General features: G+C 74.8%; 41 protein-coding genes and 2 pseudogenes (2 of these 43 only partly in view). 36 read left to right on the top strand and 7 right to left on the bottom strand.

Annotation, left to right across the window (positions count from 1 at the left end; translation table 11 throughout):
- From KSK32_RS31585 to KSK32_RS31540, 11 genes and pseudogenes are all read left to right on the top strand, one after another.
- Positions 1 to 5,914: the 3' portion of a type I polyketide synthase gene (locus tag KSK32_RS31585; protein WP_216935498.1), read on the top strand. 4,130 nt of this gene lie to the left of the window's left edge; only the last 5,914 of its 10,044 coding nucleotides appear in the window; its start codon lies beyond the left edge, outside the window; its stop codon occupies positions 5,912 to 5,914.
- 28 nt (positions 5,915 to 5,942) lie between these two features.
- Positions 5,943 to 10,400 carry a beta-ketoacyl synthase N-terminal-like domain-containing protein gene (locus KSK32_RS35025; RefSeq protein ID WP_374226760.1) on the top strand — a complete coding sequence of 1,486 codons (4,458 nt, stop codon included), beginning with the start codon at positions 5,943 to 5,945 and terminating at the stop codon, positions 10,398 to 10,400.
- Between the two features lie 17 nt (positions 10,401 to 10,417).
- Positions 10,418 to 20,611 (top strand): type I polyketide synthase, encoded by a 10,194-nt coding sequence (locus KSK32_RS31580; protein ID WP_374226759.1) that lies wholly within the window; start codon positions 10,418 to 10,420, stop codon positions 20,609 to 20,611.
- A 41-nt stretch (positions 20,612 to 20,652) separates the two neighbouring features.
- Positions 20,653 to 31,875, top strand: a pseudogene (locus KSK32_RS31575) (type I polyketide synthase); the annotation flags it as partial.
- A 46-nt stretch (positions 31,876 to 31,921) separates the two neighbouring features.
- Positions 31,922 to 46,045: a type I polyketide synthase gene (locus tag KSK32_RS31570; RefSeq protein ID WP_216935494.1), complete on the top strand. Its 14,124-nt coding sequence runs from the start codon at positions 31,922 to 31,924 to the stop codon at positions 46,043 to 46,045.
- A 47-nt stretch (positions 46,046 to 46,092) separates the two neighbouring features.
- On the top strand, positions 46,093 to 57,045 hold the full coding sequence (locus tag KSK32_RS31565) for a type I polyketide synthase (protein ID WP_216935492.1): 10,953 nt from the start codon (positions 46,093 to 46,095) through the stop codon (positions 57,043 to 57,045).
- Positions 57,046 to 57,081: 36 nt separating this feature from the next.
- On the top strand, positions 57,082 to 62,076 hold the full coding sequence (locus tag KSK32_RS31560) for a type I polyketide synthase (protein ID WP_216935484.1): 4,995 nt from the start codon (positions 57,082 to 57,084) through the stop codon (positions 62,074 to 62,076).
- 47 nt (positions 62,077 to 62,123) lie between these two features.
- The gene (locus KSK32_RS31555; RefSeq protein WP_216935475.1) at positions 62,124 to 71,609 is read left to right on the top strand and encodes a type I polyketide synthase; all 9,486 of its coding nucleotides are present in this window, start codon (positions 62,124 to 62,126) and stop codon (positions 71,607 to 71,609) included.
- Positions 71,610 to 71,634: 25 nt separating this feature from the next.
- Positions 71,635 to 77,115 (top strand): annotated as a pseudogene (locus KSK32_RS31550) (type I polyketide synthase); the annotation flags it as partial.
- 87 nt (positions 77,116 to 77,202) lie between these two features.
- On the top strand, positions 77,203 to 78,255 hold the full coding sequence (locus KSK32_RS31545) for an ABC transporter ATP-binding protein (RefSeq protein ID WP_030498869.1): 1,053 nt from the start codon (positions 77,203 to 77,205) through the stop codon (positions 78,253 to 78,255).
- A complete protein-coding gene (locus tag KSK32_RS31540) occupies positions 78,252 to 79,091 on the top strand; it encodes an ABC transporter permease (RefSeq protein ID WP_216935463.1) in 840 nt (279 codons plus the stop codon). Before KSK32_RS31545 ends, KSK32_RS31540 begins: the two co-directional genes overlap by 4 nt.
- Before the next feature lie 111 nt (positions 79,092 to 79,202).
- On the opposite strand, the gene KSK32_RS31535 is transcribed toward KSK32_RS31540, so the two are convergent.
- Positions 79,203 to 82,025 carry a LuxR family transcriptional regulator gene (locus tag KSK32_RS31535; protein WP_216935461.1) on the bottom strand — a complete coding sequence of 941 codons (2,823 nt, stop codon included), beginning with the start codon at positions 82,023 to 82,025 and terminating at the stop codon, positions 79,203 to 79,205.
- A gap of 499 nt (positions 82,026 to 82,524) precedes the next feature.
- Entirely contained in the window at positions 82,525 to 85,380 is a 2,856-nt protein-coding gene (locus tag KSK32_RS31530; RefSeq protein WP_216935459.1) for an AAA family ATPase, read from the bottom strand.
- Between the two features lie 1,272 nt (positions 85,381 to 86,652).
- Here KSK32_RS31530 and KSK32_RS31525 point away from each other — a divergent pair.
- Positions 86,653 to 88,026 carry an AMP-binding protein gene (locus KSK32_RS31525; RefSeq protein WP_216935457.1) on the top strand — a complete coding sequence of 458 codons (1,374 nt, stop codon included), beginning with the start codon at positions 86,653 to 86,655 and terminating at the stop codon, positions 88,024 to 88,026.
- A gap of 42 nt (positions 88,027 to 88,068) precedes the next feature.
- Here the strand turns inward: KSK32_RS31525 and KSK32_RS31520 are convergent, their stop codons facing one another.
- Positions 88,069 to 88,560, bottom strand: coding sequence for a cold shock domain-containing protein (locus KSK32_RS31520; protein WP_216935455.1), 492 nt, complete (start codon positions 88,558 to 88,560; stop codon positions 88,069 to 88,071).
- Between the two features lie 154 nt (positions 88,561 to 88,714).
- Here KSK32_RS31520 and KSK32_RS31515 point away from each other — a divergent pair, with 154 nt between their 5' ends.
- Positions 88,715 to 89,377 (top strand): 4'-phosphopantetheinyl transferase, encoded by a 663-nt coding sequence (locus tag KSK32_RS31515; RefSeq protein ID WP_216935453.1) that lies wholly within the window; start codon positions 88,715 to 88,717, stop codon positions 89,375 to 89,377.
- Here KSK32_RS31515 and KSK32_RS31510 read toward each other — a convergent pair.
- Positions 89,374 to 90,786, bottom strand: coding sequence for an acyl-CoA synthetase (locus tag KSK32_RS31510; RefSeq protein ID WP_216935444.1), 1,413 nt, complete (start codon positions 90,784 to 90,786; stop codon positions 89,374 to 89,376). The two genes, KSK32_RS31515 and KSK32_RS31510, sit on opposite strands and share 4 nt — an antisense overlap.
- Positions 90,787 to 90,985: 199 nt before the next feature.
- Between KSK32_RS31510 and KSK32_RS31505 the strand changes: the two genes are divergently transcribed.
- From KSK32_RS31505 to KSK32_RS31485, 5 genes are all read left to right on the top strand, one after another.
- Complete coding sequence (locus KSK32_RS31505; RefSeq protein ID WP_216935442.1) at positions 90,986 to 91,648, top strand: HAD-IA family hydrolase; 663 nt, start codon at positions 90,986 to 90,988, stop codon at positions 91,646 to 91,648.
- 300 nt (positions 91,649 to 91,948) lie between these two features.
- On the top strand, positions 91,949 to 92,887 hold the full coding sequence (locus tag KSK32_RS31500; RefSeq protein ID WP_216935440.1) for an ABC transporter ATP-binding protein: 939 nt from the start codon (positions 91,949 to 91,951) through the stop codon (positions 92,885 to 92,887).
- Positions 92,884 to 93,621, top strand: a complete 738-nt coding sequence (locus KSK32_RS31495) for an ABC transporter permease (protein WP_216935438.1) — start codon at positions 92,884 to 92,886, stop codon at positions 93,619 to 93,621. The genes KSK32_RS31500 and KSK32_RS31495 overlap by 4 nt, the downstream gene beginning before the upstream one ends.
- A 251-nt stretch (positions 93,622 to 93,872) precedes the next feature.
- Entirely contained in the window at positions 93,873 to 94,115 is a 243-nt protein-coding gene (locus KSK32_RS31490; RefSeq protein WP_216935437.1) for a DUF5988 family protein, read from the top strand.
- Positions 94,116 to 94,135: 20 nt separating this feature from the next.
- Positions 94,136 to 94,516, top strand: a complete 381-nt coding sequence (locus KSK32_RS31485) for a glyoxalase/bleomycin resistance/extradiol dioxygenase family protein (protein WP_216935435.1) — start codon at positions 94,136 to 94,138, stop codon at positions 94,514 to 94,516.
- Positions 94,517 to 94,949: 433 nt separating this feature from the next.
- Here KSK32_RS31485 and KSK32_RS31480 read toward each other — a convergent pair whose 3' ends face one another.
- On the bottom strand, positions 94,950 to 95,288 hold the full coding sequence (locus KSK32_RS31480; RefSeq protein WP_216935433.1) for a hypothetical protein: 339 nt from the start codon (positions 95,286 to 95,288) through the stop codon (positions 94,950 to 94,952).
- A gap of 238 nt (positions 95,289 to 95,526) precedes the next feature.
- On the opposite strand from KSK32_RS31480, the gene KSK32_RS31475 reads away from it, so the two are divergent.
- The 10 genes from KSK32_RS31475 to KSK32_RS31430 all read left to right on the top strand — a co-directional run bounded on the left by KSK32_RS31475 (position 95,527) and on the right by KSK32_RS31430 (position 105,415).
- Positions 95,527 to 95,961: a phage holin family protein gene (locus tag KSK32_RS31475; protein ID WP_216935432.1), complete on the top strand. Its 435-nt coding sequence runs from the start codon at positions 95,527 to 95,529 to the stop codon at positions 95,959 to 95,961.
- A 21-nt stretch (positions 95,962 to 95,982) separates the two neighbouring features.
- Entirely contained in the window at positions 95,983 to 96,417 is a 435-nt protein-coding gene (locus KSK32_RS31470; protein ID WP_254187269.1) for a ChaB family protein, read from the top strand.
- A gap of 49 nt (positions 96,418 to 96,466) precedes the next feature.
- The gene (locus KSK32_RS31465; RefSeq protein WP_216935430.1) at positions 96,467 to 97,681 is read left to right on the top strand and encodes a cation:proton antiporter; all 1,215 of its coding nucleotides are present in this window, start codon (positions 96,467 to 96,469) and stop codon (positions 97,679 to 97,681) included.
- 160 nt (positions 97,682 to 97,841) lie between these two features.
- The gene (locus KSK32_RS31460) at positions 97,842 to 98,024 is read left to right on the top strand and encodes a hypothetical protein (RefSeq protein WP_216935421.1); all 183 of its coding nucleotides are present in this window, start codon (positions 97,842 to 97,844) and stop codon (positions 98,022 to 98,024) included.
- A gap of 23 nt (positions 98,025 to 98,047) precedes the next feature.
- Complete coding sequence (locus KSK32_RS31455; protein WP_216935419.1) at positions 98,048 to 98,530, top strand: DUF421 domain-containing protein; 483 nt, start codon at positions 98,048 to 98,050, stop codon at positions 98,528 to 98,530.
- 152 nt (positions 98,531 to 98,682) lie between these two features.
- The gene (locus tag KSK32_RS31450) at positions 98,683 to 100,449 is read left to right on the top strand and encodes a thiamine pyrophosphate-dependent enzyme (RefSeq protein WP_289256452.1); all 1,767 of its coding nucleotides are present in this window, start codon (positions 98,683 to 98,685) and stop codon (positions 100,447 to 100,449) included.
- Entirely contained in the window at positions 100,446 to 103,523 is a 3,078-nt protein-coding gene (locus tag KSK32_RS31445; protein ID WP_216935417.1) for an FAD-binding and (Fe-S)-binding domain-containing protein, read from the top strand. The genes KSK32_RS31450 and KSK32_RS31445 overlap by 4 nt, the downstream gene beginning before the upstream one ends.
- Complete coding sequence (locus tag KSK32_RS31440) at positions 103,520 to 104,608, top strand: enolase C-terminal domain-like protein (RefSeq protein ID WP_216935415.1); 1,089 nt, start codon at positions 103,520 to 103,522, stop codon at positions 104,606 to 104,608. The genes KSK32_RS31445 and KSK32_RS31440 overlap by 4 nt, the downstream gene beginning before the upstream one ends.
- A 1-nt stretch (position 104,609) precedes the next feature.
- Positions 104,610 to 104,978, top strand: coding sequence for a hypothetical protein (locus tag KSK32_RS31435; protein ID WP_216935413.1), 369 nt, complete (start codon positions 104,610 to 104,612; stop codon positions 104,976 to 104,978).
- On the top strand, positions 104,975 to 105,415 hold the full coding sequence (locus KSK32_RS31430) for a PPC domain-containing DNA-binding protein (protein WP_216935411.1): 441 nt from the start codon (positions 104,975 to 104,977) through the stop codon (positions 105,413 to 105,415). The genes KSK32_RS31435 and KSK32_RS31430 overlap by 4 nt, the downstream gene beginning before the upstream one ends.
- A gap of 5 nt (positions 105,416 to 105,420) precedes the next feature.
- On the opposite strand, the gene KSK32_RS31425 is transcribed toward KSK32_RS31430, so the two are convergent.
- Positions 105,421 to 107,178 carry a glycoside hydrolase family 15 protein gene (locus KSK32_RS31425; protein WP_216935409.1) on the bottom strand — a complete coding sequence of 586 codons (1,758 nt, stop codon included), beginning with the start codon at positions 107,176 to 107,178 and terminating at the stop codon, positions 105,421 to 105,423.
- 150 nt (positions 107,179 to 107,328) lie between these two features.
- Here KSK32_RS31425 and KSK32_RS31420 point away from each other — a divergent pair, with 150 nt between their 5' ends.
- Positions 107,329 to 108,342, top strand: coding sequence for an SDR family oxidoreductase (locus tag KSK32_RS31420; protein ID WP_216935407.1), 1,014 nt, complete (start codon positions 107,329 to 107,331; stop codon positions 108,340 to 108,342).
- Between the two features lie 242 nt (positions 108,343 to 108,584).
- Here KSK32_RS31420 and KSK32_RS31415 read toward each other — a convergent pair whose 3' ends face one another.
- A complete protein-coding gene (locus KSK32_RS31415) occupies positions 108,585 to 108,743 on the bottom strand; it encodes a hypothetical protein (RefSeq protein WP_216935405.1) in 159 nt (52 codons plus the stop codon).
- A gap of 553 nt (positions 108,744 to 109,296) precedes the next feature.
- On the opposite strand from KSK32_RS31415, the gene KSK32_RS31410 reads away from it, so the two are divergent.
- From KSK32_RS31410 to ureG, 7 genes are all read left to right on the top strand, one after another.
- On the top strand, positions 109,297 to 111,306 hold the full coding sequence (locus KSK32_RS31410; RefSeq protein WP_216935403.1) for a hypothetical protein: 2,010 nt from the start codon (positions 109,297 to 109,299) through the stop codon (positions 111,304 to 111,306).
- A gap of 31 nt (positions 111,307 to 111,337) precedes the next feature.
- Positions 111,338 to 111,733, top strand: a complete 396-nt coding sequence (locus tag KSK32_RS31405; protein ID WP_216935401.1) for a hypothetical protein — start codon at positions 111,338 to 111,340, stop codon at positions 111,731 to 111,733.
- A gap of 395 nt (positions 111,734 to 112,128) precedes the next feature.
- Positions 112,129 to 112,431 (top strand): urease subunit gamma, encoded by a 303-nt coding sequence (locus KSK32_RS31400; protein ID WP_091573768.1) that lies wholly within the window; start codon positions 112,129 to 112,131, stop codon positions 112,429 to 112,431.
- Positions 112,428 to 112,808, top strand: coding sequence for an urease subunit beta (locus KSK32_RS31395; protein WP_289256451.1), 381 nt, complete (start codon positions 112,428 to 112,430; stop codon positions 112,806 to 112,808). Before KSK32_RS31400 ends, KSK32_RS31395 begins: the two co-directional genes overlap by 4 nt.
- Entirely contained in the window at positions 112,805 to 114,508 is a 1,704-nt protein-coding gene (locus tag KSK32_RS31390) for an urease subunit alpha (RefSeq protein ID WP_216935399.1), read from the top strand. Before KSK32_RS31395 ends, KSK32_RS31390 begins: the two co-directional genes overlap by 4 nt.
- The gene (locus tag KSK32_RS31385; RefSeq protein ID WP_216935397.1) at positions 114,508 to 115,200 is read left to right on the top strand and encodes an urease accessory protein UreF; all 693 of its coding nucleotides are present in this window, start codon (positions 114,508 to 114,510) and stop codon (positions 115,198 to 115,200) included. Before KSK32_RS31390 ends, KSK32_RS31385 begins: the two co-directional genes overlap by 1 nt.
- Positions 115,190 to 115,343 carry the beginning of an urease accessory protein UreG gene (gene ureG / locus KSK32_RS31380; protein WP_374226734.1) on the top strand. Its footprint extends 638 nt past the window's final position, so the window shows 154 of its 792 coding nt (coding positions 1-154); it begins with the start codon at positions 115,190 to 115,192; the stop codon falls past the right edge of the window. Before KSK32_RS31385 ends, ureG begins: the two co-directional genes overlap by 11 nt.

Here is a 115,343-nt window from a genome sequence, read left to right as displayed (position 1 = left end):
GCCGGCCACGGCCGTGTCCTGGACGGCCTGGGGCGGCGCGCACGGCATGGCCGCCGAGAACGTGGCCACCGAGCAGCTCAACCGGATGGGCCTGCCGCCCGTCGACCCGGAGAAGGCGCTCGTCGCCCTCGACCGGGCGCTGCGGCGGCCCACGCCCTGCGTGACCGTCGCCGACGTCGACTGGAGCCGGTTCCACCCCGCGTTCACGGTGGCCCGGCCCAGCCCGTTCCTCGGCGACCTGCCGCGGGTGCGGGCGCTCGTCGCGCAGGAGGAGGCCGCCGCGCCGGCGGACGGAGTCGCGGCGCCGCTGCGCCACCTCGCGGCGCTCCCGGCGGCGGAGCAGGAGCGGGAGCTGCTGCGGCTGGTCAACGAGCAGACCGCGGCGGTGCTGGGCCACGCCACCCCCGACGAGCTGCGCGGGCGCCCGTTCAAGGATCTCGGCTTCGACTCGCTGACCGCCGTGGACTTCCGGGGGCGGCTGAACGCGGCCACCGGCCTGCGGCTGCCCACCACGCTGGTCTTCGACTACCCGACCCCCGCCGAGCTGGCCGCGCACCTGCGCGAGCTGGTCTCCGGCGCCGCCCCGGCCGACGCCCCGCAGACCGTCGTCGTCGACGCCGACGAGCCCGTCGCGATCGTCGGCATGGCCTGCCGCTACCCCGGGGGCGTCGACGGGCCGGAGGCGTTCTGGCGGCTGGTCGCCGACGGCGTGGACGCCATCTCGCCGTTCCCCACCGACCGGGGCTGGGCGATCCCCGAGCCGGCCGAGGGGACGCACCCGCCGGCGGGCGGCTTCCTCCACGACGTGGCGGACTTCGACCCCGCGTTCTTCGAGATCTCGCCCCGCGAAGCCCTCGCCATGGACCCGCAGCAGCGGCTCACCCTGGAGACGTCCTGGGAGGCGCTGGAGCGGGCCGGGGTGGACCCGGCGTCGCTGCGGGGCACCCGTACGGGCGTCTTCGTGGGTGCCTCCACCTCCGGCTACGGCACGGGGCTGACCGAGGTCCCCGAGGGCGTCGAGGGCTATCTGATGACGGGCGCCGCGCACAGCGTCATCTCCGGCCGGGTCGCGTACGCCCTCGGGCTGGAGGGCCCCGCCGTCACCGTCGACACGGCCTGCTCCTCGTCGCTGGTGGCGCTGCACCTCGCCGGGGCGGCGCTGCGGCGCGGCGAGTGCGACCTGGCGCTGGCCGGCGGCGTGGCCGTGATGGCCACCCCGACGGCGTTCCAGGAGTTCTCCCGCCAAGGCGGACTCGCCTCCGACGGGCGGTGCAAGTCCTTCGCCGCGACGGCGGACGGCACCGGCTGGTCCGAGGGCGTCGGCATGCTGCTCGTGCAGCGGCTCTCCGACGCCCGGCGGCAGGGTCGCCGCGTCCTCGCCGTGGTACGCGGCTCCGCCGTCAACTCCGACGGCGCGTCGAACGGCCTGACCGCCCCCAACGGCCCCTCCCAGCAGCGGGTGATCCGGCAGGCGCTGGCCGGCGCCGGGCTGGCGGTCACCGACGTGGACGTCGTCGAGGCGCACGGTACCGGCACCGTCCTCGGTGACCCGATCGAGGCGCAGGCGCTGCTGGCGACGTACGGCCGGGAGCGGGGCGACGCCGGCCCGCTGCTGCTGGGCTCGGTCAAGTCGAACATGGGCCACGCGCAGGCCGCCGCCGGTGTGGCCGGCGTGATCAAGATGGTGCTGGCGATGCGGGAGGGCACCGTACCGGCGACGCTGCACGTGGACGAGCCGTCGCCGCACATCGACTGGTCGGCCGGCGACGTGGAGCTGGTGACCCGGTCCCGGCCGTGGCCGGCCGCCGACCGGCCCCGCCGCGCGGCGGTCTCCTCGTTCGGTATCTCCGGCACGAACGCCCATGTGGTCGTCGAGCTGCCCGCCGACGCCGAGGCGGCCGACGCACCGATGCCGCCGGCAGCCGCTGCGGCGGGGGAACGCGCCGCCGGGCTGCTCACCGCCGACGTGGTGGTCTGGCCCGTCTCGGCCCGCTCCACCTCGGCCCTGGCCGCGCAGGCGTCCCGGCTGGCCCGGCACCTGCGCGCGCACCCCGGCCTCGCCCCGGCGGCGGTCGGCTGGTCGCTCGCCGCGACCCGCTCGGCGTTCGACCGGCGCGCCGCCGTGCTCGGCGCGACCCCCGGCGAGCTGCTGGCCGGCCTGGACGCGCTCGCCGCCGGCACCCCGGCCGGCAACGTCGTGACCGGCACCGTCGCCAACCACGGCGCGGGACCGGTGTTCGTCTTCCCGGGCGCTACCCCGGCGGGCGCGGTGGCCGCACTGGTGGGCCGCTGCCCGGTCTTCGACGACACCCTCGCCGAGTGCCGGCAGGCCCTCGCGCCCTGGGTCGACGTCGATCCGGCCGCCCTGCTCACCGGCGCGGACGCTGCCTGGGCCGACCGGCCGGAGCTGGCCCGGCCCGTCCGGTTCGCCGTCGGCGTGGCGCTCGCCGCCGTCTGGCGGCACACCGGTGTCACCCCCGCCGCTGTCGTCGGCACCGGCGACGGCGAGGTCGTGGCCGCGTACGTGGCGGGCCTGCTGTCCCTGCCCGACGCCGCCCGCACGGTGGCGATGCGGGCCCGCGCCGCCGCCGGCGGCCTGGATCACGACGGCCTCCGCGCCGCCCTGGCGGGGCTCGCGCCGCAGCCCGGGACCGCCCGGCTGGCCTCCACTGTCACCGGGGACTGGGCCGACGCGGCGGGCCTCGGCGCCGACCACTGGACCGACCCGGCCACCCCCGGCGGCGGGGCCGGGGGGCCGGAGCGGCTCGACGCCGCCCTGCGTGCTGCCGTCGCGGCCGGACACCTGACCTTCGTGGAGGTCTCGCCGGAGCCGGCACTGGCTGCCGGGATCGCCGCCGCGCTCGACGCCGCCGGCACTTCCGGACACGTCCTGGACACCTTCGGCGGCTCGGCCGACACCGCCACCCGGCTGCTGACCGGCCTCGCCACCGCGCACGCCCTCGGCCTACCGGTGGAGCACCGCCGGCTGCTGCCCGAGTCCGAACCGGTCGACCTGCCCACGTACGCCTTCGACCGGCACCGCTACTGGCTGGAGCGCACCGGCGCGCACCGCTCCGTCCTGCCCGCCGTGGGCCTCGACGTGGTGGACCACCCGCTGCTCAGCGCGGTGGCCGACCTGCCCGGCGACGAGGGCCTGCTGTTCACCGGCCGGATCACCCTCACCACCCACCCCTGGCTCGCCGACCACGCCGTGCTGGGCACGGTGCTGCTGCCCGGGACGGCCCTGGTGGAGCTCGCGTCCTGGACCGGCCGGCAGGCCGGCGCGGCGACCGTCGCCGAGCTGAACCTGGAGGCGCCCCTGGCGATCCCCACCGAGGGAGGAATCGACCTGCGGGTACGCGTCGGCCCGCCGGACGAGACCGGGCACCGGCCCGTCGCCATCCACACCCGGCGCGACGACGACACCGCGGCCGACGGTTCCCGGCCCTGGCAGCGGCACGCCTCCGGGCAGCTCGCCGACACCGTCGCCCCGGACCCCGCGCCGGCCGCCGTGTGGCCGCCGGCCGACGCCGAGCCGATCGCCCTCGACGGGCTCTACGCCCGGCTCGCCGCCCAGGGCTACCACTACGGCCCCACCTTCCGGGCGCTGCGCGCCGCCTGGCGCTCGGGCCGGGACATCCTCGCCGAGGTCGCCCTGGACGCCGACGCGTCCACCGACACCACGGCGTTCTCGGTGCACCCGGCCCTGATGGACGCGGCGCTGCACGCCATCGGCGCCAGCGCCACGGCCGACGGCCCGGCCGGCGACCCCGCCAGCGGCGCGTCGGGCACCGAGGGCGGCCCCGACATCCGCCCGGGCCTGCCGTTCACCTGGTCGGGCGTCACCATCCGGCCCACCCGTGCCCGCGAGTTGCGGATCCGGCTGCGCGCCACCGACGCCGGCTCCGTGGCCCTGACCGTCACCGACACGGGCGCGACCCCGGTCGCCTCCGTCGACGGTCTGGTCCTGCGGCCCATCTCCGGCGAGCAGCTCAGCGCCGCCCGCCGCTCCGCCAGCCGGTCCCTGCACCGCCTCGACTGGGTCGCCCCCACCACCGGCCGCGCCGACACCGCCTCGCGGCTGGTCGTCCTCGGCGCCGACTGGCCCGGCGCCGACCGGCACCCGGACCTGTCGACGCTGGTCGCCGACGTACGCGCCGGCGCCGCCGCGCCCGACGCGGTGGTGGTGACCTGCGCCGGAGCCGCCGCCGACGAGCCCCACCCGGCCGCCCAGGCGCACCGGGTCGCCCACCGGATGCTCGCACTGGCCCAGCAGTGGATCGCCGAGGAGGCCCTGACCGTCGCCCGGCTGGTGGTGGTCACCCGCGGCGCGGTCCGGGTCGACCCGGACGAGCGGATCGCCGACGTGCCGGCCGCCACCGCCTGGGGCCTGCTGCGCTCCGCCCAGTCGGAGAACCCCGACCGGATCGTGCTCCTCGACGTCGACGACGACGCCCCGGCCGCCGCGCTGCTGCCGGCCGCCCTCGCCACGGGCGAACCCCAGCTCGCCGTACGCACCGGCCAGCTCCGGGTGCCCCGGCTGACCCGCCTCGGGCCGCCTCCGGCCGAGGCGTCCGGCCCCGACCTGGCCGCCGGCACCGTCCTGGTGACCGGGGCGACCGGCCTGCTCGGGAGGCTCGTGGCACGCCGGCTCGTCACCCGGCACGACGTACGGCACCTGCTGCTGGTCAGCCGCAGCGGGGCGGACGCCCCGGGCGTCGCCGCGCTGGTCGACGAGCTGGCCGGACTGGGCGCCACCGCCCGGGTGGCCGCCTGCGACGTCACCGACCGCGACGCGCTCGCCCTGCTGGTCGACCAGCTCCCCACCGACCTGCCACTGACCGGCGTGGTGCACGCCGCCGGGGTGCTCGACGACGGTGTCCTGCCGGCGCTCACCCCGGAGCGCTTCGACGCCGTGCTGCGACCCAAGGTCGACGCGGCCTGGCACCTGCACGAGCTGACCGAGAAGCGGGACCTGGCCGCGTTCGTGCTCTTCTCCTCGGCGGCCGGCCTCTTCGGCGGCCCCGGGCAGGCCAACCACGCGGCGGCGAACTGCTTCCTCGACGCCCTCGCCCAGCACCGGCGCGACCGGGGACTCCCGGCGCTCTCGCTGGCGTGGGGCCCGTGGGTCAACGACACCGGCGACGGGCAGACCGGGCACGTCGACGAGGCCCGGATGAACCGGGGCGGCTTCGTGCCGCTCGGCGCCGAGGAGGGCATGGACCTGTTCAGCGAGGCCCTGCGCTTCGCCGAGCCGGTGGTCGTACCGGTCAACCTGGACCTCGCGTTGATCGGCCGGCACGGGCCGGCGGCGGTGCCGCCGGTGCTGCGGTCGCTGGTGCGGCCGGCGGCGACCGGCGCGGCCCGGGCCGCCGAGCGGAACCCGGCCGAGGCGCTGCGGGAGACCCTCGCCGCCACGGCGGAGGCCGACCGTGACCAGGTGCTCTCCGACCTGGTGCGGACCCACGCCGCCGCCGTCCTCGGCTACGCGTCGATCCGCTCGATCGACGCCGAGCGCGGCTTCGTCGAGCTGGGCTTCGACTCGCTGACCGCGGTCGAGTTCCGCAACCGGCTCAACGCGGCCACCGGCCTGCGGCTGCCCTCCACGCTGATCTACGACCGGCCGACCACGGCCGCGCTCGTCGAGTACCTGCGCGGCGCGCTGCTGGCGGAGCGCAGCACGTCCGCGCTGACGGTGCTCGGCGAGCTGAACAAGCTGGAGCACGCCATGCGCGCGGTGTCCACCGGCGACACCGACCGGGCCGCCGTCGGCGTCCGGCTGCGCGAACTGCTCTCCCTGTGGACCTACACCGAGGCCGGTGCGGACTCCGCCGCCGACGAGGGCACCAGCCTCGAGTCGGCCTCCGCCGAGGAGATCTTCAGCCTGCTGGACGAAGAGTTCGGCTCGGCCTGATCCGGCATGTCGCACACCTCGAACCCCGATACGGAGTGGCCCGATGCCCACTGAGGCAGAGTTCCTCGACTACCTCCGGCGTGCCACTGCCGACCTGCGCGACGCGCGCCGGCGGGTACGCGAGGTGGAGGCCAAGGACCGCGAGCCGATGGCCGTCATCGGCATGGCGTGCCGGTTCCCGGGCGGGGTGTCCAGCCCGGCCGAGCTGTGGGATCTCGTCGACCGGGGCGGCGACGGGGTGGGCGACTTCCCGACCGACCGGGGCTGGGACCTGGAGCGGCTCTTCGACGTCGACCCGGACAACCCGGGCACGTCGACCAGCAACCAGGGCGGCTTCCTCTACGACGCGCCGCAGTTCGACCCGGGCTTCTTCGGCATCAGCCCCCGCGAGGCCCTGGCGATGGACCCGCACCAGCGGCTGCTGCTGGAGACCTCCTGGGAGGCGTTCGAGCACGCCGGCATCGACCCGCAGGCGCTGCGTGGCAGCCGGACCGGCGTCTTCGCCGGGGTCATGTACCACGACTACGCGTCGCGGGTGCTGGACCTGCCCGACGGCGTCGAGGGCTACATCGGCACCGGCAACTCCGGCAGCGTGGTGTCCGGCCGGGTGGCGTACACCTTCGGGCTGGAGGGCCCGGCCGTCACGGTGGACACGGCATGCTCGTCGTCGCTGGTCGCCGTGCACCTCGCGACGCAGGCGCTGCGCCAGCGGGACTGCGACTTCGCGCTCGCCGGCGGTGTGACGGTCATGTCCACCCCGGGCACCTTCGCCGACTTCTCCCGCCAGCGGGGCCTGGCCTCCGACGGCCGGTGCAAGTCGTTCGCCGCCGCCGCCGACGGCACCGGCTGGTCCGAGGGCGTCGGCGTGCTGCTCCTGCAACGGCTCTCCGACGCCCGCCGCGACGGCCGGCGCATCCTCGCCGTCGTCCGGGGCAGCGCGGTCAACCAGGACGGCGCCAGCAGCGGACTCACCGCCCCCAACGGCCCGTCGCAGGAGCGGGTGATCCGGCAGGCCCTCGCCAACGCCCGGCTCTCGCCGGCCGACGTCGACGTGGTCGAGGCGCACGGTACCGGCACCACCCTCGGCGACCCCATCGAGGCGCAGGCGCTGCTGGCCACGTACGGGCAGGACCGGGGCGACGGCGGGCCGCTCTGGCTGGGCTCGGTCAAGTCGAACCTGGGTCACACCCAGGCCGCCGCGGGCGCCGCCGGCCTGATCAAGATGATCGAGGCGATCCGCCACCGCACCATGCCCGCCACCCTGCACGTCGACGAGCCGTCCCCGCACATCGACTGGTCCGCCGGGCAGGTCTCGCTGCTGACCGAGGCGCGCGCGTGGTCGGCCACCGACCGGCCGCGGCGGGCCGCCGTGTCGTCCTTCGGCATCAGCGGTACGAACGCGCACGTCATCCTGGAGGAGGCGCCCGTCGACGACGCCCCGTCCACCGACGAGGCACCCCCCGCCGTCGACGCGCCGGTGGCGCTCCCGCTCGCCCCGGTGTTCCTCTCCGCCCGTACGCCCGAGGCGCTCGCGGGGCAGGCCGGCCGCTGGGCCGACCACCTCGCCCGCGTCGACGCCCCACGTCCGGTGGACGTCGCGGTCTCCTCGGTCAGCCGCGCGGGGCTCGAACACCGCGCGGTCGTCCTGGCCGGCGACGCGGACGACCTGCTCGCCGGGCTGCGGGCCCTCGCCGCGGGCGAGCCGACCGGCGCCGTCACCACCGGCGCGTCGGCCCCGCGTGGCCGGGTGGCCTTCCTCTTCTCCGGCCAGGGCGCGCAGCGCGCCGGCATGGGTCGCGAGTTGTACGTGGCGTTCCCGGTGTTCGCCGCCGCCCTCGACGAGGCGTGCGGTCACCTGGATCCGCTGCTGCCGCGTCCGCTGCGCGAGGTGCTGTTCGCTGCGGCGGGCACGCCGGGGGCGGGGCTGCTGGATCAGACGGTGTTCACGCAGGCGGGGCTGTTCGCGGTCGAGGTGGCGCTGTTCCGCCTGGTGGAGTCGTTCGGCATCGTGCCGGACCTGGTGGCCGGGCATTCCATCGGTGAGATCGCGGCGGCGCACGTGGCCGGCCTGTTCAGCCTGGCCGACGCGTGCGCGCTGGTCGCGGCGCGGGGTCGGCTCATGCAGGCGTTGCCGGCCGGCGGTGGCATGCTCGCCGTCGCCGCCGACGAGGCCGCCGTCGCCGCGTCCCTGGCGGGGGTGCCCGGCCAGCTCGACCTGGCCGCTGTCAACGGCCCCGCCGCCGTGGTGGTCTCCGGCGGCGTCGAGGCGCTCGACGAAGTGCAGCGGGTGTGGTCCGAGCGGGGTGTGCAGACCCGCCGCCTGCGGGTGAGCCACGCCTTCCACAGCGCCCGGATGGACCCGATGCTGGCCGAGTTCGCGGCCGTCGCCGAGGGACTGACGTTCCGGCCGCCGACGATCCCCGTGGTGTCGAACCTGACCGGCCGAGTCGCCGACGCCGACCAGCTCTGCGACCCGGGCTACTGGGTGCGCCACGTACGCGGCACCGTTCGCTTCGCCGACGCCGTCGACTGCCTGCGTGCCGAGGAGGTCGACATTTACCTGGAGGTGGGACCGAACGGCGTCCTCACCGCCATGACGCAGAACTGCCTCGCCGAGCGCGCGGAGGACGAGCCGGCGCCCCTGCTGGTGCCGGTGTCGCGCCACGACCGGCCTGAGCCGCAGGCCCTTCTGGAGGCCTTCGCGTCGCTGCACGTGCACGGCCGCGCCGTCGGCTGGGCGGGCCTGCTCGACCGGGCCGGCGGCCGGCACGTCGACCTGCCGACGTACGCCTTTCAGCACCAGCGCTACTGGCTGGAGCCGGCGGGCCGCTGGACGGACGTCTCCGGTGCCGGCCTCGGCGCGGCCGGGCACCCGCTGCTCGGCGCGGCCGTCTCCGTGGCCGGCGAGGACATGGTGGTACTGACCGGCCGCCTCTCGACGTCGACGCACGCGTGGCTCGCCGACCACGTCGTCTCCGGCACGGTGATCGTGCCGGGCGCCGCCCTGGTGGAGTTGGCGGTGCGGGCGGGTGACGAGGTGGGTGCGTCGCGGGTGCGGGAGTTGACAGTGGCCGCGCCGCTGCTGCTGCCGCAGGCGGGTGCGGTGCGGGTGCAGGTACGCGTCGGCGCGGCCGACGAGACCGGCGTGCGATCGGTGACCGTGTACTCGCAGCCCGAGGAGGCCTCCGACCCGGAGTGGGTCCGGCACGCGGAGGGTGTGCTGGAGCCGGCGTCGGCCGACGAACCGGGCGTGGGGGAGTGGCCGCCGGTCGACGGCGTCGAGGTGGACGTGGCGGGCTGGTACCCGACGCTTGCGGAGCGCGGCCTGTCGTACGGGCCGTTGTTCCGGGGGCTGCGCCGGGTGTGGACGTGCGGCGACGAGGTGTTCGCCGAGGTGGCGTTGCCGGACGAGGTGGCCGGTGACGCCGCGGGGTTCGGCGTGCACCCGGCGCTGCTGGACGCCGCGCTGCATCCGATCGGGTTGCTGCCCGGCTCGGAGGGCTCGGGTGGGCCTCGGGTGCCGTTCGCGTTCGAGGGTGTGCAGGTGCACGCCTCGGGTGCGCGGGTGCTGCGGGTGCGGCTCACGCGCGCGGGTTCGGCGGTGCGCCTGGTCGCGTGCGACGAGTCGGGCGCGGCCGTGGTCTCGGTGGACACCCTCGCCCTGCGCGAGCTGGCCGGCGTGACCGCGGCGGGCGCGGCGGCCCGGTCGCTGTTCGAGGTCACCTGGCAGGCCCAGGAGGTCGCCCCGGCCGGGGACGCCTCCGGGTGGGCGCTGCTGGGCTCGCCCGCCGCCGCCGACCTGCCGGTGTACGCCGACGTCGAGGCGGTCGCCGTGGCGTCGGGTGTGGCGCCGCGTCTGTTGCTGGTGCCGGCGGGTGGCCTGCGCCGGGCCCTGCACGTCGAGACGGAACCTGCTTCGGCCCCCGGTGAGATGCCCGCCGCCGCCGTCGACAATGGCCCCGAGTCGGTGCGGGCGGCGACGTCGCAGGTGCTGGCGACGGTGCGGTCCTGGCTGGCGGCCGACGCGCTGGCGGAGTCGCGGCTCGTGGTGGTGACCCGGGGTGCGGTGTCGGCCGGGGACGGAGACCGGGTCACCGACCTGGCCGCAGCGGCGGTCTGGGGTCTGCTGCGCTCGGCGCAGTCGGAGCATCCGGGTCGCATCGTCCTGGCGGACGTCGACGTTGACGTGGACGCCGGGCTGCTGGGTGTGCTGACTTCCGTGGCCGACGAGCCGGTGGCGTTCGGTGGTCAGGTCGCGGTGCGCTCGGGTGAGGTGTTAGTGCCGCGGCTGGTGCGTGCGGTGGCGCCCTCGTCGGCGGACGGTGCCGTGGTGGGTGACGGCGCGGTGCTGGTGACCGGCGGTACGGGTGCGCTGGGCGCGCTGGTGGCGGAACATCTGGTGTCGGCGTACGGCGTGCGGTCGTTGGTGCTGGTGTCGCGTCGTGGCCGGCGGCTGCGGGCGCGGGTGAGTTGTCGGAGCGGCTGACCGCGCTGGGTGCGTCGGTGCGGGTGGTCGCCTGTGACGTGACGGACCGGGATCAGGCGTCAGCCCTTGTGGCGGAGGTTTCCGCCGGGGGCCGGCTGGCGGGTGTGGTGCACACCGCCGGTGTCCTGGACGACGGCGTGGTCGAGGGCCTGACCGCCGAGCGGCTTCGTGCGGTGCTGGCGCCGAAGGTGTCGGCGGGTTGGCTGTTGCACGAGGCGACGGCGGGCCTTGATCTGGATCTGTTCGTGGTGTTCTCGTCGGTGGCGGGTGTGCTGGGTTCGCCGGGTCAGTCGGCGTACGCGGCGGGTAACGCGTTCCTCGACGCCCTGGCGGTCTACCGGCGGCAGCTCGGGTTGCCTGCCGTCAGCCTCGCCTGGGGCATGTGGGACACCCCCGGCATGGCCGCGTCCCTCGACGAGGCGGACCGGGCGCGATCGACCCGGGGCGGCATCACCGCGATGAGCGCCGAGACCGGGCTGCGGCTGTTCGACGCCGCCCTGACCGCCGGCCGGCCGGCCCTGGTGTCCGCCGTGATCGACCTGGCGGCCCTCCGGGCCGCGGCCGGCGACGGCCTGGTGCCGCCGATGCTCCGCAACCTGGTCGGTACGATCACGACCCGCCGCCGGGCGGGACAGGGCACCACCTGGGCGAACCGCATCGGCGGCCTGACCGCCGACGAGGCGCGCGCCCAGCTCGACGTGCTGGTACGCGGCCTCGTCGCGCAGGTGCTCGGGCACGGCGGGGCGGAAGCCGTGCCCGCCGACCGGGCGTTCCGGGAGCTGGGCTTCGACTCGCTGACCGCCGTCGACCTGCGTAACCGCGTGAACGCGGCCACCGGCCTGCGGCTGCCCTCGACGCTCGTATTCGACTACCCGACGCCGCAGGCGCTCGCCGCCCACGTGCACGCCGAACTGGCCGGCGCCGCAGGTGGCCCCGCCGCGCCGGGCGCACGGTATACCACCCGCGCCGACGAGCCGATCGCGATCGTGGGCATGGCCTGCCGCTACCCGGGTGGCGTCGAGAGCCCGGACCAACTGTGGGCGCTGCTGGCCGGCGGTGGCGAGGGGATCGGCGAGTTCCCGGCGGATCGCGGTTGGGATCTGGAGTCGCTGTTCGACCCGGATCCGGAGCGGAGCGGTACGTCGTACACGCGGCACGGTGGCTTCCTGTATGGGGCTGCGGAGTTCGACCCGGGTTTCTTTGGTATCTCGCCGCGCGAGGCGCTGGCGATGGATCCGCAGCAGCGGTTGCTGCTGGAGGCGTCGTGGGAGTCGTTCGAGTCGGCCGGGCTTGATCCGCAGTGGTTGCGGGGCAGTCGGACGGGTGTGTTCGCGGGTGTGATGTATCACGACTATGCGTCGCAGCTGATGGGGTTGGCCGACGAGGTGGAGGGCTATGTCGGCACGGGTACGTCGGGCAGCGTGTTGTCCGGTCGGGTGGCGTACACGTTCGGCTTGGAGGGCCCGGCGGTCACGGTGGACACCGCCTGTTCGTCCAGCCTCGTCGCGCTGCATCTGGCGGCGCAGGCGTTGCGGTCGGGTGAGTGTGATCTGGCGTTGGCCGGTGGCGTGACGGTGATGGCGACGCCGGGGACGTTTGTGGAGTTCTCGCGGCAGCGTGGTCTGTCGGCCGACGGCCGGTGTAGGTCGTTCGCGGCGTCGGCGGACGGTACGGGCTGGTCCGAGGGTGTTGGCGTACTGCTCGTGCAACGGCTCTCCGACGCCCAGCGGGAGGGCCGGCGCATCCACGCCGTGCTGCGGGGCAGCGCGGTGAACCAGGACGGTGCCTCGAACGGGCTGACCGCGCCCAACGGCCCGTCGCAGCAGCGGGTGATCCGCCAGGCCCTCGCGAACGCGCGGCTGACCACGGCCGATGTGGACGCCGTCGAGGCGCACGGCACGGGTACGACCCTGGGCGACCCGATCGAGGCGCAGGCGTTGCTGGCGACGTACGGGCAGGACCGGCCCGCGGACCGGCCGCTCTGGCTGGGCTCGATCAAGTCGAACATCGGGCACACGCAGGCGGCCGCCGGTGTGGCTGGTGTGATCAAGATGGTGTTGGCGATGCGCCACGGCGTCGTCCCGGCGACGCTGCACGTGGACGAGGCGTCCCCGCATGTGGACTGGTCGGCGGGGGCGGTTGCCCTCGCCACCGAGGCGATGCCGTGGCCGCGGGTGGGTCGGCCGCGTCGGGCGGGGGTGTCGTCGTTCGGGATTTCCGGCACGAACGCGCATGTGATCATCGAGCAGCCGCCCGCCGAGACGGTCGGCGCGCGGCCCACCGACCGGCCGCGCGCCGACGTCGTACCCCTCGTGCTCTCCGCCGTGGACGCGCCGGCGCTGCGCGACCAGGCGGCCCGGCTGAAGGCGCACCTCGCGGCACACCCGGAACTGGCGCCGGCCGACGTCGCGCACGCCCTGGTCACCACCCGGGCCACGTTCGACCACCGCGCCGTCGTCCTCGGCCGCGACACCGTCGACCTGACGCGGGCCCTGGAGTCGTTCCACCTCGGCGAGGCCACCGCCGCCGTCACCGGCGTCGCTGCGCGCGCCGCCGACCCGGTCCTCGTCTTCCCCGGCCACGGCGACCCGTGGCCCGCCGCGACCGTCGAGCTGCTGGACCGGGCACCGGAGTTCGCCACCGCGATCGCCGCCTGCGAGGCGGCCCTCACCCCCCACGTGGACTGGTCGCTCGCCGCCGTGCTGCGCGGCGCGGACGGCGCCCCCACCCCGGCCGACCCCGGGGTGGCGCCGGCCGTCCGGTGGGCCGTGGCCGTCTCGCTGGGACGCTGGTGGCGCTCCCTCGGCGTACGACCCGCCGCCGTGCTCGGGCACGCTCACGGCGCGCTCGCGGCCGCCTGCGTGGCCGGCGCGCTGTCGCTGGAGGACGCGGCGAGGACGATCGCCCTCGCCAGCCCGGCGGAGGACGGCCCGGACGCGCTGGCCGGGATCACCCTCCGGGCGGCCGAGGTGCCGCTGTACTCGGCGACGACCGGCGGCCCGGTCGACACCGACGGCCTCGACGCCGCCCGGTGGTACCGGAACCTGACCGCCGACGCCGACGCCGACGCCGACGCCGACGCCGACGCCGAACCGGCCGTACGCGCCCTGCTCGACGAGGGCCACCGGGTTCTCCTCGAGGCTGCCCCAGCGACCGTGCTCGCCGCCGGCATCCGCGAGAGCGCGCGGGCCGACGACGCCGTCGTGGTGGCCGCCGACGACACCGTGGCCGGCGGCTGGCAGCGCATGCTGACGGTCCTCGCCGGGCTGCACGTGCACGGCGTGCCCGTCGACTGGACGGCGATCCTGGACGCCCCCACCGGCCCGCCGCTCCCGCTGCCCACGTACGCCTTCCAGCGCCAGCGCTACTGGCCGCAGCCGACGGCGGGGACCGCCCCCACCCTCGCCGGCACCGACGAGGCGGACCGGCACTTCTGGGAGGCCGTGGAACGCGCCGACGCGTCTGCGCTGGCCGCCGCCATGCGTATCGACGAGGCCACGGTCAGCTCCCTCGACCCCGCGCTGCCGCTGCTCTCCGCCTGGCGCCGGCGCCGCCGCGACGAATCCACCGTGGACTCGTGGCGCTACCGGGTGACCTGGAAGCCGCTGGCCGTCGCGCCGGAGGCCACCCTCGCCGGCACGTGGCTGCTGGTCGCGCCGGCCGCCGAAGCCGATCACCCCCTGGTCGACGGCGTCGCCCGGGCGCTGGGCGAGGGCGGGGCCGAGGTCGTCCGGATCGACGTGCCGGAGACGGGCCGGCAGGCGCTGGCCGAGCGGCTGGCGCGTACCGGCGGGCCCGTCGCCGGGGTGCTCTCCCTGCTCGGCCTGGACGACGCGCCGCACCCGGCCCACCCGGTCGTCCCGGCGGGTCTCGCCGCCACGTACGCCCTGGTCCAGGCCCTCGGCGACACCGGCGTCACCGCCCCGCTGTGGTGCGCCACCGCCGGCGCGGTCTCGACCGGCCGCGCCGACCAGCTCGACCGCCCACGCCAGGCGATGCTCTGGGGGCTCGGCCGGGTGGTCGCCCTGGAGCACCCGGACCGCTGGGGCGGACTGCTGGACCTGCCCGCCGAGCTGGACCCCCGGGACCGGGCCCGGCTCGTGGCGGTGCTGGCAGGCGTCGACGCGGAGGACCAGCTGGCGCTGCGCCCCTCCGGGGTGTTCGCCCGGCGACTGGTCCGCGCCCGCGCCGAGCGCACCGCGACGCAGGACTGGCGTCCCGCCAGCGGCGCCGTCCTGGTCACCGGCGGCCTCGGGTCCATCGGGGCCCAGGTGGCGCGCTGGCTGGCCCGCGAGGGCGTGGGTGAGCTGGTGCTGACCGGCCGCCAGGGCCCCGCCACGCCCGGCGCCGACGAGCTCGCCGACGAACTGCGCGCCGCCGGCGCCACAGTCACCGTGGCCGCCTGCGACGTCGCCGACGCGGCCGCCGTACGGACCCTCGTCGAGCGGCTCGCCGGGCAGGGCACCCGCGTCGGGGCCGTGTTCCACGCCGCCGGCGTCGCCCACGCCGCGCCCGTCGCGGCCACCGACGTCGCCGACCTCGCCGACGCCCTGCGGGCCAAGGTGGCCGGCGCGGTCAACCTCGACGAGGCGTGCGGCGACGAACTGTCGGCGTTCGTGCTCTTCTCCTCCGGCGCGGGCGTCTGGGGCGGCGGGCACCAGGGCGGCTACGCCGCCGCCAACGCCTTCCTCGACGCGCTCGCCGAGGACCGGCGACGGCGCGGCCGGGCCGCCACCGCCATCGCCTGGGGCGCCTGGGACGGCGGCGGCATGGTCGACGCCGAGGGCGCCGCCGACCAGATGTTCCGCTCGGGCGTCCGGGCCATGCGCCCCGACCTCGCGGTCTCCGTCCTGGCCGAGGCGCTCGACCACGGCGACACCACGCTCACCATGGCGGACATCGCCTGGGACCGGTTCCTGCAGACCTACACGCTGGCCCGCCCCCGGCCGCTGATCGCCGACATCCCCGAGGTGGCCCGGCTGCTCGCGGCCGGGCAGCGCGACGGCGACACGCCCGACGCGGCGTCCCCGCTCCGCGGCCGGCTGGCCGGCCTCGCCGCACCGGAACGCCGCCGGGTTCTCCTCGACCTCGTACGCGTTCACGCGGCGGCGGTGCTGCGCCTGTCCTCGCCGCAGGCGCTGGCGGCGGACCGGTCGTTCCGGGAGATCGGCTTCGACTCGCTCAGCGCCGTGGAGATGCGCAACCGCCTCGCCGAGGCGGTGGGGCTGAACCTGCCGGCGACCCTGGTGTTCGACCGCCCGACGCCCGACGCCCTCGCCGAGCACCTGGCGGGCAGGCTCGCGGGCGACGACACCCCGGCGGCCGAGCCCGTGCGGGCCGCCACCGCGCTGGACGAGCCGATCGCCATCGTCTCGATGAGCTGCCGCTACCCCGGCGGCGTCACCGGCCCGGAGGACCTGTGGCGACTCGTCGCCGAGGGACGCGACGGCATAGCGGAGTTCCCGGCCGACCGGGGCTGGGACCTGGCAGCCATCTACGACCCCGATCCCGACCGGCCCGGCACCTCGTACGTGCGCGAGGGCGGCTTCCTCACCGACGCCGCCGGCTTCGACGCCGCCCTGTTCGGCATCTCCCCGCGCGAGGCGATGGTGATGGACCCGCAGCAACGGGTGCTGCTGGAGAGCGCCTGGGAGCTGTTCGAGCGAGCCGGCACCGCGCCCGCCGACATGCGGGAGACCAACACCGGCGTCTTCGTCGGCACCAACGGCCAGGACTACGCGACGCTGCTGATGGCCGCCCGGGTCGAGACCGAGGGCTACCAGGCCACCGGCAACGTCGCCGCCGTCATCAGCGGTCGGCTGGCGTACCACTTCGGGTTGCAGGGCCCCGCCGTCAGCGTCGACACCGCCTGCTCGTCGTCGCTGGTGGCGCTGCACCTGGCCTGCCAGTCCCTGCGGCAGGGCGAGTGCGACGTAGCGGTCGCCGGCGGCGTGACGGTGATGGCCACCCCCGGCCCGTTCCTGGAGTTCGCCCGGCAACGGGGGCTCGCCCTCGACGGCCGGTGCAAGTCGTTCGCCGGGGCCGCCGACGGCACCGGCTGGGGCGAGGGCGTCGGCTTGGTGATGTTGCAGCGGCTCTCCGACGCCCAGCGCGACGGCCGGCGGATCCTCGCCGTCGTGCGCGGCTCGGCGATGAACCAGGACGGCGCCAGCAACGGCCTGACCGCCCCCAACGGGCCCGCGCAGGAGCGGGTGATCAACCAGGCGCTGGCCAACGCGCGGCTGAGCGCCGCCGACGTGGACGCCGTCGACGGGCACGGCACCGGCACCCGGCTCGGCGACCCGATCGAGGCGCAGGCCCTGCTGGCCACGTACGGGCGGCAGCGCCCCGCCGACCGGCCGCTCTGGCTCGGCTCCGTGAAGTCGAACATCGGCCACACCCAGGCCGCCGCCGGCGTCTCCGGCGTGATCAAGATGGTGCTGGCCCTCCAGCACGACCTGCTGCCGCCCACCCTGCACGTGGACGAGCCGTCGCCGCACGTGGACTGGTCGGCCGGCGCCGTCGCGCTGCTGACCGAGGCGCAGCCGTGGCCGGACGTGGACCGGCCGCGCCGCGCCGGCGTGTCGTCGTTCGGGGTCAGCGGCACCAACGTGCACGTCATCCTCGAACAGGCGCCCGCCACGCCCCGGGCCGACACCGCCGCCCCCCGTCCGGCCAGCGCCGACGCGCCCACGACCAGCTCCAGCCGCGGCACGCTCAGCGCCGCCGACGGGACGCCGCTGCTGCCGTGGGTCGTATCGGCAGACACCGCCGACAGCCTGCGGGCGCAGGCGGCCCGGCTGGCCGAATGGCTGCCGGGCAGCGGAACGCCCGCCGCCGACGTGGCCCGGGCACTGGCCACCGGACGGTCCCCGCTGCGGCACCGCGCGGTGCTGCTCGCCGCCGACGCCGACGCCGCCCTCGCCGGCCTGCGGGCCCTGGCCGCCGGGCAGGACCACCCCGGGCTCACCCGGGGCGCCGCCGAGCCCGGCGGCGCGCTGGCGGCGATCTTCTCCGGCCAGGGCGCGCAGCACGCCGGGATGGGCCGACGCCTGTGGGAGACGTTCCCCGTCTTCGCGGCGACCCTCGACGAGGCGTGCCAGCACCTGGACGCGTACCTGCCGCGGCCGCTGCGCGCGGTGCTGTTCGCCGAGCCCGGCACCGCCGAGGCCGGCCTGCTCGACCAGACCGTCTTCACCCAGGCCGGGCTCTTCGCCGTCGAGGTGGCGCTGTTCCGGCTGCTCGAACACTGGGGGATCCGGCCCGACTTCGTGGCCGGGCACTCCGTCGGGGAGATCAGCGCGGCCCACGTCGCCGGGGTGCTCGACCTGGCCGACGCCTGCGCGCTCGTCGGCAACCGGGGGCGCCTGATGCAGGCCCTGCCACCCGGCGGCGGGATGCTCGCCGTCGCCGCGCCCGAGGTCGACGTGCTGCGGGCCCTGTCCGGCACGCCGGGACAGCCCGCCGTCGCCGCCGTCAACGGGCCGGCCGCCGTCGTCGTCGCCGGCGCCGAGGACGTGCTGACCGAACTGGCCGCCCACTTCGCCGACCTCGGCGTACGCACCAAGCGGCTGCGGGTCAGCCACGCCTTCCACAGCCCGCTGATGGAGCCCATGCTCGCCGAGTTCGCGGCCGTCGCGGCGACCCTGTCGTACGCCCCGCCGACGGTGCCGCTGGTGTCGAACCTGACCGGCACGGTCGTCGACCCCGAGCAGCTCTGCACACCCGACTACTGGGTCCGCCACGTCCGCGAGGCGGTCCGCTTCGCCGACACCGTCACCCACCTGCACTCCCACGGGGTGACCCGGTTCCTGGAGATCGGGCCGGACACCGTGCTGACCGCCCTGACCGCCGACGCGCTGCCGGTGGACGCGCCGGTCGTCGTGACCGGCGTGCAGCGGCCCGGCCAGGACGAGGTGGCCACCCTGCTCGGCGCGGTGGCCCGGCTGCACTGCCACGGCGTGCCCGTACGCTTCCCGGCACTGCTGCCCGGCGCCGCCGCGCCGGTGGACCTGCCCACGTACGCGTTCGCCCACCAGCGGTTCTGGCCGACCCTCGACGCGGCGGCGACCCACACCCCCGCCGCCGCGCACGACGACGCCGAGTCGGCGTTCTGGCGGGCTGTGGCGTCCGGCGACGGCGACGCGCTCACCGGCCTGCTCGGCCTCGCCGCGGACCGGCCGCTGCGGGAACTGCTGCCGGTCCTGGACCGGTGGCGGCGCCAGCAGCAGGAGGACACCCTCGCCGGCGGCTGGCGCTACCGGATCACCTGGCGCCCGCGGGCTCTCGTCGCGGGTGCCGTCGACGGCACGTGGACCCTGGTGCACAGCGGTACGGACCAGCCGGTCGTCGACCGGCTCGCCGAACTGCTCACCGCGCGGGGCGGCACCGTGCGGCAACTCGCCGTCGACCCGGCGACGACCGACCGGAGCGCGCTCGCCGGGCAGCTCGCCGCCGCGGCGCCCACCCGGATCGTGTCGCTGCTCGCCCTCGACGAGCGGGCGCACCCCGACCGCCCGGCCGTGCCGCTGGGCCTGACCGCGAACCTGGCCCTGGTGCAGGCGGTCACGACCGCTCTGCCACCGGTGCCGCTGTGGCTGCTCACCAGGCAGGCCGTGGCCACCGGCGCAGACGACCCCGTCGCCCACCCCGCCCAGGCCACCACGTGGGGCCTCGGCCTGGTGACCGCGCTGGAACACCCCCGGCACTGGGGCGGCCTGCTGGACCTGCCCACCACCCTGGACACCGCCGCCGCCGAGGGAGTCCTGGCGGCCCTCACCGCCGCCGGCGACGAGGACCAGCTCGCGGTGCGCGACTCCGGGACGTACCTGCGGCGGCTGGAGCGCGCGCCCCGCGCCGAGGCGCCGGCCGGCTGGCAGGCGCCGGGCACCGTCCTGGTCACCGGCGGCACCGGCGCCGTCGGCCGGTACGCCGCCGGCTGGTTCGCCCGGCACGGCGCGCGGCGACTGCTGCTGGTCAGCCGGCGCGGGGCGGCGGCCCCCGGCGTGGACGAGGCGGTGGCGGAACTGGCCGCCCTCGGCGCCGAGGCGCGGGTGCTGGCCTGCGACCTGGCCGACCGGGACGCGGTCGCCGACCTGGTCCGTGGCCTGCGCGCCGACGGTGAGACCGTGCACGCCGTGGTGCACGCCGCCGGGGTGGGCCGGCTCAACCCGGTCGCCGCCGTGACCGAGGCGGAACTCGCCGACGTCGTTTCCGGCAAGATCGCCGGCGCGCGGCACCTCGACGAGTTCCTCGACCCGGAGCCGCTCGACCTGGTCGTGCACTTCTCCTCCATCGCGGCCGTCTGGGGCGTCGGCGACCACGGGGCGTACGCCGCCGGCAACGCCTTCCTGGACGCCTGGGCGCAGTCCCGGCCGGCCGGGCGGGCCCGGCACCTCTCGGTGAACTGGGGACCGTGGGCCGGCGGCGGCATGGTGACCGACGCGCACGCGGCGGCCATGAGCCGGCGCGGGGTGTCCCTGCTCGACCGGGAACCGGCGATGGCCGCCCTGCGCGCCGGCCTCGACGGCGACGACACCGCCCTCACAGTCGCCGACATCGACTGGGAACGCTTCGCGCCGGTGTTCACCTCCGCCCGGCCCCGGCCGCTGATCAGCGAGATCGCCGAGGTGGCCGCCCAGGCCGCGGCGGCGCGCGCCGCCGCCGAGGACGGCGACCAGGTCGCCGGCGAACTGCGCAAGCGGCTCGGCGAGCTGTCGCAGGCCGAACAGGCACGGCTGCTGGTCGATCTCATCCGCACCGCCGCGGGCGAGGTTATCGGCCACGACAGCCCGTACGCCGTGGAGGCCGGGCGGCCCTTCCGGGACCTCGGCTTCGACTCGCTCACCGCCGTGGAGCTGCGGGGCCGGCTGGCCCGCTCGACCGGACTCAGCCTGCCCAGCTCGGTGGTGTTCGACCACCCGACCCCGCAGGCGCTGGCCGAGCACCTGCGGGCCGAACTGCTCGACGAAGCGTCGGTGGAGGCGCTGCCCACCCTCGCGGAGCTGGACCAGTTGGAGAGCGCGCTCGCGCTGCGCGACCCGGACGACATCGGCCGGGTGCGGATCACGATGCGCCTGCACAGCCTGCTCGAACGGCTCGGCGCCGCCGAGGAACGCCGGGAGGACACCGCCGAGGTGGCCGGTCGGCTGCGGGCGGCCAGCAACCAGGAGCTGTTCGACCTCATCGACCAGGATCTCGGGCTCTCCTGAGCCGCCCGGGGATCTGTGGTGTCACGAGAAAGCGAGATGTCATGGCGGACGAAGATCGGCTGCGCGAATACCTGACGCGCGTCGTCGCCGAGCTGCAGCAGACCCGCCAACGGCTGCGCGAGGTCACCGCCGAGGAGTCCGAGCCGGTGGCGATCGTGGCGATGAGCTGCCGCTACCCGGGCGGCATCAGCTCGCCCGAGGAGCTCTGGGAGTTCGTCTCGTCCGGCGGGGACGCCATCGGCGACTTTCCCACCGACCGCGGCTGGGACCTGGACCGGCTCTACCACGCCGACCCGGACAACGCCGGCACCTCGTACACCACCGCCGGCGGGTTCCTGCGCGACGCGGGGCAGTTCGACGCCGCGCTCTTCGGCATCTCGCCGCGTGAGGCGGTCGCCATGGACCCGCAGCAGCGGCTGCTGCTGGAGGTCACCTGGGAGCTGTTCGAACGCGCCGGTATCGCCCCGCTGTCGCTGCGTGGCAGCCGCTCCGGCGTCTTCGTGGGCACCTCCGGGCAGGACTACGCCGCCGTGCTGCACCGGGCGCCCGGCGTCGAGGGGTACGTGCTGACCGGCACCGCCGCCAGTGTCGTGTCCGGTCGGCTGGCGTACACGTTCGGCCTCGAAGGCCCGTCGGTCACCGTGGACACCGCCTGCTCGTCGGCGTCGGTCGCCATCCATCTCGCCTGCCAGGCGCTGCGCCAGCGCGAGTGCGGCCTCGCCCTGGCCGGCGGCGCGACCGTGCTGGCCACCCCCGGCCCGTTCGTCGAGTTCTCCCGGCAGCGCGGCCTCGCCGCCGACGGCCGGTGCAAGTCGTTCGCCGCCTCCGCCGACGGCACCGGCTGGTCCGAGGGCGTCGGCATGCTGCTGCTGGAACGGCTCAGCGACGCCCGCCGCAACGGCCACCCCGTGCTCGGCGTCATCCGCAGCTCGGCGGTCAACTCCGACGGCGCGTCGAACGGCCTCACCGCCCCCAACGGCCCGTCCCAGCAGCGGGTCATCCGGCAGGCCCTGGCCGGCGCGAAGCTCACCCCCGACCTGGTCGACGTGGTGGAGGCGCACGGCACCGGCACCACCCTCGGCGATCCGATCGAGGCCCAGGCGCTGCTCGCCACGTACGGCCGGGAGCGGGGCGACGCCGCGCCGCTGTTACTCGGCTCGATCAAGTCCAACATCGGGCACACCCAGGCCGCCGCCGGCATCGCCGGTGTGATCAAGATGGTGATGGCGATGCGGCACGGCGTCGTGCCGGCCACCCTGCACGTCGACGAGCCCACCCCGCACGTGGACTGGGCCGCCGGCGCGGTCACCCTCGTCACCGAGGCCACGCCGTGGCCGGCCGTGGACCGGCCGCGCCGGGCCGCCGTCTCGTCGTTCGGGATGAGCGGCACCAACACCCACCTCATCCTCGAACAGCCCGAACCGGCCGGCGTCGAGGCGGACCACCCGGTGATGCCCGCGCCCGCGCCGGTGCTGCTCACCGGCCGCACCCGCACCGCGCTGCGCCGCCAGGCCGAGCGCTGGTCGGCCTACGTCGCCGACGACGCGCACCTGCGCCCGGCCGACGTCGCCTGGACCTCGGCGGTCTCCCGCTCGCCCCTGGAGCACCGGGCGGTCGTGCTCGCCGACGACCGCGACGGCCTGCTCGCCGCGCTGCACGCCCTCGCCGACGACCGGCCCGCCCCCGGGCTGGTCACCGGCGCCGCCGCCGAACGCGGCGGGGTCGCGTTCCTCTTCTCCGGCCAGGGCGCCCAGCGCGCCGGCGCCGGCCGGGAGCTGTACGAGGCGTACCCGGTCTTCGCGGAGGCGCTCGACGAGGTCTGCGGCCACCTCGACCACCGGCTGCCCCGGCCGCTGAAGCCGCTGCTGTTCGCCGAGCCCGGCACCGCCGAGGCCGACCTGCTCGACCAGACCGTCTTCACCCAGGCCGCGCTGTTCGCCGTCGAGGTGGCGCTGCACCGGCTGCTCGGCTCCTGGGGGCTGGCCCCCGACATGGTCGCCGGGCACTCCGTCGGCGAGCTGACCGCCGCCCACGTGGCCGGCGTGCTCAGCCTCGACGACGCGTGCGCCCTCGTCGCCGCCCGGGGGCGGCTCATGCAGGATCTGCCCACCGGCGGCGCGATGCTCGCCGTGGCCGCCGACGAGGCCCGGGTCGCCGAGTCGACCGCCGCGCTGACCGGCCGGGTCGCCGTCGCCGCCGTCAACGGCCCCGACGCCGTCGTCGTCTCCGGCGACGCGGCGGCCATCGACGAGCTGGCGGAACTCTGGACCGGCCGGGGGGTGAAGGTGCGGCGGCTGCGGGTCAGCCACGCCTTCCACAGCCCGCTGATGGAGCCGATGCTCGCCGAGTTCGCCGCCGTCGCCGCCCGCCTCGACCTGCGCGCCCCCACCCTGCCGGTGGTGTCCAACGTGACCGGCGAGCTGGCCGACCCGGCGCAGCTCACCGACCCCGGCTACTGGGTGCGCCACGTCCGGGAGGCGGTCCGCTTCGCCGACGGCGTACGCGCCCTTCGGGCCCACGGCGTCGGCACCTTCGTAGAGGTCGGGCCGGACGCCGTGCTCACCGCCAGCGTCCAGGAGACCCTCGCCGGGATCGAGACCGACGCCGCCTCCGCCGTGGTGGTGCCGGTGCTGCGCCGGGACCGCCCGGACCGCCGTGCCCTGCTCGCCGCCCTCACCCAGCTGCACGTCGCCGGCACGCCGCCGCGCTGGGCGGACGTCCTCGCCGGCCGGCCCGGCCGGCTCGTCGACCTGCCCACCTACCCGTTCGAGCGGCAGCACTACTGGGTGCCGGCCGAGGCGCCCGCCGACGACACCACGACGGGCGGGGTCGGCGCGCTCGACCGCCGGTTCTGGGCGGCCGTCGAACGCGCCGACCTCGACGCGCTGCGCGACACCCTCGCCGTCACCGACACCGCCGCCGCCGCGTCGCTGCGTACCCTGCTGCCCGTCCTCGCCGACTGGCGGCGGCAGCGGCAGGAACACTCGGTCCTCGACGGCTGGCGGTACCGGGAGGAATGGCAGGTGGCCCCCGAGCCCGCCCCCGCCCGGCTGGCCGGCACCTGGCTGCTGGCGCTGCCCGCCGACGACGCCGACGACCCGGCGGCACGGGCCGTCCGGGCCGCGCTGACCGGCGCCGGCGCCGACGTGCTGCCGCTGACAGTGGAGCCGGACGCCGACCGGGCCGGCCTCGCGGCGGCCCTAGCCGGCACCGAGCCCACCGGCGTCGTGTCCCTGCTCGCCGGGGAACCACGCACCGCCGACGGCACCGTCCTGCCCGGCCTGACCGCCACCCTCGCCCTCGTGCAGGCGCTCGGCGACGCCGGCGTGGCAGCGCCGCTGTGGCTGGTAACCCGGGGCGCGGTCGCCGCCGCCTCGTACGACCGGCTCGCCGACCCGGCGCAGGCCGCGATCTGGGGCCTCGGCCGGGTCGTCGGCGTCGAGGCGCCGCACCGCTGGGGCGGCCTGGTCGACCTGCCGTCCGACCCCGACGACCGGGCCGCCTTCCGGCTCGCCGCGGTCCTCACCGGCTCGACCGGTGAGGACCAGCTCGCCGTACGCGGCCCCGGCGTCTTCGCCCGCCGCCTCGTCCGCGCCGCCCTCGGCGACCGTCCGCCGGCGCGCCGGTTCACGCCCACCGGCACCGCCCTGATCACCGGCGGCACCGGCGGGCTCGGCGCGCGCGCCGCCCGCTGGCTCGCCGCCGCCGGAGCCGAGCACGTCGTACTGGTCAGCCGGCGCGGACCCGACGCCCCCGGCGCCGCCGAGCTGGAGGCCGAGCTGGCCGGCCTCGGGGCCCGGGTCACCGTCGCGGCCTGCGACATCGCCGACCGGGCCGCCCTCGCCGACCTGCTCGACCGGGTCGAGGCCGACGGCGCGCCGGTGCGTACCGTCGTGCACACCGCCGGCATCGCGCAGTCCACCGCGCTGGCGGAGGTCACCCCCGCCGAGCTGGCCGAGGTGACCGTCGGCAAGACCGCCGGCGCCGCCCACCTCGGCGACCTGCTCGCCGACCGGGAGCTGGACGCCTTCGTGGTCTACTCGTCCATCGCCGCCACCTGGGGCAGCGGCGGGCAGGCCGGGTACGCGGCCGGCAACGCCTACCTGGACGCGCTCGTGCAGCGGCGGCGCGCCGACGGCCGGGCCGGCACCGCCATCGCCTGGGGCCCCTGGTCCGACGGCGGCATGCACGCGGCGGACGCCGAGCGCAACCTGCGCCGCCGGGGCCTGCCCGCCATGGACCCGGCCGTCGCCATGGCCGCGTTGCAGCAGGCCCTCGACCACGACGACGTCACCGTGACGGTGGCCGACGTGGACTGGACCCGGTTCGCCCCCGCGTACGCCTCCGCGCGCCGCCGGCCGCTGCTGGAGGGCGTACCGGAGGCGCGGGCCGCCCTCGACGGCGGCGCCGCGGTCGACGACGGCGACGACGGACCGGCGGCCATGCTGCGCCGGCGCCTCGCCGCGCTGACCCCGGCACGCCGCGAGGAGACCGTCGCCGACCTGGTCCGCGAACTCGCCGCCGACGTGCTCGGCCACGACGGCGGGGCTGCCGCCGTGGGCGCGACCACCGCGTTCCGCGACCTCGGCTTCGACTCGCTGACCGCCGTGGAGCTGCGCAACCGGCTTGTCGCCGCCACCGGGCAGGCGCTGCCCACCACCCTGGTCTTCGACCACCCCACCCCGGTGGTGCTGTCCCGCTTCCTGCTCGCCGGCCTCTTCGGCGCCGACGCCGGGGCGGCTCCCGTCGCCGTCCCGGCCGCCGTAAGCGACGACGAGCCGGTGGCCATCGTCGCCATGGCCTGCCGCTACCCCGGTGGCGTCGACGGCCCCGAACGGCTGTGGCGCCTCGTCGCCGACGGCGTCGACGCGATCGGCGACTTCCCGACCGACCGGGGCTGGGATCTCGACCGGCTCTACGACCCCGACCCGGCCAACCCCGGCACCACGTACGCCGACAAGGGCGGCTTCCTGCACGGGGCGGGCGAGTTCGATCCCGGTTTCTTCGGGATCTCGCCGCGGGAGGCGGCGGCGATGGATCCGCAGCAGCGGTTGCTGCTGGAGGTTTCGTGGGAGGTGGTCGAGCGGGCAGGGGTTGAGCCTGGGGTTCTGCGGGGTTCGCGAACAGGGGTGTTCGTGGGCACGAATGGTCAGGACTATGGGGCCCTGCTGATGGCTGCGAGGGAGCAGGCCGAAGGGTTCGGGGCCACGGGCAACGCCGCGAGTGTGGTGTCGGGCCGGGTGGCGTACGCGTTGGGGTTGGAGGGGCCGGCGGTGTCGGTGGACACGGCGTGTTCGTCGTCGTTGGTGGCGTTGCACCTGGCGGTGCAGTCGCTGCGGCGTGGCGAGTGCGACCTGGCTCTCGCCGGCGGCGTCACGGTCATGGCCACCCCCGGCACCTTCTTCGAGTTCTCCCGGCAGCGGGGCCTCGCGGCTGACGGCCGGTGCAAGGCGTTCGCGGCGGGTGCCGACGGCACGGGCTGGGGCGAGGGTGTGGGCGTGCTGCTGGTGGAGCGGCTGTCGGACGCGCGGCGCAACGGGCACCGGATCCTGGCGGTGGTGCGTGGGTCGGCGGTCAACCAGGACGGCGCCTCGAACGGGCTGACCGCCCCGAACGGTCCCTCGCAGCAGCGGGTGATCCGGCAGGCCCTCGCGGGCGCCCGGCTGAGCAGCGCGGATGTCGACGTGGTCGAGGCGCACGGCACGGGCACGACGCTCGGTGACCCGATCGAGGCGCAGGCCCTGCTGGCGACCTACGGCCAGGGCCGCGAGGGCGGCGAGCCGCTGCTGCTCGGCTCGGTCAAGTCCAACATCGGCCACACGCAGGCCGCCTCGGGCGTCGCCGGTGTGATCAAGATGGTGCTGGCGATGCGGGAGGGCGTGGTTCCCGCGACGCTGCACGTGGACGCGCCGTCCCCGCACATCGACTGGACCTCCGGCGCCGTCGAGCTGGCGACGCAGTCGCGTTCGTGGCCGGTGGTGGACCGGCCGCGCCGCGCGGCGGTGTCGTCGTTCGGCATGTCCGGAACGAACGCGCACGTGATCATCGAGCAGGCCGACGAGCTGGCCGGGGCCGTCGCTCCGGTCGAGCACGGCCCGGGCCTGGTTGCCTCGGATGTCGTGGTGTGGCCGGTGTCGGCACGGTCGAAGGGTGCGATCGCGGGGCAGGCGGCCCGGCTCGCGGACTTCCTGCGCGAGCGCGGCGACGGCGGCGCCCGTCAGCTACGGCGGGCCGCCGGAGCCGTGGTGGACGCGGCGGCGGTGGGCTGGTCCCTCGCCGCCACCAGGTCGGTGTTCGACCAGCGGGCGGCTGTGGTCGGGTCGAGCGTGGAGGAGTTGCTGGCGGGGCTGGACGCTCTGTCCGTCGGCGCGCCGGCGGGGAACGTCGTCGCTGGCACCGCCATGTCCCATGGGGCGGGTGCGGTGTTCGTGTTTCCGGGTCAGGGTGCGCAGTCGGCGCGGATGGCGGCCGGTCTGGTGGGTCGGGCGCCGGTGTTCGACGCGCGGCTGGCGGAGTGCCAGCGGGCCCTGGCCCCGTACCTCGATGTGGACCTGGTGTCGGTGTTGACCGGTGACGACGAGTCGTGGCTCGATCGGGTCGAGGTCGTGCAGCCGGTGCTGTGGGCTGTGGGTATGGCCCTGGCGGCGGTGTGGCAGTACGCGGGTGTGGTTCCGCCTGCGGTGGTCGGTCACTCGCAGGGTGAGATCGGTGCGGCGTGTGTGGCGGGGATCCTCAGCCTGGAGGATGCGGCGAAGGCGGTGGCGTTGCGGTCGCGGGCGCTGACGGTGCTGCGGGGCACGGGGACGATGGCGTCGGTGGACCTGTCGGCTGAGGCGGTGGCTGAGCGGCTGTCGGCGTTCCCGGGTGTCGGGGTGGCGGCGGTGAACGGTCCGTCGACGGTGGTGGTGTCGGGTCCGCCGCAGCCGGTCGCCGACCTGGTGGCGGCCTGCCAGGCCGACGGGGTGCGGGCGCGGTTGATCCCGGTGGACTACGCGTCGCACTCGGCGGCGGTGCAGGACGTCGCGGAGCAGTTGCGCGCGGACCTGGCCGACGTGAGCCCGCAGCCGGGGCACACTCGGCTCGTCTCGACGTTGACGGGGGACTGGGTCGACCCGTCCTCGATGGACGCCGGCTACTGGTACGACAACCTGCGGCAGACCGTGCGGTTCGAGGCCGCCGTCCGGGTGGCCGTCGAGGCGGGTCACACGACGTTCATCGAGATCAGCCCCCACCCGGTGTTGACGATGCCGGTGACGGCGATCCTGGACGACGCCGGTGTGAGTGGGCACACGCTGGGCAGCCTGCGTCGTGGTGACGACGATCCGACGCGGTTGCTGACGAACCTCGCCACCGCCCACACGATCGGCCTGCCCGTCGACCTGACGGCCGTCCTCGCCGAGACCGGCGTGGTGGCACTGCCCACCTACGCCTTCGAACGGGGACGCTACTGGCTGGACGCGCCCGCGCACCGCGTACGCGACGTCGGCTCGGCCGGCCTCCAGGACACCGGGCACCCGCTGCTCAGCGCTGCCGTACCCGTCGCAGACGACCGGACGGTGGTGCTGACCGGGCGGTTGTCGGTGCGTACCCACCCGTGGCTGGCCGACCACGCCGTCGGCGGGGCGGTGATCGTCCCGGGCACCGGCGTCGTCGACATGGTGGTCCGAGCCGGCGACGAGGTCGACGCCGGCCAGGTGGGCGACCTGACGCTGATCAACCCGCTGGTGCTCCCCGCGACCGGCGCGGTGCAGGTGCAGGTACGCGTGGGCCCGCCCGCCGACACCGGCGAGCGGAGCGTCACCGTGCACTCCCGCCCCGAGGAGGACGCCGACGCCGAGTGGACCCGGCACGCCGAGGGACTCCTGCTGCCGCAGCTGCCCGCCCCGACCGCCGTACCGGGGCAGTGGCCGCCGGCCGACGCCGTCGAGGTCGACGCCGACCTGGACGCCTGGTACGTGCAGACGGCCGAGGGCGGCCTCGGCTACGGCCCCGCCTTCCGGGGGCTGCGCCGGGTGTGGCGCGGCGACGGCGAGGTCTACGCCGAGGTGGCCCTGCCCGAGGAGGCGAGCGCCGACGCGTCCCGCTTCGGGCTGCACCCGGCCCTGTTCGACGCGGCCCTCCAGGCCGGCGGGGTCACCGCCCTGCTCGGCGACGCGGCGGACACCTCGGGGGCGGGCTGGATGCCGTTCGCCTTCCGCTCGGTCGCCCTGCACGCCCACGGCGCCACCCGGCTGCGGGCGCGGCTGCGCCCGCTCGGCCCGGACACCGTCGCGGTCACGCTCGCCGACACCGCCGGCCAGCCGGTCGCCACCGTCGAGTCACTGACGTTCCGCCCGGTCGCGGCGGGCCGGGCCGACGAGGCCGCCGCCCTGCGCCGCACGTCGGTGTTCCACCTGGACTGGACGCCGCTGACGGACACCGGTGCGGTGGCCGGGGAAGCCCGCTGGGCGCTGCTCGGCGACGACACCCTCGGCCTCGCCGGGGCGCTCGCCGCCGCCGGGCACCCGGTGCGGTCCCACGCCGACCTGGCGGCGCTGGTCGCCGAGATCGGGGAGTCCGGGGACGTACCCGATGTGGTGCTGGACCTGCGCTCCGGTGCGGAGTCGGACCCGCAGCGGGCCGGTGAGGCCGCGCACGTCGCGGCCCGCGACGCCCTCGCGCTGGTGCGGCAGTGGCTGGGCGAGCCCCGGCTGGAGCGGTCCCGGCTGGTGCTGCACACCCGGGGCGCCGTCGGCGCGGCCCCGGGCGAGGCCCCCTGCGACCTGGCCCGGTCGAGCCTGTGGGGGCTGGTCCGCTCGGCGCAGTCCGAGCACCCCGGCCGGTTCACGCTGCTCGACACCGACGCCGCCGCCGCCTCCCTGGCGGCCGTCCCGGCGGCCGTCGCCTCCGGCGAGCCGCAGCTAGCGCTGCGCGACGGCGCGCCGCTCGTGCCCCGGCTGGCCCGGGCCCGCGACGCCGGTGTGTTGCCGCTGCCCGCCGACGAGGTGCCGTGGCGCCTCGACGTCACCGAGAAGGGCACGCTGGAGAATCTCGCCCTGCTGCCCGGCCCCGAGGCGGGCGGGGAGCTGCCGGCGGGCCACGTCCTGGTCGGGATGCGCGCCTCCGGGCTGAACTTCCGCGACGTGGTGCTGGCCCTCGGCATGGTCCCCGACCAGGAGGTGCTGGGCAACGAGGGCGCCGGCGTGGTGCTCGGCGTGGGGCCGGGCGTCGCCGACCTCGCCCCCGGCGACCGGGTGATGGGCATCTTCTCCGGCTCGTTCGCCTCGGCGGCGGTCACCGACCGCCGGCTGGTCACCCGCATCCCCGACGGCTGGTCCTACACCGACGCCGCCGCCGTGCCCGTGGTCTTCCTGACCGCCTGGTACGGGCTGGTGGAGCTGGCCCGGCTGCGCGCGGGCGAGTCCGTGCTCGTGCACGCGGCGGCCGGCGGCGTGGGCATGGCCGCCGTGCAGATCGCCCGCCACCTCGGCGCGGAGGTCTACGGCACGGCCGGCCCCGGCAAGTGGCCGGCGCTGCGCGACACCGGCTTCGACGACGCGCACCTCGCCTCCTCCCGCAGCCTCGACTTCGCCGACGAGTTCGCGCACCGCACCGGCGGGCGGGGCGTCGACGTGGTGCTCAACGCCCTGCGCGGCGAGTACGTCGACGCGTCGCTGCGGCTGCTCGCCGACGGCGGCCGGTTCGTCGAGATGGGCAAGACCGACAAGCGGAACCCGGGGCGGGTCGCCGCCGACCACCCGGGCGTCAGCTACCAGGTCTTCGATCTCATCGAGGCCGGCCCGGAGAAGATCGGCGTGATGCTGGGCGAGCTGATGGCGCTCTTCGCCGCCGGTGCGCTGCGGCCCCTGCCCCGGCGCACCTGGGACGTCCGGCGCGCCCCCGAGGCGTTCCGCTTCCTCAGTCAGGCCCGGCACGTCGGCAAGCTGGCCCTGAGCATTCCGCAGGCGCCCCGGCTCGACGGCACGGTCCTGGTCTCCGGGGCGACCGGCACCCTCGGCGCGCTGCTCTGCCGGCACCTGGTCACCGCGCACGGTGCCCGGCAGCTGCTGCTGGTCAGCCGGCGCGGCCCGGACGCCGAGGGCGCCGACGAGCTGCTCGCCGACCTGAAGGCGCTCGGCGCGGACGTGTCGATCGTCGCCGCCGACCTGGCCGACCCGGACGCCGTGGCGGACGTACTGTCAATGGTGGACCGGCGGCACCCGCTGCGCGCCGTCGTGCACGCCGCCGGCGTCCTCGACGACGCCACCGTCGAGTCGCTCACCCCCGACCGCCTCGCCGCGGTGCTGCGGCCCAAGGTCGACGTGGCGTGGAACCTGCACCGGGCCACCCTCGGCCACGACCTGAGCGCGTTCGTGCTCTTCTCCGCCGCCGCGGGCGTGTTCGGCGGTCCGGGCCAGGGCAACTACGCTGCCGGCAACGCGTTCCTCGACGCCCTGGCGGAGCACCGGCGGGCCCTCGGCCTGCCGGCGGTCGCGCTGGCGTGGGGCCGCTGGGCACAGGCCAGTGGCATGACGGGTCACCTCGACTCGGCCGACATCCGCCGCCTCGACCGGGGCGGCATGGCGGCGCTCTCCGACGCCGAGGGGCTCGCCCTGTTCGACGCTCTCTGGCGCTCGGAGCGGGCGACGCTCATGCCCGCCAAGATCGTCACCGGCGTGGCCGCGCCCGGGTCGCCCGTACACCCGCTGCTGACCAACCTGGTCCGCGCCGCCGGCCGCCGGGCCGCGGCCGGCGAGGCCGCCGACGGGCAGGCGTACGCCGAGACGCTGCGCGCCCTGCCCGACGACAAGCGGGTACGCGCCCTGCGCGACCTGGTGCTGGCGCACGTGGCGGTCGTCCTCGGCCACGGCGACCCGGCCGGCATCGAGCCGACCCGCGCGTTCCGGGAGCTCGGCTTCGACTCGCTGACCGCCGTGGAGCTGCGCAACCGGCTCGGCGCGGCCACCGGGCTGCGGCTGCCGGCGACGCTGGTCTTCGACAACCCGACGCCCGAGGCGCTCGCCGTCCACCTGGCCGGGCAGTTCGCCCCGGTGAGCCCGGCCGGCGAGCCGTCGGCGGCGGGCCGGGAACTCGACCGGCTGGAGGCGGCGCTCGTCGGGCTGGACCCGGCCGACGACGAGTTCCGCCGGATCACCGACCGGCTGCACGGCCTGCTGGGCCGGCTGACCGAGCGGCAGGCGGACGCGGACGGCGACGACGACCTGGAGTCGGCCACCGCCGAGAACATCTTCGACCTGATCGACCGCGAGCTGGAGACGTCGTGAGCACCAGCCGCAACGACATCGGCATGCCGAGTGAGGTAGGTCCACGGTGAGCAACGAGGACGAGAGGTACGTCGAGTACCTGAAGCGTACGACCTCGGAGCTGCGGCGTACCCGGCGTCGGCTGCGCGAGCTGGAGAGCCGGGACTCCGAGCCCATCGCCATCGTGGCGATGAGCTGCCGCTACCCGGGCGGCGTCGACAGCCCCGAGGCGCTGTGGCAGCTCGTGCACGACGGCGGCGACGGGATCGGGCCGTTCCCCGCCGACCGGGGCTGGGACCTGGAGAACCTCTTCCACCCCGATCCCGACCACCCGGGCACCAGTTACGTGCGCGAGGGCGGCTTCGTCTACTCCGCCGCCGACTTCGACGCCGACCTGTTCGGCATCTCGCCCCGCGAAGCCGTCGCCATGGACCCGCAGCAGCGGCTGCTGCTGGAGACCTCCTGGGAGGCGTTCGAGCGGGCCGGGCTGCCGCTGCCGGCCGTCCGGGGCAGCCGTGCCGGCGTCTTCGTCGGGGCGTCGTCGCACGGCTACGACGGCATGATGGCGCAGGCCGAGAACGGCGAGGGCCACCTGCTCACCGGCAACGCCACCAGTGTCATCTCCGGCCGCGTCGCGTACACCCTCGGGCTGGAGGGGCCGGCGGTCACCGTCGACACCGCCTGCTCGTCCTCGCTCGTCGCCATCCACCTGGCCGCGCAGGCCCTACGAAACGGCGACTGCGATCTGGCCCTGGCGGGCGGCGTGACGGTGATGCCCACCCCGGCGGTCTTCGTCGGCTTCAGCCGGCAGCGCGGTCTCGCCGCCGACGGGCGGTGCAAGGCGTTCGCCGCCGGCGCGGACGGCACCTCGTGGTCCGAGGGCATCGGCATGCTGCTGCTCACCCGGCTCTCCGACGCGCAGCGGCACGGCTACCCGGTGCTCGCCGTGGTACGCGGCAGCGCGGTCAACTCCGACGGTGCGTCCAACGGGCTCAGCGCCCCGCACGGCCCCTCCCAGGTGCGGGTCATCCGCCAGGCCCTCGGCAACGCCCGGCTCACGCCCGAGCAGGTCGACGTGGTGGAGGCGCACGGCACGGGCACCCGGCTCGGCGACCCCATCGAGGCGCAGGCGCTGCTGGCCACGTACGGGCAGGACCGCGACGAGGCCGCGCCGCTGCTTCTCGGGTCGGTGAAGTCGAACATCGGGCACACCCAGGCCGCCGCCGGCGTGGCCGGTGTGATCAAGATGGTGATGGCGATGCGGCACGGCGTCGTGCCGCCCACCCTGCACGTCGACGCGCCGTCCTCGCAGATCGACTGGACCGCAGGGGCCGTCACCCTCGCCACCGCCGCCACGCCGTGGCCGGCCGTGGACCGGCCGCGCCGGGCCGCCGTGTCGTCGTTCGGCGTCTCCGGCACCAACGCGCACACCATCATCGAGCAGGCCCCGGCTCCCGCCGAGACCGAGACCGAGACCGAGCCGAGGGCCACGGCGGCCCGCACGGTGGCCCCCGTGCTGCTCTCCGCCCGCTCCGACGCCGCGCTCGCCGCCCAGGCCGGCCGCTGGGCCGCCCGGTTCGCCGCCGACGACACCCCGCGCCCGCTCGACGTGGCCTTCTCGTCGGTGACCTCCCGCTCCACCCTGGACCGCCGCGCCGTGCTGTCCGCGACCGGCCGCGACGACCTGCTCGCGGGGCTGCACGCCCTCGCCGCCGGGGAACCGGCCGGCACCGTCGTGCTCGGCGCCGGCGCGCCGCGCGGCCAGCTCGCGGTGCTCTTCTCGGGTCAGGGTGCGCAGCGCGCCGGGATGGGCCGGGAGTTGTACGCCGAGTTCCCGGTGTTCGCTGCCGCGTTCGACGAGGTGTGCGGGTACCTGGACAGGGCCCTGCCGCGCCCTCTGCGCGAGGTGCTCTTCGCCGAGCCGGGTTCGGCCGAGGCGGAGTTGCTGGACCGGACGGTGTTCACGCAGGCCGGGCTGTTCGCCGTCGAGGTGGCGCTGTTCCGGCTGGTGGGGTCTTTCGGGGTCGTGCCGGATTTCGTGGGTGGGCACTCGGTCGGTGAGGTCACGGCGGCGTGTGTGGCGGGGGTGTTGTCGCTGGAGCACGCCTGCGCGTTGGTGGCGGCGCGGGGCCGGTTGATGCAGGCGTTGCCTGCTGAGGGTGGGATGCTGGCTGTGGCGGCGGCCGAGGCCGACGTGGCGGCGGTGCTGGACGGGTTGGCCGGTGTGGGGATCGCGGCGGTCAACGGTCCGCAGGCCGTTGTGGTCTCCGGTGCCGTCGAGGCCCTCGACGAGGTGGAGCGGGTCTGGCGCGAGCGGGGCGTACGCACCCGCCGGCTCACCGTCAGTCACGCGTTCCACAGCCCGCTGATGGAGCCGATGCTCGTCCGGTTCCGCGCGGTGCTCGACAAGCTCACCTTCGCCGCGCCGTCGCTGCCGGTCGTGTCGAACGTGACCGGTGCGCTGGCTGATGATGAGATCCGCACGCCCGACTACTGGGTGCGGCACGTGCGCGAGGCCGTGCGTTTCGCCGATGGGGTGGCGGCGCTGCGCGCTGCCGGGGTGGACACGTTCCTGGAGATCGGCCCCCGCAGCGTGCTGACCGCGATGGTCGCCGACGTCCTGCCCGCCGAGGACGCCGTGCTGGCCGTCGCCGCGCAGCGCGCGGACCGGCCCGAGGTGCACGGGCTGCTGGGCGGGCTGGCCGAGCTGCACGTGCACGGGGTTGCAGTCGACTGGCGGCAGTGGTTCGCCGAGACCGGTGCGCGGCGGGTGGACCTGCCCACGTACGCCTTCCAGCACCAGCGCTACTGGCCCGAGGTCGGCGGCACCGCCGTGACGGCCGTGCCGGGTGACGCCGCCGAGGGGGACTTCTGGGCGGCCGTGGAGCGTGGCGACCTGACCGGGGTCGCCGCCCACCTGGCCGTGCAGGACGATCCCGCGGCAGTGGAGGCGCTCGCCCCGGCCGTACCGGTGCTGTCGTCGTGGCGGCGGGCCCGGCAGCGCGACGCCGTGGTGGACGGCTGGACCTACCGGGTCGAGTGGGAGCCCGTACGCCCCGCCGCCGTTCCGGCGCTGACCGGCCGCTGGCTCGTCGTCACCGCCGACAACGACGACGCCGGGGTGGCCGGCACGCTGACCGGTGCCGGCGCCCACGTCGACGCCCTGACCGTCGCCCCGGGCGTCGATCGCGCCGAGCTGACCGGGCTGCTGCGCGGCCACGGCGAGCAGGGCTGGACCGGCGTGCTCTGCGTGCTCCCCGCGACCGACCGGGCCCTGCCGGACGCCCCGGCCGTCTCCGTCGGCGTCGCGCTGCTGCTCACCCTCACCCAGGCGCTCGCCGACGCCGGCCTGGCCGGCCGGCTCTGGTGCCTCACCCGGGGCGCCGTGCGCGCCGGGGCCGGCGAGACCCTCACCGAACCGTGGGCCGCCCTGGCCTGGGGCCTGGGCCGGGTCGTCGCCCTCGAACAGCCGGACCGCTGGGGCGGCCTGGTCGACCTGCCCGCCCGCGCCGACCGCGCCACGGCCGACGCGCTGCTCGCCGTCCTCGCCGACGCCGGGCACGACCAGGTGGCGATCCGCCCCCAGGGCGTCCTCGGCCGGCGGCTGGTGCCGGCCGTGCCGCGCGTGGGTGTGGGTTGGCGGCCTGCCGGGACGGTGCTGGTGACCGGTGGTACGGGTGGGTTGGGTCGGCATGTGGCGCGCTGGTTGCTGGCGAACGGGGCCGGTGAGGTGGTGCTGGCTTCGCGGCGGGGTCCGGGGGCGCCGGGTGCGGCGGAGCTGGTGGCCGAGTTGGGTGCGGTGCGGGTGGTGGCGTGCGACGTCACCGACCGGGCCGCCGTCGACGCCCTGGTCTCCGGGCTGCCGGCGCTGACCGCCGTCGTGCACACCGCCGGCGTGATCGACGACGGTGTCCTCGACGGGCTCGACCTGACCCGGATGCAGGCCGTCCTCGACGGCAAGGTCCGCGCCGCCCGGGTTCTGCACGAGGCCACCGCCCACCGCGACCTCGACGCGTTCGTGCTCTTCTCCTCCCTCGCCGGCGTCATCGGCAGTGCCGGGCAGGGCAACTACGCGGCGGCCAACGCCTATCTCGACGCGTTCGCGGCCTGGCGACGCGACCAGGGCCTGCCCGCCACCGCCATCGCCTGGGGCGCCTGGGCTGAGGACGGCATGGCCGCCGCGCTGACCGCCCGGCTCGCCCGGGGCGGGGTCGACGCGCTCCCCGCCGCCGAGGCCGTCACCGCCCTCGGCCGGCTGGTCAACACCGCCGAGCCGGCGGTCACCGTCGCCGCCGTCGACTGGGGACGCCTCGCCGCCTCCTGGGGCCGGCCCACGCCACTGATCGCCGCCCTGCCCGGGGTGCCCGCCGTGCCCACCGGTCCCGCCCGCGCCGTGGTGGTCGGCCGGTCCCTGCCGCAGCTCGCCGACCTCGTACGCACCCAGGCCGCCGTCGTGCTCGGCTACCCGGCCGGCCGGCCGCTGCCCGAGCGCACCTTCCGTGATCTCGGCTTCGACTCGCTCACCGCCGTCGAGCTGCGCAACCGGCTGACCGCCGAGACCGGTATGACCCTGGCCGCCACGCTGGTCTTCGACCACCCCACGGTCGCCGAACTCGCCGCCCACCTGCACGGCCTCACCGCCGGGCACACCACCGGCGAGGTGGTCGCCGACGGCACCGGCCGCGACCGCGAACCGATCGCCATCGTCGCGATGAGCTGCCGCTTCCCCGGCGGGGTCACCTCGCCCGAGCAGCTCTGGGATCTGCTGGCCACCGGCACCGACGCGCTGAGCCTGATGCCCGGCGAGCGCGGTTGGAACCTCGCCGAGCTGTACCACCCCGACCCCGAGCACCTCGGTACCAGCTACGTCCGGGAGGGCGGCTTCGTCGCCGGCGCCGGCGAGTTCGACCCGGCGTTCTTCGGCATCAGCCCCCGCGAGGCCCTCGCCATGGACCCGCAGCAGCGGCTGCTGCTGGAGACCACCTGGGAGGCGTTCGAGCGGGCCCGGATCGACCCGGCCGCCCTGCGCGGCAGCCGCACCGGCGTGTACGTCGGCACCAACGGCCAGGACTACGGCTCGCTGCTGATGGCCACCGGGGACGTCGACGAGAACTACCTCGCCACCGGCACCTCCGCCAGCGTCATCTCCGGCCGGCTGGCGTACACCTTCGGACTGCACGGCCCGGCCGTCACCGTCGACACGGCCTGCTCGTCGTCGCTGGTCGCGATGCACCTGGCCGCGCAGGCCCTCCAGACGGGGGAGTGCGACCTGGCCCTGGCCGGCGGCGCCACCGTGATGGCCACCCCCGGCATCTTCGTCGGCTTCTCCCGCCAGCGCGGTCTCGCCGCCGACGGCCGGTGCAAGCCGTTCGCCGGAGCCGCGGACGGCACCGGCTGGGGCGAGGGCGTCGGCCTGCTGGTGCTCCAGCGGCTCTCCGACGCCCGCCGCGACGGCAACCCGGTCCTCGCCGTGCTGCGCGGCAGCGCCGTCAACCAGGACGGCGCCTCCAACGGCCTCACCGCCCCCAACGGCCCCGCCCAGCAGCGGGTGATCCGGCAGGCCCTCGCGAACGCCGGACTCACCGCCGAGCAGGTGGACGCCGTCGAGGCGCACGGCACCGGCACCACCCTCGGCGACCCGATCGAGGCGCAGGCCCTCATCGCCACGTACGGCCAGGACCGGCCCGCCGACCGGCCGCTCTGGCTCGGCTCGATCAAGTCGAACATCGGGCACACGCAGGCGGCGGCGGGTGTGGCCGGGGTGATGAAGATGGTGCTGGCGATGCGGCACGGGGTGCTGCCGCCCACGCTGCACGTGGACGAGCCCACCCCGCACGTCGACTGGACCGCCGGCAGCGTCGAACTGCTCACCTCCGCCCGGCCGTGGGAGCCCGCCGACGGCGTGCGCCGCGCCGCCGTCTCCTCGTTCGGGATCAGCGGCACCAACGTGCACACCATCCTCGAACAGGCCCCCGCCGACGAGCCGGAGCCCGGACCGGCGGCCGACGTGCCGACCGGGGAACTGCCCTGGGTCCTCTCCGGGCGCACCGTCGACGCCCTCACCGCCCGCACCCGGGATCTGCGCGAGCACCTCGGCACCGTCGACGACGCCGCGCTCGCCGACGTCGGTTGGTCGCTGGCCGCCACCCGCGCCGCCCACGACCACCGGGCCGTCGTCTTCGCCGCCGACCGCGACGAGCTGGCCACGTCCCTCGACGCGCTCGCCGCCGGCCGGCCCGGCCCGCAGACCGTCACCCGCGTCCCCGGCACGCCGGGCGAGGTCGCGTTCGTCTTCCCGGGCCAGGGATCGCAGTGGGCCGGGATGGCCGCCGAGCTGCTCGACACCGCCCCCGTCTTCGCGGAGACGTTCGCCGCCTGCGCCGAGGCGCTGCGCCCGTACGTCGACTGGTCACCGACCGACGTGGTGCGCGGCGCGCCCGACGCCCCGTCGCTGGAGCGCGTCGACGTCGTGCAGCCCACCCTGTTCGCGGTCAGCGTCTCGCTCGCCGCGCTCTGGGAGTCGTACGGGGTGCGCCCCTCCGCCGTCGTCGGCCACTCCCAGGGCGAGATCGCCGCCGCGTACGTCGCCGGTGGCCTCACCCTCGACGACGCGGCGGCAGTGGTCGCGCTGCGCAGCCGGATCATCGCCGGCATCGCCGGGGACGGCGGCATGGTCTCGGTCGCCACCACCGCCGACGAGGCCACCGCGACGATCGCCCGCTGGGCCGGCCGCATCGCCCTGGCCGCCGTCAACGGACCCACCTCCGTCGTGGTCTCCGGCGACGGCGCCGCCCTCGACGAGCTCGTCGCCCACTACGAGTCCCGCGAGGTGCGGGTGCGCCGCGTCCCCGTGGACTACGCCTCCCACTCCGCCCACGTCGAGCAACTGCGCGAGCAGCTCCTGGAACTGCTCGCCGGGCTGCGGCCCCGCACCGGCGAGGTCCGGTTCCGCTCCACCGTCGAGGGGGACTGGCTCGACACCGCCGCCCTCGACGCCGACTACTGGTACCGCAACCTGCGGCAGACCGTCCGCTTCGACGAGGCGGTACGCAGCCTCGTCGCCGCCGGCTACCAGACCTTCGTCGAGGTCAGCGCCCACCCTGTGCTGACGATGGCCGTGCAGGAGAGCGTCGAGCTGGCCGCCGCCGACCCGGGCGCGGTCACCGTCACCGGCAGCCTGCGCCGCGGCGAGGGCGGCCTCGGCCGCTTCCTGCGCGCCCTGGCCGAGGTCTGGGCCGGAGGTACGGCCGTGGACTGGCGGCCCGCCTTCGCCGGCCTCGCCGGGCGTCGCCTCGACCTGCCCACGTACCCGTTCCAGCGGCAGCTCTACTGGCCGCAGCCGTCGACCGCGCCCGCCCCCGCGGTCGGGACCGCCGGTGCCGTGGCCGACGACGAGGTCGACGCCCGGTTCTGGGCGGCCATCGAGGCGGAGGACCTGACCGCGCTCACCGCCGAACTCTCCGCCACGACCGAGTCGAGGCCCGTCCCGGAGACGGCGTTCGCCGACGTGCTGCCGGTGCTCGCCGCCTGGCGTCGCCGGCACCGCGACCAGGCGACAGTGGACTCGTGGCGGTACCGGGACAGTTGGACGCCCGTCGCCCCCGACGCCTCCGGCGAGCCGGCCGTCACCGGCACCTGGTGGCTGTTCACCGGCCCCGACGACACCGGCGCGGCCGAGGCCGACTTCTGCGCCGAGGCGTTGCGGCGCCACGGCGGCACCGTCGTACCGCTGGCGCTGGACGCCGACCGCACGGACCGCGCGGCGCTCGCCGCCCGGCTGCGCGACCTCGCCGACGGCGGCCCCCGCCCCGCCGGGATCGTGTCGCTGCTGCCGCTCGACGAGACGCCCGCCCCGGCGTACCCGTCCGTGCCGGTCGGCTTCGCCGGTACCGTCACCCTCGTGCAGGCGCTCGGCGACGCCGGCGTCCGCGCGCCTCTGTGGTGCCTCACCCGGGGCGCTGTCGCGACCGGCCCGGCCGACCCGCTGCCGCACCCGCTCCAGCAGCTCACCTGGGGCTTCGGCCGGGTCGCCGCGCTGGAGCACCCGGACCGCTGGGGCGGCCTCGTGGACCTGCCCGACGAGCTCGACGACTCGGCCGGCCGCCGGCTCGCGCGCGTCCTCGCCGGTGCCGACGGGGAGGACCAGGTCGCGCTGCGGTGGGCCGGCGCGTTCGGCCGGCGACTGCTGCACGCCCCGCTCGGCGACACGCCCGCCCCGCGCACCTGGCGGCCCTCCGGCACCGCCCTGGTCACCGGCGGCACCGGCGCGCTCGGCGGGCACATGGCCCGCTGGCTCGCCGCCAACGGCGCCGCCCACCTGGTGCTGGTGAGCCGGCGCGGCCGGCAGGCCGGGGGCATCGCCGACCTCGAGGCCGAGTTGGTCGCACTGGGCGCCCGGGTGACCGTCGCCGCCTGCGACGCCGCCGACCGCTCGGCGCTCGCCGCCGTCCTCGCCGACCTGCCGTCCGAGCACCCGCTGACCACCGTCGTGCACACCGCAGCCGTGCTCGACGACTCGGTGATCAACTCGCTGACGCTGGACCAGGTCGACTACGCGCTCAGCGCGAAGGTCACCGCCGCACTGAACCTGCACGAGCTGACCCGCGAGCTGGACCTCGACGCGTTCATCCTGTTCTCGTCGATGGCCGGCACCGTCGGCAGCTCCGGCGTGGGCAACTACGCCCCCGGCAACGCGTTCCTCAACGCCCTCGCCGAGCACCGCCGCGCCCTCGGCCTGCCCGCCACCTCCATCGGTTGGGGCGCCTGGGGCGGCGGCGGCATGGCCGACGGTGAGTTCGGCCGGATGCTGCACCGCCACGGCGCACCCGAGATGCCGCCGCGGCTCGCCGTCGCGGCCCTGCACCAGGCCGTCGAGCACGACGAGACGTTCCTGACCATTTCGAACATCGCCTGGGACCGGTTCTTCGTCGCGTTCACCGCCACCCGACCCGGCCCGCTGATCTCGGAGATCCCCGAGGCGCAGCGGTTGCAGGCCACCAAGGGACTGGCCGAGACGAAGGAGACCGACGAGGCCGGCCCGGCCGGCGCGTTCACCCGGATGAGCGCCGCCGAGCGCCAGCAGGCGCTGCTCGACCTGGTCCGCGACCAGGCGGCCACGGTCCTCAAGTACGCCGACGGCCAGGCCGTCGACCCGCACCACGCGTTCCGCGACCTCGGCTTCGACTCGGTGACCGCGGTGGAGCTGCGCAACCGGCTCGCCACCGCCACCTCGCTGCGGCTGCCGGTGACCCTGGTCTTCGACTACCCGTCGCCGACCGCGCTCGCCCGGCACCTGCACGAGGAACTGGGCGGGGAGGCCGCCGTGGCCGTCGAGGCCGCCCCGGTGGCGCTCGGCGACGACGAGCCGGTGGCCATCGTGGCCATGTCCTGCCGCTTCCCCGGCGGGGCCAACGATCCCGAGCGGTTCTGGCAGATGCTGCACGCCGGCCGCGACGCCGTGTCGGACCTCCCCGGCGATCGGGGCTGGGACGTCGAGCGCCTCTACGACCCCGACCCCTATTCCACCGGCACCTCCTACGTCCGCAGCGGCGCCTTCCTCTACGAGGCGGCGGAGTTTGATGCCGGTTTCTTCGGGATTTCCCCCCGCGAGGCGTTGGCCATGGATCCGCAGCAGCGGTTGCTGCTGGAGGTTTCGTGGGAGGTGGTCGAGCGGGCAGGGGTTGAGCCTGGGGTTCTGCGGGGTTCGCGAACAGGGGTGTTCGTGGGCACGAATGGTCAGGACTATGGGGCCCTGCTGATGGTGGCGGGGGACGAGGTGGAGGGCTTCGCGGGAACGGGCAACGCCGCGAGTGTGGTGTCGGGTCGGGTGGCGTACGCGTTGGGGTTGGAGGGGCCGGCGGTGTCGGTGGACACGGCGTGTTCGTCGTCGTTGGTGGCGTTGCACCTGGCGGTGCAGTCGCTGCGGCGTGGCGAGTGCGACCTGGCCCTCGCCGGTGGCGTGACCGTGATGGCGACGCCCGGGCTGTTCGTGGAGTTCTCCCGGCAGCGGGGCCTCGCGGCTGACGGCCGGTGCAAGGCGTTCGCGGCGGGTGCCGACGGCACGGGCTGGGGCGAGGGTGTGGGCGTGCTGCTGGTGGAGCGGCTGTCGGACGCGCGGCGCAACGGTCACGAGGTGCTGGCGATCGTGCGGGGCAGCGCCGTCAACCAGGACGGCGCCTCCAACGGGCTGACCGCCCCGAACGGCCCGTCGCAGCAGCGGGTGATCCGGCAGGCGCTGGCGTCGGCGCGGCTCTCCACGGCTGACGTGGACGTGGTCGAGGCGCACGGCACCGGCACGACGCTCGGTGACCCGATCGAGGCGCAGGCCCTGCTCGCCACGTACGGGCAGGAGCGCGAGGAGCCGCTGCTGCTCGGCTCGGTCAAGTCGAACATCGGCCACACCCAGGCCGCCGCTGGCGTCGCCGGTGTGATCAAGATGGTGCTGGCGATGCGGGAGGGCGTGGTTCCCGCGACGCTGCACGTGGACGAGCCGTCCCCGCACATCGACTGGACCTCCGGGGCCGTCGAGCTGGCGATCGAGTCGCGGCCCTGGCCGTTGGTGGACCGGGCGCGCCGGGCGGCGGTGTCGTCGTTCGGCATCTCCGGCACGAACGCCCACGTGATCATCGAACGGCCCGAGAACCTGCCCACCGAGAGCGCGGAACCCGAGACCGCCGCCGGCCGGAGCGCGGGGCTCGTAGCCTCCGACGTCGTCGTCTGGGCGGTGTCGGGGCGGTCGAAGGGCGCCCTGGCCGGTCAGGCCGCCCGCCTGGCCCGGCACGTCCGCGCGCACGGCGAGGTGGATGCGGCGGCGGTGGGCTGGTCCCTCGCCGCCACCAGGTCGGTGTTCGACCAGCGGGCGGCTGTGGTCGGGTCGAGCGTGGAGGAGTTGCTGGCGGGGCTGGACGCTCTGTCCGTCGGCGCGCCGGCGGGGAACGTCGTGACGGGTACGGCCGCCGGAACCGGTGCGGTGTTCGTGTTTCCGGGTCAGGGTGCGCAGTCGGCGCGGATGGCGGCGGGCCTGGTGGGTCGTGTGCCGGTGTTCGACGCGCGGTTGGTGGAGTGTCAGCGGGCGTTGGCGCCGTATCTGGATGTGGACCTGGTGTCGGTGTTGACCGGTGACGACGAGTCGTGGTTGGCGCGGGTGGAGGTCGTGCAGCCGGTGCTGTGGGCCGTCGGCATGGCGCTGGCGGCGGTGTGGCAGCACGCCGGGGTCACCCCGGCGGCGGTGGTCGGTCACTCGCAGGGTGAGATCGGTGCCGCGTGCGTGGCCGGGATTCTCTCCCTGGAGGACGCGGCGAGGGCCGTGGCGCTGCGGTCGCGGGCGCTGACGGTGCTGGGGGGTACCGGGACGATGGCGTCGGTCGACCTCTCTGCTGAGGCGGTCGCCGGGCGGCTGCCCGCGTTCCCGGGTGTGGGTGTGGCGGCTGTGAACGGTCCGTCGACGGTTGTGGTGTCGGGTCCGCCGCAGCCGGTTGCCGACCTGGTGGAGGCGTGTCGGGTCGACGGGGTGCGGGCGCGGTTGATCCCGGTGGACTATGCGTCGCACTCGGCGGCGGTGCAGGAGGTCGCCGAGCGGTTGCGCGCCGACCTGGCCGGCGTGACGCCGCGACAGGGCAACGTCCGGCTCGTCTCCACCCTCACCGGGGACTGGGTGGACCCGTCCTCGATGACGGCGGACTACTGGTACGACAACCTGCGGCAGACGGTGCGGTTCGACGCCGCTGTGCGGGTGGCGGTCGAGGCGGGTCACACGACGTTCGTGGAGATCAGCCCGCATCCGGTGTTGACGATGCCGGTGACGGCGATCCTGGACGACGCCGGTGTGAGTGGGCACACGCTGGGCAGCCTGCGTCGTGGTGACGACGATCCGACGCGGTTGCTGACGAACCTCGCCACCGCCCACACGATCGGCCTGCCCGTCGACCTGACGGCCGTCCTCGCCGAGACCGGCGTGGTGGCACTGCCCACCTACGCCTTCGAACGGGGACGCTACTGGCCCACCGCCGTGACCGGGCAGGACGGCGCCGATGAGACCCCGAACGGCGTCGACTCCGCGTTCTGGGCGGCCGTCGAGCGCGAGGACCTGGCCGCGCTCGCGGAGCTCACCGAGCAGGACGCGACGGAATCCCTGGAACGGCTGGGCGGGGCCCTGCCCGTGCTCGCCTCCTGGCGACGCCGGCAGCGCAACCGGTCCGGCCTGGACGACCTGCGCTACCGCAGCGTCTGGCAGCCGTACACCGGGACACCCGTCAGCTTCCTCCCCGGCGCCTGGTGGGTGATCGCCGACGCGCGGCACCCGGAGGAGGGCGAGGCCACCGTCGCCGAGCTGTCCCGCCGGGGCGCCGACGTCCGGCTGGTGTCGCTGCCGGAGAACCTGACCGACCGTGCCGCCCTCACCGCGCACCTGAGCGGTGTCACCCGTACCGCCGACGGGGGGCCCGCCCCGGTCGACGGGGTGCTGTCGCTGCTCGCCCTCGCCGACGGCGCGGTCGACGACACCCAGCCGGTGCCGCCGTTCCTCGCCCGGTCGCTGGCGCTGATTCAGGCGCTCGGGGATCTCGACGTCGCCGCGCCGCTGTGGTGCGTCACCCGGGGCGCCGCCGGCACCACCCGGGGCGGCACCGCCGGCCGCCCGGAGCAGTCGCTGCTCTGGGGCCTCGGCCGGGTGGTGGCCCTCGAACACCCCGAGCGGTGGGGCGGCCTGGTCGACGTTCCGGCCACCCTGGACGACCACGGCTGGGATCTGCTCTGCGCCGCCCTCGCCGGCCTCGACGGCGAGGACCAGCTAGCGGTCGACGGCGCCACCGTCCTCGTCCGCCGGCTGGTACGCGCGCCCGGGGGGCAGGCACCCACCGACGAGGCCGGCTACCCGGGCACGACGCTGGTCACCGGCGGCACCGGCGCGCTCGGCGCGGAGGTGGCCCGCTGGCTGGCCGCCCGGGGCGCCGAGCACCTGATGCTCGTCAGCCGCCGCGGCGCGGACGCCCCCGGCGCCACGGCACTCGTCCGTGAGCTGACCGAGGCGGGCACCCGGGTGACCGTCGCGGCCTGCGACGTGGCTGACCGGGCCGCGCTGGCCAAGCTGCTCGACGAGGTGCCCGCCGACGCGCCGCTGACCAGCGTCGTGCACGCCGCCGGCGTGCTGGAGGACGGGGTGCTCGACGGGCTCACCCCCGACCGGCTCGCCACCGTCCTGCGACCCAAGGTGCTCGGCGCCCTGCACCTGCACGAGCTCACCCTCGGGCGGGAACTGCGCGCGTTCGTGCTGTTCTCCGCGATGGCCGGCCAGCTCGGCGCCGCCGGTCAGGGCAGCTACGCCGCCGCCAACGCCTACCTCGACGCGCTCGCCGAGCAGCGGCACCGCCAGGGCCTGCCGGCCACCTCGGTCGCCTGGGGCCCCTGGACGGCCGGCGGGATGGCCGCCACCGACCAGGCCGTCGAGGAGCGCCGCCGGCGTACCGGCGTGGCCCGCCTCGACACCGCGCCCGCGCTCACGGCGCTCGCCCAGTGCGTCGCGCGGGGCGAGCCGGCGACGATGGTGACCGACATCGACTGGGCCCGCTACGTGCCCGGCTTCGTGGCCGTGCGGCCCAGCCCGCTCATCGCGGGCGTGGCCGAGGCGCGGCGGGCCGTCGCCGAGCGGGCCGAGGACACCGGCGTCTCCGCGGAGTCCCTGGCCGCCCTGCTCGCCGGGCAGACCGACGCCGAACGACGCAAGACCCTGCTGGAGCTGGTACGCGGGCAGGCCGCCGCGGTGCTCGGGCACGCCTCGATGGACGCCGTCGAGCCGGACCGGGCGTTCCGCGAACTCGGCTTCGACTCGCTGACCGCCGTGGAGCTGCGTAACCGGCTCACCGCGGCGACCGGCGTGCGGCTGCCCGCCACCGTGGTCTTCGACTACCCGACCGCCGCCGGGCTGGCCGAATACGTGCGGGCCGCGATCGTCGACGGCGGCGTGGCCGGGGTCGCACCGGTCTTCGGCGAGCTGGACAGGTTGGAAGCGGCACTCTCCGGCTCGGCGCCGGACCGGAGCGCCCGAATTCGGATCACCGAACGGCTGCGGGCGCTGCTGGCCTCCCTCAACGAGGCCGACGTCCCGGCGGACGGCGACACCGTCGCCGAGAAGCTCCAGGACGCGACGCCGGACGAGGTCTTCGACTTCATCGACCGCGAGCTGGGGATGTCCTGACGTGATCGCTGCTGCGACGACGGGTCAACACAAGGAGTGCGCGGTCCATGGCTGACGAGGCGAAGCTTCTCGACTACCTCAAGCGGGTCACCGCTGACCTGCACCAGGTGCGCCAGCGCCTGCGCGAGGTGGAGGCCGGTGAACAGGAACCGGTCGCCATCGTCTCCATGAGCTGCCGCTTCCCCGGCGGGGTGCGCTCTCCCGAGGATCTGTGGGAGGTGGTCGCGTCCGGCCGGGACGTGGTCACCGACTTCCCCGAGGACCGCGGCTGGGACCTCGGGTCGCTCTACGACAGCGACCCCGAACAGAGCGGCACGTCGTACACGCGGCAGGGCGGCTTCGTCGACGACCTGGCCGACTTCGACCCGGGCTTCTTCGCGATCTCCCCCCGCGAGGCGCTGGCGATGGACCCGCAGCAGCGCTGGCTGCTGGAGACATCGTGGGAGGCCCTGGAGCGGGCCGGCATCGACCCGCACTCGCTGCGCGGCAGCCGCACGGGCGTCTTCGCCGGCAGCACCGGCCAGGACTACGGCACCGTGCTGATGGGTGCCGCGCAGGGCCTGGAAGGGCACCTGATGACCGGCAACGCCGGCAGCGTGGTCTCCGGCCGGATCGCCTACACCTTCGGGCTGGAGGGCCCGGCGGTCACCATCGACACCGCTTGCTCGTCCTCGCTGGTCGCCCTGCACCTGGCGGGGCAGGCGCTGCGGCAGCGGGAGTGCACCCTGGCGATCGTCGCCGGGGTCACCGCCATGTGCACCCCGGCCGCCTTCGTCGAGTTCTCCCGGCAGCGCGGCCTCGCCGCCGACGGCCGCTGCAAGGCGTTCGCCGCCGCCGCCGACGGGACCGGCTGGTCCGAGGGCGTCGGCGTCTTGGTGCTGGAGCGGCTGTCGGACGCGCAGCGCAACGGCCACCCCATCCTCGCCGTGGTGCGGGGCAGCGCCGTCAACCAGGACGGCGCCTCCAACGGTCTGAGCGCCCCGAACGGGCCGTCACAGCAGCGGGTGATCCAGCAGGCGCTGGCCAACGCCGGCCTCGCCACCGGCGGCGTGGACGTGGTGGAGGCGCACGGCACCGGCACCCGGCTCGGCGACCCGATCGAGGCGCAGGCGCTGCTCGCCACGTACGGGCAGGACCGGGGGGACTCGGCGCCGCTGCTGCTCGGGTCGGTCAAGTCGAACATCGGTCACGCCCAGGCCGCCGCCGGTGTCGCCGGTGTGATCAAGATGGTCATGGCGATGCGGCACGGCGTCGTCCCGCCCACCCTGCACGTGGACGAGCCGACGCCCGAGGTCGACTGGTCGGCCGGCGAGGTGTCGCTGGTGACCGAGGCGACGCCGTGGCCGGCGGTGAGCCGGCCGCGCCGCTCGGCCGTCTCCTCCTTCGGGGTGTCCGGCACGAACGCCCACACCATCCTGGAGCAGGCTCCGGCGCCCCAGCAGTCCCCGTCGGCCGCCGCCGCGTTGCTGGTCGAGCGGCCGGTCGTGCCGGTGCCGGTGTCGGCCCGGGACGCGGCCGGCCTCGCCGCGCAGGCGGGCCGCTGGGCGGCCCGGATCGCCGCCGACGAGACCCTGCGGCCCCTGGACGTGGCCTTCTCGTCGGTGACCTCGCGCTCCGCGCTGGAGCAGCGGGCCGTGGTCTGCGCTACCGGCCGCGAGGAGTTGCTGGCCGGGCTGCGTGCCTTGGGCGCCGGACGGCCGTCCGGCGCGTTGTTCGTCGGGCAGGCGGTCGGCCGGGGTTCGCTCGCGGTGCTGTTCTCGGGTCAGGGTGCGCAGCGTGCCGGGATGGGCCGGGAGTTGTACGCCGAGTTCCCGGTGTTCGCCGCCGCGCTGGACGAGGTGTGCGCACAGCTCGACGCGCTGCTGCCGCGCCCGCTCAAGGAGGTGCTCTTCGCCGAGCCGGGTACGGCCGAGGCGGAGTTGCTGGACCGGACGGTGTTCACGCAGGCCGGTCTGTTCGCGGTCGAGGTGGCGTTGTTCCGCCTGGTGGAGTCGTTCGGCGTCGCCCCCGACCTGGTCGGCGGTCATTCGATCGGCGAGGTCACGGCCGCGCATGTGGCGGGGGTGTTGTCGCTGGCGGATGCGTGTGTGTTGGTGGCGGCGCGGGGCCGGTTGATGCAGGCGTTGCCGGCCGGTGGTGGGATGCTGGCCGTCGCGGCGGCGGAGGCCGAGGTGGCGGCCACGCTGGACGGGTTGGCCGGTGTGGGGATCGCGGCGGTCAACGGTCCGCAGGCCGTTGTGGTCTCCGGTGCCGTCGAGGCCCTCGACGAGGTGGAGCGGGTGTGGCGTGAGCGGGGCGTCCGCGCGCGTCGGCTCACCGTCAGCCACGCGTTCCACAGTCCGTTGATGGAGCCGATGCTCGCCGATTTCCGGGCGGTGCTCGACGGGCTGGAGTTCGCCGCGCCGGTGCTGCCGGTCGTGTCGAACGTGACCGGTGCGCTGGCCGACGCAGGCGAGATCCGCACGCCCGACTACTGGGTGCGGCACGTTCGGCAGGCGGTGCGTTTCGCCGACGGGGTCGCCGCGCTGCGGGCGGCGGGGGTGGACACGTTCCTGGAGGTCGGGCCGCGCAGTGTGCTGACCGCGATGGTCGGCGACATCCTGCCCGCCGACGACGCCGTGGTGGCGGTCGCCGCGCAGCGCGCGGACCGGCCCGAGGTGCACGGGCTGCTGGGCGGGTTGGCCGAGCTGCACGTGCACGGGGTTGCAGTCGACTGGCGGCAGTGGTTCGCCGACACCGGTGCGCGGCGGGTGGACCTGCCCACGTACGCCTTCCAGCACCAGCGCTACTGGCCCGAGGCAAGCGCCGGGTGGACCGGCGACGTCACCGCCGTCGGCCTGCGCCCCGCGCAACACCCCCTGCTCGGGGCCGCCGTCGGCGTCGCGCACGCGGAGGGATTCCTGTTCACCGGCCGGCTGGCCCGGCGTACCCACCCGTGGATCTGTGACCATGTCGTCTTCGACACCGTGCTGCTGCCCGGCACGGGCTTCGTCGAACTCGCCCTCCAGGCCGGCGCGCACGTCGGCGCGGACCACGTCCGCGAACTCACCCTGGAGTCGCCGCTGATCCTGCCGGAGACCGGGGGCGTGGACATCCAGCTCTGGATCGGCCCGGCCGACGAGACCGGCTGCCGGTCCGTGTCGCTGCACTCCGCCCAGGACGGCGAGCCGGCCGAGGGCACGGGCGAGCGGACCTGGACCCGCAACGCCAGCGGCGTGCTGGCCAGCGGCCCCGCCGCCCCGAGCGGCCCCGCCGGCTGGTCCGACCTGACCACCTGGCCTCCGCCGGGCGCCACCGAGATCGGCACCGACGACCTCTACCTGAACCTCGCCGCCCAGGGCTACGACTACGGCCCGTCCTTCATCGCCCTGCGCTCCGCGTGGCGGCGCGGAGACGACCTCTTCGCCGAGCTGGTGCTGCCCGAGGCGCCCGCCGCCGAGGCCGGCGGGTACGGCCTGCACCCGGCCCTGCTCGACGCGGCGCTGCACACCCTCGGCCTGACCACGCCGGCCGGAGAGCCTTCAGGGGCGGGCATGCCCCCGGGGTACGGCCGGCTGCCGTTCTCCTGGAACGACGTCGCCCTGCACGGCGCCGGGGCCGCGGCGGCCCGCGTCCGGGTCTCGCACACCGGCCCCGACAGCATCTCGCTGCTGCTCACCGACGCCACCGGCGCGCCCGTCATCTCCGTCGGCTCCCTGGTCCTGCGGCCGGTCTCCGCCGACCAGCTCCGCACCGCCTCCGGCGGCGGCACCGAGTCGCTCTTCCGGGTCGAATGGGCGCCGCTCGCGCTGCCCGCCGGCCCGTCCACAGTCGACTGGGCGGTCATCGGTGACGCCGCCGCGCTCACCGACGCGGTCGCGGCCACCGGCACGACCGTGGCGGCGTACCCCGACCTGACGGCCCTGGCCACGGCGATGGACGACGGGACGGACGCGCCCGGCGTGCTGGTCCTGCCGTTGCTCGACCCGCCCGCGTCGGCGGACGTGCCGCGCGCCGTCGCCGAGGCGACCCACCGGGTGCTTGCCGTGCTCCAGCAGTTCCTCGCCGAGGAGCGCTACGCGGTGTCCCGCCTGGTGGTGCTGACCTCGGGCGCGGTCGCCACCGACCAGGACACCGACCTGACCGACCTGGCCGGCGCCGCCGTGATCGGCCTGCTCCGCTCCGCCCAGTCGGAGAATCCCGACCGGTTCGTGCTTGTCGACGTCGACGACGTGGCCGGCTGTGCCGCCGCGCTCGTCCCGGCCGCCGCGACCGACGAACCGCAGGTCGTGATCCGCGCGGGCGTCGCCGCCGGCGCCCGGCTCACCCGGGTTCCCGCCCTGGCCGCGCCGCCGGCCGCCCCGTTCGACTCCGACGGCACCGTCCTGATCACCGGCGCCACCGGCACCCTCGGCCAGCTGATGAGCCGGCACCTGGTCAGCACCTACGGCGTCCGGCACCTCATCCTCACCAGCCGGCGCGGCCGCGCCGCCGGGGGCGTCGCGGAGCTCTGCGCCGAGCTGGAGGCGCTCGGCGTGAGCGTCACCGTCGCCGCCTGCGACGTCGCCGACCGCGCCGCCGTGGCCGAGCTGCTGGCCGGCATCCCGGCGGAGCACCCCCTCACCGCCGTCATCCACGCCGCCGGCGTCCGCGACGACGGCGTCATCTCCTCGCTCACCCCCGAGCGGATGGACGGCGTGCTGCGGCCCAAGGTCGACGCCGCGTGGCACCTGCACGAGCTGACCGCCGACCTCGGCCTGAAGGCGTTCGTCTCGTACTCCTCGCTGGCCGCCACCGCAGGCGGCCCGGGCCAGGGCAACTACGCCGCCGCCAACGCGTTCCTCGACGGGCTGGCCCAGCACCGCAAGGCGCGCGGCCTCGCCGCGCTCACCCTCGCCTGGGGCCTCTGGGCCGACCGCAGCGGCATGACCACCGAGCTGGACGACGTCCACCTCAACCGGATCTCCCGCTCCGGCGTCGCCGCCATGGAGGCCGAGGAGGGGCTCGCGCTCTTCGACGCGGCCTGCCGCACCACCGACGCCGCGCTCGTCCCGGCCCGGCTGGACCTCGCCGCGATGAAGGTGCAGTTCGCCGGCGGGAGCATCCCGCCGCTGTACCGGGCGCTGATCCGCACGCCCACGCGCGCCGCCGCGGCCACCACCGGCGCGTCGCTCATGCAGCAGCTCGCCGGGCTGGGCGACGCCGAGCGGGCCGCCGCGCTGGTCGAGATCGTCCGTGGGCAGGCCGCCGCCGTGCTCGGCTACCCCGACCCGGCGGCCATCGAGCCGCGCCGGGCGTTCAGCGAGTTGGGCTTCGACTCGCTGACCGCCGTCGAGATGCGCAACCGGCTCAACAACGCCTTCGGGATGCGGCTGCCGGCCACCCTCGTCTTCGACTACCCGACCCCGCACGACCTGGCGGGCTTCCTGGGTACGGAGATCGCCGGCACCCCGGTCCCCGTGCGCCCCGCGACGACCACCGTGCCGGTCGGCGACGACGAGCCCCTCGCGATCATCGGCATGGCCTGCCGGCTGCCCGGCGGCGTGTGGTCGCCCGACGACCTGTGGCGGCTGGTAATCGACGGCGTCGACGCGATCAGCGACCTGCCGACCGACCGTGGCTGGGACCTCGACAGCCTCTACAGCCCCGACCCCGACGCCCCCGGCACCTTCTACGCCCGCGGCGGCGGCTTCCTCAGCGGCGTCGACCGGTTCGACCCCGGCTTCTTCGGCATCTCACCCCGCGAGGCCCTGGCCATGGACCCGCAGCAGCGGCTGCTGCTGGAGACCACCTGGGAGTCCTTCGAGTCCGCAGGCATCGACCCCGCCGACGTACGGGGCAGCAGCACCGGCGTCTTCGTCGGCACCAGCGGCCAGGACTACGGCTCGCTGCTCGCGTACTCGCCGGAGGCCGCCGAGGGCTACATGCTGACCGGGATGACCAGCAGCGTCATCTCCGGCCGGGTGGCGTACACGTTCGGGCTGGAGGGGCCGGCGGTGTCGCTGGACACGGCCTGCTCCTCGTCGCTGGTGGCCCTGCACTGGGCCGGTCAGGCGCTGCGGCGCGGCGAGTGCGACATGGCCCTCGCCGGTGGCGTGATGGTGATGGCCACCCCGACCGCCTTCGTCGAGTTCTCCCGGCAGCGCGGCCTGGCCGCCGACGGCCGGTGCAAGTCGTTCGCCGCGTCCGCCGACGGCACGGGCTGGTCCGAGGGCGTGGGCATGCTGCTCGTGCAGCGGCTCTCCGACGCCCGCCGGCAGGGCCGCACCGTGTATGCGGTGGTGCGCGGCTCGGCGATCAACCAGGACGGCGCCTCCAACGGGCTGACCGCCCCGAACGGCCCGTCGCAGCAGCGGGTGATCCGGCAGGCGCTGGCGTCGGCGCGGCTCTCCACGGCCGACGTGGACGTGGTCGAGGCGCACGGCACCGGCACGACGCTCGGTGACCCGATCGAGGCGCAGGCCCTGCTGGCCACGTACGGGCGGGAGCGGCCCGCCGACCGGCCGCTGCTGCTCGGCTCGATCAAGTCGAACATCGGCCACGCCCAGGCCGCCGCCGGGGTGGCCGGTGTGATCAAGATGGTGCAGGCCATCCGGCACGGCCTCGTCCCGGCGACGCTGCACGTGGACGCGCCGTCCCCGCACATCGACTGGACCTCCGGCGCCGTCGAGCTGGCCACGGAGTCGCGTCCGTGGCCGGTGGTGGACCGGCCGCGCCGCGCGGCGGTGTCGTCGTTCGGCATCTCCGGCACGAACGCCCACGTGATCATCGAGCAGGGTGACGAGCCGGCCGACGCCGCACCCGTGGACCCGCGGCCCGGCCTCGTGGATTCCGGCGTCGTGGCATGGCCCCTGTCGGGGCGGTCGAGGGAAGCCCTGACCGGCCAGGCGGCCCGGCTGGCCCGGCACGTCCGCGCGCACGGCGAGGTGGATGCGGCGGCGGTGGGCTGGTCCCTCGCCGCCACCAGGTCGGTGTTCGACCAGCGGGCGGCTGTGGTCGGGTCGAGCGTGGAGGAGTTGCTGGCGGGGCTGGACGCTCTGGCGTCGGGGTCGCCGGCTGGCAACGTGGTCGCGGCGACGTCGTCGTCGCACGGTGCGGGCCCGGTGTTCGTGTTCCCGGGTCAGGGCGCGCAGTCGGCGCGGATGGCGGCGGGCCTGGTGGGTCGTACGCCGGTCTTCGACGCGCGGCTGGCGGAGTGCCAGCGGGCCCTCGCTCCGTACCTGGATGTGGACCTGGTGTCGGTGCTCACCGGTGACGACGAGTCGTGGCTGGCGCGGGTGGAGGTCGTGCAGCCGGTGCTGTGGGCTGTGGGTATGGCGCTGGCGGCGGTGTGGCAGCACGCCGGGGTCACCCCGGCGGCGGTGGTCGGTCACTCGCAGGGTGAGATCGGCGCGGCGTGTGTGGCGGGGATCCTGTCGCTGGCGGACGCGGCGAAGGCGGTGGCGTTGCGCTCCCGGGCGCTGACGGTGCTGCGGGGTACCGGGACGATGGCGTCGGTCGACCTCCGCGCGGACGCGGTGACGGAGCGGCTGCCGGGCTTCCCCGGGGTGGGCGTCGCGGCGGTGAACGGTCCGTCGACCGTGGTGGTGTCGGGTCCGCCGCAGCCGGTCGCCGACCTGGTGGCGGCCTGCCAGGCCGAGGGGGTGCGGGCGCGGTTGATCCCGGTGGACTATGCGTCGCACTCGGCGGCGGTGCAGGAGGTGGCGGAGCTGTTGCGCGCCGATCTGGCCGACGTGACTCCGCGGCCCGGCCGTGTCCGGATGGTGTCGACGTTGACCGGTGACTGGGTCGATCCGGCGTCGATGGACGCCGGTTACTGGTACGACAACCTGCGGCAGACGGTGCGGTTCGACGCCGCTGTGCGGGTGGCGGTCGAGGCGGGTCACACGACGTTCGTGGAGATCAGCCCGCATCCGGTGTTGACGATGCCGGTGACGGCGATCCTGGACGACGCCGGTGTGAGTGGGCACACGCTGGGCAGCCTGCGTCGTGGTGACGACGATCCGACGCGGTTGCTGACGAACCTCGCGACCGCCCACACGATCGGTCTGCCCGTCGACCTGACGGCCGTCCTCGCCGAGACCGGCGTGGTGGCACTGCCCACCTACGCCTTCGACCACCAGCGGTACTGGGTCGAGCCGCCGGCGCACCGGGCCCAGGACGTCAGCTCCGCCGGTCTCCAGGACGCCGGGCACCCGCTGCTCAGCGCCACGCTGACCTTCCCCGACAGCGAGCGGATGGTCTTCACCGGGCGGCTGTCGGTGCGTACCCACCCGTGGCTCGGCGAGCACCGGGTGATGGACAACATCCTGCTGCCCGGCACCGCCTTCGTGGAACTCGCCACGTACGCCGGTGCGCAGGCCGGCTGCCCGACGGTGGAGGAGCTGACCCTGCTCGCCCCGCTCGTCCTGCCCGAACTCGGCGCGCTCCAGGTGCAGCTGACGGTCGGCGACCGCGACGACGACGGGCGGCGCACCGTCCAGCTCTACTCCCGACCCTACCGGGACGGCTCCGACGAGATCCTCGCCGACGTCGCCTGGACCTGCCACGCCACCGGCCTGCTCGGCCCGCAGCCGGCCGACGCCGCGCCCGCCTTCGACCTGGGGGTGTGGCCGCCGCCCGGCGCGACGCGCGTCGAGTCCGACGACTTCTACTCCGGCATCGAGGCGACCGTCTTCGGGTACGGGCCGGCGTTCCGGGGCCTGCGTGCCGCGTGGACCCGTGACGACGAGGTCTTCGCCGAGGTCGAGCTGCCCGCCGGCCACCACGCCGACGCCGGCCGCTTCGGCGTGCACCCGGCGCTGCTGGACGGCGCGCTGCAGGCCATGTCGATCGGCGGCTTCCTCGGCCGGATGGGCGACGGCGCCGACGCCGGCGTGCCCCGTCTGCCGTTCGCCTGGACCGGGGTCTCCCTGCTCGCCGCCGGGGCCACCGCCCTGCGCGTGCGCGTCGCCGCGGCCGGCGAGGTCGGCGTCTCCTTCCAGGTGGCCGACGCCACCGGCGCCCCGGTGCTGCACGTCGACTCGCTCATCATGCGCCGTGTCTCCGGGGACTCCCTCGGCGCGGCCCGCTCCGGCCGGCACGAGTCGCTGTTCCAGGTGGACTGGCCCGTGCTGCCGGTGCCCACCGGCCCCGTGCCGGCCGCCATCCGCTGGGTGGCGCTCGGCGACGACCTGGTGCTCAGCGCGGCCTGCGAGGCGGCCGGTGCCCGGGTGCGTACCGACGTCGGGCTCGACTCGCTGGGCGACCTGCTCGCCGGGGGTGAGCCGACGCCCGAGCTGGTGATCGTCCCCGTCGGCGACGCCGGGAACCCGTCGGACCCGGAGCTCGCCGCGCAGGCGCGCGCCGCCACGCACCGTACGCTCGCCGCGTTGCGGACCTGGCTCGCCGACGACCGGTTCGCCGACTCGCGGCTGGTGCTCGTCACCCGGAACGCGGTCGCGGCGGGGGAGCAGAAGCCGGTGAACCTGCGCCAGGCCCCGGTCTGGGGCCTGCTGCGCGCCGCCCAGCTCGAACACCCGGGCCGGTGCCAGGTCGTCGACCTCGACGACGCCCCGGACAGCGCCGCCGCGCTGGCCGCCGCCATCGCCTCCGGCGAGCCGCAGCTCGCCGTGCGCGACGGGCAGGTCCGCACCCCACGGCTCGGCCGGGTTCCGGCCGGTGTCGAGCCGCTGCCCGGCGGGATCGACCCGGCCGGCACCGTGCTGATCACCGGCGGCACGGGCGTGCTGGGCCGCATCCTGGCCCGCCACCTCGCCACCAGCCACGGCGTACGGCACCTGCTGCTGGCCGGGCGGCGCGGCGCGGCGGCCGAGGGGATCGGCGACCTGGTCAGCGAACTCGTCGGCACCGGTACGGAGGTGACCGTCGCGGCCTGCGACGCCGCCGACCCCGAGGCCCTGTCGGCACTGCTGGCCGGGGTGCCGGCGGCGCACCCGCTCACCGCCGTGGTGCACGCCGCCGGCGTCCTCGACGACGGCGTGCTGGAGTCGATGACCCCCGAACGGGTGGACGCGGTCGCCGTGCCGAAGATCGACGCCGCCTGGCACCTGCACCGCCTCACGGCCGACGCGAACCTCGCGGCCTTCGTCCTGTTCTCCTCGGCGGCGGCCACGCTGGGCAGCGCCGCCCAGTCCAACTACGCGGCGTCGAACGCCTTCCTCGACGCCCTCGCGGCGCACCGCCGGGCACGCGGGCTCGCCGGCATCTCACTCGCCTGGGGCCTGTGGGCGCAGGCCAGCGGCATGACGGGCCACCTCGGCGACGACGACGTGCGGCGGATGGCCGAGCAGGGCGCCACCGGCCTGTCCACCGAGCAGGCGCTGAATCTCTTCGACGCCGCGTGGCGGCTCGACGCGACAGCCGTCCTGCCGATGCGCCTGGACGTCGGGACGCTGCGCGGGCAGGCGGAGACCGGCACCCTCGCGCCCATGCTGCGGGCCCTGGTCCGGGTGCCGCTGCGACGCTCCATGGACGCCAACGGTGCCCGCTCCGGCGGGGTGCAGCTCGGCCGGCGACTCGCCGGACTGGCCGCCCCGGAGCGGCTCAAGGTGGTGCTCGACGTGGTGCGCGCGAACATCGCCGCCGTCCTCGGCCACGCCGGCTCGGACGCGGTCGACCCGAACCGGCTCTTCACCGACCTGGGCTTCGACTCGCTCACCGCCGTCGACCTGCGCAACCGGCTCAACAACCTGTCCGGCCTGCGGCTGCCGGCGACGCTCGTGTTCGACTACCCGACGCCGACGGCGCTCGCCGAGAAGCTGACGAGCGAGATCGCCGCCGACGCGGCGCCCTCCACCCAGCCGCTCTTCCAGGGCATCGACACGGTGGAGAGCCTGCTCACCGCCATCCCGCTCGACCCGGCGGCCCGCGCCCGGTTCACCGCCCGGATGCAGGACCTGCTCGCCAAGGCGTCCGACCTGGCGGCCGGGCCCGCCGTCGAACCGGACCGGCCAGACCTCGACTCGGCCAGCGACGACGAGATCTTCGACTTCATCAGCAAAGAGTTTGGAATCTCCTGAGATGACCAACCTTCGGACCGAGGCAGGGGCCACCCGATGAGCGACGACAAGCTGCGGTACTTCCTGAAGCGGGTGACAGCCGACCTGCACGACACCAAGCGCAAGCTGCAGACCGTCGAGGCCCGCGACCAGGAGCCCCTGGCCATCGTCTCGATGAGCTGCCGCTTCCCGGGTGGCGTGCGGTCGCCGGAGGACCTGTGGGAGCTTGTCGCCGACGGCCGGGACGCGCTCACCGAGTTCCCGGACGATCGGGGCTGGGACCTGGAGGCGCTCTACGACCCCGACCCGAACAAGCCGGGCAAGAGCTACACCCGCATCGGCGGGTTCCTCGACGGCGCCGGTGACTTCGACCCGTCCCTGTTCGGGATCTCGCCGCGTGAGGCCCTCGCCATGGACCCGCAGCAGCGGCTGCTGCTGGAGACGTCCTGGGAGGCCGTCGAGCGGGCCGGCATCGACCCGCTGTCGCTGCGGGGCAGCTCCACCGGTGTCTTCGTCGGACTGAGCACCTCGAACTACGGCATGGGTCTGCCGAACGTGCCCGAGGGCGTCGACATGTACATCGGCACCGGCAACACCACAAGCGTGGCGTCCGGACGGATCTCGTTCACCCTCGGCCTCAACGGCCCGGCCGTCACCGTGGACACCGCCTGCTCCTCCTCGCTGGTGGCCCTGCACCTCGCCGTGAACGCCCTGCGCCGCGGCGAGTGTGACCTGGCCATCGCCGGTGGCGTCACCGTCATGGTCACCCCCGGCGTGTTCGTCGTCTTCTCCCGGCAGCGCGGCATGTCCGTCGACGGCCGGTGCCGGGCCTTCGCGGCCGGCGCGGACGGCACCGGCTGGGGCGAGGGCGGCGGCGTGCTCGTCGTGGAGCGGCTGGCCGACGCCGAACGCAACGGCCACCCGGTCCTCGCCGTGATCCGGGGCAGCGCCCTCAACCAGGACGGCGCCTCCAACGGGCTCACCGCCCCCAACGGCCCCTCTCAGCAGCGGGTCATCCGCCAGGCCCTCGCCAACGCCCGGCTCGGCTCCGCCGACGTCGACATGGTCGAGGCGCACGGCACCGGCACCACCCTGGGCGACCCGATCGAGGCGCAGGCGCTCATCGCCACGTACGGGCAGGACCGCCCGGCGGACCGTCCGCTGTGGCTGGGCTCGGTGAAGTCGAACATCGGCCACACCCAGAGCGCCGCCGGCGTCGCCGGGCTGGTCAAGATGGTGATGGCGCTGCGTAACGGCGTCATGCCGGAGACCCTGCACATCGACGAGCCGTCCCCGCACGTGGACTGGACGGCCGGGGCGGTCTCCCTGCTCACCGAGTCCAAGCCGTGGCCGGAACTGGACCGCCCCCGCCGCGGCGGCGTCTCCTCCTTCGGGGTCAGCGGCACCAACGCCCACGTCATCCTGGAGGAGTACCGCCCGCGCGTCGCCGAGGCGGTGACCGTCGACGGCGGGCAGGCGGACGGGACCGGCGCCGTCGAGCCCGCGCGCCGGCCGGGCCTGGTCGCCTCGGACGTGGCCCTCTGGCCGGTGTCGGCCCGGTCGAGGACCGCCCTGGGCGGGCAGGCGGCCCGGCTCGCGGACTTCCTGCGCAGGCGCGGCGAGATCGATCCGGCGGCGGTCGGCTGGTCGCTGGCCACCACCCGCTCGACGTTCGACCACCGTGCCGCCGTCGTCGGGTCGACCGCCGACGAGCTGCTGGCCGGGCTGGACGCCCTCGCCGCCGGCCAGCCGGCGGGGAACCTCGTCACCGGTACGGTCACCAGCGCCGGCGCAGGTTCCGTCTTCGTGTTCCCGGGTCAGGGTGCGCAGTCGGCGCGGATGGCGGCCGGGCTCGTCGGTCGTACGCCGGTGTTCGACGCGAAGCTGGCCGAGTGCCAGCGGGCCCTGGCGCCGTACCTCGACGTGGACCTCATCGCGGTGTTGACCGGTGACGACGAGTCGTGGCTGGAGCGGGTCGAGGTCGTGCAGCCCGTGCTGTGGGCCGTCGGCATCGCCCTGGCGGCCGTGTGGCGCGCGGCGGGCGTCGTCCCGGACGCGGTGATCGGTCACTCGCAGGGCGAGATCGGCGCGGCCTGTGTCGCCGGGATCCTGAGCCTGGACGACGCTGCGAAGGCAGTGGCGTTGCGGTCGCGGGCGCTGACGGTGCTGCGGGGGACCGGGACGATGGCGTCGATCGACCTGTCGGCCGACGCGGTTGCCGAGCGTCTGAGGGAGTTCCCGGGTGTCGGTGTCGCGGCCGTCAACGGGCCGTCCACCGTCGTGGTGTCCGGCCCGCCGCAGCCCGTGGCCGACCTCGTGCAGGCGTGCCAGGCGCAGGGCGTCCGCGCCCGGCTGATCCCCGTGGACTACGCGTCGCACTCCGAGGCGGTGCAGCAGGTGGCCGAGCAGCTCCGTGCGGACCTGGCCGGCGTCACCCCGCGGGCCGGCCACACCCGGCTGGTCTCCACCCTCACGGGCGAGTGGGCTGACCCGCTCACCATGGGTGCGGAGTACTGGTACGACAACCTGCGGCAGACCGTGCAGTTCGACGCCGCCGTCCGTACGGCGGTCGCCGCCGGGCACACCACGTTCGTCGAGATCAGCCCGCACCCGGTGCTGACGATGCCGGTCACCGCGATCCTCGACGACACCGGCGCGAGCGGGCACACCCTGGGCAGCCTGCGCCGGGGCGACGACGACGCGACCCGGCTGCTGACCAACCTCGCCACCGCGTATGCCGTCGGCCTGCCCGTCGACCCGGCGGACGTCCTCGCCGAGACCGAGGTCGCGCCGCTGCCCACGTACGCCTTCGACCACCAGCGGTTCTGGCTCGACGGCAGCGGCGGGCCCGACCTGGAGAGCCTGCTGTCGGGCATGAGCGGCGACCCGGGCGACGCGGGCTTCTGGGCCGCCGTCGAGAGCGGGGACGTCACGGCCCTCGCCGAGACCATCGCCACCGAGGAGACCCCGGCACACGAGGTTCTCGACGCGCTGCTGCCGGCCCTGCCGATGCTCACCTCCTGGCGCCGGCAGCGGCGCCGGCAGGCCGACATCGACAGTTGGCGCTACCAGGACACCTGGAAGCCCCTGACCGGCGTCGCCAACCGGGGCATGGACGGCACCTGGATCGTGGTCATGCCGACCGGCGACATCATCGAGCCCTGGCAGGACGCCTGCGTCGAGGCGATCGCGGCGGCCGGCGCGACGCTCGTGCCGGTGGCCGTCTCCACGCCTGACGTCGACCGCGACCAGTTCGGCAAACTGCTGCAGGAGGCGCTCGCCGCCGCACCGGGCGGCGACGCCACCGCCGACGTCGCCGGCGTGGTCTCGCTGCTCGCCTTCGACGAGCTGGCCCACCCGCTGTACCCCTCCGTGCCCGGCGGCTTCGCCGCCACCGTCGCGCTCTTCCAGGCCCTCGGCGACATCGGCCTGCACGCGCCGATGTGGAGCGTCACCTCCGGCGCCGCGTCGGTAGGCATGGCCGACCTGCTGCGCTCCCCGGCGCAGTCGCTGGTCTGGGGCTTCGGCCGGGTCGCCGCGCTGGAGCACCCGCAGCGCTGGGGCGGCCTCGTGGACCTGCCCGAGGCCGTGGAGGACCGCTGTGCCGACCTGCTGGTCGCGGCCCTCACCACCGCCGGGGACGAGGACCAGATCGCGGTACGCCCGAGTGGCCTGCTCGCCCGCCGGCTCACCCGCGTCCCGCTCGGCGACAGCCAGCCCGCCAACCCGTGGCAGCCGTACGGCACGGCGCTCGTCACCGGCGGCACCGGCGCGCTCGGTGGGCACGCCGCCCGCTGGCTGGCCCGCAGCGGTGTGGAGAACATCGTCGTCGTCAGCCGGCGGGGCATGGCCGCGCCCGGCGCGCAGCAGCTCGTGGACGACCTCACCGCGCTGGGCGCCCAGGCCACAGTGGTCGAGTGCGACGCCTCCGACCGCGACGCCCTGGCCGAGCTGATCGAGGCGATCCCCGCCGAGTACCCGCTCACCGCGGTCGTGCACGCCTCCGCCGTCCTCGACGACGCCATGATCAACGACATCCGGCCCGAGCAGATCGAACGGGTGCTGCAGGCCAAGGTCGACGTCGCGAACAACCTGCACGAGCTGACCCTCGACCACGAGCTGTCCGCGTTCGTCATGTTCTCGTCCTTCGCCGGCAGCGTGGCCAGCTCCGGCGTCGGCAACTACGCCCCGAGCAACGCCTTCCTCGACGCGCTCGCCCAGCACCGCCGGGGCCTCGGCCTCACCGCCACCTCCGTCGCCTGGGGGGCGTGGGCCGGCGGCGGTATGGCCGACGGGCCGCTCGGCGAGCTGCTGCACCGCCACGGCGTACCCGAGATGACCCCGGAGGCGGCGATCACCGCGCTGCACCAGGCCGTGGACCATGGCGAGGCGTTCCTCACCATCGCCGACATCGCCTGGGAACGGTTCTCCGTCGCGTTCACCGCCACCCGGCCCGGTCCGCTGATCAGCGACCTGCCGGACGTCCGGCGGCTCGCCGCCGCCGAGGCGATGGGCAGCGTGGAGGCCGGCGACGGCCCGGAGTCGTTGCGGGAGCGGCTCGCCGGGCTGCCCGCCGCCGAGCGGTTCGCCGTGTTGCTCGGCCTGGTCCGTGGTCAGGTCGCCGCCGTGCTCAACCACCCGTCCGCCGACTCCGTGGACGAGCATCGGGCGTTCCGGGAGCTGGGCTTCGACTCCGTCACCGCCGTCGAGCTGCGTAACCGGCTCGGCGCGGCCACCGCCGTGGCCCTCCCGGTCACCCTGGTCTTCGACTACCCGACCCCGACGACCCTGGCGGAGTACCTCTACGCCGAGGTCGCCCACGACGACGTGGTCACCCCGAACGCGCTCCTCGACGATCTGGACCGGATCGCCGAGGGCCTCGACGTGGTCGCCCGGGACGAGGCGGCCCGGGTGCGGGCCACCGTACGCCTGCAGGCGATGCTCTCCCGGCTCGGCCAGGACAGCGGTGGCGCCGACATCGGCCGGCACCTCGACGACGCCACCGACGACGAACTGTTCGCGATGGTGGACAAGGACCTCGGCATCTCCTGACCCCAGCTTCAGCTCTCTCCCGTCTCTTTCGAGGAAGCGGCACTCCGATGGCCAACGAAGACAAGCTCCGCGACTACCTCAAGCGGGTCATGGCTGATCTCCACGACACCCGCCGCCGACTCAGCGAGGCCCAGTCCCAGGAACTGGAGCCGGTGGCGATCGTGGCGATGAGCTGCCGGTTGCCGGGCGGGGTGCGCAACCCCGACGACCTGTGGGAGCTGTTGCGGGACGGCCGGGACGCCGTCGCGCCCTTCCCCGACGACCGGGGCTGGGACCTGGAGCGCCTCTACCACCCCGACCCCGACCACCCGGGCACCTCGTACGCCCGGGAGGGCGGGTTCGTCGACGGGGCCGGCGACTTCGACTCCGCCTTCTTCGGCATCTCGCCCCGCGAGGCGCTGACCATGGACCCCCAGCAGCGGCTGCTGCTGGAGACCTCCTGGGAGGCGGTCGAGGCCGCCGGCATCGACCCCGCCTCGCTGCGCGGCAGCCGGACCGGGGTGTTCGTCGGCACCAACGGGCAGGACTACGGCACCCTGCTGATGATGTCGCCCGACGGCGACGAGGGGCACTCGATGACCGGGGGCGCGGCGGCCGTCGCGTCGGGCCGGGTGTCGTACGCCCTCGGGCTCGAAGGACCGGCCGTCTCCATCGACACGGCCTGCTCGTCGTCGCTGGTGGCGCTGCACCTCGCCGTGCAGGCGCTGCGGGCGGGGGAGTGCGACCTGGCGCTGGCCGGCGGGGTGACCGTGATGGCCACCCCGGGCCTCTACATCGGATCCAGCCGGCAGCGCGCACTCTCCACCGACGGGCGCTGCCGGTCGTTCGCCGCCGCGGCCGACGGCGCCGGGTTCTCCGAGGGGGTCGGCTGGCTGCTGGTCGAGCGGCTGTCGGACGCCCGCCGCAACGGCCACCGCGTCCTGGCTGTGGTCCGCGGCACCGCCGTCAACCAGGACGGCGCGTCGAACGGGCTGACCGCGCCCAACGGGCCGGCCCAGCAGCGGGTCATCAGCCAGGCCCTCACCTCCGCCCGGCTCTCCACCACCGACGTGGACGTGGTGGAGGCGCACGGCACCGGCACCAGGCTGGGCGACCCGATCGAGGCGCAGGCGCTCATCGCCACGTACGGGCAGGACCGTGACGAGGCCCCGCCACTGCTGCTCGGCTCGGTGAAGTCGAACATCGGCCACGCCCAGGCCGCCGCGGGCGTGGCCGGCGTGATCAAGCTGGTGCTCGCCATCCGGCACGGCCTCGTGCCGGCGACGCTGCACGTCGACGCGCCCTCCCCGCACGTCGACTGGACGGCCGGCGCGGTGGAACTGGTGACGGAGGCACGCCCGTGGCCTGAGACGGGCCGGGTACGCCGGGGCGCCGTCTCCTCGTTCGGCATCTCCGGCACCAACGCTCACGTGATCATCGAGCAGTCGGCCGAGCTCGTCGAGTCGGGTGCGTGGGGGCGTGGGGCGGGGTTGGTCGCTTCGGATGTGGTGGTTTGGCCGGTGTCGGCGCGGTCGGGGTCGGCGTTGGCCGGTCAGGTTGTCCGGCTTGCGCGGCACGTGCGTGAGCGGGGTGGGATCGATCCGCTGGGGGTGGGTTGGTCGTTGGCGGCTACCCGGTCGGCGTTTGATCATCGCGTCGTTGTTGTCGGGTCGTCTGTCGAGGGATTGCTTGCCGGGCTGGATGCCTTCGCTACTGGTCAGCCGGCGGGGAACGTGGTCACGGGGGTGGCGTCGAGTCCAGGTGCGGGTCCGGTTTTCGTGTTTCCGGGTCAGGGTGCGCAGTCGGCGCGGATGGCGGCGGGGCTGGTGGGTCGTACGCCGGTGTTCGACGAGTGTCTGTCGGAGTGTCGGCGGGCGTTGGCGCCGTATCTCGATGTGGATCTCGTGTCGGTGCTCACGGGCGAGGACGAGTCGTGGCTGGACCAGGTCGAGGTGGTGCAGCCGGTGCTGTGGGCCGTCGGTGTCGCTCTGGCGGCGGTGTGGCGTGCGGCGGGTGTGGTTCCGGACGCGGTGATCGGTCACTCGCAGGGTGAGATCGGTGCGGCCTGTGTGGCGGGCATCCTGAGCCTGGAGGACGCGGCGAAGACGGTGGCGTTGCGGTCGCGTGCGCTGGCGGTGCTGCGGGGTACCGGGACGATGGCGTCGGTGGACCTGTCGGCCGAGGCGGTGGCCGAGCGGCTGCCCGCGTTTCCGGGTGTCGGGGTCGCGGCGGTCAACGGCCCGTCCATCGTCGTGGTGTCGGGTCCGCCGGAGCACGTCGCCGGGCTTGTGCGGGCGTGCGGGGCCGAGGGTGTTCGTGCCCGGCTGATCCCCGTGGACTACGCGTCGCATTCGCCCGCGGTGCAGGAGGTCGCCGAGCAGCTTCGGGCGGACCTGGCCGGTGTCAGTCCGCGGGCCGGTCATACCCGGCTCGTGTCCACTCTCACCGGGGACTGGGTGGATCCGGCGGTGATGACCGCTGACTACTGGTACGACAACCTGCGGCGGACCGTGCTCTTCGACGCGGCCGTGCGGACGGCTGTGGCTGCCGGGCACACCACGTTCGTCGAGATCAGCCCGCATCCGGTGCTGACGATGCCGGTCACCGCGATCCTCGACGACGCTGGTGTGAGTGGGCACACCATCGGCAGTCTGCGTCGTGGTGACGACGACGCGACCCGGCTGCTGACCAACCTCGCCACCGCGTATGCCGTCGGCCTGCCCGTCGACCTGACGAGGGTGCTGCCCGCCGCGGCCACCGTCGACCTGCCCACGTACGCCTTCGACCACCACCGGTACTGGCCCGCGCCGCCGCTCTTCCTCACCGCGGCCGACGCCGCCTCGGACATCGACCGCTGGCGCTACCGGGTCACCTGGCGGCCCCTGCCCGACCTGCCGCTGACCTGGCTCGCCGGCACCTGGCTCGTGCCGGTGCCCGCGGCGCTGGGCGAGGATCCGCTGGTCACCGACGTGCTGTCGGCCCTCGGCAACTTCGGCGCGGACGTCGTCCCGGTGGAGCTGGACGTCACACACGACCCGGCGGCGCTGGCCGAGCGGCTGAGCGCCGCGCTCACCGGCCCGGACGGACCCGTCGCCGTGTTCTCGCTGCTGGGCCTGGACGAGCAGGCGCACCCGGAGCACCCGGCCACCTCGCTGGCGGTCTCGGGCACCGCCCTGCTGGTGCAGGCGCTCGGGCTGCTCGGCGTCGAGGCACCGCTGTGGTGCGCCACCCGGGGAGCCGTCGTGGCCCGCGCCGACGACCCGGCGCCGCGCCCCGCCGCCGCCTCCGTCTGGGGGCTCGGCCGCGCCGTCGCCCTGGAACACCCCGCCCGCTGGGGCGGCCTGCTCGACCTGCCCGACGTGCTCGACGCGCAGGCCGGCGCGCTGCTCTGCGCGGCGCTCGGCGCCAGCGGTGGCGAAGACGCCTTCGGCGACGACGGCGCAAAGCAGTCCGGCCGGGGCGAGGACCAGCTCGCCGTCCGCGCCTCCGGCGTCTTCGTCCGCCGCCTCACCCGGATCACCGAACCCGAGCCGGCCGACTCCGGCGCCGCGGACGACGCCCGGCGGATGCGCGGCACCGTGCTGATCACCGGCGGCACCGGCGGACTGGGCGGGCATCTGGCCCGCTGGGCGGGCCGCTCCGGCGCCGCGCACGTCCTGCTGGCCAGCCGGCGCGGCCCGGACGCCCCGGGCGCCGCCGAGCTGGAGGCGGAGCTGACCGGCCTCGGCGTACGGGTCACAGTGGCCCGCTGCGACGTCGCCGACCGGGCACAGGTGGCCGACCTGCTCGCCGCCGTCCCCGCCGACGCCCCGCTGAGCGCCGTGCTGCACACCGCCGCCGTCCTCGACGACGGCATCGTCGACACCGTCACCGCGCAGCGCCTGCACACCGTCGCCGCGTCGAAGTGCGTCGCCGCGCTGCACCTGGACGAGCTGACCCGCGACCTCGACCTGGACGCCTTCGTGCTCTTCTCCTCGGTGGCCGGAACCACCGGCAACGCCGGGCAGGGCGCGTACGGGGCGGCCAACGCCTTCCTCGACGCCCTCGCCGAGCGGCGGCGGGCCGAGGGACTGCCAGCCCTCTCGGTGGCCTGGGGCGCCTGGCGCGGGGCCGGCCTGCCTGCCGAGAACGAACGCGCCCAGGAACGGCTGCGCCGGGGCGGCATGATCGGCATGGACCCGGAACTGGCCGTCGAGGCCCTCGCCCGGGCGCTGCGCCGCGACGAGCCCACCACAGTCGTCGCCGACATCGACTGGGCCCGTTTCGCCCCCGCGTTCACCCTGGTGCGGCCCAGCCCGCTGATCGGCGAACTCGCCGAGGCCCAGGAGGCGACGCAGTCGGCCGGGCAGGAGGCCGCCGAGGAGGAGACGGGCGTACCATCGGCCCTCGCCCGGCGACTCGCCGCGCTCGCGCCGGGGGAGCGCACCACGACACTGCTGGAGCTGGTGCGGCAGTGCGCGGCGACGGCCCTCGGCTACGGCGCCGCCGACGACATCCCGGCCACCCAGCCCTTCCGCGACCTCGGCCTGGATTCGCTGACGGCAGTCGACATGCGCAACTTCTTGGCCGCCGCCACCGACCTGCGGCTGCCCGCGACGCTCGCCTTCGACTATCCGAACCCGACGGTGCTCGCCGCGCACCTCGGCGAACTGCTCACCGGGATCGTCCCCGACGCGACCACCCCCGCCCCGGCCGCCGCGGCCGAGGACGACGACCCGATCGCCATCGTGGCGATGAGCTGCCGACTGCCCGGTGGGGCGGACACCCCGGAGCAACTGTGGCAGCTCCTCGCCGCCGGCGGCGACGCCATCGGGGAGTTCCCCACCGACCGGGGCTGGGACCTGGACCGGCTCTTCGACTCCGACCCGGAAAAGGAGGGCACCAGCTACGCCCGCGAGGGCGGCTTCGTCACCGGCGCCACCGACTTCGATGCCGGCTTCTTCGGCATCAGCCCCCGCGAGGCCCTCGCCATGGACCCGCAGCAGCGGCTGCTGCTGGAGGCGTCCTGGGAGGCGGTAGAGCGCGCCGGGATCGACCCGCACACGCTGCGCGGCAGCGCCACCGGCGTATTCGTCGGCACCAACTACCAGGACTACCGCAACCTGATGTTCAGCGCCGAGGGCGCCGAGGGGCACCTGATGACCGGCAATGCCGGCAGCGTCCTGTCGGGCCGGGTGTCGTACACCCTCGGGCTGGAGGGGCCCGCCGTCTCGGTCGACACCGCCTGCTCGTCGTCGCTGGTCGCGCTGCACTGGGCCTGCCAGGCGCTGCGCCGCTCGGAGTGCTCCCTCGCCCTGGTCGGCGGCGTCACCGTCATGTCCACCCCCGGGGTGTTCGTCGGCTTCAGCCGCCAGCGGGGCCTCGCCCCGGACAGCCGGGTCAAGGCGTTCGCCTCCGCCGCCGACGGCACCAGCTGGGGCGAGGGCCTCGGCCTGCTGCTCGTCGAGCGGCTCTCCGACGCCCGCCGCAACGGTCACCCGGTGCTCGCGGTCATCCGGGGCAGCGCCGTCAACCAGGACGGCGCTTCCAACGGCCTCACCGCCCCGAACGGGCCGTCGCAGCAGCGGGTGATCCGGCAGGCGCTCGCCAACGCCGGCCTCGCCCCGGCCGACGTGGACGCCGTCGAGGCGCACGGCACCGGCACGAAGCTCGGCGACCCGATCGAGGCGCAGGCCCTGCTCGCCACGTACGGCCGGGAGCGGCCCGCCGAGCAGCCGCTCTGGCTCGGCTCGATCAAATCGAACATCGGTCACACCCAGGCCGCCGCCGGTGTCGCCGGGATCATCAAGATGGTGCTGGCGCTGCGGCACGGCTACCTGCCGCAGACCCTGCACGTCGACGAGCCGACCGACCAGGTGGACTGGAGCGTCGGCGCGGTCGAACTGCTCGGCGAGGGCCGCGCGTGGCCGGTCACCGACCACCCGCGCCGCGCCGCCGTCTCCTCGTTCGGCATCAGCGGCACCAACGCGCACACCATCCTGGAGCAGGCCCCGGAGCCGGTCGAAGCCGAGCAGCCGACGGGTGACCCGGCGCGGCTGCCGGTGGTGCCGGTGCTGCTGTCGGGCCGTTCGGGGTTCGCGCTGGCCGCCCAGGCGCAGCGCTGGTCCGAGCAGCTCACCGGGCTGGAGGCGCCACGTACGGTCGACGTCGGCTGGTCGTCGGCCGTCGCCCGGGCCGCCCTGGAACACCGGGCCGTCGTGCTGGCCACCGACCGGATCGCGCTGGGCGCCGGGCTGCGCGCCCTCGGCGCCGGCGAGGACGCGCCGCTGGTGGTCACCGGCGTGGCGGTGCCCCGGCCGAAGGTGGCGTACCTGTTCTCGGGGCAGGGCGCCCAGCGGGCCGGGATGGGGCGCCAGCTGGCCGAGGCGTTCCCCGTCTTCGCCGCCGCCCTGGACGAGGCCTGCGCCGCCCTCGACGCGCACCTGCCCCGCCCGCTCAAGCCATTGCTCTTCGCCGAGCCCGGCACGCCCGAGGCCGAGGCACTGGACCGCACCGAATTCACCCAGCCGGCGCTGTTCGCCGTGGAGGTGGCGCTGTTCCGGCTGTTCGAGGCGTGGGGGGTCCGCCCCGACGCCGTCGCCGGGCACTCGATCGGCGAGATCGCCGCCGCCCACGCCGCCGGTGTGCTCTCCCTGGCCGACGCCGCCGAGCTGGTCGCCGCCCGGGGCCGGCTGATGCAGGCGCTGCCGGCCGGGGGGGCGATGCTCGCCGTCGCCGCCACCGAGGCCGAGGTGACCGCCACGCTCGGCGAGCGGGCCGACCGGGTCTCCGTCGCGGCCGTCAACGGCCCCGCCGCGGTCGTGGTGTCCGGGGCCGGCGACGCCGTCGAGGAACTGGCCGCCGAGTGGGCTGCCCGGGGCGTCCGGGTCCGGCGCTTGGCGGTCAGCCACGCGTTCCACAGTCCGCTGATGGATCCGGTGCTCGACGACCTCGCCGCCGTCGCCGGACGGCTGCGGTACGCGGCTCCGAGCGTCCCGATGGTCTCCACCGTCACCGGCGCGCCGGTCGACGCGGCGGAGATCGGCGCTCCGGGCTACTGGGTGCGCCACGCCCGCGAGGCGGTACGCTTCGCCGACGCCGTCTTGGCACTGCGCGAGCGCAACGTCACCGGCTACGTCGAGATCGGCCCGGACGGGGTGCTCACCGCCCTCGCCCAGGCCGTCCTGGCCGAGGCCCCGGCCGGCGGCCGGGCCCCACTGGTGGTGCCCGCCCTGCGCCGGGACCGCGCCGAGCCGACCACCCTGCTGCGCGCGCTCGCCGCGCTGCACACCCACGGCGTCTCCCCGGACTGGTCCGTCCTCTACGCCGGTACCGGCGCCCAGCGGGTCGAGCTGCCCACCTACGCGTTCGACCGGCAGCGCTACTGGCCGGAGCCGGCGCCCTGGGCCGCCCTCGTGGCCGCCGACGAGGCCACCGAGGTCGAGCGCCGCTTCTGGGCCGCGGTCGAGGCCGAGGACCTAGAGTCGCTGGCCCGCGACCTCGACGTGCACCGCGACCAGCCGTTCGGCACCGTGCTGCCCGCCCTGTCGGCGTGGCGCCGGCGCGGCCGGGAGCAGGCCCTGGTCGACGGCACCCGCTACCGGGCGGTCTGGGAGCCCATCGCGGAGACCTCGCAGGAGCAGAACCCCGGGCGGTGGCTGGTGCTGCTGCCCGCCAACCGGGCGGACGACCCCGACCTGCACTCCTGCACCTGGGCCCTGGGTGCCGAGGTGAGCATCGTGCCCTTGGACACCGCCGCCGACTCCGAGGAGCTGTGCGGCGGGTTCGCCGACGTGCTCACCGAGGCGCTCGGCGCGGGCGACGGGCCGCTGTCGATCCTGTCCTTCCTCGGCCTGGACGACGCCCCGCACGCCGAGCACCCGGCGCTGCCGCGCGGCCTCGCCGCGACCGTGCACCTGCTCCAGCAGCTCGTCGACCTCGATGCCTCGGTCCGGCTCTGGTGCGTCACCCAGGGCGCCGTCGGCCTCGGCGACGGCGACGTCCCGGCCAACCCGCGGCAGGCGATGCTGTGGGGCCTGGGCCGGGTGGCCGCGCTGGAGCAGCCCGCCCGCTGGGCCGGGCTGGTCGACCTGCCCACTGACCTGGAGCCGTGGACGGCGATGCGTCTCGGCGGCATCCTCACCGGCGGCGGCGTGGAGGACCAGCTCGCCGTCCGCGAGTCCGGGGTGCTGGTGCGGCGGCTCGTACCGGCCACCACCACCGACGGGGAACTCACGCCGTGGCAGCCCCGGGGCACGGTGCTGATCACCGGAGGCGCCGGTGCGCTCGGTGGGCACGTGGCCCGCTGGGTGGCCGCCGAGGGCGCGCAACGGGTGGTGCTGACCAGCCGGCGGGGGACCGGCACCCCGGGCGCCGCCGAGCTGATCTCCGAACTGGCCGGGCTCGGCGTGGACTGCCGGGTGGTCCGCTGCGACGCCGCCGACCGCGCCGCCGTGACCGACCTCCTGGCCGATCTCCGGCGGGAGGGGCCGCCGCTGCGCGCGGTGGTGCACGCCGCGGGGGTCAGCGAGGTGGTGCCGCTGGCCGACACCACCCTGGAGGATCTGGCGTACGTCATCGCCCCGAAGGCCTGCGGCGCCGAACACCTCGACGAGCTGCTCGGCGACGCCGAACTGGACGCGTTCGTGCTCTTCTCGTCCATCTCGGCGGTGTGGGGCAGCGGCGGACAGGGCGCGTACGCGGCCGGTAACGCCTACCTGGACGCGCTCGCCGAGCGGCGACGCGGCCGGGGCCGGGCGGCCACCTCCATCGCCTGGGGACCGTGGACCGAGTCGGGCATGTACACCGAGGGTGCGGCGGAGCAACTGCGTCGCCGCGGCCTCCAGGTGATGCCGCCCGGCGTGGCGATGGCCGGGCTGCGGCACGCCTTGGCGGTCGGCGACAGCTGCGTCACCGTCGCCGACGTCGACTGGGCCACCTTCCAGCCGCTGTTCACCTCGCTGCGGCCCAGTCCGCTGCTGGCCGACCTGCCGGCCGTACGCGGGCTGGCCGCCGCCCCCGCCGAGGCGCCGGAAGCGGTCGCGCCCGGTGCCCGGGATCTGCTCGCCGGGCTGCGGGCGCTGCCGGACGACGAGCGGCGGGCCGCACTGCTGGAGATGGTGCGGGTCGACGCGGCGAAGGTGCTCGGCCACCCCTCCGCTGAAGCGATCGAGACCGACCGGGGCTTCCTGGACCTCGGCTTCGACTCGCTCACGGCCGTGGAACTGCGCAACCTGCTCACCGCGGCGACCGGGCACGACCTGCCCACCACAGTCGTCTTCGACTACCCCACCCCGGACGGCCTGGCCGGCCACCTGTACGAGCAGCTCTTCGCGGACGGTGCGGGGGACGACGGCGACGAGGAGTCCGTGCGCCGGGCCCTCGCCGCGATCCCGCTCGACGAGCTGCGGCAGGCGGGCCTGCTCGACCAGCTGCTCCAGCTGGCCCGTACGAGTGCCGGCACGCCGGCCGTGGCGTCCGCCGTCCCGGTCACGTCGTCCGCACCCGAGACCCAGATCCGCGAACTCGACGTCGCCGGCCTGGTCCGGATGGCCCTGGAAGGCTCCGACTCGTGAACCGGCCGGCCCTGAGGAGCGCCCGATGAATGTTTCCCTGGACGAGGTCGTCGGCGCGCTGCGTGCGTCCCTGCTCGACAACCAGAAGCTCAAGCAGCAGAACCAGCAGCTCACCGCCGCGCTCAGCGAACCGGTGGCGATCATCGGCATGAGCTGCCGGTTCCCCGGCGGTGTCGGGTCACCCGAGCAACTGTGGGACCTGGTGGCCGCCGGCGGCGACGCGATGTCGGCGTTCCCGGACGACCGGGGCTGGAACCTGGGCGCGCTCTACGACCCGGACCCCGACCCCGACAGCCGGGGCACGTCGTACGTGCGGGAGGGCGGGTTCCTCTACTCCGCCGGGGACTTCGACCCGGCGTTCTTCGGCATCAGCCCCCGCGAGGCCCTCGCCATGGACCCGCAGCAGCGGCTGCTGCTGGAGACCGCCTGGGAGGCGTTCGAGCGGGCCGGCATCGACCCCACCCGGCTGCGCGGCGCGCCCACCGGCGTCTATGCGGCCACCAGCAGCCAGGGTGACTACGCGGCCCTGCTCACCGGGGTCACCGGCGGCGTCGAGGGCTACCTCGGCACCGGCAGCGCCGCCGCCGTGGCGAGCGGCCGGATCTCCTACGCTCTCGGGCTGGAGGGGCCGGCGGTCACCGTGGACACCGCGTGCAGCTCGTCGCTGGTCGCGCTGCACCTCGCCTGCCAGGCGCTGCGGCTGGGCGAATGCACGATGGCGCTGGTCGGCGGGGTGTCGGTGATGGCCACCCCGACCGTCTTCGTGGAGTTCTCCCGGCAGCGGGGCCTGTCCACCGACGGCCGGTGCAAGTCGTTCGCCGCCGCCGCCGACGGCACCGGCTGGTCCGAGGGAGCCGGCATGCTGCTCGTCGAGCGGCTCTCCGACGCCCGCCGCAACGGCCACCCGGTCCTCGCCGTGCTGCGCGGCAGTGCCGTCAACCAGGACGGTGCGAGCAGTGGGCTGACCGCTCCGAACGGCCCGTCGCAGCGCCGGGTGATCCGGCAGGCTCTGGCGAACGCGGGGCTGGGTGCCGACCAGGTGGATGCCATCGAGGCGCACGGTACGGGCACCACGTTGGGTGATCCGATCGAGGCGCAGGCGCTGATTGCGACGTATGGGCAGGGTCGGTCCGCCGACCGGCCGTTGTGGCTCGGCTCGGTGAAGTCGAACATCGGGCACACGCAGGCGGCGGCGGGTGTGGCCGGGGTGATGAAGATGGTGCTGGCGATGCGGCACGGGGTGCTGCCGCCCACGCTGCACGTGGACGAGCCCACCCCGCACGTCGACTGGTCGGCCGGGGCGGTGTCCCTGCTGACCGGCCCGCAGCCATGGCCGGAGACCGGGCAGCCACGCCGGGCCGGGGTCTCCGCGTTCGGCATCAGCGGCACCAACGCACACGTCGTCATCGAGCAGGCCGCCGCGACGGACACCGACGACGTCCGGCCGGCCGGTACGCCCGCCCCGCCGGTACCGTGGATCGTCTCGGCCCGCTCCGCACCGGCCCTGGCCGGGCAGGCGCGACGGCTGCTGGCGCATCTGGCCGATCACCCCGAGCTGACCCCCGCCGACGTGGCGTACTCGCTGGTCACCACCCGGGCGGCCCTGCCGTACCGGGCAGCGGTGATCGGCGGGGACCGCGACGCGCTGCGGGCCGGCCTGCACGCGGTCGCCGAGGAGCGCGACACCCCCGGCGTGGTGCGAGGCGTGGCCCGCCCGGCCGGCAAGGTCGCGTTCCTCTTCACCGGGCAGGGTTCCCAGCGCCTCGGCATGGGCGCCGAGCTGTGCCGCCGGTTCCCGGTCTTCGCCGCCGCCTTCGACGAGGTGGCCGGCGAGCTGAACCGGCACCTGAGCCGGCCGCTGCGGGAGGTGGTCTTCGCCGAGGCCGACTCGCCCGGCGCGGATCTGCTGGACCGTACCGAGTTCACCCAGCCGGCGCTGTTCGCCTACGAGGTCGCCGCATACCGGCTGGTCACCGCCTGGGGGCTACGCCCGCAGTTTCTGCTCGGCCACTCGGTCGGCGAGCTGGCCGCGGCACACGTCGCCGGAGTGCTGTCGCTGGCCGACGCGGCGACCCTGGTGGCCGCCCGGGCCCGGCTCATGCAGCAGTTGCCGCCCGGTGGGGCGATGCTGGCGGTGCAGGCGTCCGAGGCGGAGGTGGTCCCGCTACTCGACGAGCGGGTGTCCCTGGCCGCCGTGAACGGCCCCCGGTCGGTGGTGCTCTCCGGCGACGAGGAGGCCGTGCTCGCGGTGGGGCGGCGGCTGTCCGCCGAGGACCGGCGGTCCCGTCGGCTGCGGGTCAGCCACGCCTTCCACTCCGCCCGGATGGACGCCATGCTGGCCGACTTCCGGATCGTCGCGGAGAAGGCCGCGTGGCACCCGCCGAACCTTCCGATCGTCTCCGACCGCACCGGCGAGCCGCTCACCGCCGCCCAGGCCACGGACCCGGGCTACTGGGTCGACCACGTCCGGGACACCGTCCGTTTCCACGCGGGCGTCGCCACCCTCGCCGCCGGCGGCGTCGGAACCTTCGTGGAACTCGGCCCCGACAGCGCCCTGACCGTGCTGGCCCGGGAGTGCCTGCCCGACATGGAACCGGCGGCCTTCGTGCCGCTCGCCCGCCGGGACCAGCCGGAGGCGACCACGCTGCTCGCCGGGCTGGCCGCGGTCGACCTGCGCGGTGCCGGGGTCGACTGGGCGGCTCCCTTCGGCGGCAGCGACGCCGCGCGCGTCGAACTGCCCACCTACGCCTTCCACCGCGAGCGTTTCTGGCCGGATCCGCCCACAGTGGATTTCGTCCCGCCCGCCGCGACCGGGGAGGACGAGGAGTTCTGGGCGGCCGTGGCGCAGGGACGACCGGCCGAGCTGGCCGCCGCGCTCGGTCTGCCGGTCGACCGGCAGGACGCGCTCGCCGACGTGCTGCCCGCCCTCGCCTCCTACCGGGACCGGCGGCGTCGCGGATCGGAGCTGGACGGGCTGCGCTACCGCGCCGACTGGGAACGCGTCGACCTGTCCTCCGCCCGTACCACGCCGGCCGGCCGATGCCTGCTGGTGGCCGGGGTCGGCACCGACGCCACCGCGGTGCTCACCGCGCTGCGCGCCGAGGGCCTGGACCCGACGCTGGTCACGGTGGGAGACGACCTGGACGCTGTCGCCCAGGCCTCGCTCGCCGACGGCACCTGGTCGGTCGTGGTCTCGCTGCTGGCGGCGGAGGAACCGGTGGCCGGCGCGGGAACCGGCGCGCTCGCCGGGACGGCCGCGCTGGTGCGGGCCCTCGCCGCTGCGGGGAACGGCACGCCGATGTGGACCGTGACCCGGGGCGCGGTGGCCGTCGACGCGCACGACGCCGCTCCCGGCGTGGCCGGGGCGTACCTCTGGGGCCTGGGCCGGGTGATGGCGCTGGAGCAGCCGCGCCTGTGGGGCGGGCTGGTCGACCTGCCGGCGGAGCCGGACGACGTCGAGCTCGCCGCGCTCGCCCGGGTCGTCGCGTCCGGCGGCGACGAGGACCAGGTGGCGGTACGCTCCGGCGGGGTGTATGCCCGGCGGCTCCGCCGGGCGCCGGCCGGCGCCACCGATACGGACTGGCGGCCCCGCGGCGCGGTCCTGGTGCACGGGTCCGCGCAGGTGCGTACCCCGCACCTGCTGCGCTGGCTCGCCGAGCGCGGCGCGTCGCACCTCGTCCTCGTGGGGCCGGTGGCGGATGCCGACCCGCCCGGCCCGGACGTCGCAGTCACCGCCGTCGGCGACCTGGACGGGCTGCCCGAGGTGCTGGACCGGCTGGCCGCCACCGGCAGCGAGATCCGCACCGTCCTGCACGTCGCCGACTCCGACGGGGCCGGCGACCCGGTTGCGGTGCTGGACCCGCACGACCTGGCCGACGCCGTGGCCGCCCGTACCGCCGCCGTGGAACTGCTCGGGCGGGCCTGCGCCGGCCTGCCGGTCGACGAGTTCGTCGTCTTCACCTCGACCGCCGCCGTCTGGGGCAGCGGGGGAGCGGCGGTCGCCGCCGCCGTGGGCGCCGGGCTGGCGGCGGTGGCCGCGGGCTGGCGTGCCGCCGGCCGCCCGGCCACCGTCGTCGCGTGGGTGCCCTGGGCGGACGAGGTCACCGATGCGGCGCAGTTGCGCCGCCGGGGGGTCCGGCCGCTGCCCGCCGACGTGGCGCTGTCCGCGCTGGGGCAGGCTCTGGTCCGCGGCGACGACCAACTGGCCGTGGCCGACCTCGACTGGCCCGCGTTCGTGCCGGCCTTCACCGCCGTACGGCCCAGCGCTCTGCTGCGCGGCGTGCCCGAGGCGACGGTCGGCGCGGAGCCGGAGGCCGGCGATGCCGCGACCGATCCCGCCCGCGCGCTGTGCGAGCGGCTGGCCGGCGTTCCGGCCGGCGACCGGCACCGGATCCTGCTGGACCTGGTCCGGGCACGCGTGGCCACCGTCCTCGGGCACGCCTCGCCCAACGCGGTCGAGGCCGACCGGGACTTCCTGGAACTCGGCTTCGACTCGCTGACCGCACTGGAACTGCGCGACGCGCTGCGCCAGGAGACCGGGGCGGAGCTGTCGGCGACCCTGCTCTTCGACCATCCCACCCCTACGGCGCTGGCCGTTCACCTGCTCGGCCGGCTCCTCGGCGCGGCGGCGGCCGGGGACGGCGCGGACGACGCCGGTGGACCTGCCGGGGAGAGTGCCGGCGGCGGACTGCTCGGCGGGTTGTTCAACCAGCCGAAGGCGCGCGAGAACCCGGCCGGGTATGCCGAACTGCTGGTCAAGCTCGCCCAGTTCCGCCCGAGCTTCCGCGAGCCGGCGCAGCTCACCCGCCCGGCCGGTATCCTCCGGCTGGCCGAGGGCGGCGCCCGGGCGCAGTTGGTGTGCTGCTGCACGATGTCGCTGCTCTCCGGCGCGCACGAGTACGCCCGGCTGGCCGCCGGCTTCCGGGGCGTACGTGACGTGTGGGCCCTGCCCAACCCCGGGTTCGGCGTGGGTGAGGAGCTTCCCGCCGACCTCGACGCGCTGCTGCGGGTGCACGCCGACACGGTGCTGCGTACCGTCGGCGCCGGCCCGTTCGTGGTGGCCGGTCACTCCGGTGGTGCGATGGTTGCCAACCTGCTCGCCGGGGAGCTGGAACGCCAGGGCCGCCCGCCGGACGCGGTGGTGCTCATGGACACCTACCCGGCCGACAGCGAGGTGCTCGGCGGGTGGGTGCCGCAGCTTCTCGACGGGATGATCGACCGGGACACCGCGTACACGCCGATGGACGACTGGCGGACGACGGCGTGGGCGGGCTACCTGCCGCTGTTTCTGGACTGGCAGCCGACCGAGATGGACGCGGCGACCCTGCTGGTGCGGGCCACCGAGCCGCTGGGGGAGTGGGACGGCGAACCGGACGGCTGGCGGTCGCGCTGGCCCTACCCGCACGAGGCTGTCGACGCGGCTGGCGACCACTTCAGCATGGTCGCCGACCGGGGGCCGGAACTCGCCGGCACGGTCCAGCGCTGGCTGGCCGCACGGGGCCTGTGACCGGTTCCGCCCCTGGCGTGCCCCTAGCGCCCCCTATCAGCGCACATACATCTATCGGACCGACGTTCCAGGACGGAGCATGACGACGTGGACGAGGCAGTGGTGGTCACGGAGCTGGTCAAGCGGTACCAGCCCAACATGCCACCGGCGGTGGACGGGCTGAGTTTCTCCGTCGCCGCCGGTGAGGTCTTCGGCCTGCTCGGGCCGAACGGTGCGGGCAAGACGACGACGATCGGGGTGCTGACCACACGGGTGCGGGCCACCTCGGGCCGGGCCCGGGTGTGCGGCGCAGACGTGATCGGCTCGCCCGCCGCCGCCCGGCAGTTGCTGGCGGTCGTACCGCAGCGGGTGAACCTGGACCGGGCGCTGACCGTCCGGCAGAACCTGCTGTTCCACGCCGCCTACCACCGGGTGCCCCGGGCGCAGCGCATCCGGCGGGCGGACGAGTTGCTGGACCAGATGGGGCTCAAGGACTTCGCGAACCACCGCACCGACTTCCTGTCGGGCGGCCTCGCCCAGCGGACGATGATCGCCCGCGCGCTGATGCACTCGCCCCGGGTGCTCTTCCTCGACGAGCCGTCGGCGGGCCTCGACCCGCAGTCCCGGCTCTTCGTGCACGACCGGATCGCCGAGCTGAAACGGGACGGCGTGACAGTGGTGGTCACCACACACGACATGGACGAGGCGGAGAAGCTCTGCGACCGGGTCGGCATCGTCGACCACGGCAAGCTGCTCACCATGGACACGCCGTCCGCGCTGACCCGTACGCTGCCGGGCAGCAGCACCCTGACCCTCGTGGTGACCCCCGGCGCCTCCGCCGAGGAGGTGCGGGCCGCGCTCGATGCGATCCCCGACGTGGAGCAGGTGGAACACTTCAAGATGACCGCCAAGGTGCCCGTCGCCGCGCCGGCGTTTCCCGGCATGCCGGCGATGCCGATGCCCGCCCCGGTCCCGGATGCCCCCGCCGACTCGGACGCCCCCCTGTCCTTCCGTGTCTACACCAGCGGTCAGCCGGCCAACGCCATCCCGATGGCGATGAAGATCCTCGCCGACCTGGGTTGCGAGGTTCGTGACCTCAACATCGGCCAGCCCAGTCTGGAAGATGTCTTCATCCACCTGACCGGAAGGGAACTTCGGTGAGCGTCACCGCCCCCGCCCCCCCGTCCGCGCCGTCACCGGCCGCGGCGCCGCCGCCGGTGAGCGCGCTGGACCAGCTTGCCACCTTCCGCGCGGTGCTCTCGCGGGACCTGTTCGTCACCGGCCGGGAGCTGGTCGGCTTCCTGCTTCAGGTCTTCATCCAGCCGCTGTTCATGCTGCTGATCTTCGGCAAGGTGCTCAGCGACCTGGGTTACGCCAGCGACGACTTCTCCAACGTGCTGCTGCCCGGCGTCATCGCGCTGAACGCCTTCCTGATCGGCCTGGAGAACACCGCGCTGCCGATGATGATGGACTTCTCCTTCACCCGGGAGATCGAGGACCGCCTCCTGGCGCCCATGGCGACCCCGCTGGTGGCGCTGGAGAAGATCGTTTTCGGGGGCATCCGTGGCCTGATCGCCGGTGTGGTGCTGATCCCGGTCGGCATGCTCATGCTCGGCGTCACCTGGCCCTGGGCGGTGGTGCTCAAGGTGGTCGGGGTGTTGGCGATCGGCGCGCTGGTCGGCGCGGCGGTCGGTCTCGCCTTCGGCACCCTGGTGCCCACGCAGCACATCCAGATCATGTTCACCGTGGTGATGACCCCGATCATGTTCACCGGTGCCACCCAGTTCCCGCTGCTCGGCCTGGACTCGCTGCGCTGGTATCAGGTGATCTGTTCGCTGAACCCGCTGACCTACATCAGCGAGGCGACCCGGTCGCTCGTCGGCCCGCCGGGGGTCGAGTCGCTGCCGCTCTGGCTGTGCATGTGTGTCCTCACCGGGGTCTTCGTGGCGTTCTCGGCGATCGGCATGCGTGGCTTCATGCGTCGCGCCATGGACTGACCCCGCCCGGGATGCGGTCCGCGAGGGCCCGAGCCGCTCCTGCGGTTCGGGCCCTCGCCTCTGCCCTGTGTCGCAGGGGGCCGGTGGTCACCGCGCCCCTGCGACAGCCGGTCAGGACGTGGCGCTCTGTGTCTCGTCGGCCAGCGTCTCGGCGTACACGGCGAGCCGGGACGGCAGGTCGGTCCGGCGCTTCACGTCGAGCTTGCGGTAGACCCGGGTCAGGTGCTGCTCGACAGTGCTCACCGTGATGAAGAGCTTGCTGGAGATCTGGCGGTTGGTGTGGCCCTGTGCGGCCAGCGCGGCAACGCGCCGCTCGGCGTCGCTCAGCCCGTCTTCCGGTTCCTGGAGTTCGGCGGCGGCCGGGTACGCCGGCAGCCCACTGCCCGGCTCCCGGCGGATCAGCCGCTGAGCCAGCACCGACGCCCCGCAGTCCTGCGCGAGCTGGTAGGCGCGGCGGACGAGCAGCCGGGCGCGGGCGGACTCTCCGGCGCGCTGGAGCGTCTGACCGGTGTCGCCGAGGGCACGGACGAGCTCCAACCGGTCGCCGCTGGACTGAAGCAGGTTGACCGCCTCGGAGAGCAGCTTGCGCCGGTGGTCCTGGGCGGCGGTGGTGGCGAGCAGGCGCAGCGTGCGGCCCCGGGTCCGGTCGTCGACCCCGTGCGGCACCCGCAGTTGCTCCTGCAGGAGCTGCATGGCCTGCGTCTTGTTGCCGACGCTGAGCTGCACCCGGGCCAGCTCCAGCCGCCACGGCACCAGTCCGGCCGCGTCGATCCCCCACGTGCGCATCAGCTCGCCGCAGCGCCGCAGGTCGGTGGTGGCGGCGTGCGGCCGGCGTACGGCCAGGTGGTGCCGGCCGCGTGCGGCCAGGTAGTGCAGGCCCAATGGGGTGCGGAGCATGCCGGGCGGGGTCGGGTGGGCCAGCCACCGGTCGGCCTCGGCGAACCGGCCCGACTCCGTCGCGGATGCGATCAGGGTGGACAGCGGTCCGGCGATCGCCACTCCCCAGGCGGGAGCGGGCATGTCCTCCAGGGCCGCGCGGGCGTGGTGCTCGGCACCGGGCAGATCGCCGACGCGCAGGGCCGCCTCCGCCCGGATCGCCCGGATCACCGCCCGCCAGCCCGGCGCGTGCTGAACCACCGGCCGGTCGAGCAGCACGTCGCCCCAGACCGCGGCCCGGTCCGACCGGCCGGCCCAGAGCAGCGCCAGCAGGGGCGCGGTCAGCAGGCCGAGGGCGCCGTCGTCCGTGTGGTGGCGCTGCAGGATCTGCTCGGCGGTCGGCACCGTGTCGTTGTCGGCGGTCGGCGTCAGCGCGGTGCCGAGCACCGTGACCGCCTGCAGGAGCGGGCTGACGGTGGTCGGGGCGCTGGCCGCGCGGCTCCAGGTGGCCGGGGTCTGCCGTACGCTCGCCAGGTGGTCCGGGTGGGAGAGGGAGACCAGAAGCTGCATGATCCGCAGGCGGCCGGGCGGGGCGGCCGGAGCCTGCTCCTCGTCCGCCGAGAAGCCGCTGACGGCCTCGGCAGCCTCGTCGACGCGGCCCTGCCAGAGCAGGTACGGCACGGCGGAGAGGCTCGCATCGGTGGACCAGCCGACGGCCCGCGCCGTCTGCACCAGCTCCGTCAGCTGCCCGTTCACCGTCAACGGGTTGAGCTGCCAGCGGGCATTCACCAGCATCTCGGTGGTGGCGGTGCGTTGCCGCTCGTCCACCGGCGCGCTGGCGAGCAGCCGCAGGCAGGCTGCCGCCACGTCGGGCCGGCCGGACGAGAGCGCGTGACCGGCGGCGTCCTGGAGCACCGGCACCCGCCAGCCGGCCACCGTCGCACCGGCGGCCACGAGGTGCTCGGCGACCACGCTCGCCTCGGCGCCGCGGTCGTGCAGCACCTCGGCGGCCCGCTGGTGCAGGCCGCGCCGCTCGTCGGCCGACATGTCAGCGAGGATCGAGTGCAGGATGCGCGAGTGGCGTAGCTGGTCGCACTCCATCAGACCCGAGGTACGCAACACCCGCACCGCCGGGACCGTGGTCGTGGGCATCACGTCGAGGAGGTGGCCGAGCAGTTCGGTCGACGCGGGCCGGTCGAGCACGGCGAGCGCCTGGGCCACCCGGCGTACCCCGGGCTCGTGGCGGTAGAGGCACCCGAGCACGGCCTGGTCGAACGCGTCACCGACGGACGGAACGTCGTGGTCGCTGCCCTCGCCACCGGCCCGTTCGTCGAGCAGCGCCCGGGTGAGCAGTGGATTGCCTCCGGTCATCCGTACGTAGTGTTCCGCGGTCCTGCGGGCGTCAGCGTCCTCGACGGCGCCCTCGACCAGCCGGGCGACGGCGTCGACGGTCAGCGGTGGCAGGCCGATCCGGGAGAAGTGCGGCTGGCTGAGCAGCTCGGCGCGGAACAGCGGGTGCGGCGGGCGCAGCGTCGACGCCTCCGCGAGCACGACCATGATCCGGGCGTGGCGCAGCCGCCGGGTCACGTAGAGCAGGCAGTGCAGCGAGGCCGGGTCCGCGTGGTGCACGTCGTCGACGAGGAGGATCAGGGGCCCGTTGGCCGTCAGGTCGACCAGGGTGGTGAAGAGGCCGTGCAGCAGGGGCGCCCAGGCCCGGTCTCCGGCGGACGCCTCGCCGCCGACTTCGGGCAGCGGCACCGCGGAGGTGGCGTCGCGCAGCAGTTTCTCGACGTGGGCGGCGGCCTCCGGGGCGAGTCGTGCACTGTGGAAGAGCTGCCCGACGACTCCCAGGTGGAGACCGCGCTCCGCTCGTGAACCGGTCGCGCTCATCACCTGCCCGCGGGAGGCGGCCGTCCACTCGCCGAACGACTCCAGCAGGCTGGTCTTGCCGCTGCCCACGGCTCCGGTGACCAGCGCGACGTGTCCGCGCTGCTGCTCCTCGCAGGCGTTGAACACGCGCCGCAGACGGGTGATCTGTTCCTCTTGCTGAACCAGCACCTGCGCGTAAGCCCTCCTTGTACGCGGCGCGGGCCTGGAAACGCCGGTGCGGCCCGACACCGCCACCCCTGCCGGAGACAGCCGCCCTCCGCCCGCGTCTCGCCGGGTAGGGGTGGAGCGCGCCGGGCGGCCACGCCGGGTGGACCTGAAATCCTTCGTCGGACCGGTCTTCCAGCCGTACGGTCCGCGTGATGAGGCGAGTCTGGCACCGGCGCGATGGTGCGACAATGGGCGTGAGACCCCACCGTTTCGCACCCAAACCTGCGGCCCCGAAAGGCGTTTAGGGGTTGCGCGATCCGGGGTGAGGGGTGTCGGAGCCGACCGGCCCGGGGAGGCGACACGTCAGTGAACGGCCGGTGTCGGGCGTACAGCCTGATGGTGCCACACCGCGACTTCCGGAGGTGCCCACAGTGGTGGTGGACGGACTCTTCGCGACGGTGGGCGACGGCGACGGTCGCGTGACGCCCGGCGGCTCTTGCGTGCGGAACCCCGACCGGGATCAGCGTGGCCGAGGGCCGGACGGACGGCCGCCCGGAGGGTCGGTGCCCCGCGTAAGCGGGTTCAGCACCGTCGTACCGGGGCGGTCGAACCGCAGCCGTCCGGCGAGTTCGCTGCGCGAGTTGACGTCCAGCTTCCGGTAGATGCGCGTCATCCGCTGTTCGATCGCGCTGACCGTCAGGAAGAGCTTCTCGGCGATCTCACGATTGGTGTGACCCTGGGCGGCCAGGATGGCCATCCTGGATTCGGTGTCCGTCAGGCCCTGGACCACGACCGCCGCACCCGCCCGGCTGCGGGTGGCACCGTCCCTGGCGGACAGGGCGCTGGGCCACAATGTCGGGATGCCGCACTCCTCCGCGAGAGCCCGGGCCGACCGGGTCGCGGCGCGGGCCTGCCGCCGGTCGCCGGCCTGCTCGTAGGCGTGACCGAGGTCGGCGAGGTTGTGCGCCAGCTCCATCCGGTCGCCGCACTGCCGCAGCAGCCGTACGGCACTGCGCAGGTGCGGGATCCGTTCCTGTCCCTCCTCGGTCGCGGCCAGAACCCGCAGGGCCGCGGCCCGGTACCGGACGTGGAGGGGCCGCAGCCGGGTCAACTCGTCGCGCACCAGCTTGCGCGCCTGCTGACGGCGGCCCATCCGGAGCAGTGCCCGAGCCGACTCGGTGCGCCACGGCACGAGACCCGAGAAGTCCAGCTGCCACCGTTGCATGAGTTGCCCGCAGAGCTGGAAGTCGGCCAGCGCGGCCTCGGGGCTTCCCGCGGCGAGGGCGTGCGTTCCGCGGGCGTGCAGGTAGTGCAGCCCGAGCGGAGTCTCGAAGGTCGCCGGCGGCACCGGCACCTGGAGGCAGTCGGCCGCCGTGTCGAGCTGGTCCATAAGGGTCAGGGCCCGTATCCGGACGGCGAGAGGTATCCCGATCACCACCCCCCAGCCCTTCGGCGAGAGCTGCCCCAGTGCCTCGTCGGCCAGCTTGCCGGCGCGGGGAAGGTCGCCGAGCCGGCCGGCGACGGCGGCCCGCAGGGCGGTGAGCGTGGCCGAGGGCGTGGGGTGGTGCGGGGTGGCGAGGTGGCGGCCCAGCCGGTCGCACCAGTCGTCGGCCAGGTCGAGCCGATCGGCGTAGATCATGGCGATGAGGGCGCAGATGACCCTGAACATGTGCGGTTCGTCATCCGGCCCGGTGGTCGACAGCGTCCGCTCGGCCTCCTCGACCACGCCGGCGTCACCCCGGGCCAGTACGCCGGACAGCAGGATGACCCCGCTGAGCCCGTGCTTGACCCGGGCCAGCGTGAGCGGATCCCGCGCGGCCACGGCGGGGGCGGGCCGGTCGACCACGACCCCGGGATAGAGCGTCGAGATCCAGCCGGTGATGATGAGCAGCTCGGCCATGGACTGCGGATCGGCGGCATCCGCCCGCTCGCTCAGGTGCCTGACCAGGTCGACGGCCTTGTCGATCTCACCGTGCCAGAGGAGGTACTGGATGGGACCGGCGGCCTGTTGGCTGCCGAGGTGCCCGGCCCGGATGGCGGAGGCGACGCTGACCAGGTGAGGGATCGTGGCCTGCGGGTCGAGCCGCCACTCGGCGCGCGCCAGCGCGGAGCGGATCCGCGCCCGCAGGCACTCGCCGACACCACTGCGGTGCGCCCGGCGCAGGTACCGCAGGGCGGTCTCCACCTCGCCGTCGAGCAGCGCCTGCTCGCCGGCGTCCAGCAGGGTCTGCGCCATCCAGGGCTCGGCCAGCTCGCCGATGCCCACCAGGTGCGGCGCGATCCGCGCCGGGGGCGCGCCGTCGTCGTGCAGCAGGCGGGCCGCTGCCAGATGCAGCCGTCCGCGTTCCTCGGCGGTCATCCCGTCGATCACGGCCTGGGTCACCGTCGGATGGCGCAACCCCTGTTCGTCGATCAGCCCCGCGCTGGTCGACTTGTCGACAGCGTCCAGCGCGGGGTGCGACCGGGCGTCGACGAGGTGCGGCAGCAGGCTGCCGTGCAGCGGCTCGCCGGTGACGGCGAGCACCCGGGCGGTGTTGAGCACCAGGTGGTCGCAGCGGTACAGGCAGCTCAGCACGGCCTCCCGGAACGACTCGCCGACCGCCGGGGCGTCGGCGGACCGTGGCGCGGCCGCCTGGTCATCGGCGAGCGCGTGCACCAGGAGCGGATTCCCGCCGCTGATCCGGTGGCTCGCCTCGGCGATGCTGCGGGCGAGCGGGATGTCGAGCCGTTGGGCGAGGAGCTGGAACGTCCCCTCGGCGGTGAGCAGCGGCAGGCGGATGCGGTGCAGCCTCGCCGGTTGCAGCATCTCGGCGTGCACGTCCGCCCGCCACGGCCGGGTGCGTGGCGCCTCCGTCAGGACGATCAGTACGGGTAGGCCGGAGAGCCGCCGGGCCACGTAATCGAGGCAGCGCAGCGACGGCGCGTCCGCGTGATGGATGTCGTCCACCACGATGACCAGCGGCCCCCGGGAGGTCAGTTCGAGCAGGGCGCGCCCGATGGCGGCGGTGAGCCGGGCGTTCTCCGCGTCCGCCGGATCGGCGTCGTTCCATGCGAGGGCGCCCGCGTCCAGCAGACTGGCGAGGCGGGTTCGGATGTCAGGGGCGTCCGCGGCGCACAACGGCACCGCGCGGACGAGCTGCCGGACGACCTCCAGCGGTACGCTGCGCTCCGCGCGGGAGGCGCTCGCGCCGACGACCCGTGCTCCGGCGTCGCAGGCGCGCCGGGCGAAGGTCTGTGCGAGCGCGGTCTTGCCGGAGCCGACCGGGCCGGTCAGCACGGTCACCGGCCGGTCGGTCGGCGCGGCGCCGCCGCGGAGCAGGTCTGCGAGTCGGCGCTCCAGCAGGTCGAGCTGGCTTGAACGCTCGGTCAGCTCCATCACCACCCCCTCCGGGGGAGGGCCGCTTGCCCTGTGCGGCCCGACAGCTCGACCAAATTGGAGACCGGCAATTCTTGACCCATTCCACTAGCGGCAAGTATCGACGGGCGTCGAGCTTCGCCGGTGAGCCATCGACCGACGTGACCGGTTGGCCGCTGCGAGCCGTGTTCCCGTATGTGTCGGCGATAATTCCCCAGCTCCTTCGGGGTCGAAACTTCCTATCGACCTCCGTGATGGTGGGAGTATGGCAGTTGGGCAAATGGGCGGCAAGCCGAGTTGTGTAAAGGATGAGCAAACATGGGTTACTCGTCGCGGGTGGCCCGGCCGGGGGTGACAACGGAAAGTCGCCGGCTGGTCCCGTACCGTGACAGAGCGCTTCCATGAGCCGATGGTTCCGCTTATCCGGCCCGCCTGCTGATTGGCGTGTGAGCTTTTTCGTGCTAACCGGGTGTCCGGGCGTCGCCGGTCGCTCTTGTCGAGGGGGCCGACGCCGCCCGCGGTTGCGGCGTGCGGAGACGCCGAGCTGAGTGTCATCGTGGTTGAACTCGGCGTTCGTGGCTCCGCCCGTGCCGATCCGGCGCGGGTGGCGTGGTGCCGGAAGCTGGCGTGGACGTGTCGTCCGGCCTCCGGCGTGCGGCCGTGGGGTCTGGTCGGGTGTCTCGGCAATTGCCGGAGGCGCTCGATTGCTGCGGTGTGAGGCCTCGATGCCGGAACTGCGACCGATGCCTGTTCGATTCTGCTGGCGGTCGTTGGTTGGTGCGCGTCATCGAGCCACGATTCGGACGTTTGGGAGATTCTGCGATTATGTTGTTAAAAAGAGAATTATGCATCCGAGTGCCTGTTGGTCGCGGAGGTCTGCGGTTTCATTCGACCCGGGGCTGATCCAATGCAGAACACGTTAAGGCGATAAAGTCGCGACGCGAGCTGCCACGCATTAATAAAGACACTTTCGGTCGATGTTCGCTCGCCGAGGACGAATGCGGTCTCTGCATTGTTCGCCGAGCCGGAGTGAGCGCTCGGGCCCACCGTTGTATCAGGACGGACGGGATCCGGTCCTAGCTGGCCAGTAGGCCCCGGCAGGGGGATCCGGACTCGGTGGCTAGGGGTTGTGCCCGACGATAGCCCGGCCCTAATTTCGGGGCACCCGGTCTTTACCGTCGGGATAGCCGGACATGGGGCCGTGCAGGCCCGAGACCTGAAAGGTCCTGTGGTCGTCGTGATGTCCCAGCTGCCGCCGCGACTCGTTGCGGCCCCGCGCAGGGGATAGCGGAGATGACACTGCTGCCGGTGCTGCGGGGATTCGGTGCGGATCGGGCCGACGCGGTCATGGTGGCCGGAGAAGCCCTCTCCAGCGAGGCCCTGCTGGGCTGCGTCACCGCGGTCGCCGATCGGATCAGGGGCGCGACGGCGGTCGCGGTCGACGGCACACCGACGCTGGAAGCGGTGGTCGGAATGCTCGGCGCCGTCCTCGCGGGGGTGCCGCTCGTACCGCTGCCTCCCGGCGCCGACGAACGCGAACGCAGCCGCATCCTGCGGCAGTCCGGGGCTACGGTGATCCTCGGCCGTGCCCCGTCCGGGGCCGACGGCCTGCCCGCGATCCCGGTCGACCTGCGAGAACACGCCTCGACGCGGCATCCCGAGCCCGCCCCGGGCAGCGACGCCGTCATCCTCTACACCGGTGGCGTATCAGGGCCGCCGCGAGGGGTGCGCATCTCGCGCCGCGCCATCGCCGCCGACCTCGACCTTCTGGCCCGTGCGTGGCACTGGAGCGAGGAGGACGTGGTCGTCCAGGGCACCCCGCTGTTCCGGGCGTACGGTCTGGTCGTCGGCCTGCTCGGCGCACTGCGGGCCGGTAGCCGTTTCGTCCACCTCGACCACGCCGGCACCGGGCCGGTCGGCTCCATGCACCTGGCGTCGCCCGACCAGTGGGCGAGGATGGCGCTGGACAGCCACCGGGCCCGGCCGCTGTCCGCGGCGCGGATGCTCGTCTCCGCGGACGGCCCGCTGGCCCGCGCCGTGGCCGAGCGGCTCCGGCTGCTCACCTCGCACCGGCCGGTGCAGGCCTACGGCACCACCGAGACGCTCGTCGCGCTGACCGGGCTGGCCGGCGACCGTACGCTTCCGGGCGCTGTCGGCACGCCTCTGCCCGGCATCGAGACGCGCGTGCTGGACCGCGAGGACCGGCCGGTGCCGGCCGACGGCGAGTCGGTGGGCGAGCTGAGCGTCCGCGGGCCGACGCTGTTCAGCGGGTACGTCGGCGGGCGGAGCCTCGCCGCCGGTCGCTGGCACGCCACCGGGGACCTGGTCAGCGTGGCCCCCGACGGCACGTACCGGATCATCGGGCGGTGCGGGCTCGACGTGGTGCACAGCCGGGGCCGGCGGATGCCTGCCAGCCAGATCGAGGAGGTGTTGCTGAGCCACCCCGGCGTACGCGACGCCTCCGTCGTCGGCACGCCGCACCACGCGCTCGGCGAGCAGGTCACCGCCTACGTCGTCGCCGAGGGGGTGACCGCGCAGGTGCTCATCGACCACGTCGGCCGGTACCTCTCGGCGGGCCAGCGCCCCCGGCGGGTGCACTTCGTCGACGAGCTGCCGCGCAGCGCGCTCGGGCGGATCAGGAAGTCCCTGCTGATCGCCGGCGGCTGAGCCGACCGGACGGCGGGCGGCGGTGACCCGCCCCCGCCACGGTCAGCCCTCCACCCAGCCGTGCCGCCGGGCCAGCTCCAGCATCCTCGCACGTACCGCCACGATCTGCGCTCCGGTCAGGTCCGGCACGGAGGTCACCAGCGCCTCGGTGGTCTCCGCAGAGAAGGCCCGCTCGGAGAGGACGTCGCACAGGCCCTCGTCGTCCTCCGCGCTGCCCGTGACCTGCCCGCTGTCCCGCCCGCCGCCGACCGTGACGCCGGCCCGGGCGGACAGCCCGGCACCGGCCGTCGGGGCGCGATCCGCACCCGGGGCGACGCCGACCACCCGCACCAGCACGGCCTTGGGCCCGCGCTCGGTCTCCACCGCGTCGTACTCGACCGGGACGCCGGGCGTCAGTGCCCCCTTGTCGCCGTCGAGCATGTTCGCGTGCACGAACACGTCGTCGCTGTCGTCGTCCGGGGTGATGAACCCGTAGCCCCGCACCTCGTCGAACCGCACCACTTTGCCAGTAAGCATCGCCATTCCCGCGTCCATCCGCCCAAGACCAGGTGCCCCACCCGCAAGCCCGGGCCGGCGCCCAGGGTGGCACCTGTCCCGGGCGGGCCGGCACCCGTACCCGACCCCTATGGTGCACCTATCGCCGAGGCCGCCGCGGCACCGGGTGCCGCAGCGCCTACCATCGGCCAACGTGATCGAGCAGATCCTGCCCTCCACCGTGGCGGTGGCCGAGTCCTTCACCGATCCCGCCGGCGTAACCCTGTTCCCCGAGGAAGAGGCGCTGGTGGCACGGTCGGTGGAGAAACGCCGCCAGGAGTTCGCCACCGTGCGGCACTGCGCCCGGCTGGCCCTCGGCGAGCTGGGTCTCGCCCCGGCGCCGATCGTCTCCGGCGCGCGCGGTGCCCCGCTCTGGCCGGCCGGCGTGGTCGGCAGCATGACGCACTGCGATGGCTACCGGGCGGCGGTGGTCGGCCGTACGACGGGGTTCGCCAGCCTCGGGGTGGACGCCGAGCCGCACGCCCCGCTGCCCGACGGGGTGCTGGGCGCGATCGCCCTGCCGGCCGAACGGTCGCGCACCGTCACGCTCGGCGCGGTCCGCCCCGCCGTCTGCTGGGACCGCCTGCTGTTCAGCGCCAAGGAGGCGGTGTACAAGGCGTGGTTCCCGCTCACCGGTCGGTGGCTGGACTTCTCCGAGGCGGACATCGTGTTCGACCCGGCCGGCACGTTCGAGGCCCGGCTGCTGGTGCCCGGTCCGGTGCTCGGCGGGGCCGAGGTGCGGGCGTTCGCGGGCAGGTTCCTGGTCGAGCGGGGGCTGGTGGTCACCGCGATCAGCATCGCGGCAGTGGCGTCCTAACCGGCTGCGCTCAGCCGCGTCTTCTGCACCTTGCCCAGGGCGTTGCGGGGCAGGGCGTCGACCAGGCGCACCTCGCGGGGTCGCTTGTGCGCCGAGAGGTGCCGGGCCACGAAGTCGATCAGTTCGGCCCCGTCCACCCCGTCGCCCACCACGTACGCGGTGACCTGCTGGCCGAGGTCGGGGTGCGGGGTGCCCACCACGGCTGCCTCACGGACCCCCGGGTGCGTCAGCAGGGCGTCCTCCACCTCCCCGGCGCCGATCCGGTAGCCACCGCTCTTGATCAGGTCGGTCGACGCCCGGCCGACGATCCGGTGCCAGCCGTCCGGGTCGACGGTGGCGACGTCCCCGGTGCGGAACCAACCGTCCGGGGTGCGGCTCGCCGCGTCGGCGTCCGGGTGGTTGAGGTAGCCGTCGAACAACGTTGGGCCGGTGACCTGAAGCTCGCCCATCGTCGCCCCGTCGGCCGGGAGCGGGGCGCCGTCGTCGTCGACCAGCCGCGTCCGGACCCCGGGCAGCGCCAGCCCGACGGTGCCGGGCCGGCGTGGGCCGTCCGTCCGGGCGCTCACAGTGATCAGGGTCTCGGTCATCCCGTACCGCTCGACGATCCGGTGACCGGTGAGGGTGGCGAGGTCGGCGAAGACCGCCGCCGGCAGCGCCGCGCTGCCCGAGACCAGCAGCCGCGCCGGACGCAACGCCCGGGCCGCGTCCGGGTCGGCGGCGATTCTGGACCACACGGTCGGCACCCCGAAGTACATCGTGCCGTTGGCGGCGGCGTACCGGTCGGGGCGGGGACGGCCCACGTGGTGCAGCCGGCCGCCCAGCCGCAGTGGTCCGAGCACGCCGAGCACCAGCCCGTGCACGTGGAACAGTGGCAGGCCGTGCACCAGCAGGTCGTCCGGCGTCCATGCCCAGGCGTCGGCCAGCCCGTCGAGGCAGGCGGCGATCGCGCGGCGGGAGATCACGGCGCCCTTCGGGGCGCCGGTGGTGCCGCTGGTGTAGAGGATCACCGCGGTGCGGGCCGGATCCGGCTCGGGGTGAACGGTGTCCGACCGCCGGGTCAGGTCGACGGGCACGACGGGCCGGCCGGCGTCACCGACGGTGGGTCCAGCGCCGGCCGGGGCCAGCAGCGCCGTCGCGCCCGAGTCGCGCAGGATGTGATCGCGCTCCATCGGCCCGGCGTCCGGCGGGATCGGCACGACCGCCGCCCCGGCCGTCAGCGCGCCCACCACGCCGACCACCGTCTCCAGGGTGGCGGTGGCCTCGATCGCCACCCGGTCGACGCCGCGCAGCTCGTCGGCCACCGCCGTGGCCAGGCGGCGAAGCTCCACCCAGGACGCCGCCCGGCCGTCGACCCGGATCGCGTCCGGGTGCTCGTCGGTGCCCTTCGTCAGCCAGCCCAGCAGCGGCATGGTGCGATCCTCTCAGCGGCCCGGTCCTAGCCCTGCCGGGGGCCGCGACGCCGGTAGGGTGGCGGGGTGCCGCCGGATCCGGGTGGGCGAGTGCGCCGCGCCGGTGGGCCGGGAGAACGGTCCTGACCGTAGTCGGGGGTTTCCGCAACCGGCCACCCCTACCGGCCGGGGCGGGTCGCGCGGACGGGAGGTGACATCGGTGGTCGCGAGGGCGGCGGCACCCGACGGTGTCCGCGCGGTGGTGTTCGACCTCGACGGGGTGCTGGTCGACAGCCTCGCCGTGGCCAGAGAGGCGTTCGCCCTCGCCTACGCCGAGGTGGTCGGCGACGGCATGGCCCCGGTCGAGGAGTACTGCCGCCACCCGGGCCGGTACCTGCCGGAGGTGCTGGAGCTGATGGGCCTGCCGGCGGCGCTCGCCGAGCCGTTCGTGCGGCAGAGCAACCGCCTCGCACACCGGGTCAGCCCGGTCGACGGCGCGGCGGAGCTGCTGCGCACCCTGCGTCGGCGGGGGATCGGGCTCGCCGTGGCCACCGGCCGCAGCGGCGTACGCGCCCGGGACCTGCTCGGCCGGCTCGACCTGTTGCCGCTCGTCGACCACGTGGTGGGCTCGGACGAGGTGCCCCGCCCGAAGCCCGCGCCCGACATCGTACGGCGGGCACTGCACCTGCTCGGGGCCCGCCCGGCGGAGGCGCTGATGGTCGGCGACGCGCCCAGCGACCTGGCCAGTGCGCGGGCGGCCGGGGTGACGGCGGTGGCCGCGCTGTGGGGCGAGTCCGAGGAGGAGACGCTGCGCACGGCCGGCCCGGACGTCGTCCTGACCCGGCTCGACGAGCTGCTGCCGCTGTGCCCGGGCCGGCGGTGACGAGCCACACCGGATCCGTGGGCGGGAAGCCGCCCGGAGTCGCCCGGCCGGACGGACGCCCGGACACCCGACGTGACCGGGCGACACCCCTGTCGCCGGGCGGCACCCCTGTGGAGGGTCGTTCCCCGCATCGACACCCCCGATTCATCATCTGATCAGTTGATCGGCGCATCGGTTGCGCGGATGATGTCGGGCGTCGGTCGGCCCGGGTCCGGCCCGTTCCCGCGGACCGACGCCGCGATCAGCCGAGGGGTCCGCCCTTGCCCGCGGCGAGCCGCACGTGAAGGAGGACCATCCCGGATGCCGGTCATCGAGGTCGATCATCTGCAGAAGCGGTACGGCGAGAAGGTCGCGGTCGACGACGTCTCCTTCACCGTCGAGCAGGGCGAGGTCTTCGGCGTCCTCGGCCCGAACGGAGCCGGCAAGACGACCACTGTCGAGTGCGTGCAGGGATTGCGCCGCCCCGACGGCGGGAGCGTCCGGGTGTTCGGGCTGGACCCGGTGCGCGACCGCACCGAGGTGCGCCAGCGCGTCGGCGCCCAGCTCCAGGAGAGCCAGTTGCCGGACAAGGTGCGGGTGCGGGAGGCGCTGGACCTGTACCGGTCCTTCTACCGCAACCGGGCCGACATCGACGAGCTGCTGACCGACCTCGGCCTGGCCGAGCAGCGCAACACGTACTTCCAGAAGCTCTCCGGCGGGCAGAAGCAGCGACTGTCGGTGGCCCTGGCGCTGGTGGGGAGGCCGGAGGTCGCCATCCTCGACGAGCTGACCACGGGCCTCGACCCGCAGGGCCGCCGGGACACCTGGGATCTCGTCGAGCGGATTCGCGACCGCGGCGTCACCGTCGTGCTGGTCACCCACTTCATGGAAGAGGCGCAACGACTCTGTGACCGGATCGCGATCATCGACAAGGGGCGGATGGTGGCCATCGACAGCCCCGCTGGCCTGCTCGCCCGGGTCGGCAGCGAGCACCGGGTGCACTTCCGCCCGGCGGAGCCGGTCGAGGACACCCTGCTGCTCGCCGCGCCCGACGTGACCGGGGTCAGCCGCTACGGGGCGGAGGTGACGGTGACCGGCACGAAGGACGTGCTCCAGTCGGTCCTGGCAGTGCTCAACGGGCGCGGGACGACCTACACGGACCTGCGGGTCGAACAGCCCACCCTCGACGACGCCTTCGTCGCCCTGACCGGCCGCGGCGGCCGGGCCGCGCAGTCCCCGACCGACGGGAGGTCGTCGTGAGCGCCCTGTCCAAGCTGATCGCCGTCGAGGCGAAGCTGTTCCTCCGGGAACCCGTGTCGTTGTTCTTCGTCTTCGCCCTGCCGATCGGCCTGATGCTCGTATTCGGCCTGCCGCAGCGTGCCGGTACAGCCGCCGACACCGGCCAGCACGCCGAGCAGACGTTCCTGCCGTCGCTCGCGCTGGCTCTGACCATCGGCATGCTCGCGCTCTTCACCCTGCCGATGGCGCTGGGCATCTACCGGGAACGCCGGATCCTGCGCCGCCTGGCGACCACCCCGGTGCGGCCTGCGCTGCTGCTGGTCGCCCAGGTTGTGGTCAACCTCGTGATGGGCGTGCTCGGTGCGGTGGTCACCTCGATCGCCGTGCGGTTCCTGCTGGACCAGCCGGCGCCGGCCAACCTGCCCGGGTTCGTGCTGGCCTTCCTCCTCGGGGTCGCGTGCCTGTTCGCCGTCGGCCTGCTGATCGCGGCGCTGGCGCCGTCGGCCAGGGCGGCACAGTCGATCGGCCCCGCGCTGTTCTTCCCGCTGCTCTTCCTGGCCGGCGCCTGGCTGCCCCGCGACCGGATGCCGAGTGCCCTGGCGGCCGTGGCCGACTACTCGCCGCTCGGCGCGACTGTCGACACCATCGGCGCGGCGTGGGCGGGGGCCGACCCCGAGCTGCCGCAGCTGATCGCCCTGGCCGTCACGGCTGCCGTCGCCGCCCTGGGGGCCACGCGGTTCTTCCGCTGGGAGTGAGCCCGCCTCCCGATCGGGCTGGTCCGGGCATCGTCGCTGCCCAGGGCCGTTTCTAGGGGTGCGCTAAGGGTGCTCACGAAATGTGATCTGCACTACGTTCGGAGCTGAACGGGTGGCCGCTCACCGGACAAGGACGTTCGACCGCGGAGCGTCCGTTCATCCGGCAACGGGTGTCGTTGGACCTGTGTGGACCGAACCGCCGTCGCCCCTGCGGCGGCTCGTGAGGTGCGGAATGCGACGGAGGTCGTGCCATGAAGGACGTTTCGCAAGCTGATCCGGTCGCCCGTGACGCCGCCGGCGTCATCGATGTCGTCCTGGAGGGCGGCCCGGCCGGCCTGCCGGCCGATCTGCGCAGCCGTCGGGTGCCCAGGGCAGAGAAGAAGATCAAGATCCTGTACTACGGCGGGTACGAGCACTTCGAGCGGGGCACCGCCGCCGCGACGGTCGAGCCGGTGGTCTTCCGCTGGACCGGCCGGACCCGGATCGCCGAGTAGCGAAGGGACGCAGCAGTCTCATGCGGGCACAGGACCAGCGGACGGCACCGCACCTGACGGTCAGCGACACGAGCGAGGCGATCGCCTTCTACACGGACGTCTTCGACGCCGTGGCCATCCAACGGGAGTGCCTGCTCGACGGGCATGTCGTGCACGCCGAACTGGCCGTCGGCGGTCATCGCCTGATCGTGAGCGAGTGGTGGGAGGCGGGCGACCCGTCGGTGGCCGCGAACCGTGACGAGGTGCTGACCATCGAGCGGACGGACCCCGAGTCGGTGCTGCGGCGGGCGGTGGCCGCGGGCGCCCACGTCGAGCCGCCGGCTGGCCCGTCGCACCAGGTCACGTTGCGCGACCCGGCCGGCCTCTGCTGGAGCGTCGTCGGCCCGCAGCGGACGGGGTAGGGCGAGTCCCGGTGGACCCGGGACAGCCCGCGGGAACCCGTCCGTACGGTGCAGGTTCCCGCCCGTCCGGCGGGACGTCGCCGGAGTCCGCGCGGTGCGCGGCGCCTGGGCGCTCCTCCGGCCTCCTGGTCAGCCGCGAGCGGTCCCGCCAGGGCGCGCTTGTCCGGCCTACCGCTCGGCCCCACCGGAGCCCGGTCGATCCACCGGATCGTCTGCGAGGCCGACGGGCCTGCACGACGACGACGTCCCGGATCCGGCCGACCAGGTGCGGGTAGCCGTCGCCATTCAGCCGGGCCAGGTCGCGGGTGCGGACCCAGCCGTCCACGGGGCCGAGCACGTCGAGTGCCTCGGTGAGCCGGCCCGGTGCGAGCGGCGACCCGGAGACCAGCAGGGCCCGCAGGCTGCTCAGGTGGACCGGGTCGGTGCGCTGGTCCTACACGAGCTGGTAGAGCTTGGCCACGGTGATCACGCTCGCGGTCGCCCGGTGCCGGGCGATACGCCGGGGGCGCGCCCGGGCCGCGACCAGGGTGCCGCCTGCGGCCGGGGTGGGGATGGCGTACTCCAGCATCACCTGGCTGCGCAGCGCACCGGAGACGCGATGACGCTGGAGCCGGGTGGCGAGGTCCGCGACCGCCGGGGGCAAGCGATCCGGGTGACGCGCCCAGGCCGCGTTCATCGCCGCGTACGTCTGTGCGCAGCCCTTCGGGCTGCCGGTGCTGCCGCTGGCCCAGATGATCCGGGCGACGTCGTCCGGGCGTCCGGCGGCGATCAACGGCCTTCCGTCGTCGGGGGTGCGCGCCAGCTCGGCGGCCCGGGCGTCGTTGACCAGCAGCGTGTTGCCGCCGGGCTGCCAGACGCGCTGGGCTGCTCATCCGGCCAGTTCGGGGCATCCGGCGCGGCGGGTTCCGGCTCTGCCGTCACACCCACCGACTGAAAGCTGTGGCATCGCGGTGTGGGGCGCGTCCCCACGGGTACGCCGCCGGGCACGCGGCGGCGCAGTGGGAGGTGCGATGAGCGGGGGAACCGTCGGAGGGGACGGACGGCGGAGCCCGACCGAGCGGCTGGCCGAGGACGTGGCCGACGTCGTTCGCGAGGAGGTGCGAGCCGTGCGTGCGCAGGTGAACGAGGCGGCCCGACCGGCGGGTGTGGGCGTCGTCCTGCTGGCTGCCGCCGGTGGCTGCCTGGTGCTCGGTGCCGGCGCGGCGTCGACCACGGTGCTGCGCGTGCTGGAGACGATGCTCCCGCGCCGGCTGGCCGCGGCGGGTCTCACCGCCGGCTACCTCGTCGCCGCCGTGGTGCTGGGGCGGGCGGGGCTGGCGCAGCTCCGTGCGGCCGGAGGCCCCTCGGCCCGGCTCGCGGACGACGTGCGGGACATGGTCAGCGGAGCCGCCGGCCGAGTGCTGCCCGCCGGTGTCGACGCCGCCCGCGACGAACTGGACAGGTGACACGAACCAGGAGGCAGCGAGATGCCGGACAAGCACGAGCAGGCCGAGGAGATGCGCGACGACGTCCCGTCGACCATCGCGCGCTCGGACGACAAGGCGGTCCGCACGTACAAGAAGACGCTGGAGTCGGCCGAGGAGAGCTACGGCGACGGCGAGCGGGCGCACCGTGCCGCCTACGCGTCGTTGAAGCACACCCACGAGAAGGTCGGCGACCACTGGGAACCCAAGGAACACAAGGGGCCCTCCGACCCGCAGGCGGCCCAGGGCACCCCGGCCTCGCGCGACCGCGACCGGCCCACCGCCCAGGGGGTGGACGCCAACGCCAGCAAGGGGCACCTGGACGACGTGGCCCGCAGGGTCGGCATCGACGACCCGGAGAACATGAACAAGGGTGAGCTGGTCGAGGGGATCGAGAGGGCCAACGCCCGGGCCACCGCCCGGGCCCGGCGCTCGTGAGGCGGCGAGACGGCCGAGTGGGCGACACCGCGACGGGTAGCGGGCGGGCATGAGTCCGCTACTGCTCGCGTACGCCCTGGTCGGGGGTCTCGGTGTCCTGCTCGCCTTCTGGTCGAGCGCCATCCGCCGGACCGTGCTGTCCGAGCCGCTGCTGGCGCTGGCTCTGGGGGCACTGGCGGGCCCGGTGCTCGGCCTGGTCGACGTCGGCGACCGGCTCGGCGCCGAGCTCAACCGTGAGGTGAGCCGGGCCCTGCTGGCGGTGTCGCTGATGGCGGTCGCGCTGCGCTTCCCGCTCGCCGGCTACCGGGCGGTGCTGCGCCCGGTGCTCGTGCTGCTCTCCGCCGGCATGGTCGGAATGGCGCTGCTCAGCACCGGCCTGTCGTGGCTCGTGCTCGGCATGCCGCTGGGCCTGGCCGCGCTGCTCGGCAGCTGTCTGACCCCCACCGACCCGGTCCTGGCCTCCAGCATCGTCTCCGGCGGCCCGGCCGAACGGCAACTGCCCGACCGGCTCCGGCAGGTGATCAGCGGCGAGTCCGGCGGCAACGACGGGCTCGCGTTCCCCCTCGTCGTGCTCGCCCTGGCCGCCATCGGCGCGCAGCCATGGGCCGACCAGGTGACCGCGGCGGTGTGGGGAGTGCTCGGCGCGGTGGCCGTCGGCGTCCTACTCGGTTGGCTGGCCGGACACGCCGTCCGCGCGGCGAGCCGCCGGGAGACCCTCGACCAGGGCTCGCTGCTCGTCTTCGCGGTGCTGCTCGGCATCGCCGCGCTCGGAGTCGCGCGGGTGTTCGACACCGACGGCATCCTGGCTGCCTTCGTCACCGGGCTGGCCTACAACCGGGTCGTCGGCGACCAGCCTCGCATCGCCGAGCAGAAGTTGGACGACTCGCTCACCCGCTATCTGGTGCTGCCGCTGTTCTTCCTGCTCGGCGTCGAACTGCCGTGGCGCGACTGGCTCGATGCCGGCTGGCGGCTGCCGCTGTTCGCCGTCGCGGTCCTGCTGTTGCGGCGGCTGCCGGTGGTGCTGGCGCTCCGGAAGCCGCTCGGGTTGCCCTGGCGAGAGCTGGTCTTCCTCGGCTGGTTCGGCCCGATCGGCGTGTCCGCGCTGTTCTACCTGGCCTTCAGCGCCGACGAGGGCGCGCGGGATCCGCTGCTCTGGACCGCCGGCAGCCTCGTCGTCACGCTCAGCGTCGTGGTGCACGGCGCCACGGCGATGCCGGGCCGCCGCTGGTACGCCGCCGGACACCACGAGATCTCGAGGCGGTAACGGTCGACGCGCCGGCGTTTGCCGCCAACCTCCCCGGAAGGCGATCGAGGCAGCTCGCGTTTCGAAGCCGCGGCAGAACGGGTCTTCACCGGTCGGGACGAGTGGACGTTTGGTGGCCGTCCCGCCGGGTAGCCGGCGGCTTTCGGCAAGGGGGTGGGCCATGGACCGCGGCGAGCTCGGTGACGTGGTGGTGGGGGTCGCGGGCGACGTGGCCGGCAGCGTGGTGGACCCGAAGGCGGGCCTGGGCCGGTTGCGCTCCGCGCTCACCGCGCGCGGGTTGGTGACGCTGACCGTCGGTGCGGTCCTCGGCTTTTTGGCGGCACGGTCGATGCGTCGGTCCTGAGCCCGGCGGTCGGGATGGATGCTGTGACCGCTCTCATCGGCCACCCGGGCTGGCTGATCTGGGTGGCGGTGAAGGCGTTCCTGCTCTACCTGACCGCCGTGCTCGCGATGCGCCTCGGCGGACGCCGGACGCTGGCCGAGCTGTCCGCGTACGACTTCGTGGCGGCCGTCGCGGTGGGCGCGATCGTCGGGCGGCTGCCCAGCGCGCCGGACGCCAGCTACCTGTCCGGCGCGGTGACGCTGGTGGCCGTCCTGGCCGCCCACGCGCTGATCACCTGGGTGCGCCTGCGGCCCGCCGGTCGGCGGCTGATCGAGACGGGGCCGGTGGTGGTGGTCGCCCGGGGCCGGGTGCTCACCGGCAACCTGCGCCGCGCCGGTCTGACCCGGGCCGACCTGGACGGACTGCTGCGCGAGCACGGGGTGGGCGAGGTCGACGCCGTGCATATCGCCGTGCTGGAGGGGCGGGGACGGCTGTCCGTGCTGCCCGGGGACGGGAGGCGCGGGTGACGGCGGTCCGAAACCGCCCGCCCTGGTGGGTTTGCGGCGGGGGAGGCCGGGTAGCCGCCGCCCCGTCCGCCCTGCTCCGCGTTGTCTGGTGGGCCAGGTGAAACCCCGCTGACGCGGACGAGGACGGGTGAACCCCGGAAGAGGAGGACGACGTGCAGGAGATCGTGGGCGAGAGCCTGGCCCGACGCCTGGTGGAGTGGGGGGTCGACACCGTGTTCGGCCTGCCCGGCGACGGCATCAACGGCCTGATGGAGGGATTCCGTCGGCAGCGGGAGAGGCTGCGGTTCGTGCTGGTGCACCACGAGGAGGCGGCGGCGTTCATGGCCACCGGCTACGCCAAGGCCACCGGCCGGCTGGGGGTCTGCTGCGCCACCTCCGGGCCGGGGGCGATCCATCTGCTCAACGGGCTCTACGACGCCAAGCTCGACCACGTGCCGGTGCTGGCGATCACCGGCATGCAGGAGACGTCGGTGCTGGGCTCGCACTACCAGCAGGAGGTGCACACCACCCAGCTCTACCAGGACGTCGCCTCGTACAACCTGATGGTCACCAACCCGCAGCAGATGCCCGCGGTGGTGGACCTGGCGATCCGCGACGCGATGAGCAAGCGGACCGTGGCGCACCTGACCTTCCCCAACGACGTGCAGGTGGCGCCGGCCTCCGACGACCCGTACCGGCACGTGAGCCCGGGCAAGCCGCCGATGAGCGCCGCCACGGTGTCGTACCCCCGGCTGCCGGCTGACCCGCGGGAGCTGGCGAAGGCGGCCGAGGTGCTCAGGGCCGGCCGGAAGGTGGCCATGCTGGTCGGTGTGGGCGCACGGGGCGCCCGCGAGGAGGTGCTGGCGGTGGCCGAGGCCCTGGCCAGCCCGATCGTCAAGACGCTGCCCGGCAAGCTGGTGGTGCCCGACGACCACCCGCTGACCACGGGCGGGCTCGGCCTGCTCGGCACCGCGCCGAGCGAGGAGCTGATGGAGGAGTGCGACACGCTGCTGATGGTGGGCACCTCCTTCCCGTACGGGAAGTACCTGCCGTCGCCGGGGCAGGCGAAGGTGGTGCAGGTCGACGTCGACCCGAGCCTGATCGGCATGCGGTTGCCGGTCGAGGCGCCGGTCTGCGCGGACGCCCGCCTGGCGCTGCGGGATCTGCTGCCGATGCTGGACCACGCCCCGGACCGGTCGTTCCTGAAGAAGTACCAGGGCAAGATGAACGACTGGCGGTCGGAGATGGGCAGCCTGGTGGATCCGGAGCGGTCGCCGATCGCGCCGCAGTACCTGATGGGCTGCATCGACTCCGCCGCCGCCGACGACGCGATCCTCACCTGTGACTCGGGCACCATCGCCACCTGGTCGGCGCGGCACTGGACGATCCGCGGCGAGCGCGAGTTCTTCCTGTCGGGAAACCTGGCCACCATGGCGCCCGGCCTGCCGTACGCCATCGCCATGCAGCACGCCTACCCGGGCCGGCAGGTGATCGCGTTCGTCGGTGACGGAGGGTTCGCGATGCTGATGGCCGAGTTCCTCACCGCGGTGCGGCACGACCTGCCGATCAAGGTGGTGATCAACAACAACAACTCGTACGGGCAGATCCTCTGGGAGCAGATCATCCTCGGCTACCCCGAGTACGCGGTGCGGCACCGGCAGCCGGAGGCGGACTTCTCCACCTGGGCGCGCGGCTGCGGCGCGTTCGGGGTGAAGGTGACCGACGCGAAGGCGCTGCCGGGCGCGATCCGCGAGGCCCTGGCGCACCCCGGCCCGGCGCTTGTCGACTGCGACGTGAACCCGAACGAGCCGCCGATGCCGGGCAAGATCAAATATGACCAGGCGAAACACTTCACCGAGGCGTTCCTGCGCGGTCAACCGCACAAGGTGGCCACCGTGGCGACCGTCGCACGCGACAAGATCAACGAGTTGCGCTCATGACCGAGGTGCTGCCCGACCCGGTCCTGCGTCCACCCGAGCCGGCCGACGACGTCGACCTGATCGCGCTCGCCGCCGAGCTGCGGGCGGAGGTCGACGGCGAGGTCCGCTTCGACGCCGGTTCCCGCGCCGCGTACTCCACCGACGCCTCCAACTACCGCCAGGTGCCGCTCGGGGTGGTGGTGCCCCGCACGGTGGAGGCGGCGGTGGCCGCGGTGGCGGTCTGCCGCCGCCACGGCGCGCCGCTGACCTCGCGCGGCGGCGGCACCAGCCTGGCCGGCGAGTGCACGAACACCGCCGTGATCCTCGACTGGTCCAAGTACTGCCACCGGCTGGTGGAGGTCGACCAGCAGGCCGGCACCTGCCTGGTCGAACCCGGCATCGTCCTCGACGAGCTGAACGCCCGACTCGAACCGACCGGGCTGGAGTACGGGCCCCGACCGGCCACCCACAACCACTGCACGCTCGGCGGCATGATCGGCAACAACTCCTGCGGCGCGACCGCCCAGCGCACCGGCAAGGTGGTCGACAACATCGTCGAACTGGAGGTGCTGCTGCACGACGGCACCCGGATGTGGGTGGGGGAGACCAGCGACGAGGAGTACGAGCGCATCCAGCGCGACGGCGGTCGCAAGGCCGAGATCCACCGGCGGTTGCGGGCGCTGCGCGACGAGTACCTGGCCGACATCCGCACCCGCTACCCGCACATCCCCCGCCGGGTGTCCGGCTACAACCTGGACAGCCTGCTGCCGGAGAAGAACTTCCACGTCGCCCAGGCTCTCGTCGGCTCCGAGGGCACGCTTGTCACAGTGCTGCGTGCCCGGCTCAAACTGGTCCCCCGGGTCAAGGCCGACGCGATGGTGTTCCTCAGCTACCCGGACATCGCCTCGGCCGCTGACGACGTGCCGCGGATCCTGGAACACCAGCCGATCGCGCTGGAGGGCATCGACGACAAGCTGGTCAGCTTCGAGCGGCGCAAGAACCTGCACCCGCACGCGCTGCACGAGCTGCCCGAGGGCGGCGCGTGGCTGATGGTGCAGCTCGGCGGCGACACCCCCGACCAGGCCGCGGCCGCCGCCGACCGGCTGATCGCCGCCGTCCGCCGCGACGGCGGGCCGCGCGTGCACCAGTTCGCCGACCCGGCCGACGAGAAACGCATGTGGGAGGTCCGCGACTCCGCGCTGGGTGCAACCGCCCACGTGCCGGACTCCGAGAACACCTGGCCCGGCTGGGAGGACTCGGCGGTCGCCCCGGACCGGCTCGGCGACTACCTGCGCGACCTGCAGGCGCTCTACCGCGAGTACGGCTACCAGCAGGCCTCGCTGTACGGACACTTCGGGCAGGGCTGCGTGCACACCCGGATCCCGTTCCAACTGCGCACCGCCGACGGGGTGCGGGACTTCCGCTCCTTCGTCGAACGCGCCGCCGACCTCGTGGTGTCCTACGGCGGGTCGTTCTCCGGCGAGCACGGCGACGGGCAGGCCCGCGGCGAGCTGCTGCCGAAGATGTACGGCGAACGGCTGATCCGGGCGTTCGGCCAGTTCAAGGCGATCTTCGACCCGGACGACCGGATGAACCCCGGCAAGGTCATGCCGCCCTACCCACTCGACAGCCACCTGCGCCTCGGCGTCGACTACGACCACGGTGGCGTGCGGACCACCTTCGCCTTCCCCGACGACGGTGGCAGTTTCGGTGACGCGGTGCTGCGGTGCGTGGGCGTGGGCAAGTGCCGACGGCACTCCGGCGGGGTGATGTGCCCGTCCTACATGGTGACCCGGGAGGAGGAGCACTCGACCCGGGGCCGCTCCCGGCTGCTGTTCGAGATGCTCGACGGCGCGGCCCGCGGCGGCACCATCGGCGACGGCTGGCGCTCCGACGCGGTGCGCGACGCGCTCGACCTCTGCCTGGCCTGCAAGGGCTGCAAGGCCGACTGCCCGGTCAACGTGGACATGGCCACCTACAAGGCCGAGTTCCTGTCCCACCACTACGCCGGCCGGCTGCGCCCCCGCGCGCACTACTCGATGGGCTGGCTGCCGCTGGTGGCGACCGTCGCCGCCCGGCTGCCCCGCACGGTCAACGCCCTCGCGCACGCACCCGGGCTCGGCCGCCTGGCCAAGGTCGTCGGCGGGATCGACCGGCGCCGGGACATCCCGCTGTTCGCGGCGGAGTCGTTCCAGCACTGGTTCGCCCGGCGCACCCCGACCGGCGACGGTGCCCGGGGCGAGGTCGTGCTCTGGCCGGACACCTTCACCAACCACTTCCATCCGGCCGTCGCCCGCGCCGCGGTCGAGGTGCTCGAGGCCGCCGGCTGGCGGGTACGCGTGCCGGACGGCCCGGTGTGCTGCGGGCTGACCTGGATATCCACCGGTCAGCTCGACGTCGCCAAGCGGGTTCTGCGGCGCAGCGTCGACGCGCTCCGCCCCCACCTGCGCGCCGGCACCCGGGTGGTGGGGCTGGAACCGAGCTGCACAGCGGTGTTCCGCAGCGACGCCCACGAGCTGTTCCCGGCCGACGACGACGTCACCCGCCTACGGGAGCAGACCGTCACGCTCGCCGAACTGCTGCACGACCACAGCCCCGGCTGGCAGCCACCCCGCCTCGACGCGCACGCGCTGATCCAGACCCACTGTCACCACCACGCGATCCTCGGTACCGCCGCCGACCAGGCGGTGCTGTCCGCGGCCGGCGTCGACGCCGAGTTCCTCGACTCCGGCTGCTGCGGCCTGGCCGGCAACTTCGGCTTCGAGCAGGGCCACCACGAGGTGTCCGAGGCGTGCGCGGAACGGGTGCTGCTCCCCGCCGTCCGGGAGGCCGCCGACACGGACGTGATCCTCGCGGACGGTTTCAGCTGCCGTACCCAGGTCGAGCAGAGCGCCTCCGCCGGCCGTTCCGCGCTCCACTTGGCCGAACTGCTGCGCGCGGCCATGCACAACGACACCGTTTCCCGGCGGCCGGAACAGGGCTGGGGCGACCGGCCCCGACCGCCCGGCCCGGTCACCCGCTGGGCGACGGCCGGCCTGGTGGCGACCGCCGGGCTGGCCGCGGCGACCGCGTTGGCGCGCCGGAGGTCGCGGTGACCGGCGTCGGCCTCACCGCCGAGGCGTACCGGATCCCCACCGACGCTCCGGAGGGCGACGGCACCCTCGCCTGGACCGCCACCACGCTGGTGCTGGTCCGGGCGCGGGCCGACGGGCACACCGGGATCGGCTGGACCTACGGCCCGATCGCCGCCGTCGCCGTGGTGGCCGACCTGCTCGCGCCGGTGCTCGCCGACCTCGACCCCGACGACGTGCCGGCGGCCTGGGACCGGATGCGGCGACGGCTGCGCAACGCCGGCCGCCCCGGCATCGCCGGGCTCGCCCTGTCCGCCGCCGACTGCGCGCTGTGGGACCTCAAGGCGCGCCGACACGGCCTGCCGCTGGCCCGGCTGCTCGGCGCCGTCCGCCGGGAGGTGCCGGTCTACGGCAGCGGCGGCTTCACCACCTACGACGCCCAGCGGCAGCACCGGCAGCTCGCCGGCTGGGTGCACGAACAGGGCATCCCCCGCGTGAAGATCAAGATAGGGGAGTCCTGCGGCACCGCGGTGGCGCGCGACCTGGACCGGATGAGGCAGGCGCGCCGAACGATCGGCGACGACGCGGAGCTGTTCGTCGACGCCAACGGCGCGTACCGGCGCAAGCAGGCGATCCGGGTCGCGCACGCCGCCGCGGACCTCGACGTGCGCTGGTACGAGGAGCCGGTGAGCTCCGACGACCTGCCCGGCCTCGCCCTGGTCCGCGACCGGGTCACGGCCGACGTCACGGCGGGGGAGTACGGCTACGACCTGGTCTACTTCCACCGGATGGCCCCGTACGTCGACTGCCTCCAGATCGACGTCACCCGGTGCGGCGGCGTCAGCGAGTTCCTCCGCGCGGCGGCGGTGGCGGACGCCGCCGGGATCCAGGTGTCCGGGCACTGCGCGCCGCACCAGCATCTGCCGGTCGCGGCCGCCACGCCGAACCTGCGGCATCTGGAGTGGTTCCACGACCACGTCCGCATCGAGGCGATGCTCTTCGACGGGGCGCAGTCGGCGACCGGCGGCGCGGTGCTGGTGCAGCTCGACCGGCCGGGCAACGGGTTGGTGTTCCGCGCCGAGCAGGCCCAGCAGTTCCGGGTGGCCTGACATGAGCCGTCGAACGCCGGGGCGAGCGCTGCGACGCGTGGCACTGACCGGCCGCGTGGCCTGGGGCGTTCTGCTGCTGGTCGCTCCCGTCGCCCTGCTGCGGCCGGTCGGACCGGCCACCCCCGCCGCCCTGGCGACGCTTCGGGTACTCGGCGCCCGACACCTGGCGCAGGCCGCTCTCACCGTGCGCCGGCCCGCACCCGGGACGTTCCTCGCCGGCGCGGCGGTCGACGGCATCCACGCCCTCGCCTCGCTCGCCCTCGCCGCCGCCGATCGGCGGCAGCGGTACGCCGCGCTGGCCGATACAGCCGTCGCCGGCGTCTGGGCGGTGCTGGGTGCGACCACGGCACGACACGAGGAGGAGCCATGAGGGCCGAGGAACTGCACCAGCCGACCGGACGGGTGCTGGTCGTCGTCTGCGACAAGGGCGACGAACCGGTGACCGCGATCGGCGACGCGCTGCGCCGGCACGACCTGCGCGCCGGCCGGGTGACAGCCGTGGGTGGTTTTCGGGAGGCCGAGGTCGGTTGGTTCGACCGGGAGCAGGGCGACTACCGGCACATCCCGGTCCGCGAGCAGGTGGAGGTGTTGTCGCTGGTCGGGGACGTGGCCGCCCGTGACGGCGAGCCGGCCCTGCACGTGCACGCGGTGCTCGGCCGCTCCGACGGCAGCACGGTGGGCGGTCACCTGCTCTGGGCCCGGGTATGGCCGACGCTGGAGGTGATCGTCACGGAGGTCACCCCGGAACTGGCCAAACGGGTCGACCCGGAGACCGGGTTGGCGCTCATCGCCGGTCCCGGCCGGTAGACCGGTCAGCGGCCGGGCTCGACCTGGCCGAGTGTCACGGCGGCCTCCAGCATCAGCGCGTGCACGAAACCCTGGGGCAGGTTGCCGCGGAGCTGGCGCTGCCGCACGTCGTACTCCTCGGTGTAGAGGCCCGGAGGGCCGCAGGCGGCCCGGTTGCGTTCGAACCATCGGTTGGCGCCCACCGTGTCGCCGGCCTGCCACGCGGCCAGCGCGGCGGCGAACCCGCACAGCAGGAACGCGCCCTCGGCGTCGCCGAGCGGCCGCCGGTCCGGACGGAACCGGTAGAGATAGCCGTCCTCGGCCAGCTCGGCGACGACCGCCTGACGGGTCCGGCCGGTGCGCGGATCCTGCGGCGGGAGCGCCCCGCGGATGCCCGGCAGCAGCAGCGCGGCGTCGACCCGGTCGTCGTCGTACGCGCGGCGCCAGTGCCCGTCCGCCGCCAGCCCGTGCTCGGCGGCGTCGGCGAGGATCCGGTCGGCCAGCGCCGACCAGCGCGCGGCCGGGCGAGCCGTCGCGGCCCGCGCCGCCGCCCGCAGCCCGGCCACACACGTCAGCTTCGAGTGCGTCCACTGCCGGGGCGGCAGCTCCCAGATCCCGGCGTCCGGCTCCGCCCAGCGCCGCTCGATCACCTCGGCGGCCACCCGCAGCGCGCGCCAGCCGTCGCTGTCGAGCCGGTCGTGGCGCTGCGCGGCCGCAAGCACCATCAGGACCTCGCCGAACGCGTCGAGCTGGAACTGGCCGCGTACCCAGTTGCCGGTGTGGGCGCTCGCGCCCGGATATCCGGGCAGGCCGTCCAACGGCTGCTCCCGCGGCACGGGATCCCCGCCGACCGTGTATGCCGGCGCGAGCCCGTCCCCGTCGGCCAGCACCCGATCGGTCAGGAACGCGACGGCGTCGTCGAGCAGGTCGTACCGCCCGACCAGCGCGGCGGCCTGGCCGGCGAAGGACTGGTCACGGATCCACGCGTACCGGTAGTCGTAGTTGCGGCCCGCCAGCGCCCGCTCCGGCAGGGCGGTGGTGGTGGCGGCGACCATGCCACCGCCCGGGCGGGTCATGCCGCGCAGCACCGCGTAGGCCAGCGTGGCGTCCCGGGCGGCCGGCCCGTCCAGCGACGGGACCGCCGCCGCCCAGTTCTGCTCGGTGGTGCGCCACAACTCCCCAGGCGACTCGCACGGCCGGTCGAGCGGGCCGGCGGCCAGCTCCAGCACCAGGTCGTGCCGGCCACCCGCCGGGACCGTCAGCTCACCGGTCAGGAAACCCTGCCGGTCCCGGTGCAACCGGCCACCGCCCTGCAACCGCAGGTGCAGCCCACCGGTGCGGGCCAGCCACCGCTCGCCGTCCCGGGTCACGTCCCGCACCGGCTCCCGGCCGAAGCCGGCCCGCGGGTCCAGCACCACCCGCACCCGCGCCGGCCGCTGCAACGCGCGAACCTGGCGCAACAGCACCAACCGGCCCGCCTCCCCGGGGAAGACCAGCGCCTCCCGGGACTCGACGATCCCGTCTCCGGTGACCCACCGGCTGCGCCAGATCAGCGAGCCCGGCTCGTAGTGCCCGCCCCAGACGAACCGGTCCGCCGCCGGCGCGACCAGGAACCGGCCGGCACCGCCGAGCAGCGCGCTGAACGCCGCCGGGTCGGACCAGCCGGGCGCGCACAGCCAGGCGACGTCCCCACCGGGGCCGACGAGCGCGCCCCGGTGCCCGTCGGCGAGCAGCGCGTAGTCCCGCAGCACCGCCGGCGTGGTGCCGGGGGCCGGGTGGTCCATGCTGTCGTCCCTTCCCTCGGCGTCCGTGGGCGTGCGATACCCGTCCGTCCCGCGCTGACACGTCGGGCCGCGCGAATCAGACGCGCCGGGGTGACTGAGTCGACCGGCGACGGGTAGTGCGGGCAGCGAGGCTCGACGACAGGAGGCGAGATGAGCATGCGGCGGCAGGACATCCAGGTCGCGGTGGTGACCGGGGCCAGCGCGGGCGTCGGCCGGGCCACGGTACGGCTGCTGGCCCGGCGCGGCATCGCCATCGCGCTGCTGGCCCGTGGGCGCCTGGGGCTCGACGCCGCCGCCGAGGAGGTACGCGCCGCCGGCAGCCGGGCCCTGCCGATCGCTGTCGACATGGCCGACCACGACCAGGTCGTCGACGCCGGCCGGCGGATCGAGGCGGAACTCGGCCCGATCGACCTGTGGATCAACGACGCGTTCAGCTCCGTCTTCGCGCCGTTCCAGCAGACCCGGCCGGAGGAGTTCCGCCGCGCCATGGAGGTCACCTACCTCGGCTACGTGCACGGCACCCGCGTCGCGCTGTCCCACATGACCCCGCGCGACCGGGGCACCATCGTCCAGGTCGGTTCCGCGCTGGCCTACCGGGGCATCCCCCTGCAGGCGGCCTACTGCGGCGCGAAGCACGCGATTGTCGGGTTCACCGAGTCGCTGCGCTGCGAGCTGCTGCACGAGCGGAGCAACGTCAAGGTGACCATGGTGCACCTGCCGGCGGTGAACACCCCGCAGTTCGAGTGGCTGCTGTCCCGGCTGCCCCGGCACGCCGAGCCGGTACCGCCGATCTACGAGCCGGAGGTGGCCGCCCGCGCGATCGTCGGTGCCGCCCACCGGCCGCGCCGGCGCGAGTACTGGGTCGGCGCCTCCACCGTGCTGACGATCCTCGGCAACCGCGTCGCACCCGGGCTGCTGGACCGCTACCTGGCCCGCACAGGCTACAAGTCACAGCAGACCGGCCGTCCCGCCGACCGCGACCGGCCGAACAACCTCTGGCACCCACTCGACGGGCCCGGCGGGCACGACTACGGCGCGCGGGGCGGCTTCTCCTCCCGGGCGCACGGCCGCAGTCCGCAGGCCTGGCTGTCCCGACACCGGGTGGGCGTGGCCGCCGGCGTGCTCGGGACCGCGGTCGGCGTCCTCGCCTGGCGCCGAAACTGATCAGCCGTCGCCGGTCGTCCCGGGGGCCACCGACCGCGCCACCTCCGTACCCGCCGGCGAGCGGGTGGCGTCGGCCGTGGTCATCTGCCCGAGCAACCTCGCGCTGGACTTCATCAACACCCGTACCGGTCCGCCCGTCGGGTCTCGGGACGACGACGTGCGACCGGCTACCCCGAGCTCGTCGCCTGGAGCGTGTACGCGGGCGCGCTCAGCGAGCTGGAGGCGGAGGCGTTCGCCCGCTGTCACGCCATGATCCGGCTGGCTCCCAGACCACCTTCGCCCGATCGCTGCGAATCCGCGACGATCTCGACGGTGTGTTCCGGGCAGTGGCTGCTGATCGCAGCCCGGGCACGTCCGTACTGGCCCGTCTGCGAGACGACGAAGCGGACGCGCTCGGTCACGCACGACTCGATCAAGGGCGTCCGTTCGGATGGACCTGGCGAGACGACCAGACCCTTGCCCGGCCGCTGCGGCCGGTGGTGCACGCGGCGGTTGAGCTCCTCACCACAGGCGCACTGGATCGGATCAAGGGATGCGGCGGCCGGCCGGCTGAGCCTGGCCTGTCGCGATCCGGCGTGCCGCGGCAGACCTACGAGTTGGTCAGCCGAGCCGGCCCACCCAGCGGCATCTGGCGGAGCGGCACCGGTCCTCGTCCGGGTCCACCGGCCAGTCGGGCCGCCATTCGGGCAGCTGCACCAACCCGGCGCTAGCTAGCGGCAGCTGCGGGGGTGTCGAGACCCGGGGTGAGGTCCACGACACAAGTGTCCGTCGATGGCCCATTCCGCGCTGCCCGGCTGCCGCAAGCCGATGCTCATCGGCGCCGGCCCCTGGAACGGCGTGCTGGAGACAGGTGCGCGGCGGCAGTGCGTCTACGACCGTGCGGGAAGCCGGAAACGCGTTTCTTCGATCGGCGTCCGCTCCGTAGGATCTCCGGCGATCAAGGGGGATGAAACGGTGGGCGATTTCCAGCAGTTCGTGACGGATGTGACTTCGCGTCTGTCCACCATGTCCAAGGGCGAGTTGTACATCGTCGGCGACGGTCTCGACCGGGACTCGCTCTGGCTCACGTATCTCGATTCCTTCCCCGCCGGTACCAATCTGCGGTTCCGTGAGCGCTCCGAGTACGACTGCTCGACCTGCCGCGGTTTCGTCAAGCACTTCGGCAACGTCGTCGAGATCCACGCCGGGCGGGTCCGTACCGTCTGGTCCGGGGTGTCAGCCGCCGACCCGGTCTTCTCCGTCGTCGCCGCCGCTCTGGACGAGTTCGTTCGCTCGCTGCCGTTGTCCACCATCTTCCGGTCCACGCAGGCGCAGTACGGGACGAAGACCACCCGGACGCTGCGCGACGGCCAGGTCGAGGTGTGGCACCACCTGCACGGCCGGGTGGAGACGCGGCATCGCGTCGAAGACGTCGGCGCGGCACAGGGCAACTTCGACGCCGCGGTGCAGGTCTTCCAGCGTGGCCTGGCCGAGTTGTCCCAGGACGCTCTGGACACCGTCGCCGACCTGATCGACGACAACGCCCTCTACCGGGGCACGGAGCATCGTCGGGCGGTGACCGAGTTCCGGTCGCTGCAGAGCCGGTGGACGAAGGCGACCGACGGACGGGCCTTCGTCTTCGCCAACGCCATGAACCCGGCGGCACGCCTCCGCAACACGGTGATCGGCACCCTCGTCCAGGATCTCTCCGCGGGCGTCGACCTGGAGCAGGCGGTCCGGTCGTTCGAGACGAAGGTGGCGCCGCAGAATTACCAGCGCCCCACGGCGTTGATCACCCCGGCCATGGTCAAGGCTGCCATGAAGACCATTGACGAGTTGGGCATCGAGGAGTCGTTGCAGCGACGGTTCGCCCGGCTGTCCGACGTGTCGGTCACCAACGTGCTGTGGGTCGACAACGACACACAGCCGCGGATGAAGGACGGCATCGAAGGGCTGCTCATGCAGGCGGCCACCGTGCAGTCGGCAGGTGCGCGCCTTCGTGACGCGAAGCCGGAGGCGATTCCGGTGGTCTCCTTCATGAAGGACATCCTGCCCGGCGCCACCAGCATCGACCTGTGGGTCGCCAACACCCAGGAGCCGCACTTCGTCAGTCTCACGACCGGCCGGCATCCGGCTGCCCCGCGGTTGTTCAAGTGGAACAACGATTTCGGCTGGTCGTACGGCGGCAACGTCACCGACTCGATCAGGGAGAAGGTCAAGCGAGCCGGTGGCAACGTCACCGGCAAGCTGCGGGTGAGCCTGTCCTGGTTCAACCACGACGACCTCGACCTGCACGTGTTCGAACCCAACGGCGACCACATCTGGTACCAGGAGAAGCGCAACAAGCTCGACGTCGACATGAACGCCGCCGGGCCGCTCTCCCGCGAGCCGGTGGAGAACGTCACCTGGACCGACAGTGTCCCCGACGGTGAGTACCGGATCGAGGTGAACCAGTACCGCAAGCGGGACAGCGCCCAGGGCGGCTTCGTGATCGAGACCGAGAGTGACGGGAGGATCGAGCACTACCGCCACGAGCGTGCGGTCGGCCACAAGGAGACCGTCGAGGTGGGCCGGATGACGGTTACCGGAGGGGTGATCACCGCTTTCCGGCCGGGCAGAGACGTGCAGCCGGGCAGTGCGGGCAAGGAGGTGTGGGGCATCACCACCGAACAGTTCGTACCGGTGTCCACCATCATGTACTCGCCGAACTACTTCGACGACAACGAGGTCGGCAACCGGCACTACTTCTTCATCCTGAAGGGGTGCGTGAACGACCAGCCGGCGCGCGGGATCTACAACGAGTTCCTCCGCGCCGACCTGCAACCACACCGCAAGGTGTTCGAGGTTCTCGGCGACCGCACCAAGTGCGAGCCGTCTCCGGACCAGCTTTCCGGCCTCGGCTTCAGCTCCACGGTCCGCAGCTCCGTGGTCGCCAAGGTGACCATGACCAGTGGTCGGCGCCGGCTCATCGGCATCCAGTTCTGATTTCCTACCCAGACATCGGAGAGAGGCCATCGTGACCATTTTCGAGAAGGCCACGCGGGAGAAGTTCCGCTACCCGTCGGCCAAGGGACAGCTGACCACGGAACAGTTGTGGGAGCTTCCGCTGACCGCCAAGTCCGGCTTCAGCCTCGATGATGTCGCCAAGGCGGTCAACGCCGAGCTCAAGGCCGTCGACACCGAGTCGTTCGTGGCCACCGAGGCCAATCCGGCCAAGGCGATCTTGGAGACCAAGTTGGAGGTCGTCAAGCACGTCATCGCCGTCCGCCTCGCGGAGGAGCAGGCGGCGAAGGCGGCGGCGGCCAAGAAGCTGGAGAAGGAGAAGCTGCTGGCGGTCCTGGGCCGCAAGCAGGACGCGGTGCTGGAAAACCTGACCGAGGCAGAGCTGGTGGCGCGAATCAACAACCTGTAGCCCGCCTGCAATCTGCAACTGCCAGCAGGTCCGCACGACCCGTAGGTTCACGGTGCGCGCTGAGATCCACTTCAGCGCGCACCGTTTTGCGTTTGCGGAGTCGGCTGTCCGACCCCGACGCCGGCGCGGCTCGATCCCTGATGCCGAGCACACTGTTGCCCCCGCCGGTGGCGATCCTCTACGGTCGGCTCAAGCGGTGGGCGGTGCGGTCCGCATCCGACCGACACCGCCGGGTGCCCGTCGCGCGGGCCGGGACGGTGGAGTCCCGGGCCACCCGTCGGCGGCGTCGCGGCGGTCGTGTGACCTCAGCTCCTCCTCCGGGTGGTGCTGCCCGGCGCGGCTCCGCGCGGAGCCGACGGCGAGCGAGGCCACGCCGATGCCCACCGGAGAATCCCGTGTTCCTCAGCCCGCACGAGCAGGACCGCCTGCTCGTCCACGTCGCGGCCGACGTCGCTCGCCGCCGCCGCGAGCGCGGCCTGCGACTCAACTATCCCGAAGCCGTCGCGATCATCACCGCCTTCCTGCTCGAAGGGGCCCGCGACGGACGGTCGGTGGTCGACCTCATGTCCGCCGGCCGGACGGTGCTCGGCCGCGAGGACGTCCAGGACGGCATCCCCGAACTGCTGAGGGAGGTGCAGGTGGAGGCGACGTTCCCGGACGGTACCAAGCTCGTGACGGTGCACCACCCGATCCCGTGATCCCCGGGGAGATCCTGCCGGCGGCCGGCCCGGTCGAGATCAACGCAGGTCGTCCGGTGACCACGGTGGTCGTGGTCAACACCGCCGACCGTCCGGTGCAGGTCGGCTCGCACTACCACTTCGCCGAGGCCAACCCGGCCCTGATGTTCGACCGGGCCGCCGCCTGGGGCCAGCGTCTCGCCGTCCCGGCGGGCACCTCGGTCCGGTTCGAGCCGGGCGTGAGCCGCAACGTGGAGCTGGTCCCGCTCGGCGGCGCACGCGTCGTGCCCGGTCTCCGCGGTGAGTGCGCCGGACCGCTGGACGAAGCGTCACCGACCGCGCCGGGATCGGACGCGCCGACGAGCGGGGCGCCGGCGACCGACGGGCCGGCGCGGTGAGCGCCGTGCGGCGGGACCGCTACATCGACCTGTACGGGCCGACCACCGGCGACCGCATCCGGCTGGCCGACACCAGCCTGCTGATCGAGGTCGAGTCCGACCACTGCGTGGGCGGCGACGAGGCGGTCTTCGGCGGCGGGAAGGTGATCCGCGAGTCGATGGGCCAGTCGCGGGCGACCCGCGCCGAGGGCGCCCTCGACACCGTCATCACCGGCGCGGTGGTGCTCGACCACTGGGGCGTGGTCAAGGCCGACGTGGGTCTGCGCGACGGTCGGATCGTGGCCCTCGGCCGGGCCGGCAACCCGGACACCATGCCCGGCGTCCACCCTGAACTGGTCATCGGCCCGGCCACCGAGGTCATCGCCGGGAACGGCCGGATCCTCACGGCCGGCGCCGTCGACACCCACGTGCACTTCATCTGCCCGGAGATCGTCACCGAGGCGCTGGCCGGCGGCATCACCACACTCGTCGGCGGCGGCACCGGCCCCGCCGAGGGTACCCGGGCCACGACTGTCACCCCGAACGCCTGGCACCTGGCCCGCATGCACGAGGCGCTGGACACGCTGCCGGTCAACGTGCTGCTGCTCGGCAAGGGCAACACCGTGTCGCAGGAGGCGCTGTGGGAGCAGTTGCGCGCCGGCGCGGGCGGTTTCAAGCTGCACGAGGACTGGGGCACCACACCGGCGGCGATCGACGCCTGCCTGCGGGTGGCGGACGCCTCCGGGGTGCAGGTGTCCATCCACACCGACACCCTCAACGAGGCCGGTTTCGTGGCCGACACGCTGCGGGCGATCGCCGGCCGGGCCATCCACTCGTACCACACCGAGGGTGCGGGCGGCGGGCACGCGCCGGACATCATCACGGTGGCCGGCGAGCCCAACGTGCTGCCGTCGTCGACCAACCCGACCCGGCCGTACACCGCCAACACCCTCGCCGAGCACCTGGACATGCTGATGGTCTGCCACCACCTCAACCCGTCCGTGCCGGAGGACCTGGCCTTCGCCGAGAGCCGCATCCGACCGTCCACCATGGCCGCCGAGGACCTGCTGCACGACCTCGGCGCGATCTCCATCATCGGCTCCGACTCGCAGGCGATGGGCCGGGTCGGTGAGGTGATCCTGCGAACCTGGCAGAGCGCGCACGTCATGAAGGAGCGGGTCGGCGCGCTGCCCGGCGACGGCGCGGCCGACAACCACCGGGCCCGCCGGTACGTGGCGAAGTACACCATCTGCGCGGCGATGGCGAACGGGCTGGACCGGGAGATCGGCTCGGTCGAGCCGGGCAAGCTCGCCGACCTGGTGCTGTGGGATCCGGCGTTCTTCGGCGTACGACCGCATCTGGTGCTCAAGGGCGGCATGATCGCGTACGCCCAGATGGGTGACGCCAACGCGTCCATCCCGACGCCGCAGCCGGTGCTGCCGCGCCCGATGTTCGGGGCGTACGGCGCCGCGGCGTCCGCCACCAGCCTGGCGTTCGTCGCGCCGGCCGCCCTCGACGCCGGACTGCGCCTGGACGTGCGGCGACGGGTGGTGCCCGTCGCGGACGTGCGCTCGCGGGGCAAGGCGGACCTGCCGGAGAACGACGCGATGCCCCGGATCGAGGTGGACCCGGACACCTTCACCGTGCGGATCGACGGTCAGGTGGTGGAGCCGGATCCGGTGTCACGCCTGCCGATGGCCCAGCGGTACTTCCTGTTCTGATGGCGACGTCGAGCCTGTTCCTGCTGCTGGCCGACGGTCGCTTCCCGGCAGGCGCGCACGCCCACTCCGGCGGCCTGGAGGCCGCCGTCGCCGCCGGCCGGGTCACCGGCCTGGCCTCGCTGGAGGCGTTCCTGGCCGGCCGGCTGGCCACCGCCGGGCTGGTCGGTGCGGCGTTCGCGGCGGCGGCGCACCGCGCGGTGACCTCGGCCGGTTCCGCCGTACGCGGATCCACGCTGGCGTTGCTCGACGCGGAGCTGGACGCCCGGACGGCGGCACCGGCGCTGCGCACGGTGTCCCGTCGCCAGGGACGTGCTCTGCTGCGCGCGGGCCGGGCCATCTGGCCGGAGGCGTCCTTCGACGACCTGCCCTCCGCGCCCGAAGGAGCGCACCAGCCGCTGGTGCTCGGGCTGCTCTGCGCCGCCGCCGGCCTGAGCCGCGCCGAGACCGCCACGGTCGCCGTCCACGGGACGGTGACCGGTGCGGCCAGTGCGGCCGTACGCCTGCTCGGCCTCGACCCGTACCAGGTCCAGGCCCTGCTGGTCGGTCTCGCCGGCCTGTGCGACGGCACCGCCGCCGCGGCGACCCGGGCGGCCGACGAACCACCCGAGCGGCTGCCCGCGGCAGCCGCTCCCCTTGCCGACATCCACGCCGAAGCTCATGCCACCTGGGAGGTGCGTCTCTTTGCGTCCTGACACCGTTGTGCCGACCGCTGCGCCCACTGCCGACGAGAATCCTGCCCCGCACGACGAGAATCCTGCCCCGCACGACGAGACCGTTCCGCACACCCACCCCGAACCGGGGGTGGACCCGCATCCGCCGCTGGCACTCCCCGGCC

This window comes from Micromonospora sp. WMMB482 (genome assembly GCF_019038635.1).
GTDB lineage: Bacteria > Actinomycetota > Actinomycetes > Mycobacteriales > Micromonosporaceae > Micromonospora > Micromonospora marina.
This window is presented reverse-complemented; position numbering and strand designations above follow the sequence as displayed.

What these genes read in the sequence shown, in the direction of transcription:
- KSK32_RS31565 (WP_216935492.1), top strand. Translation starts at nt 46,093, where the DNA reads ATGGCTGACGAGGCGAAGCTTCTCGACTACCTCAAGCGGGTCACCGCT.
- KSK32_RS31560 (WP_216935484.1), top strand. Translation starts at nt 57,082, where the DNA reads ATGAGCGACGACAAGCTGCGGTACTTCCTGAAGCGGGTGACAGCCGAC.
- KSK32_RS31555 (WP_216935475.1), top strand. Translation starts at nt 62,124, where the DNA reads ATGGCCAACGAAGACAAGCTCCGCGACTACCTCAAGCGGGTCATGGCT.
- KSK32_RS31530 (WP_216935459.1), bottom strand. Translation starts at nt 85,380, where the DNA reads ATGGAGCTGACCGAGCGTTCAAGCCAGCTCGACCTGCTGGAGCGCCGA.
- KSK32_RS31525 (WP_216935457.1), top strand. Translation starts at nt 86,653, where the DNA reads ATGACACTGCTGCCGGTGCTGCGGGGATTCGGTGCGGATCGGGCCGAC.
- KSK32_RS31520 (WP_216935455.1), bottom strand. Translation starts at nt 88,560, where the DNA reads ATGGACGCGGGAATGGCGATGCTTACTGGCAAAGTGGTGCGGTTCGAC.
- KSK32_RS31510 (WP_216935444.1), bottom strand. Translation starts at nt 90,786, where the DNA reads ATGCCGCTGCTGGGCTGGCTGACGAAGGGCACCGACGAGCACCCGGAC.
- KSK32_RS31500 (WP_216935440.1), top strand. Translation starts at nt 91,949, where the DNA reads ATGCCGGTCATCGAGGTCGATCATCTGCAGAAGCGGTACGGCGAGAAG.
- KSK32_RS31490 (WP_216935437.1), top strand. Translation starts at nt 93,873, where the DNA reads ATGAAGGACGTTTCGCAAGCTGATCCGGTCGCCCGTGACGCCGCCGGC.
- KSK32_RS31485 (WP_216935435.1), top strand. Translation starts at nt 94,136, where the DNA reads ATGCGGGCACAGGACCAGCGGACGGCACCGCACCTGACGGTCAGCGAC.
- KSK32_RS31475 (WP_216935432.1), top strand. Translation starts at nt 95,527, where the DNA reads ATGAGCGGGGGAACCGTCGGAGGGGACGGACGGCGGAGCCCGACCGAG.
- KSK32_RS31470 (WP_254187269.1), top strand. Translation starts at nt 95,983, where the DNA reads ATGCCGGACAAGCACGAGCAGGCCGAGGAGATGCGCGACGACGTCCCG.
- KSK32_RS31465 (WP_216935430.1), top strand. Translation starts at nt 96,467, where the DNA reads ATGAGTCCGCTACTGCTCGCGTACGCCCTGGTCGGGGGTCTCGGTGTC.
- KSK32_RS31460 (WP_216935421.1), top strand. Translation starts at nt 97,842, where the DNA reads ATGGACCGCGGCGAGCTCGGTGACGTGGTGGTGGGGGTCGCGGGCGAC.
- KSK32_RS31445 (WP_216935417.1), top strand. Translation starts at nt 100,446, where the DNA reads ATGACCGAGGTGCTGCCCGACCCGGTCCTGCGTCCACCCGAGCCGGCC.
- KSK32_RS31435 (WP_216935413.1), top strand. Translation starts at nt 104,610, where the DNA reads ATGAGCCGTCGAACGCCGGGGCGAGCGCTGCGACGCGTGGCACTGACC.
- KSK32_RS31430 (WP_216935411.1), top strand. Translation starts at nt 104,975, where the DNA reads ATGAGGGCCGAGGAACTGCACCAGCCGACCGGACGGGTGCTGGTCGTC.
- KSK32_RS31425 (WP_216935409.1), bottom strand. Translation starts at nt 107,178, where the DNA reads ATGGACCACCCGGCCCCCGGCACCACGCCGGCGGTGCTGCGGGACTAC.
- KSK32_RS31420 (WP_216935407.1), top strand. Translation starts at nt 107,329, where the DNA reads ATGAGCATGCGGCGGCAGGACATCCAGGTCGCGGTGGTGACCGGGGCC.
- KSK32_RS31385 (WP_216935397.1), top strand. Translation starts at nt 114,508, where the DNA reads ATGGCGACGTCGAGCCTGTTCCTGCTGCTGGCCGACGGTCGCTTCCCG.